Below are 114,564 nucleotides of genomic sequence, written 5' to 3'. Positions count from 1 at the left end.
TTGCGAGCATAATCCGATCAGGCTCCACGATGAATCTGGCATTTTCCTTTGTTGGTGGCCAACCACATAGTCGCCCTCCTTGCGGAACAATCGAAAAGATCTGATGACCTAATCCAATAGACAATCGCCGTTGGACGGAATTGAACGGATTCACCTGAACAATCCGCGTGCCGGGCAAGCAGAAAATTGCATTATGAAGAGCTGACGATAGCTCTCCTACAATGATACTAGCTTGGTGAAACGTTCTTACTTGTTCGGAAATTGGATGAAGTTCTGGCTGAAACACTTCAAAACCTTCTCTCTGAAGAGTGCTCTCTACCTCTTCCTCGTTCTCCCAAGTCCTAAAATCATCGCTGGCGCTTCTCCTCGCTCTGCGTGAGATGAAGAGCTTTCTTGTTGCTCGCTCGCCGGCTCTGCAACCACATGCCACCTTCACTGCTTCGATGAACTCAAGGAACGCAGTGCCAGGTCGATAGTGATCCAGCAGCATGTCACTGTAGAATGCAGACTCCACCTTTGTTCTCATTCCTCTCTTGAGAAATCTTCTTGGCGCGCCTGGTGCAAGCATCTCTATCCAACCCAGCACAAATTTTGGCGTATACCAATTCAATAAAATCGGGAGATCATCAAACGTTGAGCGCATCCGATTGTAAGCAAGAAGCTTCGGCGCCATCTCGAGCAAGAAATGACCATAAATTGGTGTGGGATTGTGCGGCAGGACAAATGCCGATTGTAGATCTTCGTCGTATGCTTCGTTGTTGCGTGAATGGCGCGCGATGTTCGGATCATCTGTAGTTTTATCAGAGTAGCTCGGCACGATGTTGCCGATATTAAAAGGCCGACCAGTTCGCATCAGCGAGCCGCCATTGGAGAAATATTCGATCTCATCGAATTTGTAGACGAATATGGGCCGCAAGGGACCAGAGGGGTCCAATTTTGGGAGAGCATCACCACGTTCGGTCGCGAGAATTACTTCTGTTCCTACTGGATCATACTGCTCGCCGTTCCAAAGCAAGAAAGGCTCGCGATAGCTCGAGTCTACCCAATCTTGGAATGAACCATACATAATTCAGCTATTCTAAAGAGCCATCAAAGGTTACTTTATCCAAACGGTTGGATGGTTCCATCCTCGCCAAAGCAAGAACGCTCTCGTTCACCGAGGGTCGAAACGGTGGAGCGTTAGTTCTTCGCGAACGAGCACTGGATCTAGTTCGGGGCGTTTCGCGAATACTGCCATCTCTGATGCGATCGCAATCGGGCGCAAGAATTTCTCGACCACGTGATAGTGCGATCGGCCGCCATAATCATGAATAGCCACGATCGCATCTGGGCGTAGATTAAGAATTGCCTGTAAAGTACATGCGACACGGAAACGCCCATCGATGAAGCAAAATTCCGCGCCATTGCTTCGAGACATCGTCCAAATGTGCTCGTGGTAGTGTGCCCATGTACTCTTGCGAGAATCGTCCGACGGATAACCCCAATTGCCAAGCGGCCCTATATCCACATGCACGAGCTCCGGCCTTGTCGGACTCTCCTTTGTCTCGTCGGCGACTTTGCCCAACCACTCTAACGAAGAGTCGACCGAGATGATCCAATCCTTTTTTGTCTGAGCAGCAAGCCACGTGCTTCCCCCGGAGCCGAACTCCACCACGGTACGGGCGCACCGAACGAAGCTCTCGAACAAAAGAAGTTCATCTTTTCGCATTGCAACGTGCATCAAACTACCCATCAGAAGACACGATTAAAACTCAGTGGAATTCTGATTAGTTCTCGTCCGAATTTGACGGTGTCGACCCAAAACGTCTTGGTCTCCTGCTGAAGTTTTTCACTTGCCTTGAACTCTTTCGTGTAAGCGCTCAAGAGGCCGTCTTCTCCAGAGAACGGATCGTCTTCCACGATCGGTAGCCTTCCCCACTGCTCCACCATGCCCATCATGCTCTGATCTGTTACCCTTTGATGTCCACCGGCGGTCTCCCTGGACCATGGCATCTCGCGAGTTGTCTTCAATCGTTCCAGCGTCTGCGTCATGTCGGCATAGCGCAGGTGGAAGAGGAACAGATCGCCGAATTTGGCAGGCAGTTCTCTACTATGAAAGCCCGGCCACCAAGTTACTGACTTTGACGTTAAGTTCGGCTTATTCATCGCAGAACTGTAATGTACGTAACTTCTCTGCTGAAGGATCGGAAGGTTCGGATCGAGTGCGCCTTCTTCGGGAAGCTTGTGCAGGAGATCGATTCCGATAGAAGTAACGTAGTCTGGCCTGACCTTCTCGCAGTAATCGATGATGCCGTCGAACATTCGCGGATCTGGAACGAGTATCTCGTCACAATCTGTATAGAATACGTAGTCATAGTAACGCAGCAGATTGTTCACGAGGTCGCTGACAAAGAGGGTCCTCTTCTCGTTGTCTTGTGGCGACCTGGGCAGGCGGATCTGGTTGAATCCCTGCAAATTGTCCGTGGAGCAATCATTGGAACCGTGATCGATGATATAGCACTGCCCAGCTCCGAGTTGAGATCCGTAGTATTTGGTCCAGATCGGCAACTTATACTTTTCATTGAAGACCATTGTGACGGCTGCGACCTTCATGCAATCCTCTTAAAGCCTTCCTTGAGCTCAAACGACGAATAAAGGCACGTCAACTCTTCCCTTTTCAACGCGCGACGCGAAGGGAGATCGCGGGCTCGCGGAAGGAAGGCGCCCATTCTTCATATTTCGGAAAATGTGGAACGTCGATCCTCTACGAGAATGACTACCAGTTGCACCCTCCTTCAGCGATCGAGGAGGACCTTCTTCCACTGATGCGCATTTTCCTCTTCAAGTGCATTCGGGCTTCGCCCCTCGCCTGCTCCCACCAGATTGAAATGCTGGTCAGCTGACGAGACGGCTCCCTTTTTGATCCCCCCTACGACGTCTGGATACTTCTTCAAGTACCAGTCCTCGTCCACGATCGCCATTCCACCCCGTCGCCCCTCGAAATATCCGAAGCCGATAAAGTGCATTAGCCCGCTCTCGACATCTCCCCTGTCGACTGCCTCCCTTACATCCGGGTTTGCAGCCAAATAACTATCCTCATTGAAATCCGCCTGCGCAAGCGCGATCTGGAGCAGGAGTTTCAGGAGGGAAAGAGGGACCTTGACCTCCTGAGCGGCCTCGGCCAGGTCGCGGGTGGAATTGAGGCTCTTGAGCAGGGGCTCGTAGGGAGGGACAAACATATAGGGCTCTCGTTAGTCGGGGGTCGCGGATTTTTGGCTGGCCGGGGCTGCGGATGTGCGCGAGCGGCCTTGCTTTGAGCCGGGCGGCTGCGACCCCTGCCGAAGCGTTGTCGTGGCCGATCCGGTCTTCCCTGATGGTTCGGCCTTGGTCTTTGCTTTAGTCTTTCCCTCGGCCTTTTTCGTGCTCTCTGCGGGCCTTCGGGGCGCGGTGGAAGGTTTGGCGGTCTTCGGCTTGCCGGCCGTGCCAGGCGCCTGGGTAGACTGGGCGACGCCATCTGCACGACGCGCCTCAGCAGGCGCCTCTGCGGGCTTGAGAAGCTGACGCGTAACCTCGTCGACATAAGCGGCCTGGGCGAGCGCCTGCTTCTTCGGCAGCTTGACCGCACCACGGATCGCTGTGTGCATTGCTGCAATTTCGGCGACGTGCTTTTCGGCCTTGAGTGAGTGCGTGACGCTTTCGGCATGCCGACGGTGGACGTTGAGCGGGTCGGCCACATAGGCGATTTTGGCGCCGGCGGGGACCAGTGCCTGCAGGTAAAGACGCCAGTCGCCGGCCATCCGGAAGTCCTTCAGCTCGGAGCCGCAGGCCTCGAGCGCCGTGAGCAGCGCCTCGCGGCGCCAGACCACCGAGCTGACGTTCAGGATCGTGTTCTTGACCGCAAGATAGCGCGCGATGAAATCCGGCCCGCTGAACACCTCGCTGCGCGACAGCGCCTCCGGCTCGATGCTCGCATAATAGGGCTTGTAACTCGCATAGACCTCCCGCCCTTCCGCGTCGATCGAGCGCGAGTCGGAGAAAGCGAGCGCGATGTCGGGATCGGCCTTCATGATGCCGACCAGGCGCGCGAGGAACTGTGGATCGGACTGATCGTCGGCTTCCGCGATCCAGAGGAACTCGCCGCTGGCCATCTCGGCCGCCTTGGCCCATTGCGCAAAGACCGATCCGGAGTTCTCCTCGTTGATGATGAGGGCGAGATCGCGCTGCCGGCCTTCTGCAACCTCCATGATGACGTCGACGCTGCTGTCAGTCGAGGCGTCGTCCAGTACGAGGATTTCGTCGACGGGATGGGTCTGATCAAAGATCGTATCGAGCCGCTCGCCGAGGCAATGGGCGTAGTTGTAGTTTGGCACCGCCACCGAAACGGTTGGAAGAGTGGGCGCAGCAAGCTCGAGCAGGCCCTTGACGTAATTGGGGAACGAAAAATCCTGCTCGATCAGATCCATCATGCGATCCCGCTCGGCGGGCGTGACCGGCGATCGGATGAGTTCGCCGATCGCTCGTGCCATCGCCGCCGTGTCGCAATACTCGACGACCCGGCCAAGCTTGTTCTGCAGCAGGAATTCAGGGATTCCGCCCGAGTTTGCGAAAGCAACCACGGGAACGCCGACGCCGAGCGCTTCCAGAGCAACCGTTGGGAATGGATCTTCGCGCGAGGTGAGCGCAAGCACGGAGGCGGCCGAATAGAAGGTCTCCATGTCGCTACGGAAGCCGATCAGATGAAACGTCTTCGTAGCCTCTGACGCCGCGACTTCACCCGCGAGCCATTCCATCATGCCGGGATCGTGGTCGCCGACCCATACGAAATGGACGCTTGGATTGTTCAGATGCGCAAGCCGCCAGGCCTGCAGAAACAGATCGAACCCTTTGCGTAAGTCAGCATAGCCGACGCCGAGCACGACCGGCGCGCCCGCGGGGATACCCAGTTCGTAGCGCAGCTGCCGCGCCTTGTCCGGTGCGGCCTCGATCTGCTTGTAGCTGCCTTGCGGGAAAATCACGAACCGGTCGGATTTGTCCTCCTCAAGCTTAAGGCCCGCCACGAGACTGTCCTGGACAAAGCGCGAAGCAAACACGACCTTGTGCGAGGCGGTGATGCTGCGCCGCGCCAGATCCTCCAGGTTCTTTTCCCGTAGAATGCGCGGCAGTTCGTGAATGAGACTGATCGTTTTGATGCCGCGCCCAGTGAGGAATGGTACGACGCTGCCGCTCGCTGACGTATTCACGATAGCAGCCGTTACCCCCTGGTCGCAGAGCTCAGCGAGCTTGCCCGGAAGCTCGTTGACGCCGCGGACGATGGTAACCGGCGCCACCTGCGCATATTCAGGCTCGAGCTTGCCGCCGTCCATGAGCAGGAAGCGGACGTCGACGTTGAACGCGCTTCGCAGCGTCTTGCCGATGTGAAGCAGAAGGTGCTGTGCGCCGCTCGGAAACGCGTCATGCCCCACCAGCAGGAGTTTTGGCATGGTGGCATCGCGCTGGATTCCGGCAACCGCCCGCGCCGTCGCATTCAGATAGGCTGATCCATAATAGAGGTCAGGCTCGAGATAGGCGCCCTCGCACCATTCATTCCAGGCATTGACGCAAATGATGCGCTCGCCGAAGAACGTTTCGCATTGAGCGCGCTCGATCAAAGCTGACAGCCAGGCCTCGTATTTCGCCGGCGTGGAGCCCTGGATCACCAGGCCGGATCCCTGACGCCGCGCGTCATTGTCCCAGCTCGGCACCACCGTCTTGATCAGCGGGAAATCCGCACGCGGCTCTTTCAGCGAATAGTCGACCACATCCTCATAGCGGTAGACCTGACCGTTAAAGGTGTCATCGAACAGCTCGACCTCGTTGTTGATACGTGGCGTGAACTTGGTGATCTTGTGGGGCGGAAATTCGATCGCGCCGTCCAGTCCATAAACGCGGGGATCGAAATCGTCGAAGCTCTGGCTCATCACAATGATCGGATCTTCGCCAAACTTCTCGGCGAAGATCTCGCGCCAGCGTTCAATGACCTCCTTGGCATTCGGGATGATGCCAGGCCGATACACCATAAGGAGCGGCCGGCCATCGATTCGAATATAGCGCGGGTCGGAGAAATGCCGCGCATAGTCGGCGAGCAGCAGTTCGTCATCCTCGGCAAGATAATCCTGCGAGATCAGAACCTCGCCTTCCATCCCATCCCAGCGCCGGGTCCAATTTTCGTTCGCCCACATCAGGCAGAACGGCATGTCGACGTCACGGGTCTGAAGGAATTGCTCCAGCGGTCGCTCCAGCAGCCGCTTGCCGTTGAACCAGTAATAGTAGAACACGAAACCATCGATGCCGCTGCGACGCGCAAGCTCGACCTGCTTGCGCATCGTGTTGATGTCCTCGAGGCTATAAAAGCCGAGATCGCGCGGCACGCGCGGCTGATAGTGATCTTTGAAGCGCGGGACGCCGCGGGCAATATTGGTCCATTCCGTAAAGCCTTTGCCCCACCATTTGTCGTTCTCGGGGAATGCGTGGAATTGGGTGAGATAGTACGCCAGAACTTTGGCGCGTCGCTTGGCTCGCGGCGGCAGCGGTTGCAGCTCCTCGAACAGCGGTCCCGTCCGCGTGAATCTCCGGATTTCTGCAGGGATGGTGGCCTCGTTCAGCGGCGGCTTCGAGTAGACGCCCTTCTCCTCGCGATGCTCCAGGAAATGCACCAGCGGGTTCTGGTCGAATTTTCCCCCGAGATAACGCTGCACGTAGAAGCGCACATCGAACTCATCCGAAGGATTACGCCCCTCCTTGAATCCGTACGACATGAAATGCTCGAACGGATCGACGCCGGCTTCGCGAATATCAGGGTAGGTCGACAGATAATATTGCGCGTCGAATTCCGGGATCGGACTGAACGGCCCCTTGCGATTTGCCAGATAATGACCCAGCGGGCTTTCGCTTGGCGTCAGTCCGTAAGACGTCCGATACCAGGCCGGGTCGAAATGTGGATTGGGCCTCGTTCCGGCGGGTTCGCCAATGCGCGCATAGTGCAGCAACGGATTGACGCGGGAGCTGGTCACGTCGGGGTTGGTCGCGATGTACCAAGCCGTTTCAAACAGGACGTTGGGACGTCGTCCCTCCAAAAAGCCGTGGAGGAAGAAATGTTCGAAAGGATCAACGCCGGATTTTGCAACGTCCCCATAGGTGCTGACGTAGTAATCGGTATCGAACAGGCCGTGTCGAACCAAATAGTCCTTTGCGATTTTCAGCTGCTCCGGCGTGATACCTGCCTCGTTAGCAGCCGTGGTCTGCCCCGATTTTTTGGGAGCTTTCGACTTGCTTCCGCCAGACTTCCGGTTGGCGGAGGTTCGGACGAGACCGCTGACAAAATCCGACATCTGAAGCGCCCCAAATCAAGAAGCAGGCCACGTCCTCCAAGCAAACCTGGTGCCACCGGACGCCGAAATTGAATCGAAGAGACTGCCCTTGCTGTTTCTAGATGCCAGCAGAACCTGGCGCAATGCAGCCAAGCAGAGTGTCGTATTTAATCTTAATTCATGGGCCCGTTTCGTCGAAAACAGTGTCGCAAAAGTCACTCACTACGTGCCCCCCTTATGTCTCGGGCCCGGTTCGCTGAGCTCTTGATTAATGTTGCTGCGCTGGCGTGCTTTAAAGCCTCACGGCGAACGGTTCGATGGTGCGGACGCGTAGACAACGCAACTGCGAAGCTGGCCCTTACCTGGTCGGGCCGCGGTTCAGCGCGGCAAGGCGCTGCCGCGCCATTTCATTGCCCTGCTGTGCGGCTTTCTCATACCAGGCGGCAGCAAGCTCGCCATTCCTGGGGGCGCCGGAACCTGCAGCATAGGCATCTGCAAGCGCAAGCTGGGCCGCGGGCATGCCTAGTTCGGCAGCTCGTTCGAACCATTCGACCGCCTTTTCCGCGTTCCGCTCGCAGCCCTGGCCCTTGGACAGCATCACCGCGAGATTGAATTGGCCGAGCGCATGGCCCTGCTTTGCCGCCGCCTCATACCAGCCGAGACCCCGTTGAAGATTGAGCTCGACGCCGTTGCCGGTGCAGAACATCACCCCGAGCTGAAACTGGGCCACCGCATGGCCTGCGCGCGCGGCTTTCTCAAGCCATAGGGCCGCCTGCTTGGGATCGGCACCAAGCTTGTTCTGACCGAGATTGAGGTTTGCCACCTCCATCATGGCCTCGACAGATCCGGCTTCGGCGGCGCCGCTGTACCACTTCACCGCGAGCGACGGGACAGGAGGCCCCCCCAGCCGCCCCGCATAGAGGTGCCCGAGCATAAGCTTCGCCGGCCCGTAGTTGGCCTCGGCGGCCTCCGTCAGGAGGTCCGTGGCGCGCTTGAGCGAGCGCTCCTTGTCCGTCTGGAGCAGGAATTGGGCGTAGGCGACCTTGGCCTCGGGATCGCCGGCGTTGGCGGCCTGCTCCAGCCATTGTTTTGCCTGCGCCTGGTCGGTGCCGCCTCCGCCGGCCGCATGGAGACGCCCAAGCTGAATCTTGGCCGCGCTTAGGCCGCCTTCGGCTGCGACCTCGAACCATTTGATCGCAGCAGGGATATCCTTCTCCAGGCCGGTGCCATTGGCCAAAAACGTCGCGATGTTGAAGGCTGCCGTGGGGTGCTTGTTCTCGGCCGCGCGAAGGAACCATTTTGCCGCCTCCCGCAAATTGGGGGGCGCGCCGTCGCCCGTGGCAAAGAACCGGCCAGTAAAGAATTGAGCCTGCACATCGCCGCGCTCGGCCGCCTTCTGATACCAATAGGCGGCCTCTCGCAGGTCGGGCTCCGCGCCAGCTCCGAGAGCGTAGAATTCGCCAAGCGCCAGGATCGCCGGCAAATAGTCCTTACGCGCAGATTTCCGCAACAGCGTTTCGGCGCGCTCGCGGTCTCGTTCGACGCCGTCCCCGTTGAGACGCATGATACCGATATGGTAGAGCGCAACGGCGTCTTCGTGCTCGGCCGCCTTTGCAAACAGCCGCGCGGCCTCGGCATGATCCTCAGGCAATCCCTTGCCCTTCAAATGCATGAACGCAAGCGCCACCGCCGCTCGGACGTAATCCTGATCCGCAGCCCTGCGGTACCATTCGGCGGCGAGCTCGAAATTTTCCGGGAGTCCGCGGCCCTGGAAGCAGACATCGCCGAGCGCAAACTGGCCGGCCGCAAAATCCTGTTTCGCGGCCGCCATATAAGACTTCATGGCTTCCTTGAGGTTGCGCTCGCAGCCCTCGCCATTTGTGTAGAGGTCGCCAAGCAAGACCTGCGCCTCGGCCTTGCCCGCATCTGCGGCAGATTTGGCCCAACGAAACGCAGCGTCAGAGTTTTTGGCAACGGCCGTCCCATGTGGAAAGATCAGCGCGTGAAGCGAGGATGCCTTCTCGCCGAGGCGCTCCTCGGACGACCGCCGCCAGGTCTCAGCTGATCCAGGCCCGAGTCCGGCCTGGACGCCATAGCGGTATATCAGCGCGAGTTTGTATTGCGCTTCGAGGTGACCTGCCTGGGCCGCGCGCTCGTGCCACGCCACGGCTTCGGCAATGCTGCCACGAACACCCTCGCCTTTTTCGTATAAGAGCGCGATCCGGTGATCGGCTTCGGCATGGCCAAGCTTGCTTGCGTCTTTCCAGGCGTGAAAAGCGTCAAGAAAGCGTGCAGCCTCATAGGCAGCGACCCCCGCATCGAATGGGGACCTTCGGTGACGAAAAGATTTCCCGCGCAAGACCTCCTTGGCTCGCCAAAGGAGAAATTGGGCTGCCATCATGGCTCGCGCATGGCCTCTTTCATGCCCCGAAGCATGCCGCCGAGCAAATACATCGCAACCGATCGCGTTCCGACGTTGACATCCCCGGTGAGGGTCATGCCGGGGATCAAGCGGAAATTCTGGGGCACATCGATGAAGTTCGCGTGCTCGACCGAGCAACGCGCCTTGTAATAGGCCTCAACGGCCCGGCCGTCGTCATCCAGCGTAAATGCGCCTTCGCTGATCCAGCGCACCTTGCCCTCGGCCGTGCCATGTTCGGTGGCGTTAAATGCGTCCACCTTGATGGTGCAGCGATCTCCCGAACGAATGAACCCGATGTCCCGGGACGCAAGCTTGATTTCCGCTTCTAGGCGCGTGCCGACCGGCATGAGGGTGATAAACGGATCGCCCGGCTTTAGAACGGAGCCAATCGAAAGCTTTGCCATCGTCAGCACGACCGATGGCTCGCTTGCAGTCAAGCGCACCAGATCCTGGTGTTTATTGGCCTTTTCGTAGGACGATCGCGCGATATCCAGATTATTGCGGGTCTGGACCAGGTCCTGGCTGAGCTGCGCACGCCACTGCTGGATAAAAGCATTGCGATCGGCCATCAGCGACTGCAGCGTATGCTTGGACTCGAGCAGGCTGTTATGCGTGCTGTCCATCTGCCGCAACAGTTCGATGCGCTGATCTTGCGACACATAGAGATTGAGCTTCGAGCCGCTGCCGCTCTCGGCCAGGCTCGTACGCATATCTTCGACCTTCTTTGCGATCTCTTCGCGCTGGCCGAAACGCTCGTCATCCTTCTCGAGCTTCTGGATAGTAGCTTTCGTCTGCTCGATCTTGGAATTGAAGCTCGATAGCTGCGCCCTGTACTGCGCATCGCGCTGGTCGTACAGCGCCCCCTGCACATCCGCATAGCTTTTGAACGCCTCGTCATCGCGATCGGGGAAGACCAGCACCTTTCCTTCGAGCTCGGCCTTGTCCCGCATCATTTGCGTTTCAAGGCTCGCGATCTGCAATTTGTACTGGTGCACATCCGCTGCGGTAAAGGTAGAATCAAGCGTAGCGACCAATTGCCCGGTCTTGACCTGATCCCCTTCCCTGACGTCGATGGTCTTGATGATCGAGGGGTCGAGTGCCTGCAACACCGTGATTTGGTCGACCGGAACGATCTTGCCGCCGACGCTCGAGACCACACGATCGATGCGCGTCAGACACATGATCCCAACGATCACGACAACGAAAGCCGTGAGCACCAACAGGGTGGCGCGGGCAACCCGGGGCTCTGCCTCCTCGCGGATCGCGTCCGTCTCGGACTGAAACTGTCGAACGGTCGTAAGGGACGCTTGCTGACTACGAGACAAGGCTGGGGCTCCGTCGAACCGGTGCAATCATATGATTATTCTGCTGATGCCAGAGCCCGCTATAGATGTCGTTTCGCTCCAGGAGCTCCTCGTGCCGGCCCACGTCGTCGATCACGCCGCGGTTCAGGACCACGATAGCGTCGCACTTCACGAGCGAGGACAGACGGTGCGAGATAACGATCAACGTGCGCCCATGAGCGATGCGTGCTATATTCGCATTGACGATGGCCTCGCTGTCGGCATCGAGCGCGCTCGTGGCCTCGTCCAGGATCAGGATCGGCGGGTCGACGATCAGCGCCCGCGCAATCGCAAGGCGCTGCCGCTGACCACCGGAAAGGTTCGGCGAGCCTTCATATATATAGGTCTCGTAGCCGCGCGGCAGCTTGTCGATGAACTCCTCGGCGCCGGCAAGTCGCGCCGCGCGTACCACCTCATCGAACGTAGCATCGGGCTTCGCCGCCGCGATGTTCTCCCGGATGGTTCCACTGAACAGGAAGTTTTCCTGCAGGACAACACCGACATTGCGCCGAAGATGGTCGACATCATACTCCCGCACATCGATGCCATCGATCTTGATAAGCCCACCATAATCAGAGTGAAGCCGCTGCAACAACCGAGTGATCGTCGTCTTGCCCGAGCCGCTCTTGCCCATGATCCCGAGCGTTTGCCCTTGCGGGATTTCGAACGAGACGTCGTTAAGCGCCGGCGTGACCGTCCCCTTGTACTTGAAGGTCACACCGGAAAATTCAACCTGCCCCTTAAATGGCGTGCGCACACCGTGACCTGAACGGCCCTCTTCGGCGGGTTGATTGACAAGCTTGCCGACCGTGGCGACGGCCGTCCGCGCTTCGTCATATTGGTTGATGAGCTGCGCCATTTGCATCAGCGGAGCCGAAACCCGCTGCGATAGCATCAGAAACGCAAACATGGCGCCAATGTAGATCGGATCATTCGTCGTGAGCGCCAGATAAACGCCGATGGCGTAAGAGCCGCTGACCGCGAGCCGCTCCAGCGGCCGAACCACGGTTTGGATCATGGTGCCGGTCATGGCCTCGCCAACCCGCGCTTTGGCGACGCGGGCGACCAACACGTCCCACATATGCCGTTGACGTGCGTCGAGCGCGAGCGATTTGATGGTGCGAATGCCGTTGAGCGATTGGATCAGGAACGCACCTTGCGCGCCCTCCGCAGCCATTACTGCAGCGGATCTTTTACGATAAGCCGGCAGCATGAGCACCAGCCAGGCCACGATCAGGCCGGCAAATCCGAGCACAATGAAGGTCATGACCGGGCTGAAGAAGAACATCACCGGCAGGAAGAACAGCAGCATCGTGGAGTCCAGGACGGTGCCGAACAATTGGCCAACCAGGAACGTTCTGACCCGGAAGACTTCGCGGATGTCGCGCGAGATCAGGCCGACCGCGTTTTGCTCGAAATAGTCGATCGGCAGGCTCAACACTTTCTCGAAAACGTAGGTGGACAGCTTCACGTCAAGACGCGAGGTGAGCCGGTGCACCAAGAACTGTCGCAGGAACGAGAATGCGGCTTCGAATGCGATCACGACCAGCATGCCGACGCAGAGCACATAGAATGTGTTGTACGCCTTGTAGAAGATCACCTTGTCCGACATGAGACGCCAGAACATGATCGGCGCGAGCGACAGGAAGCCGAGCACGAGCGCGGCGATCGCGACGTCGCGCACCATGCGCCGCTCGCGAAAGATCAGCGACGTGATGAGTCCGAAGCTGAACGGCTGGTCCTCATCCGAGATCTCGTAGTCGCGCTTGACCAGCACGACATCCCCCGACCAGATGTCCTCGAACCGCGGCTGGTCGATGACCAGCAGGGCATCGTCCGCCGCATTGGGATCACGGAGCGTGACGCGGATATTTTGTGGATCGCCGTCAACGGAGAGCAGCACCATGGCGGCGCCATTGCGAAGCCAGACGACCGCCGGCAGTGCCTTCTTCAGCTGCGCCAGATGGGCCCAATCGAGCTTGACCGCCTTGGCCTTCATGCCGGCATTCTCGGCACATTTGATCAGCTGCGGGATCGAGACGTTCTGATCGCGAAGCAAATTGTCCTGCACCAGCTGAGTCGGCGTCAAATGCATCCCATGCTGGCGGGCCACGATGACAAGACACTCAAGTGCCGAGGCGGGTGTGGGGTCGGTCGAGGCGCCTTCGCGAACGAGTTCGGAGCTCATTGGGTCCTGTCTCTAACCTCTAGAAGAAACGATATGGCCTACCGACGGAGCCGAAAAATCTAACGCTCTGACGCTTCGGGCCAAGCTATTAAATTCATATAATAAATCAGGTGATCTTGCTATGCGGAAAGCCCGCTTCCATGGGGTAAAAAGCCACCTCTTCTGCGATAAACCTTAACACTGCGGCGGGGAAGCTTCCGGTCACAAGCTAGGCAAATTGCTCCTGAAAATCGAAGCCGCAGGCGGCAAGCTCCTTCTGAATGGCAACGCCATCGGCCTCGGGCATTATCGCCAGCGCGCAGACCTCAAAATCCTGGCTCCGGACCGATACCGTGGGGAAGCCTGCACTGAGCAGCAGGTTGCCAAGCCGCTCCGGCGTAAAACCTGTGCGGTGGGCCATATAGTGTTGCCCCTCCTCGATCGAGCGCGTGTGACCATACAGCATATCGAGCGGACGTATCGGCCCAACCGGCGATTCGTAGGCCACAGCGGCAATCCCATGCTCAACGATGAACTGAGCCACCGCCTCCAGATCCGGGCTCATGATGAGAGCGAATCCATCTGACTTGAGAACCCGGTGGAATTGCCGCAGCGCCGGATAAACCTCATGGGCGTAGAGATGCTCAAGCACGTGCGAGGACCAGACCGCATCAAAGCTTTGAGGGCCAAAGGACGCATCGAGCCGGCTGATCGAGCCGACCACGTCCGGCCGAACGCCCGGGTCGATGTCCAGCCGCACTTCTTCCCAATCCGCTTTCGCCGTCATTCGGGCGATCCGTCGAGCAGGACCTGGACCGGAGCCAGCGTTGAGCATGCGCTTGTGGGGCAACGACGTTCCTCCGGACAATCTCAATCAAACCTTGGCCCGAGATTACCAAGCCGACCGGACCCCTGCCAGCCGGTCACGACTCTCACCGAATTAACGGTAAACGATGCGAGCTCAATAGCTTAGTCGAGACGAAAAAGCCCCGCCGAGGCGGGGCTTTCCAATCCGCCGATCAGCGGAATTAAGTGAGCTTGACCACCTGGTCGGTGAAGTAAAGCTCCGTGATGCCGGTGACCTTGATTTCCTGACCATCGTTGAAGGTGATGGTGTAGCTGCCGGGCGCCGTCGGATCGAGTGACTTGACGTCGCCGAGCGAACGGTCGTTGAAACCGACAATATCCGTACCACCGCCACCGATAATCGTATCGTTGCCAATCTTGGTTTCAACGTGGAAGGTATCGTCGCCCGCGCCGCCCTGCAGCGTCGAGGACGCTCCGGAGCTGCCATAAAGCCAGAATTCATTCTTCGATCCGGCCGCGCCCGTATCCTGGAAGTAATCGCCTTGCTGGCCAATGATAGTATCATTGCCTGCACCGCCGATGAGCGTGTCGGTGCCCGCACCAGCCGACCCATCGTACAATTTTGTGTTGCCGGTGGTTCCCTGCAGGAGCTGATGCTGGCCAGAGCCTGCGATCAGGAAGTTGTCGCCCGCACCGCCCGTGAGCGTATCGCCACCGCCGCCGCCATAGAGCGTATCGGCACCTGCGCCGCCCTGCAGCGAGTTGGCTTCACCCGTCTGCGTGCTGCCCGAACCAAGGGCCGAGGCATCGCTGGCCGTGCTGCCCGAAATGACGGTCGAGTTGATACCGCCATGCAGCTCGTCGCTGCCGGTGCCACCGTTGATCGTATCCGCACCGTAACCCCAGATGGTGTCGTTGCCGGCGCCGCCCAGAAGCGTGCTCGAACCGGACGAAAAATCACGGATGTCATCGTTATTGTCGCCGCCGTCGAGCAACTGATGCCCGCCGGTGCCGGCCCGCAGCACGTCGTCACCCGCACCACCGTAAATGCTGTCCTGACCACTGCCGCCATAGATGGTATCGCTGCCGCCGTCACCAAAGAGCTGGCTGTTGCCGCTGCCGCCGCCAATCACGTCGGCGCCGGAGCCGCCCCGCACCGTGTCGTTGCCGCTATCGAACAGGTTGACGCTGTCGTTGCCCTCACCCATCGCCACGAAGACGCCGTTCGATCCGCCCGCAACGTTGAGCTGGTTGCCGCCGGCATCATCCATGATGATGGCCTTGAGCGTCGAGGAGGTCTGAACGGTCGCCGAATTCGTGAGGTCCACAACCTGAACGATGCCGGGAACCGGTCCGCTGGTGTAGGTGCCCTGCTCAACCCAGGCCTTCTTGCCGTCCTCAGGATCCGGATCGTAGACGCCGCTGTTTTCAAGAGACGCGATCAGTGCCGCTTGAACCGTGGGATCGAGATGCCCCGCCGCCGTGAGGTCGGCATTCAAATCCGTCTTCGTCAAATAGCTGACAGCCATACAAGACCCCTGAAATTTCCTAACCCAGCCGGCTCATGGGGAAGCCAGATGGAAACGAATCAACCTCGAAAAAGGCATTTCAAAAGGCGCAAAGAGAGTCTGCCCCCTTCTCGCCTTCGTTAAGCTACTGTTAACGGAGCGCCGCGGTGCGTGCAAGATCAGAATTTAATTCCCGCCAACTTAAATCTCAGGCAACATCATATTGTGGTTAACTTCGATTTGGCTGATCACCCCGAGCACGAAACGGCAAGCTCGCCTAACCCGAAGCCCGCATGGTGTCATTGAGGCGGCCGGCAGCGGTCTAAGCGTGCGGAGAACATCGGGGGGCCGTGGTCGCGGGCTCGATTTTGCTGACGCGACAGCCGGCATCCTGCTACGGCTCCCGGAGATCACTAGAAACGAGGCTCGCGGTCTTCGCTGTTCATGAGCACGATCATTACAGTTGCCCAACGCAAAGGTGGCGTCGGCAAAACCACGCTCGCTGTTTGTATCACCGCGGAACTCGCCAGGCGCGGTCACGGCATATCCTTGGTTGATGCAGATCCGCAGCGCTCCGCATCGCTGTGGGCCGAGCCTGGCCAGCTCGAATTTCCCGTTCACGAGATAGGCTTAGGCTTGGATACCATCTCCGTATGGACGCGCGATGTCTTGAGCGTGCAATCCGAGTTGCTCGTCATCGATACCGCGCCAAACGAGCGCGAGATGGGGGCCTCCATCGCGCTGGCCAATCTGATCCTCATCCCCTGCACGGCGTCAGGGCTCGATCTCGAAGCCACTGCCGCAACACTCGCGATCATTGCAGCAGTGCGCGCCCGTCGCCGTTTGCCCGCACAGGTGATTTTGGTTCCCAATAGGCTTGACGCAAGAACCTTGGAAGGCCGCCAGCTGGTTCAGGAATTGCAGACTTTTGGCGAGATGGTTGCGCCCGCAATTTCAGCACGGTCGGCCTTCGTCCGCTCATTCGCGGTGGGACAATCGGTCGCAAGTTTTGCACCCGATGAACCCGCAGATTTCGAGATTCGCGCGCTTGCCGACACCGTTGAGGATGCTCTCGCCCGCCCCTAAGGACGTCCTTGTGGAAAACACGCAGCAGATTTAATTCGGACGCCCGCTTCAAAATTTCTCGCGAAACTCGAAGCGAAAATCCTTCTGCGAGGGCATCGTACCAAGGATGGCCTCTTTGCGGCCATAACCGGGAACCGCGGCCTGGGTGCACGCGGTGCTCTTGAAATAACAAACCTGGATTTGGATCGCTTTCGGACAATTGTTCTCGGCGCTGATGACATGGTCAAAAAGGTTGGGGCTGGTTGCAAACGGTCGCGCGAATCCCCCAACGCTGAGACACGGCTTCCCACTGAAATCACGGTGGCGGAGAATCTCGGTGTTGCCGCTGCTGCTGATCTTGGGCTGCGGCACCTCACGCGGCCGGTAGGTTCCGCCCACCTCGGGTCTCGTGCCAAGGCCCGTCAGCGGATCCGTTGTCCGTTGAGCCGCCGCCGGCGATACGAACAGCAAGATTGCAATCGCAGCAGAAACAATGAGCGTCTGTTGCAACCATTGGAGACGATACATGCAAGGGCCTATGTGCGCCATGGAATTGACAAACTGTGAGATTGCGAACGGTAAATAAACAGTTAAAGTGGCTGAAGCGTTTAGTTCATCTTTGATCTGTCGAGATTTGATAATTATTTGTTAGGGTGCGTCGGGGATGCGTCACGAAGTCGGAATGGGCGAGCATGCGTCCGGTCGCCGAGCGCCTCCGCTGCACCGCGAAGATCATCCGTCGCACAGCGTGCCCGATACTCGGACCGATCAAACAGCCGCACCCTCCACCGAGTTGATGTCCTCGCCGCGCCGGCCACGGCGCAAATCAGTTTGGCGGTTGGATCTGGGGCTGCAACCCGGCGCGCGGGTGGCATTCCGACTGTTGAGCCTCGAGTTCTTGACGGTCACGGCGGCCGCCTATCTGGCAAGCAAGCTTTATCACCACGCTGTTGTCCCCGACGCCACCGCCGCCACCCGCTATTTCCCGGCAGCCCTCCTGCTCGCGACACTCTATTGCGTGAGCACGCTTTGGCTCGGGGACCCAGCCCATCTGCTGGCTTTCCGCCGCCGGCAATTGCTCTGGAACGCCGTCCGCGCCACCGTCCTGTCGTTCTGCTTTTTGTTGAGCGGAATGTTTCTCCTCAAGACGTCCGTGGAATATTCACGCGGCGCATTTTTCGCGCAACTGGTGACCGTGTGCCTTGCCACGTTGGCACTGCGTGGCATCCTGATTCGGCGTCAGGAGCGCGCGCTCGGCCAAGGACGCCTGGCCCTGCGCCGCGCCTTTCTGATCGGCGATCCTGCCGCCTCCAGTGCATTGTCAAAGCGCCTTGGCGCAAACGGGGTCGTCACCATTGCTCGATTCCCGCTCTCAAGCCTAGATGCCGATCAACCCGCCTCCATGACACGAAAGCTGATTGAGGCCTGCCGCTCATTGGCCGTGGATGAGATTTTCGTTCTGCCCAAACCAAGCGAGCTTGAAAGCATAAGGCCCGTGCTTGACCAGCTGTCGCAGCTGCCAGTCGCGGTCCACGTCATGGTGCCGGGACTGGATGGGCTGCTGTCGTCATCAGAGATTTCCGCGTTCGGCGACGTCGCAACCATGAAGGTGCAGGGTGAGCCGCTATCCGCCGCTGACGAGCTTCTCAAGCGAGGTTTCGACGTCGTTGTCAGCGCATTGCTGTTGGTAACGTTAGCTCCGCTTATGTTGATGATTGGAGCCCTTGTTAAATTGACGAGCCCAGGTCCCGCCCTGTTTCGTCAGGTCCGTCACGGCTTCAACAATAAAGCCATCACTGTGTTGAAGTTTCGCACCATGCAGGTGCGCACGGATGACAAGAGCGAGGATTTCCGCCAAGCAACGCGTAACGACGACCGGGTGACGTGGGTTGGGGCAAGGTTGAGAGCGACCAGCATTGATGAGTTGCCACAGCTCTTCAACGTGCTGCGCGGCGAGATGTCCCTGGTCGGTCCAAGGCCGCACGCCCTTGCCCATAACAACATGTTCGAGGACCGCATCCCGCCTCTATCGCGACGTCACAACGTCAAACCCGGCATCACCGGTTGGGCTCAGGTCAACAGGCTCAGAGGGGAAACCGACACGCTGGATAAAATGCAACGGCGCATCGACCACGATCTGTTCTATGTCGACAATTGGTCGTTTTACTTCGACCTTAAAATCATGTTCCTGACCGCCCTGTTGCTCTTCTCCAGGAAGAACCACCAAAACAGCTATTGATTTTTTTTTGGGGGGGCTTGATTTGGGTCGGTCGGTTCAGCCACCGGTAAGGGCAGCGAATACCACATTGCGCGCCCCCTCTCACAGCTTGCGAGCCACCGCCGTGAGGTTTTGGCTGTAGATTCCAGCTGCGGTTTCGCCCGTCTCGACCGCGATGAAGAAGCGCAACACCAGGCGCAGCAGCTTCCAAAACATCCGGCGGACTGCGCTCTTGAGCCCATGCACCACCGGCTCATCTTCAAAGCACGCGACCTGCCCAAATCCGCCGGCGCGCAGCACAGCTCCGAGCGATTGATGCGTGAACGCAAGTTCATGAGTGAAATCACCGTAGCGGATTCGGCCAAAAAACGGGGATTCGGCGTTCGGCGCATGGATGATCCAGCGCCCATTTGGCTTGAGCACCCGCCTCACCTCGGCGACCAGGCGAAGCAAATCCTGTTTCTTAAGGTGCTCAATCACATCGTAAGTCACGACCACATCGAGAACATCGGCCGCGGTCTGTTCGATTTCGGCGAACAGATCCCCTTGGCGGACTTCGGTAATCCCAAGACGATGCGCAATCGCGACTTGTTCCGCCGACCCATCGACGCCCGACAGCTGAACGTAGCCCTCGCGGCGGGCGGCAAGCAGCAGCACTCCATATCCGCAACCGAGATCAAGAATAAACGCGTGCCGATCAGCCGGGAAGAACCTGCGCACTAGATCACGCAAGATGACTAAGCGTGGCGTAAGATCGCTTTCGGTGACCGGGGCCCGCCCGAAACCTCCGGAGGAGACATAGCGCTCATACATAAATTGGTTGGCGTCTTCATCATTTGGCAGGCCTGACATCAAGATGCTCGTTCTATATGCTGCCGGTGCAAAGGACAGCTCGGGGTGGCAGTTGCGTTCGGCAATGCCGTTTCAAATCATCACAAAATAAAAATCCATTATGTTTCACAAGCCGTTTAAGCGATGAGATGCTTGGCCTGTTCGGGAGACTCATCGTGAACCGCCCCGGCCGCCCAGCGGGGCGCGCAGATGGTGCTGGATCCGTCTGACCAAACCCGAGACATTTGCAGCTTCGCGCGCGATTGCACTTAACGGAAGACCAAGCCAGCGGTTAAGGCAGATCCATAGCACGACCGCAATCGCAACCTCGCCGCAAATGGGGCCGATCAACATTCCGTAAATCTTGAAATTCGGAACTAGCGCTGAGCCGAGCACCAGCGATGCAAGCGAGACGGCCAGCACCAAAACCGACACGACGCGCATGGCATTGACGCTAATCAGGACCTGCGCTGCGATCCGGCCCGGCAGACTAGCCGCAGACATGATAAGGAAAAGCGCCATCACCGGGTGGTGAAAGGCCACCCGTGAATGGGTCCACCAGTCGAAGATGACCGGGCCAAGCACCATTAGGAATGAAGTAACCGCGATCAAGACGAGCGTAGATAGTTGTACGATCACCGCGGTGAGGCGAACGACCTGTTGCGGCTCGCCGCGTCCGGCCGAATGGCTGATTTCGACGCCGACCGGCGCCATCAACATGAAGAAGAGCTGATCGACAAGCCGCATTGCGGTCGCATACACGGCATACACCGCGACCGCCGGTCCTCCCATCAAGGTGCCAAGCACGAGCCGCGGTCCTTGAACCAGAACGCCTTGGGTCGCCAGGTTGAAACAGGCGAACCCCAGCGCGGGTTTGAGCTGATCGCGAAAGAAGCGTCCATCCATAACGCGGAAATCCAGGCGCGCCCAGGGTGCCGCTGAGCGGGCAAGACAAACGATGATGATGAGGTCAACCAGGGCGACAGCCGCCATGATGGCCGCAAGGTACACCGGACGGACGCCGAGGACGCCGACGGAGTAGATCGACGCGCCGAGTTCAACAAACTTTACACCTGCGGCAATGTTATAAGCAGCACCATAGCGTCCCGCCGAAAAGAGCACCCCGGCCATGAAGCCGCGAAGCGTCTCGCAACAAAGTTGCAGCGCGCCGAGCGCCAGTATGAGCATGACCGCGCCTGACGAGAATTCCGCTAGATTGAACCAGTCGACGAGCGGCAGCGAAGCTGCCAGGGCCAGGATTGCGGCGAGCAGGATCGGAAACGGGCCAAGAGCTAGGTTGCAGGACATCTGAAAGCAGCGTTGCGCGCGCACCTGATCGCCAGCGGCAACCAGCATGATGAGCTCGTTCGTCGCGGCGGCCACGAGGCCAAGATTGGCATAGGCTAGATAGGAGACGAGCGCGTTGATCGTCATCCACTGGCCGTAACCTTCAAGCCCCCATGTCGCAATGAGCACAGGAATCAGCGCCACGGTGTTGAGCGCTACGGCAACACGCCAAACCCCTTGCCCCACAAGGCCAATCGCAAGCCGCTCGATCAGGGCCGGCATGGATAAAATCCGGCGCAAGCGCGACGAGTATAGTAACGGTCAATATTCATCTTGCCTTGCCTTGCGCTGCAGGTCCCGTCTTGCCCTTCAACATGCGCTTGACCACCGAACTGTCTCTCTAATGGAGAAATCGGGCCAGTTCGCCCTTGGTAGGTCTTTTACGTTAATTTTCGATCGCTCAGCGCAAGTGACCGCCGCCCACCTTTTCGGCCCGATTCGGGCTACAACACCGCCGTTGACCTTCAGGCCGAAAGCTCCGCAATCCTGCAATGAGCCATTCTGCACGCATTCTCCTGGTCGGAAATTACGCCCCGGATCGCCAGTTTTCGATGCTGCGCTATACATCCTGGCTCGCCGCGGCCTTACGGCGCCAGGGGTTCGAGGTCGACCTTATCGCGCCCTCGGTTCGCCTCGCGAAACTAGCCTCCGGCCAAGGCCCAGCCCGCAAATGGCTGGGCTTCGTGGACAAGTTTTTCCTTTTCGCGGCCGAGCTCAAGGTGCGGGCTTCACGCTACGATTTGGTCCACATCGCAGACCACTCGAATGCGCCATACTTGCTGTTGCTTGGCTCGACGCCATCGAGCATCACTTGCCACGACCTCATCCCGATCAAGGTCCTGTCCGGCGAGGTCGAAGGCCAGCGCCTACCCTCAACAGGACGCTATCTCCAGCGGCTCATCCGCCTGTCCCTTCATCACGTCGCCAACATTGCCTTTGTCTCCGCGCCGACGCAGGCCGATTTCGTGCGCCTGATCGGGCCCCCCAGAGGGACCAGTGATGTCATTCCCAACCCGGTCATAGGGTTCGGCGGTATGGATCAGGACCGCGCGCTCGAGCTCTTGCGGCAGGCGGATTTGCCCGTTGACCGTCCGTTTCTGCTCCATGTTGGAAGCAATATCTGGTACAAGAATCGAGGCGGCGCGGTCGAGTTGTTCGGTCTTCTGCGCGATCATCCCGAGTGGGAGCCGTCGCTTCGCGACGCGTTGATGGTCTGCGTAGGACCGCCGCTTCCCGAAGACGCCACGCGAATAGCCTCGAATTGGCAGCGGAACTTGATTGTCTTGAGCGAGGCATCGAACGAATTGATCGAGGCTCTGTATATGCGGGCCGAGGCCTTGCTTTACCCATCTTATGAAGAAGGGTTCGGCTGGCCGATCATCGAAGCTCAGGCTTGCGGCTGCCCGGTGATCACCACCGACAAGGAGCCCATGCGAAGCATCGCAGGACCAGCCGCTCTCTTGATCGATCCTCACCAACCGCAAGAATCAGCAGCCACGATTGCGAGAAACTGGGCCTGGCTGACCTCACAATCCGAAGCCGCGCGCAGTCACGCTGGATCCTTTTCGGAGGATGTTGCCGCAGCGCGCTACGCCACGTTCCTGGTCAAGGTGCTGGCTGAGCGCAAGGATCGCATGCCGTGAATTGGCTTTTGACAATCCCCCGTTTCGGAACGGCCTTGCTGCTCAGCGGCCTTGTCCTTCTGCTGTGGCCTAATCTGACGCTGTTTGTAGCTGTAGCCTTCTGCGGTTTGATCATTGGCCTCGCGACGCTTTACGCCGCAATCGACGATCGCAAGGCCATGCGCATCTCCTGGATCCTCACCACCTCGCTGCTGTTTGCCTATGACGGCGGTTCTGTGTCGACCTATCTCAGCGCGCCATCGGCTCCGGAATTTGCCATCATGGTGAAGGATCGTCCGATCGAGCTGATTTCATCGACGCTGGCTTTGGTCAACATCATCTGCGGCCTGCTCCTGATCGTAGGACAGCTCGAGAGCCCCGTCGTGACCAGGACAGCGGAAGCGACCGAAGACAGCTGGTTTTCCTTCGCTTTGGCGACCTTCGGGCTCATATTGATCGTTGCTGCTTATCTCGCTGGCGACCTCGGCTACATGGGTATTCAGATCGACGAAGCCGGTCGCATCACGGTCCTTGGTGCGGCGGCCGCGCTGTTTCAGGGGCCACTCGCCGGGATCGCTGGCTTCATGCTGGCGCGCAGCCGGCGGCGCACGATGACAGCGTTTTATGCGGCGGTCGTCTTGATGGTCGTCCTGGCGGCCGTCCCGACCGGCCGACGGCCGATCGTGTTGATCTTGATTGTTGCCACCATGGGGTTTTCGTTGGGCGGCGGGTTGCAACGGCTCTCTTTGTCTCGAAAACTGCTGGGTGTTGCCTGCGGCGGGGCCGTTGCCTACGTCATGAGTTCGTATTTCTTTGCTCTGCGGCTTGCAGGATGGGAGCTGGGCACCGATGCCACTCTGGCTGACCAGATGAGCCTGGGCCTGGAATTTCTGGTCTCCCCCTCGCTGCAGGATCGTTTTACAACGCTGTTCTACGAAAACGTTCGAGAGCGGACGTTTCTCCTGGGCTACCTTGCCGATTTGATGGAGGCCGTATCCAACTCCGCTCCGCTTTACGGGGAGGCGCTGCTCTACTACGTGCGACTGTGCATCCCTTCAGCACTCGACCCCGGCAAGGACCAAATCATCGCCTTGCAGATGGTCGAGGCCCTGGCGCATCCGAAGCTTGGATTGCCTGTGATCGATCAGGCCAACACGATTCTAACGGACGGGATGACTGATTTTGGAGTTATTGGTGCCGGGCTTTACGCGCTCGTGATGCTCGCCCTGTTGCGGGGTGCCATCTTTCTGATTCAGAAATTCCCGGCTCCGATCACCGTCATGTTCGGCACTTTTGCCATCATCCATCTGGCGCTCAAGCCAGAACTCACACTGGACGAATATCTTGTGCCCTTGCGCAATCTCGCAGCGATCGTCCCAGTGATGTGGCTCATTGAGGCGATGACAGGAATGGCCTTCTTACGACGCTTGGCGCATCGACAGGATGAACAGCGGCATCCAGTGATTTGACTGCGGATCGTGCACCGGGCGTCGTGGCACCTAGCGCGGTTGGTGCCGTGGTGATTCGGCGATAGGCCATACCGCTGATCTGCTGACGACGAAGCTTTCGAGGACCGTTGATCAGATAGTATTTGATGGCATCCGCAAGGTGGCCCCGTTGAGCCCTGCTGGTAAGCAACGCACGGAAGCCGCCATTGCTCGCCCGTTTGCCGTCAGCCCTGACCGCTGCAGCCGAGGTAAGGCATACCCGCATGCCCGCATTCCATGTTGCACGACCAAGCTCGACATCGGACATGAAGAGAAAATATCTCTCGTCCAGCCCGCCGATCCGATCCCAGAGCGTCCTGCGAACAAGGACGCATGATGACTGCACCCAATCGACTTCGGTCGAAACCGCTGAGCCGTCGGTCAGTGATTCATTCAGATAGAGTTCACTCCCGCTCTGCGGACTCAAGCGTCGCTTGACCTGTTCGGTCAGGGTCGGAAATGTTCTTGCGATCTCGACCGGGGCGCCATCATCACTGAATTGCAGAGGGGCCAGAACGCCGATCGAAGGGTCAGCGTCTGCCATTGCGATGAGGCGCTCAAGCGCATGGGGCTGATCCCACACCACGTCAGGATTGCACAGGACGACATAGCGTGAGGAGGGTAGAGCGGCAACGCCGAGGTTACAGCCCCTTGTATAACCGATATTTCCGCCAGGCTCGACAAGCAGAAATGCACCTTCCGGCGCGTCCTTGGACAAAGCGCGCCGCTCGCGCTCGTCCATCGAATTGTCTACCACCGCAACGGCAAGCGTCCTGGCAATCGTCTGACGATGAAGCGACCTGATTCCCTCCAGCAAGCGCTGCGCCTTGAAGTGATTGACGATGACCACAGCGGCGGCCGGCCTGACGTGATGCGAAGCGGCCGCCATTCTAACTCCCCCCGGTCCACATCGTCGGTCCAACTCCAAGCTCGCGTGCGAACTCGCGCGCCAAATGATCGTTCGTAATAATTGTCACCGGCCGCATGCGCCACTGGTTAGCCGCCGCGGAAAGGTCGGTCCAATCCTTCACTGCCACAGCAAACGCTGTGAGAATATCTGTCTTATTTCCATCCCCTAAATTTATAATGCACCGGCGGTCGGAAATAAATTCCAATGCGCCTAGTTTGTTAGTAACCATAACGGGCTTGCCATGCCATAGCGCCTCGAGCGGCGTAAGCCCGAAAGACTCAAAACGCGTCGGGCAAACGAAGTAATCGATGTCCTCGTAGAATTCTTCCCGATCGGTCACTCTCAGGGCCCCCCGGAAAAAAATACGCCCCGGCGCCGCGGCAACCTCCTGCGCGACCTTATTCTGATACCTTTCGGAGCCTGGGCGTGCCGCGCCCGCAACATGGAGCTCGGCGGGCGGAGCGTCATCTGTGGCCTGCCAGGCCACAAAAGCACGTGTGAGTTCCGCTAGGCCTTTTCGTGGGGCTATTTCGGCCAGGAAACCGAATCGAATGGGCCCGGGGCGGCGCGTTTGGGAACCGGCCAATGCGGGGCCAATGAATGGCTCCGGCAGGACAATCGACTTACTCCGAAATAAACCTGCCAGAAGCGAACTCTGAGCCTCCAACTGCGACGAGAAAATAATCCGTTGGCTCATCGCCAGTAAACTCAATTCAATCGACGCCAAGTAGGGGAATTTCTTGATATCCCGAGGGCGTTTAAATTCGGCGCGGGCGAGATTTCCCTTAGGGGTGTAGACAAGTCGCAGGCCCTTCCGGCGAGCCCGTGCTGCAATCCACCAGCCGATCGGGTTCCAGGCACCGGCAATGAACACGCAAGTGTAGCTACCAAGGTCGAGGCCCATCAGATCGCCGAGGGCGGGTCTCGACTTCAAAACATTTTGTGCGGGAAGCCGATCCAGGCATCCGGCGGCTTCGACCAGGCCATCCTTGCTCAAGATGTCCAATTGCACGCCGAGCTTTTCGAGCTCGCGTGCAAGCAGCAGCAGGCTCTCGGGGATCCCGCCGAACCCCAGGCAAAACCTGTGGGCTACTGTCAAAACCCGTGGCCGCGTAGGGCTGCTGACCGTCAACGCCTCCATGGACGATCGTCTTCCCGATCGATGCCCGGCACTGCGACCGAAGGCAGCAGCGCGCCTAGCGCCTTGGCAAAGCGTTCACGGCTCGGCTGTGGAACCGCGGCCAAACGGGCGAGAAGGCGGTCGCGCAAGATGGGGTTGGCAGCCGCAAAGATTGCAGCGGTTTCCTCATAAAGGCCGTTCTGCACCAGCATAGTGAATTCGTCCAAAACGGTTTGCGCCAGTGATGAATCAAGGCCCGGCAGCATCGCGAGGGCCACAGGATTGCGCTTGATCGCAATCCATCCCTCGTGTGGTCCCATCAAATATGACGTTCGCAGATAGGCGAGGTTGTCTGTCTTAAAGCCGCCGAACGCATTTTCGAACGAGAACAGCAACAGCCAAAGGTAAGCGTCTGCCGGCGCGCAGTGCAGCGCCGCCTTCACGCTGCCGAGGAGATTTCGCAGTCGCGAGTCGATGAGATCGGCCCGCCCTGCGGCAAACGCTTCCTCGTAGAGGTAGAGGTTCAGCACGGCCAATGAGCGCCTGGTGGAAGCCCTGCAGAAGCCAAAGACGTCGGCGCCTCTCGCATCGCCGATGTAGCTTGTAACGAGCTCGGTTGGAAAGCTTCGACCGGTCAGAATGGCCGCAGCGGTTCGATCGGCGCCTTCGGTTTGCCGAAACATTGGCAGGGTACCCGCAGCCCAACCGGCCAGCAGGCAGCCGCAGCAAGCGACCGCTGCGCGCAGCAGCCCGTTCGATTTGCTTCTAATCAGAATAGCCGTAGCGATTGTAATATTCGTTTCTGTAGTAGTCGTGGTGGCCATATCTCGACATCAGCTTTAGATCGGCCTTGTTCAGCACCACCCCAAGAATGTTCTCCCGCAGGCTGCGCGCGCCGTCCAGCGCATGCCGCACGATATCGATCTTGGTGCGTCCCCACTCGACGACGAAGACATAGGAATCGATGATGTCGGTTGTAGTCCTGACATCGACGACGGGCGCGAGCGGAGATAGATCGACCACTACGTAGTCATAGTTCTTCCGCAGGTCGTCGATCAGCGCCTTCATCGCCTGCGACGCCAGGATTTCGCTCGTATGCGCGGTGCGCGCAGCAACGACGGCGGGCAGGAAGTGCAGACCGGTATTGCCTTCCTGCCACACGACCTGCGAAAGTCCGTCGCGGCCGGCCATGACCTCGATCAAGCCACGGTTCGCATCGGGCGTAAGGCCGCGCGTCAGGGAAGGATTGCGCAGATCGCCATCGACCAGAATCGTTCGGGCTCCGCTCTGCGCCAGGAGCTCGGCGAATGCGGTGGCAACCGTCGACTTGCCCTCGTTCGGGAGCGAAGAGGTGAAGCCGATGACCTTGCCGGTCCCCGAACGTAGCGCAAGGTCAACTGCGACCTTGATTGAGCGGATGGATTCGGCGTAGCGGGAAAATGGCTCGTTGACCACATGCCAGTACAGGCTGCCGTTCAAAGCAATCGCACGGGGGCCGTTGAGCACCGCGGCAACCGGCAGACGTCCCTTTTGCTCTTCGATCTGCGGCAGAATTGCAATGCAATCTGTCTTCAGGACGGCCTTGACATCATCCGTAGTGCGGAAAACGTTCTCCGACAAATCACGGAAGCGTGCAATGGCGAGCCCGAGGAAAAGCCCTGCAAAGGCTGCGATCGGCATCACGAAGCTGAGCTTCGGCGCGCTCGCCTTCAGCGGGCGAGAAGCCTGCGTAATGACCCGCGCCTCGGTGATCGGAAATGACTGCTGCTGCACCGATTCCATGTAACGTTGCAGGAAGTTGTCGTACAGCGCTCGATAGGTCTGCGACGAACTCTCAAGGTCGCGCAACGAAACTTGAGCCTGATTGGTTGCCTGAGACTCCGTTACCGCGAGTGAAAGCTGCTTCTGAACACCAGCTTCACGCTGCGTTGCGATTTCGAGATCGCTTTTGTAGGACTCGGCCAGGCGACGCAGCTCATCCAGGATCGAACTGCGAATGCCTTGCATCTGATTGCGCAGATTGACCGCCGCAAGATGGCCACGGCCATACCGCGCCGACCAATCCGCCTCGCGCGTCGCCAGGTCGAGATATTGCGATCGGAGCTTGCTTACCACTTGATTGTTCAAAGTATCGGCGACCGTCCCATCGACCGTCGATTCCGGCGAGTCCATTTGGAGGACAGCCTGGATACGATCCAATCGCGCCTTGGCCTCCGAGGCCTGGGCTCTGGCGACAACGAGCTGGCTGTTGAGCTCGGCGAGCTGTTGCTCGTTCATCAGGCGACCGCCTGACTCCACGATATTGTTGTTGGCTTTGAACGCGACAACGGCGCGCTCGGCTGCAGACGCTTGATCGCGAAGCTCTTTGATGCGGTCCTGCAACCAGACACTGGCCCGCTTGGTCGCTTTATATTTGGAGTCGAGTTGGTCGACGACGTAAGCCTCCGCGACCGCATTTGCGATCTGCGCGGCGCGATCCGAGGAGAGGGACGTAAAGCTGATCTCGATGATGTAGGTGAGGCCCACGCGGCGTACGGTCAGATGCTTGGAGAACGCTTCAGCTGTCCGTCGCAGGGTTTCGAAGTCAGAGCGACTTGCGTCACCCGTAAACAGCCATGCGACGCCGCCGGAAATCATGCCAAGCAGCCCCGACCTGCCGCCGAATTCCGGATCATCGGTTAGATGAAGATCTTTGATGACGGCGAGCGCGATCGTTTCCGATTTGAGAATTTGAACCTGGCTTTCGACGGCCGCGCTGTCGATTGGAATGTCTCCCACAACCGACTGCTGCTGAAACAGCTGATTTTTGCGGGTATCGATGATCAAAGTGGCCGTCGCCGTATAGCTTGACGGCGTCGCGATCATATAAAGCAGCCCGAAACACAAGCTCGCCGCCACGATGGTCAGGATGAGGCGGTACTGCCGGCGCAGAAAACCGAGAAGACCCTTGACCGCTTCCGTGGACGAGGCGGCCTGATCCGTTGCCGCCCCGGCGTAGGCCACCGCCCGATCAAGACTGGGAAGTACGTTCATGGGTGTCCGCTATTCGAAGAAGGCCCGGCCTGTCGATCGTCGCATGGAGCGGTAGCGATCGATTGACCGCAATCGCGTCTATTGACTGGTACCAGTTGCAAGCAGAGTGGTCGTTCCCGACGTCGTCCCACCGCCGGAGACGCTGGAGGTGTAGCTGAAATTAGCGGTTGGCGTGTTGCCTCCTCCGATGGCTTGAGGCGCACCGGTGCTGCTTGGGGTCCCGGCAAGCGCGCTCGTCTGGCCGCCAACGCCGCCACCACCACCACCACCGGCGCCGCCACCGCCGGTTGCAGCGGTTCCCTGGTCTGGCGCAACGCCCGAATAAGCCAGGAAGACGTCCTGGTCCTTGGTCTTGGCGATCGCCTGCAGGATGTTGTTGGCATAGGCCTGGTCGGTCTTCACGACCACCTTTGCCGCCTGCCCAAGCGCCGAGCCGATTGCCGCCTTTTGGTCTTTGCTGGCGTTGGGGATAAGTCCCATGATCGCGTCAAGGGATTTGGGATCTGCGATCGCAATCTCGCGAAGCTGCGAGATCATGGCCGCGCCTCCGTTTGGAAATTGCTGCAAGATTTGCTGCGGATTGGCGTTGAACTGCTGGACCAGGCCCTGCTGCTGCTGACCCTGCTGAGCGAGCGCGCCCGCCGGCACAACCAAGGTGCAGGATGCCGAGACCGCCAGCGCGACAATCAAGCGTCGCGAACAAAACCGAGCGAAAGAGATCATATTCAACCCCTATTAAATATTATAATACCCATAACATGGCGGCTGGCAGCCCGCCAAGGCAAATGGCCCGTTTGCGCCTTTAGAAATAGCCCATCACCGGGTTAACCTTTACGCCGTCTCGCCCCTCACAACTTCCTTGCCCCGGCCCGAGAGGTCCGTTGAGCGAGCCCCATCCCGACAAGCGTCATGACGGTCACGGCCAGACCGGGCACCTGCAACGAGAAATCGACCATTGAATGCAAGACCGCCATGGCGCCGCAGACAAGGCCGGCAAGCGGAAAGATTGCCCCCTTTTGCCGCCGCAGTGAACCGAACAGCAATGCAAGCAGCGCCAGAATCCAGCCGAATCCCACCAGAGCCGCAAGCGGAATTCCGACCTCGGCGGCAAGTTCGAGGAGCGTGTTATGGGCGCGGTCCCAGATCCCCCAGATCGAAACATCGCCGCTCCGGAAACGCGGAAAGACCGATGCAAAAGTTCCCAAGCCCGTTCCAAAATAGGGATGTTGGGAGATGATTTGCCAGGTCGAAGCATACGCCTCCCATCGCCCTCCACCGCTCAAGCCATATTGACCGAGGCGCTCCCCGACCTGGCCGCCAAGCACAAGGAAAGACAGAGCGGCGCCCCCAAGGACCGGCAAACTCAACCATAATGCGGCCGCCCGGGATCGGATCTCTCGGTTAAAAAGGAACGCGATAGCGGCGCATATTCCGATGAGGGAAATCGAAATTCCGGCTCTCGAGCCCGTCAACATCATCGCGAGAAAACACAGCAGGAAACCTCCACAAGACGCGCTGAGGCTGAAATCCCAAGTCAGATTTGCAATCCGCCATCGGCTTTCCCAGAATACGTGTTGATTGAGCATCTCGCGAAACACGTGCAACGCCCAAAGAACCGAACAAACCCCGAAATAGATCGCCGCCGTATTGCGGTTTGGAAAGGTACTGCTCAACACCGACCGAAAAAGGACCTTCTCCCGCCACAGCACCATTTCTGGCGCGACGATATAGGCCGCGATACCGAAGAAGGCGTAGGCCACCCCTGCCCATGCAATGATCTTGAGCAGGCTTTCGGCATTTTGCCTGTCCATGCAAACCAGGTAGGAACACAACAGCGCGCCACTACAAGCCAAGGTGTTGCCGAGGGCAAAAAATGGCTGCCCCCTCACAGCTGAGAGCGGCGCGCTCGTTTCGCCAAGCAGGGAGGATAATTGGAGCCAAGCCATGTCGGGCAGGCTTTGCAACCACGGATTGGCGCTCAGTTGCTCGTGCAGCACCAAGGCATATCCCGCCCCAACGAGAGCGAGAAAGGCAATGACGCTCCAGTCCCGAGGCGTTCGCAACCGAGGGCGCACACACAGCAGGGCAATCCCCAGACCAGCAACCACGGCGCTGACTGCAATGGGATCGGTCGCGCCGTAGGGAAGAGGCGCAACGGCGATCGTCGCGCCAAGCAGACCGGTTGCAAGCCGGTTGTCTCGCGTACGTTGAACCTGGTTCTTGGCGTCAGACGAGATGCTCACGTCGCCAGCTCGCGATCAGCCACGGGCGGCCCGCCGAGAGCGCAACCTGCATCAAGGCGATGTCTTGATCGCCGTCCGAAGCAGAACAGCATTCTGAGCAGCCACGATCGGATCGTTGACAGTCGCTGTGACCAGTCGGATGAACTGCATCACCTTGGCTGCCTCGACCGACGACGCATTCGAGATAAAAACGACATCCTTCGCCCGCATCTGGAATTTTGTCGCAAGGAAGAAGCCGCTGGGATCGCGGAAATTCACGTTGTAGATGACCGGCACGATATCACCAGGAAACCGCTTGGTATCGACTCCGAGACGCTCTGCGACCTCGCGCATCTCACCGCGATAGAGAAACACTGACGCTGGATCGGCTGAACTATCGTTCAACCCGCCGGCCTTGGCGACACCCTCGGCGAGCGAAATTCGCCATGCGTCGAAATTGAACTGTCCCTGCGAGCCCGACGCGCCGAAGGCGACGAAATTTTGCGGCTCGCGATAGACGTAGATAGTATCGTTAGGTTGCACATTGATATTGTTGGTCGGTTCGTAGACCAATTGCCCGAACGGCACGGTGGTGCGCCGGCCGCCCCGTTCCAGCATGACCCAGGTATCAAATCCCTGTCCTTTCGGGCCGCCAGCTCGGGTAATCGCGTCAAGAATTCGCTCGCCAGCCGCATTGGCTGGAAAACGCGAAGGTGAATTGACCTCACCCAGAACGCTAATCAGCGAGGTGCGCTGATCAATTAGCGTCACCACGGCCTGCGGTTCAATGGCCCTGTTCTTGAGAGCTTCCACGACCGCCTGTTGGACCTCGACGGGCGTCCTTCCCTTCGCGCGGATGTTGCCTGCGTACGGCACAGAAATAAAGCCGTTGTGGTCCACATTCTGGTTCGGAATAGTGACAAAATTACCGGGTCGCACACCGGCTTCCAACGGAATGAACAGTCCGCCGGCCGCCGCCTCAAAGATGGTGACGCTGACGACGTCACCCACTCCGAAACGAATCTCGGTCGGATCGGAGCGGAACGCCCTGGTTGCCTGATTGGACAAGCGCGGCGAAAACGAAGCGAGGACCGCTTCAACGTCGGGGGTTACCTTGACGAGGGCGTAGGGCAGACTTTCCGGGCTTCCGGCTTCCGATGCACGAACCGCATCACCCTGGGGGCCGCTCGCAGGCATCATCGAGCAGCCAGCCGACAAAAATGTCGCCAGTGCAATTAAGCTCAGGCGCGCGATATTCCGGAACTGCATCTAACCTCCAGCCACGATCCTGCCGTATCACGACGGGAGGGGGGAGGGTAGCACCGCAATCGCTAACTATTATTGGTCGCGGAACGTTGATGGCGAGTGTTGCAACCACGCAACATTTAGTCAACTTGCTCAAATCACTTCCGTAATTCAGCAATCAGGCCGGCGTGGATGCTCGAGGGGCGCAAGGATTGCGGTTTTATCCTTAGCGGTCGGTTAACGAAGATCCGGTTCGCCTTCACGCTGCCTCTCTGTCCTAGGGCGGCGGGCGTCTATCGCTCGGCACGCTGGACGGTATTCGTACGATTGAGGCACCTGGCGCGCCACCAACACGAACCGCTATCGGCGGACTCAAGTGCCAATTTTTTTTGCAGTAAGGCGCGTCGCTGTTTGAACCCGGCCCCTTCGAACGCCCGAAGCGCGCACACTCCAAGGAGGTGCGCAAACGAGGCTTAAGCCGCAACCTTTGACCAAAATTGCGGGTTTTGCGGCGACTGCATCCTGACCCACTGATAATTGGTCTTTGACCACGGCCGGACATTCGCGTTGAGATTGTCGACAACGACGTCACCCGAGCGCGTCCTGACCACGAGAATAAGATGATGCTCACCCGAGCCGGTCACGACTTCCGCCAACAGCAAGGCACGCGCCGGCCATCCTCGTTCGAGCAGCGCGTGGCGCTTGGTGACGGCGTAGTCGTTGCAGTCCCCCTGCGAAGGCGCCACGATCCATTCTTCGCCAACAACGCCACGTTCGTTGCGCACAGGGGCAATTGATCGATTGACGTCCGAGTTGATCTTGACGAGATCGGCATAGCGTTCTGCCGTCAGTTTCACACCGCCGCCCCGGAACAAGAGTTGCTTGCCCGTCTTGCAATCCGAGGGATAGCGAAGGCAGAAATTGATATGCGCCATCGGCGGCAGGACAGCGCCGGCGAGTTTAATCCGCTCAAACTGATATTTGAGATTGATCGGTGCACCGATCATTGCTGCTCGCGTATCCTGAACGGACAAAACAGAGGCAAAAAGCAACGCGAAGCAGATCCAGAATTTGCGCAACATCCCGTACTCCCCAAGCATCGTGATCCTTGAGGCAGCAATAACAGCGACAATTTAGAAACGCGTTTGGCTGGACGGTCGGACTTGCCTCAAATTATGCAAGTCTGGACCAGGAGCTCTTAACCAAAGCCGAGAGGCGGAGGCCGATCAGCTGTCGCGCTCGTCCTTATGAGCGATCCCCGGGAGGACGCCGCTTCCAGCTGCAACTTCTCAAGCAATAGATCGGTAACGATCTTGCGGAGCCGTCCGTTCTCGAGGGTTAGCTCTTCAACCAGGCGATGCACATGCGCCGCACTTGGCTGTCCTTCCGGTCCCAAAGCCTCCATTTGGACAGCGCCCTCGCCGCTTCGGAACTCCCCGGGCCGGCGCGGAAGCCTGCGCCAACGATGCAGGGTCATCACACTGACACCGAGCGCCTTGCTGATTTGGACCTGGGAATTGCCTGCCTGAGCCAGCGCATCCGCCTGGTTGAGCTTGACGAATATTTCCTGTCTCGAATGCTTCTTCATCGATTTCGAAGGTCATCGAGCCTGCAGCTTCGAGATGGTGCAGCACCAGCGCTGCGGCGATCAACCCTCAGGGCCAATGCGCTAACCGTAAGGGTATTAAGGGTATAAAGTTAACATATTGGAACCCAAAAAGAAGCGCCCACAAGTTGCAGGAGACAGCTCCTCTTACGCGACAAGTGGCAGTGGTGTGATGGATAGACAGGCCCCTCCTAGCTTGATTTGTCGAAACGCATTTGACAGTTTCGCGTGGTCGGCCGCAGTCCGCGGGCGGCTAAAACCAGGGACATCGGACATCAAATGCGGCGGCGAGATTTACTGGCCGGTGGCCCGGCTTCGCTATTGGCCGCCTCCGATGCAATCGCTCAATCGCCACCGCGCGCATCGGGCACGAGCCCGACACATCAGGTCGATGTCCGACGCGATTTCGGTGCGGTCGGGAACGGTCTGGCTAACGATTGGGCAGCCATCGAGACGGCCGGGCTCTATTTGGAGCGCCTTGGCGGCGGCCGACTTTATTTCCCGACCGGCCGATATCGCCTCCCCGAAATCGCTAAAAACATCACAGTTCGCAGCAATGTCGAATACTACGGAGACGGGCACAGCTCAGTCATCATTGGATCGAACGCCGCCTTCATCAGCCCAGAAGATGCTGCCTTCGGACGGACGGCGTACGACTCCTACAAATACATGCCGATCAGTGACATTGTGGCCGGCGATCAATTCATTGATCTGCGGGATGCTCGCGATGCGGTGAGCTTCAAGCCAGGCGATATCGTCATTGCACGCTCGGTCAATGCGATCGTCACACCCGGCGACATCCTACCCTATTACGTGGAGATGAACCGTGTCGTCGGAGTCGACGGACGACGCCTCTTGCTCGAGGATCCGGTCGATGACGGCTGGAGGGGCTTGATCGTGGCGAACGTCACGAAGCACATCGCGCAAGGTTACAGCATCCATGATTTGCGGATCGAGTGTGACAATGGATATCCGTTCTTCATCCAGGGAAGCTACAAGAGCGTCATTCGAAACTGCTGGACCCGTGGCTATGCCGTCGCTTGCTTCAATGCTTTCACGCGAAGCGCCGCACACGATATTAACGCCACGGTTCTGTGGAATGCAGCTGGAACGTCAGCCTCTTTGTTCGAGGTCGAAACCGGCTCCGTACGCGCCAATTTTCACGACATCGACGTTTACATGGCAGGCTCTTCGAAGCCTGGAACGCAGTTTCCTCTGTTCTACTGCCAGGAATTCTCACGACGAACGTTGATACGAAACATTCGGGTGGCCGCCGCCGGTCTCGACGTTGGCATGGTGTTGCAGATCATGAGCGGAGGCCACCGGCTGGAGAACATCGAGGTCACGGCAAAATCAATCGACAAAGTCCTCGACTATTTCGTACCCGATCCGGGCGAATATCAGCTCGGCCATCTGGGGTTAACGCTTGCCAATACCTCGATCGAAACACTCGATCCTGCGAACGGATTTCACCACGGCTTTGTTCTGCATAACGATCACAACGATGGAGAAGTTCAAAACGTAACGATAAGTCATTGCTCGCTGCGTGGCGCGACAGACCGGAGCGAGCACAATTTGATATGGTTCTACAAGGGCGTTCAAAGGAATGTTATGCTCGACGGCGTCAGTGGGCCCGGATGCGTAACGATGGATCCACCTCCAGACAAGCCCTATCAGTTTCATGGCGTCGTTCTACGGAATTGCGATTATACTCACATAGCGTCGCAAGCCCTGCTGGACCAAAGTCGGTTTGTTGCCTGCGCGCGAACTTTTGGCCGATTGCCCACAATAAGGCGGTTGTCCGAGTCGCCTTGGTCGAGCCCTGTAGCAACACCGGAGCTCGTGATGACCATTCCGCCCGATCCCTCGATCTGTAGAGGCGATGCGATCCTAATCGAGTTGTCCGGCTGGTACGCCCCCCTGCCGTTCCCGGCGTATGTCCAGGTTAAGGCAATGGGAACCGTCGTCGCCACGCTCGCCCTAACACCTCACGAATATCAGGACATCCGGTTGATGCTCAAACTTGAGTTCGTTGGCACGAGGTTTCTCAAGCCAGACAGGTACGTCATCCGTGGACCTATTATGATCAACAACAGAATGCTTTCCAACTGGAGTTACGTCGCGGGTTCGCTCGCTACACAGGAGCCGAACGCAATCGAACTTCTCGCTTGGATTGAAAAGCCGACGCGGTCAGGGGCCGCACTCAACGTGGGACACGCCAACATCACGTTTCGAGCGATTGAAGCAGCGGTCTGAGCCGCACCGGGTCGCCGCCCTAACCATGAATTTCATTGGCGACGGTTTGTGCCGAGAGAACAGGGCGATCGCACGCAGCACCCCCATCGGTGCGCGGTCCAAGGCGAAGATTCCGTTGGTCGGCCCCATTGGCGCCGACAGTGCGCAAGATGATCGGAAGGGCATTGCCGGACCTCACCTTCGTGAGCTTGCAGTCGATTTAGGAGGCGATCAGCCGCGCTACTTGTTAGCAATCAGCAGTCGTCTTCAAACTGGACCTCGACCAGCCTGGGGCTGCGGCCGATCGCCTCTACAATCGCGTTGGGCGGGGGTGATTGAGCAGCCTAAGCGCCTCTCAGCCGGTGTCCCCTTCCGGCATTGTAGGGACCTTAGTAGGCAAGGAATCGCCGGGGCCCCCCGTTACTTCCCCTAAACTGTCACGCGTTAATCTCGAAAAGTAACGCGTTAATCCGGTTCGATGGACCTCGAAAAAGTTCTCCGTCGGATCGCCAAGGCCGGTCGCTCGCTACAAATTCGAGACAGTGGCCATGGGCACATCCGCGGCTCCCCCCTGGTCTTGCGTCGTAGTGTAACGCCATAATCGAATTATTCAATTTCAGGGGCGCGCCTAAAGTCATGGACTCGAGGAGTTTTTGCCAGAAACCTGTTCCTTCACTGTAACACCATAATCTTCATTAGTAACGCTATACTCTTATTTTATCCCACGAACGAATAGAAGTGAATCGCGAAACTCCGGTGCTGTAACTACTTAATCCGCAATTGTAACGCGAAAATCGCGAGAATCACACGGTCACTCACGGCCAACCTACCGGCAAGCGACGGACACGATTCACCAGGCCATCAGTGGCGGCTGTCGAGGCCGCATTCCCGCGCAAGTGCGGAGCTTCGGAAAGCGGAAGCGCCGTTCAGCCGTACTCGACCGAAAGGAAGCCATAGTCGAAGTGCGGCGAAGAGATAGGGATCGGCCGCTACGGGTTGACGGCGACTGCCACTCATCGTCAACCGACAGTAGCGGATCCTGACCGCGCCGCTTTCGCTGATCCTATCACCGGACGGCCGGCCCCCACGGTTTCAAATCTACGACCAGGTGGTCCTATTTCGGCTCGAACCCTAGTCCACACAGCAAATCTCGGCCGTGATGCCGGCGCACTCCATTTGGCGCAGACGGCTCAGTTGATTGCGGCGCATAGCGTCCGCTTTCGCCTTTGACCTCGAAAGGACACCTTGCCGTCGCGAACGTGTAACAGATCGGAGACGCCGTCCCGGATGAAGTCTTCGCACATCGCCCGAACAATCTCGGCCAAGCCGTCCGCGCCAGTGCCTTTGAGCAAGGCACCCGAGTTCGCAAGTATCCGGGTCCTTCCTGTCGCCGAACAACAGCGGATAGTATCTGGTCGCGCGGCAGCTTTCTTCCGATGTGCGGCCCACACGTGGGGAAGCCCTCAATATCTCTTAGTGATCAGCGAGGTCCGCCAGAGCACGCAACAACCATCCAGTTGCGGCCCTGGAGATTCGACGCGGCATTCCAGCGCCGACTGCTCGGACGCCAGATCCGACGGTTCGTCGTCAAGACCCATCGCAATTCAGCTGGATCGCGACGGGCCACCACAGATGATTCCGCGCTCTAGTTGATTTTGCGAAGCGAGCCCTTGTCGAGCAGCTTTGAGCGCAACTCCGTCTCGGCGTTCTCGACACGCTCTCTCAATTTCAACAATTCTCGATATTGTATTTCGAGAGAATCTTGCGCGGATTGAGTTTCTGGCGCGCGATAGTTCGTTACACAGCTCGAAGAATATCTGATCATGAACTTGTTGCCTGCCCAATTGACGCAAGTAGTTGAGTTGCGGAAGGTCGCTAAAGACGTTTGCCAATAGTTGATAGATGGCCGGAATTGCATAAGGCGGCAAGCCATCCCGCTTATTAAGATTGACGCCTACGCAAAAGCTTAAATCTGGAACCTCGCGTACTCCAGGGCCGTCACGGGCGATGGGACTTGTCGGTCTCCGGGCGTTTCCGACGCGCGCCGCTACGGCTTATCGCTGTAGCGGATGAGGCGAGAGCCTCCCTTTTCCATGCGCTTCACTTGCTTAGAAGTCGAACAACTCCCGCCGTCGCGGCTCCTGCGGATTTCGTACGGCTGATTGCATAGAAACTTCCCTGAGTACCGCTCAGGCGCTGCGGCGCACATAGTAAATACCTGTGGGTAGAGCGATATATTCCCTCGCCGCGCGACTTCTTATCCCATGATTTGCGAATCACCGGATTAAGGGGTTCGCCATGGAGGTATGTGACTTTCAATCGATGTCCGTCGATGAGCTATGGATTATTCATCAGGAGTTGACGAAGAAGCTTGCTCGGATGATCGAGGCGGAAAAGTTCAAGCTTGAGCAAAGGCTTCGCGCGATTGAAGAAACCAACGAGGCCTGGCGACCCGATCGCGAGCGCCGCCCATATCCCGCCGTGCTGCCCAAATATCGAAACCCGAATAATCCGAACGAGGTATGGTCAGGACGGGGGAGGCAACCGCGCTGGATAGCTGCCAAGCTCCAGGCTGGGGCGCATCTCGAGGAATTTTTGATTTCGGAGGCTCGCGGAACGGACTCCTCCAAAAATATTTGATGTCGACCATTTGATCTCGTCGCTAAGGAGCGATGTCGCAATGCCGTACGTCCTTGATGGTTCGACCGAGTTTTTCGAGGCAATTGCGGCGCCCGCCGACCTAGGCTGCCTGGGCCAGCCAATGGCGACTTTCCCACGATAGGAAAGATCGCAGGACCGGACATTTCCCCCACGCGACGTTTGCGACGATTGGTCCCGGTCCAAACTTCCGTTCCTGTGAGCCGATTAAATCACGGTTAGGATTGGCGTGCTCATTCTGGCCGAGTGCATTTTTTTCGGCGCGAGGCCATGACGTATTTAATCGCCACTTATCCAATCGCTTTCCTGTGGTCCGCCTTCGTCGCTGGCGTGTTTGTCGGCTACGCCATTCGTGCACTTATTTCCATGCAGCGGCGAAGAATTGCCCGCACGAGAAGGTACGATCTCTCCGAAGATTGATCAAGATTCCAAGCAATCGTCGTATGCGCGGTGAGAGGAACCCGGTCGCGCAGCCCCTGCCCTGGTGCATTGCGGTCCCAAGTTTGCCGACAAAACCTTCAGAACGCTCGTAAGCAGCCGCAGGATCGATTAAGCCGCTCCACGCGAAAGGCGCAGCCGCCCTCAAGCGAGAATAACTTGCGAGTGCACGGCATCACCGGTTGATGGTGCCGCCTTTCACGACGCGTTTGGTCGACCGAGTCCGCGGGCGCTCGGCCTTCGCAGAGCTCAGTGGACCAAACACGGTGACGGCCACCCGGGGAGCGCTCCCCGACGGCCTTCCTCTATTCACTGGCTGCTGGAGTGCAAGAGATCCGGCTCGGATGGCGTTATCTCGGTCGAAGCCCGCGCGTCAGCGCGGACTGAGTGGAACGAATTCGTTCCACTCTCCCTCAGGACCCGTTCGCCGTTTAAAGACGAGAAATCCTTTGCTCGTCGACACGATGTCGCCCGGCTCCAGCGTCGTGTCGTTCATGGCTCGCTCCAGGGCGCGCTCTGCGGCTATTTTCGCCAGATCCTGTTCGGCGGGAGCTCGTAACCCGAGGCGTCGCTCGCGACGTTCGGCGGCAATCCGTCTACGAGCTTCCTCGATCTGTATCTTCCATTCTTCACGCGACATTTCAGTCGACGTCTCGCCCACTGGCTCCTCCGTCGCCGACCCGGCCGGTTGTTCTGCAAGACACGCCGTCGCGCTCACCGCAAACGACAGAGTTGTCGTCCCAACTTGCACCCAGTGGCGAAAAAACATGTCGTCGGCCCGAGCTTGGCTCCGCGCGCAGAGGCGGTCATCACCGGTTTCAGCCACCAGTCGGACAAACGCCTAGGATCAGCAATCGCAAGAGCGGGAGGCCTGCAATTTACACTGCTGCCCGAAAGCGAGCAATGAAAACGACGCTTTGATCAGGACGACGAGCGGTCAACTGCCCGACTGGCTGAAATAGCCGGGAAAACGCGTCAGCATTGCGGATCTGACGAATTTCAAATGCGAGACGGACGCGTCAAGTTCCTTGAGCCGCCTCTGACCATTGGAGATTTCGGCGCCAAAAAGGTCCTGATGATGATTGTCCAGCGCTTCCCGCTCTAGATATTCATCGTCGCCATTGCCGAAGGTCACGGCCGCACGCGCGAGCGCATCTTCCACGCGACTGCTCAGCCCCGCTTGCTCGTTTTCGGCAGCCTGCAGAGCGACGTCAATCGCCGTCATGATCGAAGCAACACGCTCGCGATCGGTCTGCGCATCACGTTCGGCCGAACGCGCTTGGAAGCGCTTGTTCTGCGCGAGCGGATTGTTCGTTCGGGCTTTCAGAAGACGATGGAACATCTGGCATATCCTGTTTGTGCCCTTGGGCCCAAGGATCGACCCGCCATGGTTAAAAAAGGGCTAAACTGGAAACCGCTTCAGTGCGGCTTCGCGCGATCCAGATGCGCCAGGCATCTTCATGCTTGGTATAGAGTTCCGACCATCGATCGACGTTCACGCAGGTCGAACCGCTGCCACCTATCGCGCTCCCTTCCTCCGCCCGCGACGGAGGATCGTCGAGCATTTCGAATTCTGCGGTTTCCGCGCGCGAGAGGCCGATGAGGACGCGATGTCCATCAGCATTGACAAAATACCGTCGCGGTCCAGCGTTCCAATGAACCAGCATTTTGGCTCCTCAAGGCACCGGCTTCCAAAAACTCGGGCCCAGAATTCGCCTTGACGAACCACACGACCCAACGTGACCAGCACTTCAAATGATCGAAGCCGTACTAAACTGACAATATGCAGAATTATTAGGCGTCCGGCGAAGCTGCTGCAAGCGTGGTGATCACTCAAGGTAACTTGGAAGCCGTACCGCCAGAGCCAAGCGTTAACAGAAAGAGTTGACGGGCCCGGCGGCCACAACGAGGGACACCGGCGCTCCTGCATGCGTCGGTAACGTCAGAGCTCGTTCACTCACGATCCTGCGCATCGACGCGCCTCACATTTCCGCCTGTCTCGCGTTCCCTTCGATCGCGCGCTCTCATTCCACTCGATTGGCCGGGTCGATGACGCGGAATGAACGCCGCCGTTTGCCCTGGAGCCGCAGAAAAGGCGGCGGCCAATTACTGCCGTTGCGGGAAGCACTACCTAGCGCGGCTTTCCTCGCGCTTCCAGCGCCGATTGTCGCAGACCATGCAACTGCTCCGACGGCTCCGTACCACGCGGCTCGTCCATGGAGATTGCATCGAGGCCCGCGGCATAAACGCGCCAGCCGTTTGGCTCCGTCGAAGTCAGATGCAGGACGCTCGACGAACCTCGACTTTTGTCGTCATTCGCTTCGGGATCCACATCCGTATATCCACGGACGAACGCGACGCGCACGCTGCAGGTAAGGTTGAGCGGTTAGCTTAATACACGGTGTTGCTTGCGAGATTTCGCCGATCGCATATTCATTTTCGCACCGGGCTTCCCCAAGGCCTGGCCCCACCCAAGCAAAGCCGTCGAGCGAATCTGGGTCGCTTGGCGGCTTTTTCGTCTTATTTTGTGAATGAGGATTCTTTGAGTATGGCGCGCAAGCCCTGGTCGTTCAAGGAAGACCGCAAGTTGATGGAACTGGCCAAGTCTTCAGTCTCTTTGGAAGAAGCCGCGAAACAGCTCGGCCGGACACCTGATGCAATCAAGCGCATGGCATTGCGCCTGGGTCTTTCGCTTGGGTCGAAGAAGCCGAAGCAGGGCTGAGCAACAAAAGCCCGAAGGGCCCGATCATCTGCCGGGATGATGCAGCCCGCTTCCGACAGCGCGCTCAAAGTCCGCGATTGGAGCATTGCGGATCACAAAGCGGAAGCAAGAGCGTCTTATCGAGGCGCAGTCGAATGACCGAGCGATCGTGGCTTCTCGACGGACGATTCAGGACTCACTTCGGGGCCTTTCGCCGTCCACCCTTGTGAGGAATTATCTTGTCGGCCGCCTTGTGCGTGAGATGGTCCGGCACAGGCGGACGCTGCTCCTGCCGGTGGCCATGACCGCGCGCGTCACGCCCAAAATCGTCAAAAGACGGCTCTGCGGCACCGTAGGCGGTCGGGGCGTCCTCCCCAAGCACATCATGCTTCATGGCGTGCCAGCGACGCCACTGCGCACCGAAACTCGCGAGCGAGCCCGGTGGTGCTGGCCCGGTCGGCATGGTATCGACCTTGCGGCCAATGTGGTTGAGCTGAATCCTGGGATCCTGATTCACAAACGAAATGAGGACCCGTTCCACAAAGAGTGATCTGGAAAGACCACTTTCGTCAGCGAGCAGATCCAGCACATCCGCCAAATCCGGGTTCATGCGCATCACGAACCGATAGGAGCGTCTGGCGTCGGGATCGCCGAAAGGACGCCCCCGAGCTCTTTTTTTTGCAGCGTCCTTCAAGTTTCGGCTCACCCTCTATCTGCCGCCATTTAATGCTATAACATTAAACGAGGCGACTGCCGGAGACTACGCTAATTTCAGCGATTCGAAAGCGGGTTTCGAGGCAACCAGAAATGCCGCAGCGTCGTGCAGCATAGCTGCGGGATCGGGTGGCGAGGCGAACGCGCAACTCTCATCGGCGCCGATGGCTCGAACAATGCCTTCCGAACGGCCACCACCACGTCCCGCCAGACCCCGGCGCTCATTCGCGGACGCAGTCGGTCCGCCCCCCTTCGCCCCGAACAAGACCCATCCGCGGCGATCCCGGCTCCGACGGCGCATCAGATCTTCATCGTTGGGGCCAAGCGCGACTCCAGCTCGAGGACGAGGTCGGCATTGAAGTCGGGGTTCTCGCGCACGCCCGGCCGCAAAGGATAACCACGCGGATTAGCGACCACGCGCACGGGTCCGACCTGATAATCGCGATTGGTGTGAACATGACCATGCAGCCAGAGCGCCGGCGCTCCATCGCCTTGCATCAGGGCTTCCAGGTCGGATCCGTAGCACCAGTCGAGATCATTGAACAGGAGCGGACGATCGGGCCCCCAGCCCAGCAACGAACGATAAGAAGGGGCATGATGCGTCACCACCACGGTCTCTCCATCGAAGGGCTGGGCCAAAGTTTCCTGCAGGAATTTCCGAGTGGCCTTGTGAGCGTCGATCGTGTCGCGCGCTCGCAACCTGTCACGCGAACGGCCGGGCAACCTCTTGATCAATCGATAGTCGTTCATTGCCTTCGACGCCGCGCGAACCGCCTCGTCGAAGGAGACGTAGCCCGGCCGCGCGCAAAAGTCGGTCCAAAGCGTGCCGCCGATGAACCGGACGCCGTCGATCTCGACAGCCGCGTCATCCAGCAAGATGACGTCATTCTCTTCGGCGGCACGCGGCATAAGCTCGTAGCGCTGGGCTTCGTAGGTCGTCCGTAGTTCGGGGTGGTGCCTATCCGCGTGCGAGTAAAAATCATGGTTGCCGGGCACGTAGACCAGATTTCGCGCGTCGGGCAGCAATTCGCGCAGCCGGCGGATTGCAAGGTGCCCAGGGGCCATGACGTCGCCGGCGATGACCGTGACATCCGCATCGACGACCGCGAGGCGATCCATGCCGTTACCTGCGAGATCGTCGTGGAAGTCGGAGCCGAGGCGGATACGCATGCTTCGTCCTTTGGATCGATTGTTAAGAACTGTCGACGGCGATGAAACGAGATTGTAATACTTAGGATATAATGATGCAACATCTAATTTGTTACCAAACGGAGGACAGAAGATGAGCACTCGCGACCCACTTACCGGCTTTGACGCCCGCGCCTTCACCGTGGGAGCGGTCGGCGGCGCGGCGACCATCGCGGCGGCGTTCGCCGCCGCGATCCAAAACGCCCGCGCGGCAAACTTTGCGCGCTGGGACCGACAGGCCCTGGTCGACGGCATCGAGTTCAGCGAGCAGAAGCGGGCCCGCCTCTACAGAGAGGTGCAGGTCTCGAACCGCCGGATGCTGGAAATGCAGTCGGAAATGATCGCCCTCACGGCCGAGTTGAAGGCGATGCGGGCTCGGGAGATTCTTCGTCGGCGATGAGGTCGGCCGCGGGGCCCGTGTTGGGCCCCGCCGTCCATTGCTGCGGCATCAAGGGCCGGACGTCCCTGACGCCGGGAAGCCGGTGACGTCCAATCAAATGACTTTCGATATTGGACTTTTTGGAATGGACGATAATCGAGCATTCCTGGCGGGTCAGGCCACGCAGCCATCGAGAAATTTCCATCGGCGCGTCGAGCGGCAGTAAGGCCGGCCGGCCATCGATGATGCTCTGCGCGCACCATCCGAGTACAACAGCCGCCGCCAAATGATCGGGGCCCGAAGCACTAACCTCTGCTTCCGCGACCTTCTCCAGATCTTCGGCCGGAGCGATCGGCGGAATCTCGTCATGGTCCGGCGCGACGCCGAAGAGCACGCCCAGAAGGCGGCCAGGCAGCAGCACGAGCGCCCAAAGCGCCGCAACGACTGCCCGGAAGGCTGCGAACACCGACGTGAAGAACCGCATCATGACACTTTCTGTTGATCATCCTCCTGCTGCCGGACCTCGACAGTCAGCCGGGGTATTTTACCTCCCAACACATATATAACGATATATTTTTGCTTTAGCAACATGAGTTACCATTTGTTGCCTATTATATCATTCACTTTCGACGAACGGCTATTTCGAGCGCCCTGCGCCCGGTCCCGCCCCGAGAGACGGACCTCGTCCCCGAAAGCCATGGGCATATTGACCGACAGGACGGCGTCGACGATCGCCCGGCGGGCACGCCGCCCAACACCTGCCCAGATGACATTTGGCGGCGCTCTGACGGACGCTTCGCCAGGATGTCCAACCGGGCCGAGCCGCAGATTCCGTACGCAATGGCGCTCGGCTCTTCCGGAAAGAGCCCCCATTCACGCGTTCACCCGTCTTTGGGTCTGGCCCGGAGGCGATATCGATGGTCTTGATCGTGACGGCTTCGAGCATCGCGAATCCGGCGCCAAAGGGGCCCCGACATGCGCCCGTCGTCAGAGGTCAGACCGCGGCCTGCTCATTCTCAATGCGAAGCGGCCGGTTGCCCTCGCGACATTGGCGTCGGCCGGCTTGGCGCACGCGGCGGCGCATCATTCAGCTCAACTCCAGCTTCAGACGCGCGATGATCGCGCCGGCCGTGGAGGGCCATCGTCGCTCCGTCCGTTGGTGCGACCGGCGTCATGTTTGAGCTTCTGGCCTGAATTCTTGCCGGCAGTAACGTCGATCGCAGCCGCCAGGCGGTTCGCGCAGCCGGCGAACGGCGCACATCGATGCCTTGGCCGTCGCCTCGGTCTCTGTCATGCACCCATGCTGCCGCTTCGCAATCGCTTCAACCGGTTTAGCGAGCTGCGCCCTCCAAAAGGAGCCCGGCAATCGAGCGGCTTTCAAGATGACACGGTATCTCGCGGCAACTTACCGTGCGATACGACTCTATTGAGAAAATAAACGACTCTTAGACAAAATTTCTCTTCCCGAATTCACTAAAGAGGCGTTATATTATGACTCATTTCCGTTTTTTTCTGAACGGGTTGCCCATCGGATTGGAGGAAAGGACGAGCTCATGCGCGCACGCCCTAAGACCGGAAAAGTCGTCAGCCGCGGCTTCTACGCCGACACATGCGGCGGGTAAAACAATGACAGATCGAGACGATAAACGGCCCAGGGCCGTCGCCCCGCTTCGACGGAAGCTTGGATTTCGCCAGGCGAAGGCCCGCAGCGAAACCAAGACGCATAATGGTTCGACAGCCGGAGACCCAGACATGGGAGCCAGCTACCCGGCCTCGATCAGGGCGGCTAAGGCTGACAACCCGGCTCCGCAGGCTCAACAGGCCCCTCACAGAATAGACGCGGAAGCCTCCTTGGGCATTCAATTGCCTGATGGCGACCCGCAGGTTGGCCGCCCGGGAGAGCAATTCGACGATGGTCAATCTTGGACCGCAGAGATCGCAGCTTCGCTCGATGGGCCAAGGGGACCGGACTACGCCTCCTTTGACCCTGTCTTGTCCGGGCTCGTCGGGCAAGCCGAAGGATATCGCACTCAATGGCGCAACAAGCACCAGAAGGACCCGGACGCCCCTCTGGCCGTCGCGAGCCAGGAAACAAAAGAGCTTTACGAGAGGTGTGGGCGCAGGCTGGCAGCCAAGTACGTCCGTACTGAAGCGTCCGGGATGGCATTCGAGGACGTGGATCCGCGTGACTTCGCAAATTGGCTTTTGGCCAGGAAGCCCTTCTGGGACGACAGCACGTGGAGAATGAATCGTGCAGGTGCGATCGCTGTCATCCACACCATCCCCTCTTCACATATAACTGAAGCACTCGCCTGGTTGTATTCTGATCTTCAGCCTGGATCCGGATCGCGCGAGCGCGAGAGCGCGAACCAAATCGAACAGCACCAGATCGAAAAGCTCAAGACTGCACTCGGGGACCAAAACAGCAAACCGGCACGCTGGCTCGAAATCTGGCTCGATGCCGGCATTAGTACCGGTCTGCATCCGACCGAATGGCCTTTGGCCACACTGGAAATACGCCACGACGCCAGCGCGCCTCACGGCAGGCGGGTTTGGCTTCACGTGATAATGGGCCATGTGGAGGAGGAGTGGCTTACCCACCGCACCCTCGAGATTTCGAAGTTCAGCGAAGCCGCTGTGACAAACATCCAGCACATGATCTATAACGCAAGCGAATGGGCAGTCGAGGGAAAATTCGCCGAGCGTCAAGGTCAAATCGCGCGCCTGCTCCGCGTGACTTCAAAGAAATGCGGGTTCAAGCTGCAATATGACCTGCACAGCCTGCGCCAGCAATTCATTGAAAACATGAGAAGCGAGTATGGCGATGCCGGGGTGGCGGCCCTTGTAGGCCACCTGTGCATCAACAACGAGAGGAAGCACTATACTAAACGACGCGCGGCGTGGAAGGAAATCGGTGTCGTCGTCCCGTGGCCATCACGGCCGTTGGTTGCGCGAATGCAAAAGCGGCTTGAGATGTATCGCAGAATGCAGACGTTGGTTGCCGATAAGGCGGCCTACAGGCTTGCCGTGCTGGAACGGCTGGGTGAGCCATTAGCTGAATAAAAATTGCAGGCGGCGATAGTACTCAATCGAGCACCATCGTGGAACGCGCATTATTCAAGCAGCAGCGACAGGTGGCGAACGCCTTGGATTGACGTTTGGTTCGCCTGAGCTTGTCGCCCCGGCGGCGTTCCTTTTGATGTTCCCATATCAGATCAATGATCAGCGCCCACCGCTCGCGCAACTGTCGCTGAGCTCAATCGCATCGTAAGGCGCCCCACTCATCGAACTGATGTCATCGATGACTGTGGGGCACGTCCGAGCTTACTTGGCCGCAACGGTGCGCCGCCTCCGCCGAGCCTAGATCCAGATGCCTGCATCGTTATCGGTCATCGAGGGATGCGGTAAGGCGGATGCTGGCGCCTTCGGGCTCGGACAGCAGTTGGCTCCAACGTTTTCATGCCTGCCGCGGCTCTATTGAACCACAGCATCTTCAGCGCGCATTCTAAGATTTCGCTTGCGCCGGTGGCCGTAACCGTCGAGCCAATCAACCGACGCGGCGTAGCACATGGATAGCCGGTAGAAGGTCTAGAATTGGGGCAATCGTTCAACGCTGCCTACCACCCGGGCTTGGCATCGCAGCTTGGCCACGCTGGACGAAGTGTATGTTGGGTCGCGCCCGGATAATGGCAGAGGGGATGCGGACTGATCCCGAGTTGTGCCTTTTGCCGTGTCTTTCCGATCTTCGAGCACGATTGGCCATCAACATTGTCGCCATCGCACGGTAACACGCAGCGAGTTACCGTGCGATACGACTCATCTAGAAAAATAAACGATTCTTTGATGGCGTGTTTCGCTCTCCCACAGGACACGAAGAGTTCGACAAAGAATCGTTTTAAATTATCAAAAATCCGTTTTTGTTCTGGGTCGGTAACGGGGGGTGTCGCGAAATTGGAATGGGACGAGCTCCTACCCTGGACGCGTGAAAAGCGATCATTCGGCGACACCGCTGATACATGCTGAGGGGGGAACAGCGGCAAACAGGGACGACTGGCGACGCATGCCCAAATCGGGCTGAAATGGAACGTCAAGCCTAAACCTGGCCCCGATGACCTGATGGCAACCCCACTTTGAGGCCGACCATCCCGGTGCCGCCGGCTTCAACGCCGGTATGACCACCGCGGGGATTTCGCCACCAAGGCTCCTGTGTCTCGGGGCGCATTGATCACGGCTGAAGCGCCGCCGATGGGTTACAGCGGAATCTAAATCGCGCTGGTCAACGAAAATAGACAGCCCGACGATCAGGCAGAATTAGGCCTGTCGACAAGGACAGCGCAAAATGGCGCGTTACCGCAACGCAAGGGCTTGCTGCGTAGCAGCTTCGGCTTCGCCCAAAATTGCGGTGTGTCCTCTTCGGCTCGAACTACCGGAAGCTTTTGACCACAACCTTGTCGTAGCCCTCTTAGACCGTCGGTGCCAAACCAATCTGAGTTACGGCATCGTCAGCGATGCGGGGACCCGTCCATCTATCTGGGAAGGCGGGCGTTGCAGGCCGAGCCGGTGGATTGTCCGCAGGGAAAAGGCTTAAGCCGAGTCGGCTCCATGTCGAGACGTTCAATGGGGCGCAACGGGTTGTCGAACGGATATCACCTGAGCACCGGAAATTTGCGACGCAAACCACAGGGACGGCTCGCCGGCCGGCGTACGTCTACTGCGGCTTTTGCTTCGCTTTTGCCTGTAGCTTCTCGAGTTGCTCTTCCGCATACAGGATGATCAAGCGCCTTACGTCCTGGTCGGATATTTTCTGAAAAGCCTTGATCAGACGTAGCATCTGCAGATCGTCGACGTTCGGCATGGCAAAGAGCTCATCGGATAAAGCGGCGGCTGAAATAACAGAAACTATGCGATTGTTCTCGACGAATAGAAAAGCCAACTTCAGCCAGAGTAAACTCGTTGCCTTGCCACGGAACCGGAGAGGTTACTCTTATGCCCACCTGCTTAAGCGTGAGTGTGGTCCTTTAGAGATCGCGCCTTGAAACGCCCCTGAATCATGGATGCCTCGTTAGCGCCAGCAGGAACTTAACGATATCTGGGCTTTTTGATCCCGATCGGTAGCCAACCGGCTACCCTGGCGGCATGCGCCGAAACCACTTGATTGCAGCCATGTGCATCTGCCTGGCGCTCATTGTCTACGCCACCTTTGCAAAGTTGGCAGGACGCCCTGCGCTAATGGGGCATCACGAAGCCTATTGGGTCGTCGTGATCGAGCGCTTCAGCGCTTATGGGCTGCTCGGATTTCTCCTGTCGTTCCTGCTGCCGGGACGGTTCGCTTTAACCTGCTCTCTCGTTATCGCGGTCGCCATAGGGCTGGAGATCATGCAAATGCTCACACCCGACCGGGATCCGGGCCTGCTTGACGCCCTCCAGAAAGTCGCCGGAGGTCTCGTGGGTGTCATGCTCGCCCAGACGATCTTGGCCTTCTTGCCCAGACCTCCGACCTGAGGCAACAGGCCCGAGCCATCCCGATCGGTGGGTAGAACAAGGCAACTTTGGCTCATCCTCGGGCTACGCGGTTCGCCACCCTGGCTTGTGATGCCGAAGAGCGCACCGCTCTGCCCCAAACCGGGCTACCCACGCCTCCCGCCCCCGCTGCCCGCCAAATGGGCAAGACCCGTTGGGTTCCGCGCCGCGTTTGGGTGTCCCAATTAGACCCTATCTTAGCCCGTCCTGACTAGGATCTGCAGGAGCGTCCTTCGATCTCCGCGCGGGCAGGATGAGACTACAGCGACCGACCTTTGTGTTTGCGGCGCTCGTGCTTGCGAGCACAATGGCGTTCGGGCTGGGCGGGCATTTCGCAGCCGAAAGCATCATCCGGCGTCAGCAAGCCCATCAGCTCGACGAATTGACTGAGGTTGTTCTGCGTCGCGCCGAATTTGCAATCGATTTTGCCGGCGCGAGCCTGGGCGAACTTGCGCGGCGCGACCTTGCCGATTGCGGGCCCGCGACGCTGCAGGCGATCCGCCTCCACGTCTACCAGCGTTCCGCAATCAAGGATGTGCGCCTCGTTAACCCTGATGGCCCGGTGATCTGTTCGGCCTATTCCGAAACGCTGGAATTCGACAAGGGATGATCGACCGCCGCGATATGCTTCCCGCGCGCGACAAGAGCCTTTCGCTCTTCCGTGTCGAGCAATTCGGCGGCGATGCTCTGGGCGTGCTCAAAGACATCAATGGCAACGCCGCATTGGTCGCCATTCTTGGCGTCAACGCCAGCCTGTTCGACATCATGCCCGCCGAGTTGCGCGTCCATAGCGAAGTGATCCTCGCCTTGAGCAACGGCGAGAAACTTGGCGAATTCCTGCTCTATCCCGACAAAGCCTTGCAGGTCCCGATCGATCTCGACAAAAACTCCACTCGATTCCCACTCCATGCGACCATCCGCCTCGAACGCGGCATCCTCTCGACGCGAGGCCTACTGGCCGACGCTGGCCGTAGCGTTCGCAATCGGCGCGCTTTTCGGCAGGCTTTCGTAGGTCGCCTCGGCCTTGCCTGTTCCAGGCGAGTTGTTCGGAGGCACTTCATTGCCGCCTTTGAGATCGGCCTGCAACTTCACGAGTTCTGCGCTCGCCGTTGCGGCTGTCATGATGATCAGCCCCCCAGCATCGCCGCTCCCACCAGTGTCGCGTAGCCTCGATCGCTGTCGTTCCTCATGGCATCCTCCTGCAAGCTCTGCGGCCCGCTGCGATTAAACCCGGCCCGCAATGGAAATTCCGGATGGAGATTTACGCCTGATTCGGAACAACTATCGCGAGATCTCGGCTCCTTATACCCGGAGCTTGAGAAATCACGTGCGGGGGCTAAGCCGAGCGGCGCTGGCCCAGGAACTGGTTCGGCGTCAGGAGTTCTGCCATCTGATGATGGGTGGCCTGGAGCGCCTCGATGGCGCCGTCCAGATCAAAATCGGCGTCCCGGACAGATGCGAAAAATTTAGCCGTCAGCGCCAGATCGAGCTTGACGCGGGTTGCGCCATCGCGGCTTTTGCGGCGGTCAAGTGACAAATGGATGGCTCGCATTCTGGCCTCGGCAGGCGTGCAGCCACTCAGCCCGGCGAGTTCGTCATAAGTCATCCAGATCTGTGCCATGTTCAGTCACTCCTTTACTCGGCCTCAGCTTATTTTTCGTACTTAAAGCTTCGGTTGCCGCCGCGCGCGCGCCGACCATTTCGCAGCCATAGGGTCAATGCGAGCTAAACGAAGAAGGACTATCGTGCCGAGCCCCCGGTGGGTTGCATACAGCGAAGATCGATCTATGCTCACCCGATCGATCAACTGTTGAACTGAGGCAATCACATTGGGACAGATCACTTCGGAAGCCCTCTCCTTGAGTGATGTCGTGTCCCGTGGCGCCACCCTGCATGTTCCCGCGTTGGGCACCGCTTTGGGCCGACATATGGTCGGCTTCTCCGCAAACGTCCCGCATCGCTGACGCTCGCTCGTGCTGTCTGCCGATTTGGTGCTGGCGGCGGTTGCCTGGATAATCGTTGATTTCGCTTTGAGGTAAGCACACATGACGGACCGACCGACTGTCCTCGTTACCGGAGGCGCGGGCTATATCGGCTCGCATGCCTGCCGCGCCCTGACCGCCGCCGGCTATCAGCCCGTCGTTTATGACAATCTGTCGACAGGTCATCGCGGCTTCGTCGCCGGTCCGCTGGTAACAGGCGATCTGCTCGACGGCGCCACGCTGGCGCACGCCTTCGCCGAGCACAAAATCACGGCGGTCATGCATTTCGCGGCGGCAAGCCTCGTCGGCGAGTCCATGACCGACCCGCAAAAGTACTACATCAACAATGTGCAGGGCACGCTGTCGCTATTGCAGGCGATGCGCAATGCGGGCTGCCATCGTATCGTGTTCTCCTCGACCGGCGCCGTCTACGGCAATGCCGATTCCAAGGAACTGCCGGAAGATTTCCCCTGCGCGCCGATCAACCCCTATGGCGCATCGAAGTGGATGATCGAGCGCATGCTGGCCGATTACCGCGCCGCTTACGGCTTCGGCGCGTTCTGCCTGCGCTATTTCAACGCCAGCGGCGCCGATCCTGCCGGCGGCATCGGCGAATTGCGTGACAATGAAACCCATCTCATTCCGCGCGCCATGATGGCGTTACAGGGCCATGTCGATTTTGCCGTGTTCGGCGAGGACTACGACACGCCCGATGGCACCGCGATCCGCGACTATATCCATGTCACCGACCTCGCCGCGGCGCATGTCGCGGCGCTGAAGCTGCTGGAACAAGGGCATGCCGGCGGCAGCTTCAATCTGGGCACCGGCTCCGGCTTTTCGGTGCGGGAAATCCTGACCGCCATCAGGCAGGAGACCGGGCGCGAGGTGCCCCACACCGTCAAACCGCGCCGCGCCGGCGATCCCACCTATCTCGTCGCCGATCCCTCCGCAGCGCGAAAAGTGCTGAATTTCGTGCCGCGACATTCGGATCTACCGACTGTGATCCGCACCGCCTGGGCCTGGCACCAGCGGGCTCATCCGCTTAAGTCCTGACAACATCGTCGAAGTCGATCTGGCCTTATGGTCTATTCCGTTCTGAGCCAAGCGATCCCGGCGCAAATGGATGGCGCGATCGCGAACGGCCGTCGAGCCCCTTGGGCAGCTTGTCGGCATTGAGCTTCACGACCGCACCTCTGGTGTCGGGGGCCGGCACCTCGTCCTGGCTGTAGATCAGCGTCGCCTCGAAGGTCAAATCGGGGGCCTGCTCGGCCGTTCCGGAACAGGTCGCCATCGCACCGCTGCACACGCCCGAGAGCTTGACCTCGACCTCGTCGAGCCCAAACACGGTCGGCGGCCCCTCGGCATGTCGCCGCGTGGTCAGAATCGCCGTGAAGCGCTGCTCGTCGATTCGGTAAGAGCCACCATAGGTGAAGAAGCTGTCGCTGCCGGAGATTCGTCCCTCCGCCAGATGCACTACGCCCGTGCCCTGACCGCGCGGGGTCCTGAACCAGGCAGCATATTTGCCGTCTCTCAGCATGAAAATATCCGCCGTACAACTCAAACCCATTTGCAACCAATACTAGGGCGCGACAATGATCCGCGCGGAGAGCATTCCGCCACGGTTAACACCCTGCAAAGCGAGCCAGTCAAATTGCTACCGACGCGCAGCGACGCGGGCAGCGCAGGCTCCTCCGCGCAGCGGGCACGAAAGCTGGACCTCGTTGCATACCGCGCTAAAGACGATCGGCGTGCCGACCTCGTTTGGCAGCTTGCATATAACCGCTATCAACTCAGCCTTCGTGACAACAAGCCTTCCTGTCGCGCAGGGAGGAAGTGGTCGAGATCGCCGCCGGTCAGCAGGCGACGCCGTATCAGAAGACCGAGGCCACGCTCGCGCCCATTATAGGTATAGAGAGTGCAGCGGAGGGCCACCCGGTCGAGGCCGTCCCAGCCGAATGAAATTATCCATCCGGCCAACAGCTTGCCGGCGCACTGTTTTCTCCGGTCGCCGGTTTGAACCTCTTCCTGATAGAGTGCACCAATATCTGAGAGTGATTCCGGTCACACTTGCCTTGGCGTTTCGCTGCTAAGCATCGCCCCTGGACGGGGACCGGGCAAATATCGGTCGAATTGGATGAGATTTCCCATGAAAAGCCTGATCGGCGCTGTTGTCGGCGCGTGCTGTCTTGCTGCCCCCGCTTTGGCGGAGACTCCGGCCGCCATCGTGGAGGACGTGCAAGGCAAGGTCGACGGCATCGCGTTCATGGATTACGTGGCGCCGGGCAAGATCATCAAGCTCGGGCCGAAGGCGAGCATTACGCTCAGCTATCTCAAATCCTGCCAGCGCGAGATCATCAGCGAAGGCGTCGTCCTGATCGGCGCCGAGCAGAGCACCGTGCAGCTCGGCGAGGTCAAGCGGGAAAAGGTGCCCTGCGATACCAATGCGGCCAAACTGTCTGAGCGCGAGGCGAACCAGAGTGCCGCGACGACCTTCCGCACCATGCGGTCGGATGCCAAGGGTAGCGCTCCGGCCAAGCTGCCGACGCTCTACGGCGTCGCGCCGCTGGTGCAGGCCAAGAGCGGCAGCACCCTGGTGATCGAACGCACCGATGGCAAGGAGCCCACGATCAGCGTGCCGCTCAGGGGCGACACGATGGTCGGAGGCAAGTTCTATGACTTCGCCAAGGTCGGGAAGTCGCTGACGCCGGGCGGCAGCTATCTCGCCATTCTCGGCGCCAAGCGCTACGCCTTCCAGGTCGATGCCAGCGCCACGTCATCGCCGACGCCGATCGTCGGACGCCTGCTGCGGCTCGAGTAGGCGGCCTGCGTCGGGGCGATGCGGCGGATCGGCAGACGGGACATCGTTGCAGCGATCCTGATTGCGCTTCTTGCAGGCGCCGTCGTCACGTCTCCGCCGTTCCAGACGTTGCAGGGCCTGTCGCTCGACATCCTCACGGCACTGCGCGGCATGCTCGTCGGCGACCACCGCGATCCCGCGACATCACCCGTCGTCGTCGTGGCCATCGACGGCGAGACCTACGACACTCCGCCGTTCAAGGGATCGCCAACGCAGACCTGGACGCGCGAGATCGGCCGCGTGCTCGGGAGTATCGACGATGGCGGTGCCAAGGTCATCGGCTTCGACGTCATCTTCCCGAGCTCGATCGAGCAGTCGGAGATTCCCTTCGGCGACGCGCCGCTGGGCAGCCGCATGAAAGGCTTCGATCGGGACTATCTCATCTCCCTGCGGAAGCTTTCCGACAGCGGCAAGCTGGTCCTCGGCGAGATCCTGAGCAACGATCATCCCGACGCGCCTTACCCCGCACAGCGATTTGCGGTGAAGAACGCTGTCCGTTCCCTCAACGTCCATACCGACACCGACGACGTGATCCGGCGGATGCCGCTGAGCTTCTCGATCGACGGTAAGCCGGTCCCCACGATGGCGGTCGAGCTCGCCGCGCGCGCGCTGGGTGGAAAGCCCGAGATCGCACCGTCCGGCGCGTCCGAATTGTCCGGTTATGCAATTCCGAGCGCGGTACCGAATACACTGGCGCTCAATTTTCGAGGACTGGGCCGTGACATTCCGACTTTCTCCTTCGCCGATCTGCGAGCCTGCGTCGAAAAAGGCGACCGCGATTTCTTCCGCCGCGCCTTCGGCGGCAAAGTCGTGCTGCTCGGCACCGCTCTGAATTTCGAGGATCGCAAGCTCACCTCGATGCGGCTGTCCGGCGGATATGACGGAACGCCGGGGCCGCGATGCGCCCTACCCGTCTCGGCGAACACCGCGCAAAAGGCCCGCAGCGACATCGCCGGGGTCTTCGTGCATGCCACCGCGGTCCGGAACTTGATCGAGCGCGATGCCGTGAGCGAACTCGGCTTTCCGGCACGGACCATTGTCACGATCGCGCTCGCGGCAATCATCGCCTGCGCGGCCTGCATGTTCGCGCCCGGCGGCGCGATGATCGCCTGGTTCGTCCTGACCGCCGTTTACGCCGCCGTGGCCGTCGGTGCATTCGTCTATGCCTTGGCGCTGCCGCTGACGGAGCCGGCACTCGCAAGCCTTGCCGCGCTCGCGATGATGATCGGCTACCGTTTCGTGCTGGCCGATCGTGACGAGCGTTTCCTGCGCAAGAGCTTTGCGTTCTATCTCGCCCCCGAAGTCATCGACACCATGGTTGCCTCCGGAAAGATGCCGGCGCTCGGCGGCGAAATGCGCAACGTCACCATGTTCTTCTCCGACCTGAGCGGCTTCTCCTCCATCGCCGAGACGATGACGCCGGGCGAGCTGGTGACGCTGATGAACGAATATCTGTCGGCCATGACCGACATCATCGAGAGCCATGGCGGCTATGTCGACAAATATATCGGCGATTCCATCGTCGCCATGTTCGGTGCGCCCGCCGACGATCCCGCGCATGCGCGCCACGCGGTCCATGCCGCGCTGAAGTGTCACGCAAAGCTGGCAGAGCTCAACGCCGGCAGCGCCGCTTTCGCCGGCCGCGGCCTGTCGCATCGCATCGGGCTCAACAGCGGCGAGGCCGTGGTCGGCAATATCGGCTCCCGCCGCCGCTTCAACTACACCGTGATGAGCGACACCGTGAACGTCGCTTCGCGGCTCGAAGGCGCCAACAAATACTACGGCACCGCAATCATGGCCTCGGAATCGACGATGGCGCAAACCGGCGACGGCTTCGCCTGGCGGGAACTCGATGCGATCCGGGTGCTGGGGCGCGGCGAGGCGATCAGGGTATTCGAGCCGCTCGCGGACAAAGGCGCGGAGAGCGCCGGGCAGAAACAGGTGGCCACGGCTTACGCGGAAGGGCTGGCCTGCTGGCGGGCAAGGGAGTTTGCGAAGGCCGCTGATGCGTTCGGGCGAACGGCGGAAATGGATCCGGCGTCAGCGCTTTTTGGCAAGCGCGCGACTGCGCTCGCTACAAATCCACCGGGGTCGGATTGGACTCCGGTGAACATCCTAGAAGGAAAGTAGTGCAGCGTAGCACCGCTTTTCGGGTTCACTCCACGCTAGAACGGCAGCCCCACATAATTTTCCGCGAGCAGGCGCTGCGCCGTCTCGGACGAAAGGAGATATTCCAGCTCAGTCTGCTGGAGCCGGTCCTCGTATTCGAGCCGGTCGGGGAAGCGATGCAGCAGCATCGTCATCCACCACGAGAAGCGTTGCGCCTTCCAGATCCGCGCCAGCGCCTTGGCGGAGTAGCCCTGGAGCCCGGAATCATCGTCGTTCTGATAGTGCGCGAGCATGGCGTGGTAGAGATAATAGATGTCTGAGCCGGCGCTGTTCAGCCCGCGCGCGCCGGTCGGCGGCACGATGTGGGCGGCATCGCCGGCGAGAAACAGGCGGCCGTAGCTCATCGGCTCGGCGACGAAGCTGCGCAAGGGCGCGATGCTCTTCTCGATGGACGGTCCCGTGATCAGGCGGCCGCCGACCTCGTCCGGCAAACGACGCTTCAGCTCGGCCCAGAACGCATCGTCGCTCCAGTCCTCCACCTTGTCGGTGAGCGGCACCTGGACGTAGTAGCGGCTCAGCACTTGCGACCGCAAGGAACACAGCGCGAAGCCGCGCTCGTGCTTCACGTAAATCAGCTCCGGCGACACCGGTTTCGTGCGCGACAGCACGCCGAGCCAGCCGAACGGATAGATCTTCTCGTATTCCCGCAGCACGTCCTTCGGGATCGACTTGCGGCTGACGCCGTGAAAGCCGTCGGCGCCGACGATATAATCGCAATCGACTCGAACGGTCTCGCCATTCGAACGATAGGTCACGTAAGGCCGGTCGGAGGTCAGGTCATGCGGCGTCACATCCTCGGCGTTGTGCACGACGTTGCCGCCGAGGCGGTCGCGCGCCTCGTAGAGGTCGCGCGTCAGCTCGGTCTGGCCGTAGACCAGCACCGAATTGCCGCCGGAATGCTTGTAAAGGTCGATCTGTGAGAGCACGCCGTCATGGGCGATCTCGAATCCCTTGTGGATCTCACCCTCGCGGTCCATCCGCTCGCCGCACTGAGCCTCGCGCATTAGCCTGGCGAAGCCGTGCTCGAGCACGCCGGCACGGATCCGGGCAAGCACGTGGTCGCGGCTGTATTTTTCCAGCACGACCGTGTCGATGCCCTTGAGGTGCAGGAGCTGGGACAACAGCAGCCCGGACGGCCCGCCGCCGATGATACAGACCTGAACTTTCATTTTTGCATCCTCCTCTGCACTTTCTTGCAGATTCAGCGCCGCTGACCGATGGAGACTTTCGTCTTTGTCTTGTACTATTCGAACATGAGAAGCGCAGCCCCCGCCCCGGCGATCCGGGTCTACAATCTGTTCGGCGAGTCCGGCGATCTGCCCGATGTCGTGCATTGCGAGACGATTGCCTCGCGCTCGGTGCTGCACGACTGGACGTTGGCCGTGCACCGCCATGCCCGGCTGCACCAGGTGCTGCTGATCGAGCGCGGCGGCGGCGAAGCCACGCTTGACGGGCGCGTGATGCAGCTGAAGCCGATGCAAATCGTCAACGTGCCTGTCGGCCACGTCCACGGCTTCCGTTTCGTGCCTGATACCCAGGGCTGGGTGCTGACCATCGCCGCGGAAATATTGGACGAAGCGCTGCTCGCCTCCGAAGGACTGCGGGGTGCCTTGTCGCGCTCGGCCGTGATACGCGGCACGCCGCAGATCCGGATCACCATGAAGCAGATCTTTGCCGAACACGCCGCGCGCGATTTCGGCCGAGCGCATGTGCTGCGTGCACTGTCGGCGGCCATGATTGGGCTGGTGGCTCGTGCGCTCACCGGCGAGGGCGGTGGCAACGGCACGGCTGAAAGCGGACTATTCCGTCGCTTCGAGGCGCTGCTGGAACAGCATCATCTGGAACGCTGGAGCGTTGCGGACTATGCGGGTGCGCTGTCGATCACGCCGACCCATCTCAACCGGGTGACGCGGTCAGCAACCGGCGACACCGCCTCGCACCTGATCCTCAACCGGCTGATCCGCGAGGCGCGGCGCAACCTCGTCTACACCAATTTGCCGGTCTCGACGATCGCCTATGCGCTTGGCTTCGAGGACCCCGCCTATTTCAGCCGGGTCTACGCCGCCGCCACGGGCGTGTCACCGCGCGCCTTTCGCGCGCAGCTCCACGGCGAGGAGACCTGAGACGATCACACATCGAAGAACACCGTCTCTTCCGGCCCCTGCAAATTGATCGTGAAGGAATACACGATCTTGCCGGCGCGTTCGCTGCGCTTTGCGATCAGCGTCGAGCGCCGGACCGGCTGCTCGATGAGGTTGAGCACGGGGTCGGCGGCGTTGGCGGCCTCTTCGTCCGAGAAATAGAGGCGCGTGTTCAGACCGATGTTGATGCCGCGCGCGACGATCCAGACATTGATGTGCGGAGCGCCCTTGCGGCCGGTCTTGTCGATGATCGCGCCCGGCTTGATGGTCTCGAAGGTGACGAGACCACTCTCGAAGTCGGAGCCGCCGCGGCCCCAGCCACGAAATTCATCGTCCAGCGAGCCGATTGACCGATCAGCCGGATGGTTGTAGCGGCCCGTCGCGTTGGCCTGCCAGATCTCCAGCAGCACGTCACGCAGCGGCGTGCCGCTGCCGTCGATCACCTTGCCCTCCAGCGTGATGCGTTCGCCTTGCGTGTTCGTCGTCACCAGCACGTTGGAGAAGTTCTTCTCGAAAATGTCGAAGCCGGCCATGGCCGGGATCAACCCGATATGGACGTACGGCCCGGCCGTCTGCGAGGCGGTTTCCTTGAGGTAGTTGAGCGGCTGCGGCATGGACCTAGTTCCCTGCGGTGCGATTTTCAAAGTAAGTGGAGCGCTGGCCGCGCAAGACGATGTCGAAGCGGTAGGCGAGCGAGTCGAACGGAGCCGATGCGTTGAGGTCGAGCGGCGCGACCAGACGCTCCAGCGCGTCCTTGTCCGGGATCGTCGTCAGGATCGGACAGACCGGGATCAGGGGATCGCCCTCAAAGTACATCTGGGTGATCAGACGTTGTGCGAAGCCCGAGCCGAACACCGAGAAATGGATGTGAGCGGGACGCCAGCTGTTGATGTAGTTGCGCCAGGGATAGGGTCCCGGCTTCACGGTGCGAAAATAATAGTAGCCGGTGTCGTCGGTCAGCGCGCGGCCGCAACCGCCGAAATTCGGATCGATCGGCGCCAGATACGTGTCCTTCTTGTGCCGGTAGCGGCCGCCGGCATTGGCCTGCCAGAACTCGACCAGGGTGTTCGGTACGCCGCGGCCGGTCTCGTCCAGCACCCGGCCGTGGACGATGATGCGCTCGCCGACGGGATCGCCGTCCTTGGCATAGTTGCGGATCAAATCATTGTCGAGCGCGCCGAGGTCGTTGTGACCGAACACTGGCCCCGTAATCTCCGAGACCGAGTTCTCAAGCGACAGCAGCGCCTGGCGCGGCGAACGTAGCACCGACGATTTGTAGCCCGGCGCGTACGCGGGCGGATGCATGGAACGGTCGCGCTGGAAGAAGCCGCCGTCACCGAGCGGCGGCGTGAACGGCTCGGGGTGGTTGAGGCGGGGATCCCGCAAGGCTGGCGCCTGGGCATGCATCGGCGTTGTCTCTCCCTATCGCGCCCCGTTTGGGCGCACGGTTTATCGGGAGATGATGGCGCGGGCTATTCTCAAGATAAATAGATCGATTATAATGAATTCCATGAACAAAATCGATCATTTGGCGCTTGATGGCCACGCGCTGGAGCTGTTCCTGGCGGTGCTGGAAGAAGGCTCGGTGACGGCCGCCGCAACGCGGCTCGGCCTGACGCAATCCGCGGTCAGCCACGCCCTCAACAAGCTGCGGCGGATCGTCGGCGATCCGCTGTTTGCCAAATCCGGCCGCGGCATTGTGGCCACGGCGCACGCCCAGGCGCTCGCGGCAAAGGCGCGGGCGCTGATCGACGAGATGCGGAGCTTTGCCGGCGGCGTCACGTTCGAGCCGGCGAGCGCGCAGCTTTCGCTGACAATCGCCGCGAACGACTTCCAGCGCGACCTGCTGCTGCCGCGGTTCTTCGATCATGTCGCCGCGCAAGTGACGAGCTTGAACCTGCGCGTGATCCCCTCGCAGTCGCCCTCGCCCGCGATGCTGCGCGAAAACCGCTGCGATCTGCTGATCACGCCGCTGCCGCCATCCGGCGTGGACATCGTGCAGAAGCGCCTGCTGCAAGACCATTACGTTTGTTACTACGACCCCAAAGCGCGTGCCGCGCCGGCTACCCGCGGCGCCTATCTCGCGGCGCGTCACATCACGGTGGTCTACACTGACAATGAGCGGCTCGACTTCGATCGCCGGCTTGCAGCCAACGGCTTCCACCGCGACATCGCGATCTCGGTGCCGAGCTTCTCCGGCGTGCCGTCCTTCCTGCGTGGCTCGCAAATGCTGGCGAGCATGCCGAGCCTGCTGGCGCCCGGCGTGATGCACGGCTTCGCGCAGGTGCGGATTCCACTGGCCTCGCGCACGCGAACCCTGGCCGAGCTGCCGATGTACGTGGTCTGGCACCAGCGCTATCAGAAGGACCCGGCGCATCGCTGGATCAGAGGCCAGCTCGAGACCATGGCGGCGACGGCCTCGCACCCCGCCTCCACGAAAACCTGATCCCCGTCAAACCCACTGGTTGCGCCGGGGCCGCCACGCTAGAATTCCCCCATGACAGTGACCGACATTGCGAGCCGGACCTACAATCACAGCTGGCGGCTGGATCCCATCATCCGCAGCCTGCTTGATACCGACTTCTACAAGCTATTGATGTTGCAAATGATTCGGGAATCTTACCCGAATCAGCAGGTGACATTCTCGGTCATCAACCGATCGCGCCATGTCCGGCTCGCCGAGATCATCGACGAGGGCGAACTGCGCGCCCAGCTCGACCACGCCCGCACCATCCGCTTCACCAAGAAAGAGCTGATCTGGCTTGCCGGCAACACATTCTACGGCAAGACCCACATGTTCTCGGCGGACTTCATCCGCTGGCTCGCCGAATTCCGGCTGCCCGAATACGAGCTGCGCAAGGTCGAAGGCCAGTACGAGCTGCACTTCCACGGGCCGTGGAGCCATACCACGATGTGGGAGATTCCTGCGCTGGCCATCCTCAACGAATTGCGCTCGCGCGCAGCGATGAAGGGCCGCGGCCGCTTCGAGCTCGACGTGCTCTATGCCCGCGCCAAGGCCAAGCTGTGGACCAAGGTGGAACGCCTGCGCAAGCTGGATGGCTTGCGGCTCTCCGATTTCGGCACCCGTCGCCGCCATGGCTTCCTCTGGCAGCGCTGGTGCGTGGAGGCCGTGAAGGAAGGCCTGGGCCCGTCCTTCATCGGCACTTCCAACGTGCTGCTCGCGATGGACAATGATCTCGAAGCCATCGGCACCAACGCCCACGAGCTGCCGATGGTCGCGGCCGCGCTCGCCAGCGACGACGAGGAGTTGCGGTGGGCGCCCTATCGCATCCTTGACCAGTGGCGCCAGACCTATGGCGGCAACCTCCTGATCGCGCTGCCCGACGCTTTCGGCACCAAGGCTTTCCTGCGCGATGCGCCGGAATGGGTCGCCGACTGGACCGGCTTCCGTCCCGACAGCGCGCCGCCGATCCAGGCCGGTGAGGAGATCATGAAATGGTGGGAGCAGAAGGGCCGCAATCCCAGGGACAAGCTGCTGGTGTTCTCCGACGCGATGGACGTGGGCTCGATCGAGGAGACCTACCACCACTTCGCCGGCCGGGTGCGGCTCTCCTTCGGCTGGGGCACCAATCTCACCAATGATTTCGTCGGCTGCACACCCGACGGCTCGTTCAATCTCGATCCGATTTCGCTGGTCTGCAAGGTGTCGTCGGTCGACGGACATCCGGCCGTCAAGCTCTCCGACAATCCCGAGAAGGCGACCGGCCTGCCCTCGGAGATCGAGCGCTATTTGCGCGTCTTCGGCGACGCCGGGCGCGTGCGCAAGCCCGTGCTGGTCTAGCGCCAGAGCAATCTCTCTCCATCGGGTAAACCATCTGGGGCGAATGCGAGACATCGGCGCGCCGATGCCGCGTCAGTTCCGGTTCGACGGCATTTGCAACGATCTGCCATCATCCGCTTCACAACGTCTTCACCCTGCGACGCAGTCTCCTGGCATTTTCAAGTCGAGTTAAGCACCTTTCGCGCGTAATCCGCGTTATGAGCGGATCGCTCCGCTGGGGTCGTCGAGCGACTTGGGGAAACGCAAAGTGTTTCGCAGAACAGCGCCGTCAACGAAGGGACGCAGCTTCCTTCACGTCATCAAGCTCGTCTCGCCTTTCGTCACGGTCGTTCTGCTGCAGGCCGCGATTGCCGGATTCAGCCTGGAGGTGATGTCCTCGGTCCGCGCCTATGTCGCGGGCGAAGCGTTGTGGTCGCGCTCGCAGAAGAACGCCGTCTATTTCCTCAATCTCTATCTGCATTCGGGCGACGCCAGCCAGTTTGCGCAATATCAGACCTCGCTGGCCGTTCCCATCGGCGACGAGTTCGCGCGCTGGGCGCTCGAGCGCGATCCGGTCGACGTCGAGGCCGCCCGCATCGGCTTCCTGCAAGGCGGCAACCACCCCGATGACGTGCCGGGACTGATTTGGCTGTTTCGCTACTTCAAACAGGTCAGCTTTCTCAAGGAAGCGATCCGCGAGTGGGCTGCCACCGACCCCATGCTGCTGGAGCTCAGCGTGTTCGGCGAGGTCATACGGTCAGAGTTGAAGAATGGGCCGGTTCAGGACAGCAAGCGCCTGCAATTGTTGTCGTCGCGGCTCTCGGAGCTCAACACCCAATTCACGGTGCACGCCAAGCGGTTCTCCACCGTTCTCGGCGAAGGCTCCCGCGCCATCAAGATGACGCTGACTGGCGTCAATATCGTCACAGCCATGACGCTGATCCTGCTCCTGATCTGGCACACGCGGCGATTGGTGCTGCAACGACAGGCGTTCGAGGATGCCCTGCATGCCGAGAAGGAGCGCCTGGCCTGGCAGGCGTCGCACGATTGGCTGACCGGCTTGTCCAACCGTCGCGCCTTCGAGGCGCGCCTGCAAAGCGAGCTGGATGACACCGCGGCGGGTTCGCTGGGCCTGATCCTGCTCGATCTCGACCAGTTCAAGGACGTCAACGACAGCTGCGGTCACCTCGCCGGCGACCGCCTGCTCCGCCAGATTTCGCGCCTCCTGCAGCAGGAGCGGCGGCCGCATGACCTGGTGGCCCGGCTCGGCGGTGACGAATTCGGCTTGATCCTGCCGCGGTGCCCACCGTACGACGCCGTCGATATCGCCGAACGGCTGCGCCGGGCGCTCGAGCTATCCGTCTTCGCCTGGGACGATCGTTGCTTTGCCGTGACCGCCAGCATCGGCGTTGCCTGCATCACCGACGGCAACGCCACGCTCGAGGACGCGATGCGGCGCGCGGATGCCGCCTGCTATCGCGCCAAGGAGAACGGACGCAACCGTGTTCAGGTCGACAACGGGACGACGGACGTCATCGTCGTCACCTCTCGGCAACGCAAGTCCGCCAGCGCATAGCAGCGCTCAGCACTTTATCGTATGGGCAGAATCCCGAGCCCCGCGAGATGCGCATCCAGAAATTGTTCAACCTGCTGGCGCAGCATTTGCGACGGTACGGCCACCATGCGCTCTTCGAGGCCGAGCGAGATGATCCCGTGCACGGCGGAAAACAGGGTGCGTGACAGCAGCGCGATCTGCACGTCGTCTGCATTCGGAAGCAGCCGCACCAGGGGCGCATGCATCAGCGCGAAGGCGTCCATCACCATCTGAAGGATGTCATCGGGGTAAGGGCGGTCGTCCTCCATCCGATGTTCGAACAGCGAGCGCAGCAGATTGGCGTGCTCCGCGAAGAATTCGAGATAGGTCGCGGCCAGCCCGTAGAGCTGGCGAACCGGATCCTCGGCTGGAACCTGGCCCAGCCGCACCGTTAGCGCATTAACAGTCTCCCGATTCACAGTCAGGATCACGCCGTCGAAGTCACCGAACTCGTTATAGACGCTGCCAACCGAGCAGCCGGCGGCGTCCGCAACGTCCCGGACTTTCAACGATTTCAATCCCTTAGTTGCAATAATGCCGCGAGCGATCTCCACGATCTGCTGCCGCCGGCGAGACTTTTTTCGATCTCGCAACGATTCGTCTTGAACATTGTTCATTTTCAGGATACTCACTTGAACAATGTTCAAGTTAACCCGGAGACCTGCAAAATGCAAACCCTCGCTGTTGATATCGCCTCCACCTTCGTCGATGACGCCATAGCTCTCGTGACCGGAGTTGGCCGCGCCCTCCTGCGGTTCGCGACGGGGCCGATCGATCGCATCGCAAATGCCTGCGACATCGCCGGCGTCCTGACCGAGCGCCGGGCGACCTTCCGGATGTGGCGGGCTAACCGCGGCCGTGCCCGTCATGAGGGCCGCCGCATTAGCCTGCTCGGCCGCCTCTCGCCCTTTCGCCGCCTAGCCCATCTCACCTGAGGCGAGCACGCCGCCTTGCCGGAGCGTGACAGAGCCGCGACCAACCATTTGCGAACCAAACCACGCCACGCGGAGACCAACAGGATCGGAAGGCAAAGGCGCAGAGCAGGCCGGGACGATCGCCGTCAACCCGCAAATGCCCGTCGCATCTCCTCCGGTCCCGACGCCCATCCGACAATGAAACAACCTCAGACAGCGTTTCCAAAACAGGACTAGTCATGATCAGGGATTTGATGTCGTCACGCCGCTTCGCGCCGCTGTTCTGGGCGCAATTCTTCTCGGCGCTGAACGACAACGTGCTCAAGAACGCACTCGTCATCATCCTGCTTTACAGTGCCGCGACCGGCCACGGCGATGCGCTGGTGACGGTCGCAGGCGCCGTCTTCATCTTCCCCTATTTCATTCTGTCCGGGCTCGGCGGCCAGCTCGCCGACAAATACGTCAAATCCGTCGTCGCAAGGCGGCTCAAATTCGCCGAGATCTTTGCCGCGGGCTTTGCCGCGGCCGGCTTCTTCCTGCACTCGGTGCCGCTGCTGTTCGCAGCACTTGCACTGTTCGGCGTCATCGCCGCGCTGTTCGGTCCCGTGAAATATTCGATGCTGCCGGACCAGCTCGAGCTCGGCGAACTCGCGACCGGCAACGCGCTGGTCGAAGGCGCGACCTTCATGGCCATCCTGCTCGGCACCGTTGCCGGCGGCCAGTTCGTGGCCGGCTCCGCGCATATGGGCTGGGTCGCATCGGCCGTGGTCGTGCTGGCCTTGCTGTCCTGGGCCTTCGCCTCCCGCATTCCCGCGACGACGCCGTCTGCACCCGATCTTCCGGTCAACGCCAATCCCTGGACCTCGACGCTCGGCCTGCTGAAGACGCTGCACGCCGATCACCGGCTGTGGGACGGCACCGTGATCGTCTCCTGGTTCTGGCTGGTGGGCGCCATCGTGCTCTCACTGCTGCCGGCACTGGTCAAGGACGTCATCGGCGGCACCGAGGGCGTGGTGACGTTGTGTCTCGCGATCTTCGCAATCGGCATCGCCATCGGCTCGCTGTTCGCCGCGAATCTGAGCCACGTTCGCCCAAACCTCGCGCTGGTGCCGATCGGCGCCATCATGATGGGGTTTGCCGGCCTCGACCTCGCCTGGGCGATCGGCGTGACCGCCAAGGGCCAGGACATCACCGCGGGCGACTTCGCGACCTCGTTCGCGGGCCTGCGCATGCTGCTCGATTTCGTCGCCTTCGCATTCGGCGGCGGGCTGTTCGTGGTTCCGTCCTTCGCCGCCGTCCAGGCCTGGTCTGCTCCCTCGGAGCGCGCCCGCATCATCGCCGCCGGCAACGTGCTGCAGGCCGCCTTCATGGTGGCCGGCTCGCTGTTCGTCGCGCTGCTGCAGGCCGGCGGATTGCACATCGGCTGGATCTTCTTTGGCCTCGGAATCGCCAGCTTCGGCGCGGTCTGGTTCGTGCTGACGAAGTGGGGCAAGGAAGGCGTGCGCGACTTTGGCGGGCTGCTGTTCCGCGCGCTGTTCCGCACCGAGGTCCGCGGGCTGGAGAACCTGCCGCCTGCTGGCACGCGCATGCTGATCGCGCCCAATCATGTCAGCCTGATCGACGGCCCGCTGCTGCACGCCGTGCTGCCGATCGACGCGAGCTTCGCTGTTGATACCGGCATCGCCAAGGCCTGGTGGGCCAAGCCGTTCCTGCGCGTGGTCAAGCACTACACCATGGACCCCAGCAAGCCGCTGGCCGCGCGCGACCTCATCAAGCTCGTCGCCGCCGGAGAGCCGGTGGTGATCTTCCCGGAAGGACGCATCACCGTCTCCGGCTCGCTGATGAAAGTCTATGACGGCACCGCGATGATCGCGGACAAGGCCGACGCGGTCGTCGTCCCGATCCGCATCGAAGGCGCCCAACGCTCGCATCTCAGCTATCTCAACGGCAGCCAGATCAAGCGCACGTGGTTTCCGCGGGTGACCGTCACCATCCTGCCGCCCGTCAAGCTTCCGGTCGATCCGTCGCTCAAGGGCAAGTCGCGCCGCAATGCCGCGGGCGCGGCACTTCAGGACGTGATGATCGACGCCATGGTGAAGAACGCCATGCTCGATCACACCCTGTTCGAGGCGCTCGGACACGCTTACCGCGACCGCGACACCGGCAAGGTCATCATCGAGGACGCGCTCGGCACCAAGCTGACCTATCGCAAGCTCATCCTGGGCGCGCAGGTCTTGAGCCGGAAGCTGGAGAACGGCACCGCTATCGGTGAGAATGTCGGCGTGCTGCTGCCGAATTCCGCAGGCGTCGCCGTCGTCTTCATGGCGTTGCAAAACATCGGCCGGGTGCCGGCGATGCTCAACTTCTCGGCCGGCCCGGTCAACGTCCTCGCCGCCATGAAGGCCGCACAGGTGAAGACCGTGCTGACGTCCAAGGCCTTCATCGAGAAGGGCAAGCTCGACAAGCTGATGGCCGCGATCTCCGCGGAAGTTCGCGTCGTCTATCTCGAGGATGTCCGCGCCTCGATCGGCACGGCCGACAAGATCAAGGGTCTGCTCGCCGGGACTACGCCGCGCGTCGTCCGCCAGGCGAGCGATCCGGCCGTCGTGCTGTTCACGTCGGGCTCGGAAGGCACGCCCAAGGGCGTTGTGCTGTCCCACCGCAACATCCTTGCGAACGCCGCACAGGCGCTGGCGCGGGTCGATGCCAACGCCAATGACAAGGTGTTCAACGTGCTGCCGGTGTTCCACTCCTTCGGGCTGACCGGGGGAATGATGATGCCACTGCTCGCGGGCATTCCGATCTACATGTACCCCTCGCCGCTGCACTATCGGATCGTGCCCGAGCTGATCTACCAGACCGGCGCCACGATCCTGTTCGGCACCGACACGTTTCTCACCGGCTACGCCCGCTCGGCGCATGCCTATGACTTCCGCACCCTGCGCCTGGTGATCGCCGGCGCCGAAGCGGTCAAGGATCGCACCCGGCAGGTCTTCATGGAACGCTACGGCATCCGCATCCTCGAGGGCTACGGCGTGACCGAGACCGCGCCGGTGCTGGCGATGAACACGCCGATGGCCAACCGCCCCGGCACGGTCGGCCGCCTGTCGCCGCTGATGGAAAGCCGCCTCGACCCGGTCCCCGGCATTGAGGAAGGCGGCCGCCTGTCGGTGCGCGGACCGAACGTGATGCTCGGATACTTGCGGGCCGAAAATCCCGGCGTGCTCGAACCGCTCGCCGAGGGCTGGCACGACACCGGCGACATCGTGGCGATCGACGCCGCCGGCTTCATCACCATCAAGGGCCGCGCCAAACGCTTTGCCAAGATCGCCGGCGAAATGGTCTCGCTGTCCGCGGTCGAGAACATCGCGACGACCCTGTGGCCGCAGGCCGCATCGGTCGCGGTGTCGATCCCGGATCCGCGCAAGGGCGAGCGTATCGTGCTGCTGACAACGGAAAAGAACGCCGAGCGCAGTGCGATGCAGGGCCAGGCCAAGGCGATCGGCGCATCCGAGCTGACCGTTCCCGCGGCGATCATGGTGGTGGACAAGGTGCCACTGCTCGGCACCGGCAAGACCGACTACGTCACCGCAACCACGATGGCCCGGGAGCAGGCCTCAAGCGCGGAGCGCGAGGTTGCCTAAGAGAGATGTCCAAGGCGCCTGACATGGGCAGCGCGCGATGCCCGGGAGTGGTACTGCTCCATGGCATCGCCCGCACCTCCGCACCCTGAAACGTCTTGAGCGGGCACTCCAGGCGACCGGGTTCGCGACACTCAACATCGACTATGCGAGCCGCAGGAAGCCGATTGCAGCGCTCGCGAGATCCACCCGGCGATCACCGATTTCGCAGAACGTGATGCGCCCGCCCCCCGTCAGGTGGTCACGGTCCAGGGATCGATTATAGTCAGACCGGCAGCCTTGAACGCACTCGTGTCGCGCGATGCCACTGCGAACCCGTGCGCGGCGGCGATCGCGGCGATATAGCCATCGGGCGTGGGGAAGCCTTTCCCGGCCGCGCGCGCCTTGACGGCGAGATCGGCATAGCGCCGCGCCGCGGCGGTATCGAAGGGCAGAATGCGGGCCGCGAACAGGTCCAGCACGCCGTCAAGCGCAGCTGCCAGCCTGTCCCTACGCTTGCCGCGCGGCAACGCGCTGATCCCGAACAACAGTTCGGCAATGGTGACGCTGGAGAGAAACAGCGTCTCGGCCGCCTGGGCGTCGAGCCAGTCGCGGACCGATGGATGCGGTTCGGGCTTCATAGCCTCGGAGACCACATTGGTATCGAGCAGGATCATTCGAAGCGCACCGGCTCAGCGGGACGCGCGTCGCGGCCAAGTTCAAGTGCCTCGACGTCGGCATTGGTGAGGCCGATCTTCCGGCTCATCTCCGAAAGAGCGGTGCCAAGCCGCAGCCGGCCCTCGGGACGCACTGCGGCCTCCAGAATGGCGCGCATTTCCGCTTCCGCACTGCGATTGTGCTGCGCCGCGCGGACTTTCAAGGCGCGATGCGCCTCCTCGGAAAGGTTGCGGATGGTGACGGCGGCCATGATGGCATCCTCCGGAGACTGACTGCAATGCTATCAAAATAGAACCTTTGATAGCATTTTTCAAGGGCGACTGCGGCGCTCACGCGCCGCCCGAACCTCCTTACCGGGATGCCGAACTTCTTCTCTCTACCGCTCACGTGCGCGAAACCCGCTTCCGCAAGTCTGAATCTCAAGAACTGCCTTCTCCGCGGCGCTCCTGCGCATAACGCACCAACGCCGCGAAGCGATAGATGCCGTGCACGAACTTGCCGTAGGGCATGGTGATGAACAGCGCGAACACTGCCCCCAAATGCAACGCAAGCAGCGGTCCCATGGCAGCGGTCTCCCGCAAGAGCAGAAGCAGCATGCCGGTGAAGCCGGCGAGGAACAGCATGGCGATGAAGCCGACATCCATGCCGTAGCGCTGCTCGTCGAGCAGCGCCGGATCGCGCCGCATCTTGGCGGCGAACAGGCCGATCGGCCCGATGATCAGGCCGATGCCACCGAGCGTGCCGAGAACCACCGGCAGATCCCACCACGGATACGGCGCCTCGCGGCCGAGCGGATAGTGATACAGCGTGGCGACCGAGGTCGCGGCGAAGCAGAGCAGGAAGCCGTAGAAGGTCAGGTGATGGAAAAGCTTGCGCCGGTCGGTCGGCTTGTCATCCTCATTGTAGCAGCCGACGCCGCCACCATGAAGATAGCGCAGCTCACCAGCGTCGCGTATCGCCTGAAAGATGGAGCCGCCGTCCGCACGGCCGCCGATCGGCGGGCCGATATCCCGCCAGAACGCACGCACGCTCATCACCAGCGCGAAGATCGCATAGAGGAAGGCGGCGCTGAACAACGCCGCCATCGCGTTGTGCGGCATCAACTTGTAGAACGCGCCGGGGCCCGTGTGCACGCCAAACAGCACGCTGCGGTCGTTCAGGGCCGCAAAGCCGAGGATGAAGGCGGCCATGCTGAGCGCGGCGACGATGCTGATGACGAGACCATTACGCGCGAAGGCACCGGACAGCGCGTGCGGCCAGGCATAGGCCGCATAGGATTCCGCGCGCGCGATCGCCAGCGTCTGCGGGACGTTGACGTCGAATTCGTGCGGCGGCGAGAACTGGCAGTCGACGTAGCAGGCGCCGCAGCCATGGCAGAGATTGGCGAGATAATTGAGGTCGCCGTCGGAGAAGGCGCGCCGCATCTCCATGGCGGGAAACACCGCGCAAAGACCCTCGCAGTAACGGCAGGAATTGCAGACCGTCATCAGGCGGTCGGCTTCGTCCAAAATTCTGGTTCCGTGCATGGCTTTACTTCGTCAGACCTTTGCCCTCGAGCCATTTCTGGATCAGGGCTGCGACCTCGAGGTTGTTCTTGTCCATCATCACCATATGCGAATTGCCCTTGATGCCGGCCTGCGGGAGATCGATGATGTCGACGCTGCCCCCGGCCGCCTTGATGGCGTCCGCAAAGGCGATGCCATTAGCGCGGATCTTGGGCCAGCGCGAATCGCGCTCGATATAGTCGCCGTAGATGATGAGGGTCGGGATGTTCTTCAGCACATCCGCCTTGGCGGGATCGCCGATGCCTGCCGGCTCGATCGCAATCAGCGCCTTGACCTTGTCGGGACGGGCTTGCGCGACCTTGAAGCCGAAGGTGCCGGCTTGGCTGTGGAACAGAAGCACCGAGGGGCCGACGCGATCGATCTCGGCGATATAGGCGGCGATGGTCGCATCGTCGGTCGTGGTCCAGCGCGGCACGTTCTGCTTGACGAAATTCTCGTAACCCTCGACGGGGAACTGGTTGCCCGGCAACAATCTTCGCTTGGCGGGATCGGGATCGTATGAGTTCGGTCCATCGCCGATGCGGAAACGCTCGAACGGGTTGGCCGTGGTCAGGAAGACCGGCTCGCTCTTGAAAATATCGGGGTACTGCGCCCAGCCCGCGCGTCCGCGCTCTACCGCGTCGGAATTATAAACTGCCCACCTCTTGCGCAGAAAATAATTCAGCCAGCCTTCGCGTCCGTCCGGCGTGGTCTCGTAGGTGACGCCCGTCAATCCGCCGCCGTGCCACATCAGCAAGGGATAGGCACCCTTCTCGTTAGCCGGCAGAAAATATTGCACGTACATCTGCTCGACCTGATACGTGCCGTTGGGATCGACCTTGGCCGGCACCCCACCGGGCGCGAACACGACCTCCCTCACCGGCTTGCCGGAGATTTCGACGAGGCGGCCGCCGACATGGAACGAACCCATGTCTCGCAGCGTGATCGGCTCGGCCGCCTGGGCGTGGCCGACGATTAGCAGCGCCGCGATCGAAGCGATGGCAATGCGTGACATGGTTCCTCCCTCGTGTCTTTTCTTCGTCCTAGTTCTTCGCGTGGCGTGCCGCTTCCCGTCCTGCAATCCGTCCGAACACGCTTCCGATGGTCATGCCCATGCCGGCAGCATAGCCCTTGCCGAGCACGTTGCCGGCCATGATCTCGCCGGCGGCGAACATGTTGGCCGACGGCTTGCCGTCAGCCATCAGCATGCGCGCTTCCCTGGTCACGCGCGTGCCGAGATAGGTGAAGGTGATGCCGGGCCGCACCGGATAGGCTAGGTAGGGCGGCGTCTCGATCCGCCGTGCCCAATGCGTCTTCGGCGGCGTGATGCCTTCGGTGCGGCAATCGTCCAGAATGGTGTGGTCGAAGGTGCCGGGCTGCACCGCGGCATTGAATTCGGTAATCGTCTTTTCCAGCGCAGCCGAATCGAGCTCGAGCTTGCCCGCAAGCTCGGCAATCGTCTGCCCTGCGATCGGCGGGAACAGCGTCGGCATGAAGCTCGTGACCACGGTGGAATCGAAGATGATGTAGGCGATCTGGTCGGGCTGCGCGGCCACCAGCCGGCCCCAGATCGCGTAACGCTTCGGCCAGATGTCCTCACCTTCATCATAGAAGCGCTGCGCCAGCTTGTTGACGACGATGCCAAACACGACGGAATCGTGCCGCGTGATGATGCCGCCGTCGAATTTCGGCGCGCGCGCGTCGATCGCGACCGCATGGCACTGGGTGGGGTCGCCGACCTCCTGCACGCCCCTGGCGAGCAGCATCTTCAGGATTGAGCCGCGGTTATAGGGCGTGCCGCGGATCAGAAAATTGTCGGCGGCCTCGCCCCAATATTGCTTCAGCCATTCGATGTTGGCCTCGAACCCGCCGGCCGCGGCGACCAGCGATGTCGCGCGTATCTCGGTATCGCCCTTGATCGGCCGCTTGAGGCGAGCAGCGAGAAACATGCCGTCCTCGATCACGAGGTCGGTGACCTCGGCGTCGTATTCGACGTCGACGCCGAGCTTCTCGGCGGTGAGATAAAGTGCGTTCAACATCGCGCGGCCGCCACCGAGAAAGAAGGAGTTGGTGCGACCGAGGCTCAGCGTGCCGCCAAGCGAGGGCTGCCAGCGCACGCCCTGCTCGACGATCCAGTTCAAGATGTCCTTGGACTCCCGTATCATGTGCCGGGCGAGCACCTCGTCGGTCTGGCCGCCGGTGACGCGCAGGAGATCCTCCCAAAACTCTTCCTCGGTGTAGGGGCCGGTGAGGATTTCGGTCGCCTCGTCATGGGCGCAACGCATGTTGCGGGTGTGGCGCGTGTTGCCGCCGCGATAGAATTTTGGCGCACCTTCGAGCACCATCACGGACGCCCCACCGCGTCGCGCACTGATCGCCGCACACAGCGCCGCGTTGCCGCCGCCGATCACCAGCACATCGTATTTGCTGCTCATGCCGTCTGCCCGTGCGACGAAGTTGGAAACATTCTGCCCGCCGGCAGCGTCGGTCAATCCGGGATCATTGCGCACCTTTGTATACAAAGCTATACAAACGTCCGGCAAGCGCCATCGCTGCATGGGCAGGATGCGCGAGCCCACGAGGATGGATGGCAAGACGTCCGACAAAGGTAGGCGGCTCGATCGCGCGCGGCGGCGGCGTGGCACTGGGCGAAGCCGTGTTCCGCTCGCTCTGCGAGGCGTTGCAGGCCGGCAGCTACCGCGCCGGCGACCGCCTGCGCGAGGAGGAGGTCGCCCAGCGGCTGAAGGTCAGCCGCACCCCGGTGCGGGAGGCTCTCGGGCGACTTGCGGCCCGCGGGTTCGTCGAACCTGCCGGCGGCCGCGGCCTGATTGTGCGCAACCTCGACATCTCGGAGGTGCTCGAGCTCTACGCCATGCGCGAGATCATGGAGGGCGCCGCCGCCCGACTTGCGGCCGAGCACGCCTCGGCGCCCGAGATCGATGCACTCAGGGATATCGAGCAGGCCTTTGTCGAAGCGTCCGAGGCCGACGCGACCGAGATGGCAGGAGACATGGCAAGACTCAACCGCGCCTTCCACGAAGCGATCTGCCGCGCCGCGCGCAACCGCTATCTCGACAACGCTTCGCGCGAATTGCAGGACTGGATCGCCCTGCTCGGTCCAACCACGTTCACGGTATCGGGCCGCCCCTCGACCAGCCACGGTGAGCACCAGGCCATCATCGAAGCCATCGCGGCTCGCGACGGCGGCAAAGCGGAGCAGCTCGCGCGCACACACATCCGCGAAGCGCTGCGCTGCCGGCTGAAGCTGTTGCAAAAGCAGTAGTAGAGCGCGGCGCTCAGGCGACCAGTTCCGCGACGATCGCCTTCAACACGTCCCGCACATCGGCCGGACTGAGCCGCACCTGCAGTCCGCGCTGGCCGCCATTCACGTACACATAGTCATGTGCGAGCGCGCTCTGCTCGATCACGATGCGCACGGGCTTTCGCTGCCCGAATGGGCTGATGCCGCCAACCTTGTAGCCGGTGAGGCGCTCGGCCTCCGGTAGCTTCATCATCTGCGCCGACTTGCCGCTGAAAGCAGCGGCGAGCTTCTTCATCGAGACTTCCTGGTCGGATGGGACGATCACGCAGACCGGCTTGCCATCGACGAGCGCCATCAGCGTCTTCAAGACGCGCGCGGGGTCTTCGCCAAGCGCAGCAGCCGCCTGGAGGCCGATGCTCTCGGCATCGGGATCATAGTCGTAAGCGTGGACGGTGAAGGCAACACCGGCGGCTGTGAGCGCGCGTGTGGCTGGGGTGGCTTTGGACATGGACGATGTTTACCACCGCCATTGCGAGGAGCGAAGGGACGGCAACACGGGTGGACGCATACACCACAGCCTCAGCGTCGTCCCGGCGAAGGCCGGGACCCATAACCACAGGCAGGAGTTTGGTGAAAACTCGTCGTTCGGTACGCCCACCATCCGCTAAGGAGACACCTCGCGGTATGGGTCCCGGCCTTCGCCGGGACGACGCCGCATATTTGGAGGCATTGTGCCGCCAAATAGCCGGCGACCGCCGCAGCCCTACTCCGCCGCGTCCCGCATTTCGGCGCGCTCGGCTCTCGCCGCGCAGAACTTGAACTCCGGGATCTTGCCGAACGGATCGAGCGCCGGGTTGGTCAACAAATTCGCCGCCGCTTCCGCGTAGCAGAACGGCATGAACACCATGTTCTCGGGAACGTCGCGGTCGGAGCGGACCTTGACCTCGACCGCGCCGCGGCGGGTCTCGAGCCGAATGAAATCGCCCGGCGCGAGCTTCTTCCTGTGCATGTCCTTTGGCGACATGAACGCGACCGCCTCGGGCTCGATCTGGTCGAGCACCTGCGCGCGGCGGGTCATCGAGCCGGTGTGCCAATGCTCCAGCACGCGGCCGGTCGAGAGCACCATCGGATATTCGGCGTCGGGGATCTCGTCGGGCGGGATGACGTGAGCCGGAACGATCTTGCCGCGGCCGCTCGCGGTCGGGAAGCCCGTGGTGAAGATGATCTCGTTGCCGGGCATGTCGGGACCATCGACGGGATAGGTGACCGCGCCCTCGCGGACCAGCCGCTCCCAGGTGATGTTCTTCAACGACGGCATCAACTCTGCCATCTCGGTGAAGACTTCGCCGGGACCGGCATAATTCCACGGCAGGCCCATGCGCTTGCCGATCTCCTGGATGATCCAGAGATCCTGCCGCGCATCGCCCGGCGGCTTGATCACCTGGCGCGCGAGCTGCACGCGGCGATCGGTGTTGGTGAAGGAGCCTTCCTTTTCGGCAAACGCCGAGGCCGGCAGGATGACGTCGGCGTGGAACGCGGTCTCGGTGACGAAGAGATCCTGCACCACGAGATGATCGAGCATGGCAAGCGCCTGGCGCGCGTGCTGGAGATCGGGGTCGGACATCGCAGGGTTCTCGCCCTCGATATACATGCCCGTGATCTCGCCGGCGTGGATCGCGTTCATGATCTCGACCACGGTCAGACCGCGCACGGGATCGAGATCCTGGCCCCACAGCTTCTCGAACGCACCGCGCATGTCGTCGCGGCCAACCGGCTGATAGTCCGGCAGGAACATCGGGATCAGACCGGCATCGGAAGCGCCCTGCACGTTGTTCTGGCCGCGCAGCGGATGCAGGCCGGTGCCGGGGCGACCGACCTGGCCGGTGATCAGCGCCAGCGCAATCAGGCAGCGCGCATTGTCGGTGCCGTGGACATGCTGGCTGATGCCCATGCCCCAGAAGATGATCGACGATTTTGCGCGCGCATAGGTTCGCGCGACCTCACGCAGGGTCTGCGCCGGGATGCCGCAGATCGGCTCCATCTTCTCCGGCGTGAACTCCTTGATCTTCTCCTTGAGGTCCTCGAACCCCTCGGTGTAGCCGGCGATGTACTGGTCGTCGGTCAAACCTTCCGTGATGATCGTGTGGATCATCGCGTTCAGCATGGCGACGTCGGAGCCCGGCTTGAACTGCAGATGCTTGGTCGCATGGCGCGACAGCGTCTGCCGGCGCGGGTCCATGACGAACAGCTTTGCGCCGTTCTGCTTGACCGCGTTCTTGATGAAGGTTGCCGCGACCGGATGATTCACGGTCGGGTTGGCGCCGATCACGATGATGACCTCGGCGTCCATCGCAGCCGAGAACGGCGCGGACACCGCGCCCGAGCTCAGGCCTTCGAACAGCGCCGCGACCGACGAGGCGTGGCACAGACGGGTACAATGGTCGACGTTGTTGGAGCCGAAGCCGGTGCGCACCAGCTTCTGGAACAGATAGGCCTCCTCGTTCGAACCCTTCGCCGAACCGAAGCCGGCCAGCGCCTTCACGCCCTTCTCGTCGCGGATCTTGACGAGGCCCTTGGCCGCGATGTCGAGAGCTTCTTCCCAGCTCGCTTCGCGGAAATGCGTGAACGGATTGGCCGGATCGACCTGGTCGTTGGAATCCTTCTTCGCGTTCGGCAGCCGAACCAGCGGCTTGGTCAGGCGATGCGGATGGTGGATGTAGTCGAAGCCGAAGCGGCCCTTGACGCAGAGACGGTTGCGGTTGGCCGGGCCATCGCGGCCCTCGGCATAGATCACCTTCTCGTCTTTGACCTCATAGGTCACCTGGCAGCCGACGCCGCAGAACGGGCAGAGCGAATCCACCTTCTTGTCGGCATAGACGACACGGGTCTGCGCCTCGTCGAGCATCACGGCCGGCATCAGCGCTCCGGTCGGACAGGCCTGCACGCATTCGCCGCAGGCAACGCAGGTGGACTCGCCCATGGGATCGTCGAAATCGAACACGATTTTCGAGCCGTGGCTGCGATAGGCCATGCCGATGACGTCGTTGACCTGGACCTCGCGGCAGGCGCGCACGCACAGGCCGCACTGGATGCAGGCATCGAGATTGACGCGCATCGCCGGATGGCTGGCGTCGGTCGCCCAACGCTCGGCGGCGGGGAAGCGGCTTTCGGTGACGCCCGTGGTTTCGGCCCAATGCCAGAACTTGGAGTCCGGATCGTGCGAGGTCTCGCGCGCCGGCTGATCGGCGACCAGCAGCTCCATCACCATCTTCTGCGCCGATACAGCCCGCGCGGATTCGGTCTTCACCTTCATGCCGACCGACGGCGTGCGCTTGCAGGACGCCGCGAGCACACGCTCGCCCTCGATCTCGACCATGCAGGCGCGGCAATTGCCGTCGGGGCGATAATCCGGCGCGGGCGAATAGCACAGATGCGGAATCTCGCGGCCCTGACGTTTTGCGACTTGCCAGATCGTCTCGCCTGCATTGGCCTCGACCTGCTTGCCGTCGAGCTCGAACGTAATCTTCGTCATTCGGCCGCTTCCTTGAACTCGTCAGGGAAATATTTGATCACAGTGGACAGCGGATTCGATGCCGCCTGTCCAAGCCCGCAGATCGAGGCATCGCGCATCGCCTGGCTCAATTCGTCCAGGAGAGCGCGGTTCCAGACCGGTTGCTGCATCAGCAGCGCGGCCTTCTGGGTTCCGACGCGACACGGCGTGCATTGGCCGCAGCTCTCGTCCTCGAAGAACTTCATCAGGTTCAACGCGGCCGCGCGCACGCTGTCCTGTTGCGACAGGATCACGATCGCGGCAGAGCCGATGAAGCAGCCGTATTTTTCAAGCGTGCCGAAATCGAGCGGGATGTCGTCCATCGCCGCCGGCAGGATGCCGCCGGACGCACCACCCGGCAGGTACGCATAGAACTGATGGCCATCGGCCATGCCGCCGCAATATTCGTCGATCAGCTCGCGCACGGTGATGCCAGCAGGCGCGAGCTTCATGCCGGGATTCTTGACGCGGCCCGAGACCGAGAAACTGCGCAGGCCGTGCCGCTCATGGCGGCCGTGGCCCTTCCACCAATCGGCGCCCTTCTCGACGATGTCGCGCACCCACCACAAGGTCTCGATGTTGTTGATCAACGTCGGCAGGCCGAACAGGCCAACCTGGAATGGATAAGGCGGCTTGTGCCTGGGCAGGCCGCGCTTGCCCTCGATGCTTTCGAGCAGCGAGGATTCCTCGCCGCAGATATAGGCGCCGGCGCCGCGGCGCATGTGCAGCGTCGGACCGCCCGGCGGCAGCTTTGCGATCTCGCGTTCGAGGATTTCGCGCGAGGCCGGATATTCGTCGCGGAGGTAAATGTAGATATCCGAGGCCTGCACCACATGGGCGCCGATCAGCATGCCCTCGAGGAAGCGGTGCGGATCGCTCTCGAGATAGACGCGATCCTTGAACGTGCCGGGCTCGCCCTCGTCGCCGTTGATCGCCATCAGCCGCGGACCTGGTTCACCGAGCACCGCGCGCCATTTACGTCCCGTCGGGAAGCCGGCTCCGCCGAGACCGCGCAACGAGGCGTCGTCGAGCGCCTTCAGCAGGTCGTCCGTCGGTAGCTTGCCCGAGCGCAGGCGATTGAGCAGATTGTAGCCGCCGCCGGCGACATAGGCCTCATAGCCGATATATTTGGGTAGATGCGCGTGGGTGTCGCCAGCCTTCGCCGCCGCCATGACATTGGCGACCGTCGCGTGGTCAACAAAGTTGTGTCCGACTTCCGCGGCAGGCGCCGTGTCGCAGCGGCCGACGCAGGGCGCGCGTACCACGCGGATGCCGGGACCGGACGCATCCTGCAAATCGGCGAGCAGCTTCTCTCCGCCGAGCATCGCGCAGGTCAGCGAATCGCAGACGCGGATCGTCAGCGGCGCGATATCGGGCTCGCCTTCCTTCACCACGTCGAAATGCGCGTAGAAGGTTGCAGTCTCGAACACCTCGGCGAACGCGAGCTTCATCTCGTCGGCGAGCGCGGCGAGATGCGCGGCAGAGATCTGGCGATACTTGTCCTGGATCAGATGCAGATATTCGATCAAGAGGTCGCGACGCCGCGGCCTGTCGCCGAGCAGCTGCGCGATCTCATGCGCGGCGGTGGGATCGACCTGCCGTCCCTTGGGCGTGGACTTGGCGCGCTTCCGTCCCTGGCCGGGATGTTCGAACTCGCGAACGTTGTGAACGTCGTCGTTGCTGCTCATGGAGAGGTCGCGTTCTCTTCAAATGCGTGATCAGTCTAGGCGGGATCGCCAAAGCAATCAGCCTTCGTTTCCCGATTCGATCAGCGGAACCACCGGTTCTGCGTCCCGCAGATCAAGCCAAATTCGACGCAACTCTAGTCTCTGGTATGCCAGATGCAAGACAATTTAGAGCGTCTCTAGAATGATTTAGGAGGCAGGCGGTCGCCCGCCATGCCCCTTTACGCGTGCGCCAGACGGAACCCGATCTCAGGTCTTGCTCATGCACTCTTCGATGTAGAACCAGCGGTCATCGCCGGCGAGGCCCTTGGCGTTCACGTCGGCGCGGCAGGCCTTGAGCTTCGGCTTGTTGGCCGCCCATTTCGCCTTCATGTCTTTCAGCTTCTGCATGGTGAGTTTCATCTTGCCAGGCTTGGCTTCGGTCGTTGCAGCAGGCGCCGCCGGTGTCGTTGCCGTCTGCGCGGATGCGGCATGAAGGCCAGCGACGAGCAACGCGGCCGCAAGGCAAGTTCGAAGGCAAGTTCGGGTGCGAATCATTTTAATCCCCCTAAGTCCCATTCTTGATGATGTCTGAAAGGCCAACGAAGCGGGACGCCTGATGAGCATCCCGCTTCTGTTTCAACGGCGGATCAGAAGATTTTGACCGCACTCTCCAATGTCTTCCAGACACCCCAAAGCAGGGGGACGCCGACGAAGGCCCAGAACAGCGCCGCCTTGGCGTCAAGCCCGCCAAATCCGATGCCGTAGGAGCCGTGCGGCCCCGCGGCGGCGGCGTTGGCGCTTGCCGCCTGCAACTTGGCGACATCAGCCTCCTTCATGTGCCATTTCGAATCGACCGGCTTGATCAGATAGTTGCAGATCAGGCCCGCGATCAGCATGGCGCACAGGATGTACATGGTGGTGTTGTAGAGCTGGTCGCGCGGCACGCCTGCCGCGAGTTGGAACTCGCGGATGTAGTTGACGACGACAGGGCCGATGATGCCCGCGGTGGACCACGCCGTCAGCAGCCGGCCATGGATGGCGCCGACGAACTGGGTTCCGAACATGTCGGCGAGGTAGGCCGGCACGGTGGCGAAGCCGCCGCCATACATCGACAGGATGATGCCGAAGCCAAGCACGAACAGGAGCTTCGAACCCATCGCCGCAAAGGTCGGCGCCAGCGCGTAGAGCGCGATGCCGAGGATGAAGAACGTATAATAGGTGTTCTTGCGCCCGATCTTGTCCGACAGCGATGCCCAGAAGAAGCGGCCGCCGATGTTGAACAGCGACAGCAATCCGGCGAAGCCCGCCGCGATCGCGGCGATCTGCGCCTTCTGTCCCGCATCAAGCGCGTTGAAGCCGACGTTAGGCAGGCCGATCAACTTGCCGGCGAAGATCTCCTGCAGCATCGGCGAGGCCATGCCGATCACGCCGATGCCGGCCGACACGTTCAGGCACAGCACCCACCAGATCAGCCAGAACTGCGGCGTCTTGTGCGCGTCGTTGAGATGGACGTTGGCCTTCGAGATCATCGCGTTGGCCTTCGACGGCGCGGTCCAGCCCTCGGGCTGCCAGCCGGGCGGCGGCAAACGATAGCGGAACGCGCCGATCATCATGAACACGAAGTAGATGACGCCCATCGTGACGAAGGTCTCCCAGACGCCGACCGAGGCCGGGGTCTTGAAGTAGTTCATCAACAGGTTCGCCAGCGGTGCGCCGATCATGGCGCCACCGCCGAAGCCCATGATGGCCATGCCGGTCGCCATGCCGCGACGATCCGGGAACCACTTCACGAGCGTCGACACCGGCGAGATATAGCCAAGACCGAGACCGATGCCGCCGATCACGCCCGAACCCAGCCACAACAACCAGAGCTGATGGGTGTAAACCCCGATCGCACCGAGGAAGAGGCCGCCGCACCAGCACAGCGCCGAGACGAAGCCGGCCTTGCGCGGGCCTACGCGCTCCAGCCAGCCGCCCCAGACCGCAGCCGCGATACCGAGCAGCACGAAAAAGAGCGTGTACATCCACCCCATGCTGGCGACCTTCCAGTCGCAGCTGGTCGTGAACAGCTCCTGAAACAGCGACATCTCTGCGCACGCCTTCGGCGCGGTCACTCCGATCGCGCGCGACAGCGGCAGCCAGAACACCGAGAAGCCGTAGGCCATGCCGATGCAGAGATGGATGCACAGGGCGGCCGGCGGCACCAGCCAGCGATTGAACCCGGCGGTCGCGATGGTCCGCTCGCGATCCAGAAAACCTGCGCCGGCACCCGAAAGTGTTCCAGCGCTCTCGATGGTAGACATGCATTCCTCCCCTGAAGCCGCCCTTCTGAACGGCCTGCCACGACGGTCCTGTTCCTCAGCCTGCAGCGCAGCCTTTGTCCCTGCTGCTCCGCACAATGATCGACGCGCGCCAGGATCGTCACGCGCATCCGAGACGTTAAACCCCTAACCTTGGGGGCTATGCCCGACGCCACGGCCGGGCTTCTTTCGATGGCCCATTTGCTCCGTATATCGCAGGCAAGACTCAACCTCCGCGTCTCGGCGGAGGAACTCAATTGGGGCAGAAGTGGTGATCGATGTCGATAGACAAAAGGTAGGTATCAACCGAGTGACCGCCGGCTAAGTGGGCGGCGCACCATTGAGATTTTCTATCGATCGATTGGCCTTCTCAATCAAGAACACGATACGCGCGTCGTTGCGCTCGGTGATCTCCACCGTGTCGCCGGTCTCCCGGATCAGGTTCGGAATGTCAATCACCGACAGGGGATCGGTGCAGTACACTTCGAGCTGATCGCCCGGCTGCAACGGCTTCAGCGCTTTGCGCGTCTTCAGGGCGGGCAGCGGGCATTTCAGTCCGGTGAGATCGAGCGTCGTTCTGGTCATCGGCGCAACATGGCGGGAGGGGTCGATGGCGTCAACGCCAAGACAGGCCCGAGACAGCGCCAAGATGCACCCAGACTCAGAGCAAATCGGCATAGGACAGGAAACCCACGCTCTGCCCCGGCTCGACACGCGTGACCTCCTCATCGAGCTCGATGAGGCCGTCGGTGTCGACCAGCGAGGACAACAGCCCTGCCCCCTCGCGTGGAAACTTGATGGCCTCGAGTTCGCCGTCCTGCGTGCGCCGCAAGGAGGCGCGAACATATTCGCGACGCCCCACCTTCTTCTTGTAGGTGAATGCCGCGCGCACCGGGATCGGCAACAGCGGCGCCGGCAGGCTGCCCGCAAGCGCCAGCACCGTCGGCCGCACCACATGCACGAAGGTGACGAAACTCGCGACGGGATTGCCCGGCAATCCGATCAGCGGCGTGCCCTCGATGATGCCCATCGCCACGGGCCGTCCCGGCTTGATCGCCATCCGCCACAACACCAGCGAGCCGATGCTCTCGACCGCCGCTTTGACGTGATCCTCTTCCCCGGTCGATACGCCGCCGGTGGTGAGGATCAGATCATGCGTGCCGGCGACTTGCTTCAGGCCATTCGCAAGCGAGATACGTTCGTCGCGCAAAATGCCGAGATCGCTGACATCGCAGCCGAGCCGGCGCAGCATCGCCATCAGCATGAAGCGATTGGAATCGAACAGCTGCGAGGGTGCGCGCGGCTCGCCGGGCGAGGCCAGTTCGTCACCGGTCGAGAACACCGCGACACGGATGCGTCTGACGACGTCGAGCCTGACCAGGCCGAACGCCGCCGCGAGCGCGACATGCTGCGGCAGCAAGCGCTGGCCTGCGCGCAGCGCGAGATGGCCCTGGGGAATGTCCTCTCCCGCAGGGCGAACATTCGCACCCTGCTTCAGGCCCGGCGGCAGCACAATTCGGCCGGTATCGTCGACGCGGACGTCTTCCTGCATGAAGACGGTTTCGGCATCCGGCGGCATCGGCGCGCCGGTGAAAATGCGCGCGGTGTGGCCGGCCTTGATCGGCGCCAGCGCCAGACCGCCGGCCTGGATGCGGCCATCGAGCGGGAGTGCCCGCTCGGCGCTATCAGGAAGATCTGCGTTGCGCACGGCGTAGCCGTCAACAGCGGAATTGGTGAAGGGCGGCAGCGGCAGCGGCGCCGCGATATCGCGGGCCAGCACCCGCCCATCAGCATCGATGAGCGCCACGGTTTCGAGATCGACAATCGCGTTGACGCGCGTCGTGATCAGGCGAACGGCCTCGTTGACCGACATCAACGGTCCGCCGAAGGCAAAACAATCGTCCGACAGTTGCGCCATGGTGCCTCGTCAGCGCATCGCAGCGCTTTTCGCGACCGCTTCCTCGACCGGCATCGCCGCGCGCAGCAGCAATTCCGCGGCGGCGGCGATATCGTCGAGATGGACCGTCGGCAGTCGGGTTTCAATGGCAACGTCAGCCGCGATCCCGAAAATTCCGGGATCATCGGGAAACAGCAGCGGCTTGTCGTTGGCGGCGCGATGCACTTCGATCTTGCGATGTGGCTCGCGCTTGAAACCCTCGACCACGACGAGATCGACGGCCGACAATTTGCTCAACAGTTCCGGCAGACGCGGCTCCGCCGCCCCGCGCAATTCGTGCATCAGCGCCCAGCGATTTGACGAAGCAACCAGCACCTCGGCCGCGCCGGCCTCGCGATGGCGCCAGGAATCCTTGCCGGGCACGTCGACGTCAAATTGGTGATGCGCATGCTTGATGACAGAGACGCGCAAGCCAAGCGCATTGAAGTGCGGGATCAGCCGCGTCAACAGCGTGGTCTTGCCCGCACCGCTCCAGCCTGCAAGGCCGATGACTTTCATTCCAGCTCCGTCTCCGCGAGCGACCCGGTCCTTGATGGAACCACTCTCTCCTCCGTCATTGCGAGCGCAGCAATCCAGGGAATGCATCCACGGCGGCAGCCTGGATTGCTTCGCTTCGCTCGCAATGACGAATAGGCGGCATTTCGTTCTCTCGCCAGCATGCTTATATCGGCTTGACCCGAATGTCATGCTAACGTCGCGGCCATGATGAAGATCGACAAAGCCCCAGCACCCCTGATCGTCCCTGATACCGACGACCCGCGCCTCACCGAGAGCGTGACCGGGACCGACCAGTCCGGCGCCAGGATCGAAATCAAGGTGCCGGTGGAGCGCCCCCTGACGCTCTACCTGAATTCGCAGGAGATCGTCACCATGATGACGATCGGCGACTATCCGGAATATCTAGCGCTGGGCTATTTGCTCAACCAGAATATGCTGAAGTATGATGACGCGGTCACCGAGGTCGAATACGACGACGACCTCCAGGTGGTGGTGGTGCGCACCGAGCACCACACCAATTTCGAAGCCAAGCTGAAGAAGCGAACGCAGACTTCGGGCTGCGCGCAGGGCACCGCCTTCGGCGATCTGCTGGAGGCGGTCGAGAGCGTCGCGTTGCCGAAGGCGGAGCTGCGCACCTCCTGGCTCTACCAGATGACCCAGACCATCAACACCATGCCCTCGCTCTATCTGGAGGCAGGTGCGATCCACGGCTGCGTGCTGTGCAGAGAGGGCGAGCCGCTCTGCTACACCGAGGATGTCGGCCGTCACAACGCCGTCGACAAGATTGCGGGCTGGATGTACCGCCACGGCGTCGATGCATCCGACAAGATCCTCTATACCACCGGACGGCTCACCTCCGAGATGGTGATCAAGACGGTCCGCATGGGAATTCCGATCCTGGTTTCGCGCTCCGGCTTCACCGCCTGGGGCGTCGATCTCGCCCGGCAGGTGGGCTTGACGCTGGTCGGCCGCGCGCGCGGCAAACGGTTCATCGCGTTGTCGGGGGCAGAGCGCATCGTCTACGACCAGAACCTCGCTTATGTCGAGGAGGAATCGGCCAAGCACAAGCGCAAGGGTAAAAGTGGTGACGATTAGCTTTCCGACCACGCAAGGCGTGCTGCTCGCCGGCGGTCTCGCGCGGCGCATGGGCGGCGGCGACAAGCCGATGCGCACCATCGGCGGCCGCACCATCCTGGAACGCGTAATCGCACGCCTGAAGCCGCAATGCAGCGGCCTGATCCTCAATGCCAACGGCGATCCCGACCGCTTCGCTAAGTTCGGTTTGCAGGTCGTTGCCGACGACGTGCCCGGCTTCCCCGGTCCGCTCGCCGGCATCCTTGCCGCGCTCGACTGGACCGCGGCGAACCGGCCTGAGGTGGAATGGGTGCTCAGTGCCGCCGGCGACTGCCCGTTCCTGCCGCGAAATTTGATCGCGCGCCTGCATGAAGAACGTATCGCCGCGAATGCCGAGCTCGCCGTTGCGGCATCAGGCGGCCAGTCGCATCCGGTGATCGGCTTGTGGCGGGTTGGCTTGCGCGACGAACTGCGTCACGCGCTGGTGGTCGAAGACCTCCGCAAGATCGATCGCTGGACCGCGCGTTATCCGCTCGCGACCGTGACGTGGCCGACGGAGCCGATCGATCCGTTCTTCAATGCCAACACGTTCGAGGACATCGCGGAAGCCGAGCGGCTGGCCGCACTGGATGCGGCGTCCTAACCAAGCTCTACGCCGGCCGGAATCCGGCCCGCTCCAGTGCGGCGCGCGCTTCGTCCGAACCGAGTGCGGCGAGAAAGGCCTGCACCGCAGGACGCTGCTTGCGCGCCGTCACCAACGCGAAGTCATAATGTTCCTCCGCGAGCGGAATGAAACCGAGGCCGACCGCATGGGCGACCGGTGCAATGGTCATGCCCCAGTCGGCGCGGTGCTGTGCGACCGCCGCGGCCACCGCATTGTGCGAGCGCGGCTGGTTCCAATAGCCTTCCGGGCGCGCACCACCAAGCAACCGGTCGATCAGGATGCGCGTGCCGGCGCCCTGGTTGCGGTTGACCATGATGCAGGAGAGATCAGCGAGCGCCGCGGCCACGGCGTCCTTCGCGCTGTGGCCTTCGAAACGCTTGTCGCCCTTGCGAAATACGATGCCCTGCATCCGTCGCCAGCCCGGCACGAGCTCGAGTCCTTCGACGAGGTAAGGCGTATTGTAGGTCTCGCTCTTGTCGTCGAGCAGATGGATCGGCGCTAGATCGCATTCGCCGCGCCGTGCCGCAGCAAGTCCGCCGAGACTGCCGACCGCAATCGAGCGCACGGTCAGGCCGGCATGCGCGAGTTGCGCCGTGACGAGATCGAGGCCGGTGCAATGGCTGCCCACGATGACGAGATCGGGCACCCGCACATGCGGCGTGAACAGCGTCACTTCGGCTTCGCTCCCGGCCGGCATCTGGTCGGCGAGCGCCTCGATGCGCAGAAAACCGTCGGCCTGCGCGAACGACGTGATCGCACCGGACCCCTTGCCGGAGGGATAGGCGATCAAGCCGTCCTTGCCTGCGACCAGTGAGACCATGACGAATTCGGTGCGGCCGAGCTCGGAAGCAATGCGCACCGGCACAGTCGCGCTCACCCTGGCATCAGAACGCGGCGGCAGTCCGGCCATTTTGCGCAGCACCGGCACGATCATGTCGTGAAAGGTGAACATCGCCGAGGTCGGAAAACCCGGCAGGATCACGACCGGTTTGCCGTCGCACACCGCAAGGCACAGCGGCTTGCCCGGCTTGAGCGCAATGCCATGCGCGATGATGCCGGGCTTGCCGATCCGGCCGATGATGCGATGGGAGAGATCGCCCGCGCCTTTCGACGTGCCGCCGGAGAGCACCAGCATGTCAGCGTCCGCCAGCGCACGCCGCATGGCGGCTTCGAGCTGGACTTCGTCATCGGGAATGGCGCCGAGGAAAACCGCCTCACCGCCGTTCTCGTCGATCGCAGCAGTGACGATCGCGCCGTTGGTGTCGTAGATCGCAGCAGGCGCGAGCACCTCGCCCGGTTGAACCAGTTCATCGCCGGTGGAGATCACGGCAACACGAGGTTTGCGCACGACGCTCACCTCGGCAAGACCGCAGGCCGCCAGCATGCCGACCTCGCGCGAGCCGATGATCGTGCCGGCGCGCAGCAGCGCCTCGCCGCGCGCAATATCGGACCCTGCGTAGGATATGAATTGCCCGGGTGAGGCCGCGCGACGGGCGCCGATCGCACCGGGCCCCGCCGGCTGGGTATGCTCGACCATGACCACGGCATCGGCACCGCGCGGCAGCGGACCGCCGGTGGCAATCGGCGTTGCCGTTCCCGCGGCGACTTGCAGCGCCGGTACGGTGCCGCAGTGAATGGTCTCGCCATTCAACCGCAGGCGTACCGGCGCGCCTTCGCCGGCTGTCGCAAGGTCTGCTGAGCGCACCGCGAAGCCGTCGACATTGGAACGGTCGAACGGCGGCACGTCGATTGGCGCAGTGATGTCTTCAGCGAGCGACGCGCCGAGCGCAGCACCGAGTTTGCGCATTTCACTCAGAAGCGCGCGCGGGAACAGCGCGGCCTCGAAGCGAACCAAGGCCTCCTCGCGGGAAAGGATTTTGAGGAACTGTTCCTGTTCGAGCGCGCTGCGGACTTGCGATTGCGGGATCATGGTCATGCTAAACCCATATCATTCCCACATCAGATAGGCATCGACCGGCGCGCCCGCTGCAAATCCCTCGTGGCTGGCGGGAACAAGCAGCCATGCATCCGCGCGGGCAATTGCCTGGAGCGGCCATTCTCCTACCGCAAGTGGCACCCACGCATGATGTTCCTCGGCCAGCAGGACCATTTCCGCGATGCCGACGCTGGATGCAATTTTTCGCGCGAGCGGCAAGGTTACCTGTCGGCGCGGCAGCCGCGCCGACAAAAGGTCGACGAGCGGCAGCACGAGCGCGAGCCAGACCGCGAGCGCGTGATCCGGTGATCCGGGCAAGGCGACGACGGGGATGGCCCCGAGCCGCCCGATCGCGGCGGAGCGTCCGGGCTGGAGCGCAAGACCATGAGCGAGCACGTCACCATGCTGGGTCAGAGCGGTGACCGTTGCATCGTTGCGACCGACACCGCTGCCGCCGATCGTCAGCAGGAGATCGCAGGTGGGCGCCCCGAACGCCTCCGCGATCGATCCTGCGTCGCGCGCGCCGGCCTCGCTCGCTTGCACATCCAGTCCTCCGGCGCGTGCGATGTCCGCAATCAGATGCATGGTCAGCGTTGCACCTGCTACATTGACAATGCGCAGCCGCGGACGGCGTACGCTCAGCCGGTCCAGTCCGGCGGCGCGCGCGAGCAACAGAGCGGCACGATTGACCGGATTCCCCTCTTCCGCGGCAGGCGTGCGTCCGTCGATATCACTTCCAGCCCGCCTGACGCCCTGCCCCGGCACGCCCTCCGCCAACACCTGGGCGAGCGGACCGGACACTTCGACTGCGTCGGCATCGAGCACACAGTCGCATCCCGCCGGCATCGTGTCGCCGGCATCGACCCAGGCGGGCGCTGTTGCGAGAGGCAGCGGCGAATAGGAGGACGCGCCGACCAGATCATTGGCGCAGAACGCCCAGCCGTCCGCGGCAGCGACGTCACGAGACGGTCGGGCTGGGAGCAGCGGATTGCCCGCCGCGATGCAGCCGGCCACTTCGCTCAGCTGCAACTCCATCGGCGCGAGCGGATCGAGCCCTGTCAGCAACGCGGCGAGCGCGGTGTCGAGCGGCGTCAGCGATGGCGGCAGGCGCTGGGTCATGCGCCATGATGGATCATGCATCGCCCGGTTTGGCAACCGCTCGCGATACGAACGTCAGCCGCCCGATTTGTCCGCATTGGGGAAGAACAGCTGTTGTCCGTCGACCTTGTATCCGGCGATCGCCGCCTGTCCGTCGGGCGAGATCAGCCAGTCGACGAAGTCTTGCCCCAGCTCCTTCTTCACGTTCGGAAACTTCAAAGGGTTCACCAGCATCACGCCGTACTGATTGAGCAGACGCTTGTCGCCTTCGACCAAGATGTCGAGATCGCCGCGCTCCCGAAAAGCGATCCAGCTGCCGCGGTCGGACAGCACATAGGCGTTCGCCACGCGCGCTGCATCGAGGGCGGAAGCCATGTCCTGCTTGGCCTCGCGATACCAGGCACCCTTGGTGCGGGCGATGTCGATGCCGGCGACGATCCAGAGCGCGAGCTCCGCGGCGTGCGTGCCCGAGCGGTCGCCGCGCGTCACGAACGGCGCGCCCTTGGCTTCGATCGCCTTCAGCGCGGTCGCGATGTCCTTGCCCTTGACGCCGGCGGGATCGCTCTTCGGCCCGATCAGCACATAGTCGTTGTACATCACGTCGAAGCGCTTCGCGGCAAAACCGTCGGCGACGAATTTCTCCTCCTGCGGCCGCGCATGCATCAGCACGACGTCGACTTCGCCCCTTCGCGCCGCGTCGAGCACCTCGTCTGCGCGCCGCGCGATCACGGTCACGTCGATGCCGGTCTTGTTACGGAAGATCGGCAGCAGGTAATCGAGCAGGCCGGACTCCTGCGTCGCTGCGGTCGTGGCGAGCACGATGGCCCGGTCCTCCGCGTATGACGCCGCAACGCCTGCGGCGAGGCCGCAGAGAAGGACGAGTGCAACGGAGAGGCGGCGGACGGCCATGATCGGGTTCCCACTGGCTATGACGCGATCATGATGACGATCGATTGCGCCGCACTCGTGACGCGTTTGCTAGTTGCGGCGCCGGATGCGAACAACAACAGATAGAGCGCGGATTAAACCACTACCGGCGACAGATTTATCGTCCGCGTCGCGCGCCGACGACTCGGGAAATCTCGGCAACGCGCGGAGCGGCATATGCCCATTGCAGTTGCGCGCGCGACTGCCCGCAAGATTGGCACCACGCGAGCGATTTAGGATCGTTCACCAAAGCAGAGATCGCGCGTGGGGATGTGTTGCAAAGCAGCGAGATGATCGGGCATGGTCGTCACGGACAAAACTTGAAATGCAGATTCCACCTGCGTCGAGCACCAAAAAGAAGCAAGAATTTGCATAGGAATGCAGGATGGAATTCCTGACGACCAGCGAAGCCGCCGACTATCTTCGGCTCGGCGAACGCAAGCTGTACGAACTCGTCACCACCGGCGCGATCCCATGCACCAAGGTGACCGGAAAGTGGCTCTTCCCGCGGCACGAGCTCGACCTCTGGGTGCTGTCCGGATTGGCGCGTCCGGCCGGCATGCTGATCGCTGAGCCGCCGCCGGTCGTCGGCGGCAGCCAGGACGAGCTTCTGGATTGGGGTCTGCGCGAATCCGGCTCAGGGCTGGGATCGATGAGCGAGGGCAGCGCGCGCGGGCTCGAGCGGCTGCAGCGGGACGAGGTGATGGCCGTGGCAATGCACTTCCACAGCCTCGATGCCGACGGCAATCTCGCCGCCGACGCCAATGCGACGGTCCTGCGTGACGCTCCGGACCTGCATGATGCATTGCTGGTCGCGTTCGTGCGCCGCGAGCAGGGTCTCGTGCTGGCGCCGGGCAATCCCAAGCGGCTGCGCGGCCTTTCCGACGTGCTCGCGCTCGGGGCCAGGGTGGCGATGCGGCAACAGGGCACGGGCGCGCAGATGCTGCTCGATGTGCTGCTCAAGCGCGCCGGCGCCTCGACGCGCGATTTGCGCCGGATCGAGACGCCGGCGTTGACCGGCCCGGATCTCGCCGAGATCGTCCGCGCGGGACAAGCCGATTGCGGCATCGCGACGCGTGCGTCCGCGCGCTCGGCCGGCCTCGATTTCGTGCCGCTGGTCTGGGAGAATTTCGACCTCGCGATGCGGCAGCGCAGCTATTTCCGCCCCGCCATGCAGGGCCTGATCCGGTTCCTCAGCGAAAAGCGGTTGCTCCAGCGCGCCGCGGAGCTGACCGGCTACGATCCCTCCCCGGCCGGACAAATCCGCTTCGCCGCCTGACGTTGACGCCCGCCCCCAAATAGTTGCAAAAGAAACCAATTCGGTCGGGCCATACCCGGAGGGCACACCGGCCAACGCGCCGGATCAGGGGAGGACAAGCATGAAGCCAACGAGATTTGGACTGCCGGTCGCTGCCGGCTTTGCAGCAACGTTCCTGGCAGCGACATTCCTGGCGACAACGCTGCTGCCGGGCGCCGCGATGGCGCAGGTGTCCGACGAAATCGTCAAGATCGGCGTGCTCACCGACATGAACGGTCCGGCATCGGCGCCGACCGGCCAGGGCTCGGTGACGGCGGCGCAGATGGCGATCGACGATTTCGGCGGCACCGTGCTCGGCAAGCCGATCAGCATCGTCGTCGGCGACCACCAGCTCAAGGCCGACATCGGCGGCGCGATTGCACGGCGCTGGTACGACGTCGACCAGGTCGACCTGATCGTCGACGTGCCGGTCTCCGCGGTCGGGCTCGCGGTGCAGAACATGGCCAACGAGAAGAAGCGGCTGTTCATCACCCACTCGACCGGCACCGCCGATTTCCACGGCAAGTTCTGCTCGCCCTACGCGATCCAGTGGGTGTTCGACACCCGCGCGCTCGCGGTCGGCACCGCGGACGCGGTGGTCAAGCGCGGCGGCGACAGCTGGTTCTTCATCACCGACGACTATGCCTTCGGCCATTCCCTGGAGCGCGACGCCTCCGCGGTCGTGACCGCCAATGGCGGCAAGGTGCTGGGCTCGGTGAAGCCGCCACTGGCAACGCCCGACCTCTCCTCGTTCGTGCTGCAGGCGCAGTCCTCGAAGGCCAAGATCATCGGCATCGCGGCGGGTCCGCCCAACAACATGAACGAGATCAAGACCGGCTCGGAGTTCGGCGTGTTCAAGGGCGGCCAGCAGATGGCGGCGCTGCTGGCGCTGATCACCGACATCCATGGCCTCGGCTTGCAGGCTGCCCAAGGGCTGTTGCTGACGACCTCGTTCTATTGGGACATGGACGACAAGACCCGCGAATGGTCGAAGCGCTACTTCGCCAAGATGAACAAGATGCCGTCGATGTGGCAGGCCGGCGTCTATTCGAGCGTGATGCACTATCTCAACGCCATCAAGGACACCGGCACCGACGATCCGCTCAAGGTCGCGGCGAAGATGCGGGAAAAGCCGATCGAGGATTTCTTCGCCCGCAACGGCCGCTTACGCGATGACAATCTGATGGTGCACGACCTCTGGCTGGTGCAGGTGAAGACGCCGGAGGAGAGCAAATATCCGTGGGACTATTACAAGATCCTCACGACGATCTCGGGCGACAAGGCGTTCGGCCCGCCGGACCCGGCGTGCGCGATGGTGAAGAAGTAAGGGTGTAGCGAAGCCGCGCTGACGGTGCACCCTCGCCCCTTGCGGGAGAGGGTGGCTGCGCGAAGCGCAGCCGGGTGAGGGGTTGTCTCCGCGAGTCCAACTCGCTGTGGAGTTCGCGGATAGATACCCCTCATCCGGCGCTTCGCGCCACCTTCTCCCACAGGGGGAGAAGGAAGGAAGTGCCCTACTACAGCACTCCGATTTCGCGGAAGTATTTTGCGACGCCGGGATGGATCAGCTCGGGCTTCGGCGCGGCGGCGACGGTGTTTGCCGCCGTGGTCTCGCAAGCTTGCGCAAGCTGCTTGCAGAATGTCGGCTCGATACCGTGAAGCGTCTTCGCCAAGCGATAGGCAACATCGTCGGGCAAGTCTTCGCGCGTCAGCACAAAGCTCCAGGACCCCAGCGAGGCGATCGGCTCGGACTGCTTCGGGTAGCTGCCGGCCGGCACGGTGAGCGGCTTGAGGAACGCGTGTTTGGCGCGGATGCGCGTGATGTCCTCGGCACTGGGCGCAATGAAGCGCGCGCCTGATCCGCTCGAGGCTACCGCCGCAAAACCGGGCCAGCCGATGCCGGCGCCCCAGAGTGCTGCGACGCGGCCGTCCTCGACCATCGCGGGGCCGTCGCCGGCGCGGTCGAGATAGACGGCCTTGAAGTCCTCGTCCTGCTTCAAGCCGAGACCATCCAGCACATAGCGCGCCAGGATCGGCAGGCCGGAGCCCTTGGCGCCGAACGCGACGGGCTGACCGACGAGATCGCGGATGGTCTTGTAGGGACTGTCCGCGCGCACCACGAACATGCCGGGGTTGGAATAGATCGCGGTAAGGATCTTCAACCGTACCGGCGCGCGGCCGATGCCGGCGAAGGCCTCATAGGCCGGCTCGCCCGCGACCAGAGCGAGATCGAGCTCGCCCTTTTCCAAGAGCGGAATGTTCTCGTTGCTGCCCTTGGTGTTGCGCGGGGCGATGATCGTTTCCGGATCGGCCGCGTTCATCGCTTGCGCGAAGGCGTTGCCATAGAGCGGAAAGCCGCCGCCGGGCGTCGCGGTGCCCAAGCTGATGGTCAGGCTTGGAGTCGTGGTCGGAATGGCGTTGCCTCCGGTTTGAGCGGCGGCGGGGCTGACCAGCAGCGCCGCGCCGAGAACAAGGGTGATCGCGAATCTCATGGTCGGTCCCGGCGGGGGCGCGTCAACATCGACTTGCGGCGATGTAGGCAGCGCCCCGTTTTTGTGAAAGCATGCAGCCCAACGACAATAGAACAATGGGAGGCGTCATGTTGCGAATTTTGCGTAACAGTGTTTTCGGGCTGGTTTTCCTTTCAACGCTGTTGGGCGCCGCACCTCCCGCCTCCGCCGCTTACCCCGACCGCCCCGTGCACTGGATCATCGGCTTCTCCGCCGGCGGCCCGGTCGACATCGTGGCGCGGATCATGGCGAACTGGCTGTCGGACCGCTTCGGCCAGCAATTCATCGTCGAGAACCGCGCCGGCTCCGGCGGCAACATCGCGGCCGGCGCCGCGATCAACTCGCCGCCGGACGGCTACACGCTCTTGTTCGTCGCGCCCAACAACGCGATCTCGACCTCGCTCTACAAGAAGCTGCCGTTCGACTTTTTGCGCGACACCGTGCCGGTCGCCAGCATCATGCAGCTCACCAACATGCTGGTCGTCTCCAACGCGTTCCCGGCGAAGACGGTTCAGGAGTTCATCGACTACTGCAAGGCCAATCCCGGCAAGATCTCCTTTGCCTCGTCCGGCAACGGCACCTCGGTGCATATGTCGGCGGAGCTGTTCAAGGTGATGACCAAGTGCGACATGGTGCACGTGCCTTATCGGGGATCTGCGATCGCCTTCCCCGACATCATCTCCAACAAGGTGCAGCTGATCTTCGACAACCTCCCCTCCGCGATGGAGCAGGCGAAAGGCGGCAATGTCCGCGCGCTCGGCGTCACCTCGCCGCAGCGCTGGCAGAGCGTGCCTGACGTTCCCGCGATCGCCGAGACGGTGCCCGGCTTCGAATCGGTCGGCTTCTACGGCATCTCCGCGCCGAAGGGCACGCCGCAGGACGTGATCGAGATCCTCAACAAGGCCGTCAACGAGGCGCTGAAGGACCCGAAGCTGGTCGCGCGCCTCACCGAGACCGGCGGCATCCCCAAGCCGATGACGCCGGCCGAGTTCGGCAAGCTCGTCACCGACGAGACCGAGAAGTGGCGCAAGGTGGTGGAGTTCGCCGGGGTGTCGGTGGACTAGCGCCGGGAACTGCCGCGCGCCTGCAGCGCGCCAACCCGACATCGGAGGGGACCGGAAGACCCCTCCGAACAAATGTGCGAAAACAACCCCATGCACAGTAGAAAGATCTAGGCATTACAAGGAGTTATAAAATCGAAAACCGAGCCCCCTGGCGCGATTGCCGGAGGGCGGGGGCGAAGGCTCGGCGAGACGGGCTTGCGCCGTCGGGCAAAACAGGATTATAAGGTCATCATCGCCAATTTCGGTTATTCAAAAATACCGGATCTTCCAGCGCCGGCGTTTCCATTCGCCCGAGCCAGCATTGCACCCCCGCCTCCGTCCCTGTAAACGAACCGCGCACCGTTGCCGGCCGCGTCGTTCCGCGAGCCGTCTCGCGGCGGGGCCTGTAGCTCAATGGTTAGAGCCGGCCGCTCATAACGGTCTGGTTGCAGGTTCGAGTCCTGCCGGGCCCACCACGCTTCGCCCTTCGGGCTACGCGTGGCGCGCCCGGCGTAGCTCGAACGAAGTGAGAGCGAAGACGGACGAACTGCTGCGAGGCGGGCGCAGGCGGCTATGGCGCGAAATATGCGAAGGCTGCCGCCCGGAGCCGAAGGTCGAAACCCGGTTCGCCCTTGCAACTCTAAGGACCTCTTCGATAAATTTGAGACCATGACCTCCATTGCTCAAGCCCCCGAGAAAGGGGCTCGTACGCTAAGGTGGCTGCCCCTTGTTGCCGCTATTGCCGCGGTCACGACTGCGGCTCCCTTTGCATGGGACAAGGACTTTGGCACGTTTCTGCTTTTCATCTCACTCTACTTGCCCGCGATCGCATTAATTTGCATCGGACTCTGCAGCTGGGCAATACTCGAGAGGAAATCACCCCGAGCGCGTTCGATCGTCATCTCACTCGTGGTGATGCTCACGATGATCGGCGGAACGTTCTGGGCACTGCCGCTGGCGAAGGATGAACTCCGGTTTCTAGGCTGGTCCCTCAAGCACAATGGTGCACTGGAATGGTTCGCTGACAAAGACGCGATTATGCTTGATTGGGAAAGCTGGGGGATGGCAGGTATGGAAAACGACGCTTACCTCGTCTCGAATCCGAGCGATAACCTCACTCAGGACGGCGGAGCTTCGGAGTGGCTCCGCCACGTCGGATCAAGTTGCGAAATCGTTGCTTCGAAACGGATGCGTCGTGGAATCTATATCGTCACGACTTACAATTGTCCGCTGCAATAAGGAACATGCAGGTGTAGAGCGGAGCGCTTCGGTGAAGTTACGGTGATGGCGCACTCCATGATTGACTGTCACCGTAATCCGAGATCGTGGCCGAAGTTGCAGAAGCATATCGATCGTTGGACTCAACTGAAAGGTCAGTTCGCCAGTCTTTTCAAAAAGCCGAGTCAGCTAAGGTCCTGTTTCAGAGCGATGCAGCGACACACGTTCAGCTAGGCGCCGCTTGATAAAGATGGGTTCGCGACAACCTTATGGAAACAGAGTATCCGAAAATTCTGGCTTCCCGAGAAAGCTCGACCATGGCCAGTACGTGGACCGAATACTTGCGCCTGGACAAAAAAAGCGACAACAGCGCAGTGCTCGAAATTTGCCAATATGAAGTCCTCGGTCAGGTGCAGGGCGACGAGGAAGGCAACCCAATACTCCCCCTAGACATCGATCCAGAGGACGTTGTTCGGATCGAGGATGGCTATATATGCGGCGGCGCTCTGACCTCCGAAGGTGGTGAGTCGTTTCAATTCACAATGGAATCTGTCTCGGAGGCAATCGAGCGGCTGAAACACAACTGGGGGAAGTGCGACGCCGAACTCCTGGCGGAGTTGGCTCAAGCGGTCTGAGCCTCGACCAGCCAGATCGGGAATCATTGCAGTCAAAGTGATCTAGTTCGCTTCGGCGTTATTTACCTTCGCTTATTAGAACTTCATCTATCGATCCAACATATCCCTCACCTGAAAAGTCCCCGATAGATGGCTGACCGTACGAGACGATCAATTCGCATCCGCTGTTGAAACGCCAGATATCTTGGAACCAATCACCATCGTACCAATATCCCCGTCCTTCGATTTCGACTCGATCTCCGCGAACTATTCGATCCCACTGCCCTTCATCGAGATTTAACTCGACAATGACTTCGCCATCGCCCCAAGCTGCGGCAAGAGATTTGTAGGGTGGTTTTTTCGACATCTGATTGGCTCGATTAGCTTGGGCGTTTAACGGCGATTTTGATCCTATGACTTTCGCGTTTCGTGTGCTTTTGATGCAGGTCAAGGCGGCCGGGAAATTGGTGGTGATCGCCTGTAAAACCCTCAATGGCTTCAAAGGATATTTTTAGTTCCCACCTAACTGTCAAATCCTTGGAAGTACGGCAGAACTTGTGATCTGCCGAGCCCACCAGCCTACGGTCGCGAAGCGAGCTTCGACTAGGCAGCCGGAACCACAAATGGCAAGCGAAGCAGACAAGGCTGCCGCGCCGAAGCCCAACGGGCGAAGGTGGATTTTAAAATCAAATAGTTAGCCCTTGACCAAATTTTCCGGTGGACCGGCTGATTTTGTTGGTGCCAGACATGGTCAGGATCGCGACACTCCCCGTTGCGACGCGCGATGTCCGCGAGCGCATCCGGCGGCGGATGTGTGGCGCCGCTTCGGCCTCTCTCATGTCGGGACTGATGATGCGAAAGCTTCTGGCGATCTTGGTGATCTCGTGCTGGGCCAGTTTGGCTTACGCACAAAAGGCCGACCTCATTGTCACGAACGCAAAGCTCGTGACGCTGGATCCCGCATCGACGATCGCGCAGGCTCTCGCCGTCCGCGACGGCAGGATCGTCGCAATTGGCGGCAACGATGCCATGGAAGGCCTGATCGGGCCCGCGACGCGCCGTGTCGACGCGGGTGGACGCACAATCATTCCGGGATTGATCGATTCCCATATTCACGCCGTGCGCGCCGGCCTCACCTACGCAACCGAGGTCAACTGGATCGGCGCAAAGACTATCCCTGAGGCCATGGACCGCCTGCGCCAGGCGGCGAAAGCGCGCCCGGCGTCCTGGATCATCGTGGCCGGTGGCTGGAGCGAATTGCAATTTGCGGAGAAGCGGCGGCCAACGCTCGCCGAGGTGATGGCGGCCGTTCCCGACAATCCGGCTTACATCCAGCTGTTCTATGCGGCGGTGCTGATGACGCCAAAGGCGCAACAAGCCCTCGGGATCTCCGCGGATCAGTTGCCGGCCGGTATCACGGCCGCGTCGGGCGACACCACGGGCTGGCTCAATGGCTCCATTGTCAGTATCTCCGCGCTGTTCGATCGGCTGCCGAGGCCGAATTTCGAAGAGAATGTCGCCGGGACCCGGCAGTTCTTCACGGAGCTCAATCGTCTTGGCGTGACCGGGATCGTGGATCCCGGCGGCTTCAGCATTTATCCCAGCCATTACGCCGCCCTGCAAAAGCTCTGGCGTGACAAATCACTGTCGGTTCGGGTTGTCTTCAGCCTGTTTGCCCAGAATGTCGGCGCGGAATTCGAGGAGTACAAGTCTCTCACGCCGTTCCTGCCGATGGGATTCGGCGACGACATGCTGCGCTTCAACGGACTAGGCGAGCGGATCACCGGCGCCATGTACAACAACAATGCGCCCGACGCGGCCGCCAAGGACAAGTTCCGCGAGATCATCCGCTGGGCGGCCAAACAAGGGCTGACCGTCACCATCCACTGGCAGGAAGACAAATCCGTCCATCACCTCCTGGACCTCTATGACGAGGTCAACAAGGAGACGCCGCTCGCGCCGTTGCGCTGGTCCATCGCCCATCTCGACAACACCTCGCCCGAAACGCTCGCGCGCATGAAAGCCCTTGGTGTCGGCTGGACCATGCAGGACGCGATGTATCTCGGCGGCGACCGTATCGTGGCGCAGGCCGGCGAAGCCGCGCGCAGCATGCCGCCCCTCGTCACGGCGTTGCGCATGGGGGTCCATGTCGGGGCCGGCACGGATGCGCATCGGGTCGCATCCTACAATCCGTTCGTGGCGCTGCAATGGATGCTCGACGGCAAGACCGTCGGCGGACTGTCGACGCGCGGCCCGGACGAAACACCCAGCCGCGAAGATGCCTTGCGGCTCTACACCGTGGGAAGCGCGTGGTTCTGCTTCGACGAGACGCGGCGCGGCACGTTAGAGACCGGCAAGCTCGCCGACTTCGCGATCCTCGATCGGGATTTCCTGTCCGTCCCTGTCGAGCAAATTGGCGCCACGGCGTCTGTGCTGACGGTCGTGGGCGGCAAAATCGTCTACGCATCGGATGCTTTCGCGAGCGCAAAATAGAAGCTGGAGGGCGACCGTGCTGCTCTCACGGATTACTCACAGACGAACATTTTTGCACAACTAGGGGATTGCGGCTCCACTCAACCGAGCTGCAATATTCTCTTGCACTAGGCCGCCCGACTTACGGACAATCCAGATCCACTCGCGGGATTCTTTCCATTTCCGGTTGCCGCTTTCCGCGAGCCGACCGAATACAAAATAGCACCTATGAATATACCGACGGCACAATAGACATGAAATGCAATCGTCATGGCAACGTAGCCGCGCGAATCGTCCTTCGCATAGCACTGCAGATAAATATCGCTGATGATTGTATTCCACAGTGCGCCGACGACCGCGCCCCCAATCAAACATAAGAGATAAATTAGTGCAGGGCTAGATGTTGCATCACGTTGTCTCAAAATGCGAGCTTGGCAGAAGTACGTCACGATCGCCGTGCCGACGCTGCTCAAAGTCAATATCAAGCTTTCCGGAATTGCCGCCGTTTCCGATAGAACTTTCGCCGAGTCAACAACGCACCATAATCTAGCCCCGAGAGCGCAAAGATAGACGATCAGCGAGACCGTAAACAGTTTGGTGAAAATCCACCTCCTCGTTCCCCTCGTGCTTAGGCCGACATCGCCGGATGGAGCCGGACGTTCAGTGAACACGATGAACAGCAAACAATAAGCCAACAAGAACGGAATGCCGTCCGGTACGATCCAGGAAAACAGGACGTCAGACAAGGATTGTGGAAGGGCGGGCATGGAAAAGACGGTCTTAAACTCCTGCCCCAGCGATGCACCAAACGCAACAAAAACAAGCATCAATGCAAACAGGACAAGCAGTTGAGCGGACAAAATTTCGTGCCAGACTAGTACGAAGCCCGCTTGTTTATCACTAAGTTTCAATGCCTTTAGAATTTCACCTCTGTGGTCTGGAGGTGTTGTCGATACAACACAGCTCGCCGCGGCAAGAGCATCTCGAACAAGCCGTTCGATATCGCGAGTCAGAGGCAGACTAGGTTTATGTTTCTGTTGAATGAGGTCAAAAGATAGGGCCTTGCCCCGTTGCTCAATCAACTCGGCATAACTTTTCATTTTTTCGAGGCTATCTTTCCCAGTTTTGGCGCTAGCAGCTGGTGAAATTGACCGCAACAGTTGCGCCAGATCGATGGATTTCGCGATCAATTCTGTCGGACCAGCGTCTGCAACAAATGTCGGATACTGGCTTGCAAAGATCTCTTCGACCTCCGCTGGGACCGCTATGAGATCATGAAGCCAAGAACGAATATAGCCTTCCAAACTGATGAGTTCGGGCAAGTACGGCGACGCCGTTTGCAATCCTAAGGCTAGGATTAAGGGAAACGAGTCCGCTTCGGCGACTGTCTTGAGAAAAGATGTCGAGATCAATCCGGACTCTTTTACAACGTCCATACCGAGAAGACAGACAACGAGATAGACGACCAGAAAGAAGCAAATATAAAAACTGCGCGCGCGCCTATAGCGGGCGGGATGAGCAAAATCATCAGCCCGCAACTCCACGCTCCGATCAAAGAGTGTTGTTAGTTGCGGCTTAACTGACGCGTGTAGAACTTGAAAATGTTCGCGTAACCAAAAGAAAAGGAGAAGGGTACCAACCCCGAGTGAGAGAGCGGCTGCTGGCTTTAGTTGAAGCGAGGCCGGCAGTTTGAGGGAAGCCAGAAATGGCCAAATCACGTCCCATACAAAGTTCATTGGCGTAGTCGTCCCGCCGATAACACTCTAAAAGAGAAATTTGCTCTTTAGTCAGCAGGTAGGCCTGCCATTCGTACATGGCCCCGCCTTAGCTGGCATAGGCGGGTTGACTACTGAACCGATTACGAGGGCGCCTATAATGAGAGCAAGAATCCATTTCTTCATAGCATTTTCGCCGCAGTTGATCCGTTGAGAATAGGGCCCGTCTGGGCGTGGGCAGAAAGCGACAACCAATAATTGCTTAACTCCAGTCTAACACACCTCCCCTTGGTTGAAAAGCCGTGCGCAACTTGGGATTGCTCACAAATCAAGCGCACCCCGCTATAACAGCTGCCTTTTTGAAGCTGTGACGACGAGACCATCGCCGAAAACGCACATAGACCCCCGCCGCATACCGGCCCATATTACCCAGGCATCACTTTGTTCGACGAGCAAGGGAGCCACCGCATGTACGCCAACATTCTCTTGAGCACGGACGGATCGGACGTCGCGACGAAGGGCGTTGAGCATGGCATTGCCCTGGCGAAGGCCTTGAACGCCAGGCTGACGATCATCACTGTGACGGAAGCACTGCCGATCGACTATGGGGGCGGACACGACTCGGGATGGATTCCGACGCAGGACGAGATCGATAGCTTTGACGCAGCCTGCAAGGTCCGCGCGGGCAAGGTGCTCGATCAAGCGCGCGCGATGTCGGAGCAGATCGGCGCGCCTGCAGAATTCTTGCACGTTCCGAATGCGCACCCGGCGACTGCGATCATTGAAACAGCCAAGCTCGGGGGATACGACCTGATCGTCATGGCCTCTCATGGACGACGCGGCCTCAGGAAGCTGTTTTTGGGTAGCCAGACATCCGAGGTCCTGGTGGACGGCAGCGTACCGGTGCTGGTGGTGCCGAAGCCGGCATCAGTGTAGGGATTATTGGCACCACTCGGCTGATCCGCTGACCGAGGGGCGACGCGTGGTGTGCGGCGCAACCTGAACCAGGTGGGAGAAGAACTAAATCCCCGATCCGGCATTATCCCCGCGAGCCGTTTCGCGGAGGTCTCACGATGGAAGACCAGAATCGGATGACCCTGGTTTTGAGTGCGATCGCCCTCGCCGTTGCCGTCGTGGCCACGATCACGATGGAGCGCGTCAACATGCCTGCGGTCAGCAACGACGCAGCTCCCGGAACAGTCGGACTCGCCAGGCCGCACCCACCGCTGGACCGCGCGGCCGGTGAACCGATACAGACGGTCGGCGGCCCCTCCAGCGCGAGTATTCGCGGACGTCCCTGATCGAACGCCGGGATTGCGGGGGCAGCGCTCTTGATGATTTCTGCCGCTTTCGCGGGTTCAATATCCTATACAAGGCGCCCGTCCCCCCACCGCGGCAGGAGCCATCCATGACCAGTGAAAAAGGCCCGAACATCAAGAAGAAGCAGAAATGCAAGAACTGCGAAGGCAAAGGCCTGCTCAAGAAGGGCGACAAGGTGGTGAAGTGCCAGCGCTGCAAGGGCACGGGCGTGCGGTGATGATGAGGTGACGCCGCCCGGCCGCGCTAATTCGTGCAGACCCCGCCGGCAAAGTGCTTCTCGACGATGTACTTCGAATGCACCACGATCGGCTCGACCAGCTCGAAGTCGGTCGCGCCGCCGACGTAGAACGTGCGGTCGGCGCCCTGCATGCGGGCGAGGTCGGCGTAGATGCCGGTCTTGATCTGGTCCGGCGTGAAGTGCTGGAAGTAGGTGAATTCGTCGAACGTGTGCCAGCGCGGCTGGCTGGTGTCGATCGTGCCGCCGAGCAGCTTGGTCAGGCGCTTGACCTCTGCGATGACCTCGTCCCCGGTCTGCTTGTCCCTGGGGCGGGTGTAGAACTGCGTGAACATGTTGCCGCTGTCCTGAAACTGCCGCGCGACCGCCCATGGCGTACCCTGTGCGGTGAGCGGCAGCACCGGCGCGACCGGCGCCTCCATCTTCATGTCGATCCAGAACGTCGTCATGCAGTACGGATTGAACTTGATCTCGTGATTCACTTTCTGCTCCGCGGCATTGGGAGCAAGGCCGAGCTGTACGAACACGTCCTTCGTCAGCGGACAGGCGAGCACCAGATAGTCATAGAGCTTGCTGTCCTTGACGATCTTGAGGTCGTTCAGATCCTGCTCGGGATACTCCATGTCGATCCGGACGCCGGCGGCGGTGCGCTCTATTTTGGTGATGTTGACGTTGAGCCGGACGTTGAGGCGCCACGACACCCGTTCCCATAGCCGCTGAAACCCGTCGGTGAAGCGCCGCGGCCAGCTCCCGATGATCCAGTTGACCGGGCCGAGCCCGAACACCATCGGAAAGAACGTCCGAACCGACATGTAGCGCAGCGCGTAGGGCGTCGCGATGTCGTCGAGCTGGCCGTAGCCCATGATCGTGATCGGAAACTGGAACAGGGTGGCCAGCGGCATCAAATCCTGTTTTGCAAGCCAGGACTTGAAGTCGACGCAGAGCTCGGGGCGCTCGTGGATCTTGTCGAGATAATCAGGCGCGTCGATGACGCCGCTGAGCTGCCACCGGATATAGAGATATCGAATCGCCGCCCAGAGGAAGGTCCACACCGAGATCGTGGACTTGGTGTAGGGGTCGTAGAGCACGGCCTTCATGAGCGATCGGTAGGTGAAGCTGTTGCCATCAGGCGCGATGTCGATCGAGGTATAGGGCTCCTCGGCATAGGTGGTCGCGCCGACCTCGGCCGCGATCTCCAGCGTCTCCTGGTAGGCCCAGGTGACGTAATTGGCACCGAGGTCATAGCTCATGCCGTCGACCGTGAGACTCTTGCAGAGCCCGCCAATCTGGCCGAGCTTCTCCAGCACCGTGACGTTGTGAAACCCGTTCTTCGACAGGAACCATGCGGTCGACAGGCCCGCCGGGCCCGCGCCGATGACGGCAATGGTCGCGTGGCAGTCGACGGCGTCGATGCGGGTCATGGGTTTTCCAGGTGAAGCGCGGATGTGTCGGGCCGATCCCGGGACGATGACGCCGTGACGCGGCGGCATCGTTCAACTTGAGACCGACTATTAATCAGCATGCATACTGCTGGTTTTCCAGCAATCGCGCAAGCTCTGGTTGTGATCGATTCCGCAATCCCGCAAGTGGGGCGGTCTCGGCGAGTGCAACCTCGATTGGCACTTCCTGCGGCAAGGCGCGTTGCGGTCTTTTCGAAGGAGATGCAGATGACCAAGACCGACGCGCAAGGCGCCAAGACTGGGACATCGACCGGGACATCGCCGACGGGTTCGGCAGCGCTCAATCCCGGCGATGAAGCCGCACCGGGAACGACGGGCACGGGCGAAGATGTGTGCCCCGATTGCCATGGCAAGGGGCGGATCGACGGCGCGCCCTGCGCGACGTGCGGCGGCAGCGGGACCGTGATCCGGGCCGTCGGCGGGGCCTGAGCAAAGCGCAGGAGCGCGGTGCTTGAGCCAGGCTGTGGCTTTCGATCGCAGCTTCATTGTTCCAGCAACGAACAGCCTGCATCCGTGTTTTCGGGATGCGAGACATAATGAGGCGCGCCATGACCAGGGATCCCGGACTGAAGCCCGACGATTTTCCCATCGAAGCCGACAAGGACAAGCTCAGGACCCACAAGGGCGAGCCGGTCGCCTCGGCCGAGTCGGACAAGATCGCGGATCAGATCGCCGAACGGCTGAACGAGCATGCTCACCAGGAAGAGCAGGATCGTTGGTCGGCCTAGGCGCTTCGCCTTTGCCGGCAGCCATCCGGAAAGAGCAATGGCCGATAGGAACGGCTTTGTAGGAACGACCTGGGGCCATTGCGTATTGGGCCGCGCCGGGTCCTTGCGATTCCGGCAATGGCGGCCTCGGCTCGAAGCCCCGCCCCGGGCCACAGGCCGGGGCCGCCTGACGGGGATCAGCCCGTCATCTCAACCCCTCATGGAGCACTGCGCGAGAGACCATGGAGGCGCCCACACCAGGGATGCAAAACCCGCTTCGACAGGCGCGGCTCTACGGCTACCTGATCGAACGCGAGGGCGCGCTGTTTCATCCCGGCGGCAGCCACCCGCTGTGCAGCGCAGGCATGACGCGTCGCATGATCGAGGCGGGCTGGCTGGTGAAAGCCGGCGACCGCTATGAGCTGACGCCGCAAGCGCAGGACTTGATCGCCCCGGGCGCGATGAGTCCGGGGTGACTTAATCGTCGCTGGTGCGGCATTTCCGCGCCCGCGCAGGAACAGGTGCGCGCCGAGATCTTTGCCTCGGCACGGCATGTGACGACGTCAAGCACAGGAGCGGACATGAAAAAGCTGGTTCTCGCAGGGCTCGTTGCGGCTCTCGCATTTTCCCCTGCCGCATTCGCGCAAGGCGGCGCAGGTGCGTCCAGGACCGGGTCGAGCATCGACTCCTCCAGCACCGGCGGCACGACGGGAGCGGGAGCCTCCAGCCTCAACACGTCATCGGACAACAATGGCGGCGGCGCGAACGCACCGGCCAAGTCCTCCACGACGCGGCCAGGCGACAACAACACCAGGCAAACGCAGGGCGGCCAGCAGGCCATGCCGGGTTCCGGCTCCACCGGAGCGAACCGCAAATAGGCGCGCCGCGATTGACCGATTGCCCTCACGCTAAAGGCCCGGATGATGGTCCGGGCCTTGTCTCGTCACCACCAGGGATCCCAATAAGGCGGAGGAGGAGCGTAGGCGTAAGGCACATAATAGGCCCGCCGCACGAAGCGCGGACCATAGTAGCCATAGGGCGGACCATAGTAGCGCGGGCCATAATAGGAATCGGCCGCGAGCCCCGCCGCAAGCGCACCGGCAACAAGACCGAAGCCGATACCGGGGCCTCCCCAATGGCCGTGCCAGCCGCCGCGCCAGCCATGGGCTTCCGCCGGCGAAGCGGCCGCCACAAACAGGGCCGAGATCATCGTCAGGACTAAAGCAAGTTTCTTCATGTGCGACTCCCAGAACTTGGAAACCGACCGCAAAACGCCAGACCGGAATTGAAGTTTCCGGGCGTTCCGGAAAATTTTGCAGCCAACGGATCGACGCGAATGCGGACGCCGCCGGGCGCGGGCGAGAGCGCTGGCTCCCGCCCGCGTCGTGCTCACTTGCCGTTGATCGCGATCCGCCTCACCTTCTGTTGTGCCGCCGGTGACTTCGGCAGGGTGACGGTGAGAACGCCGTTGTTGAAGGAAGCGGCGACCTTGTCCTGGTCGACGTCATCGACCGGAATGCGCCGCTCGAAACGGCCATAGTAACGCTCGCTGAAGAGACGCTCCTTGTCTTCCGTTTCGCTCTTCTTCTCGCCGCTGATCGTCAGCACGCCGTTTGCAAGCTCGACGTTGACGTCCTTCTGTTCGAGACCGGGAAGCTCGGCGACAACCTTGACCTCCTTGTCGCTCTCGTCGAGTTCGACGTTCGGCCAGCCCATCGCGGTCGAGGAGCCGAACGGACTGAGGTCAAAGCTGCGGAAGGCGTCGTCGAACAGCCGGTTCATCTCGCGGTGAAGCGCAAGCAGCGGGTTGCCGGCTTCGCCGCGCTGAACGGCCATGTTGCGTGAGCCATTGTTCCACGGAATCAGATCGCGTAGTGCCATTGTCGTTTCTCCTTCTCTCTTGTCTTGATGGTCGATTGGCGCAGCTCGGCGCGCGGCGAAGGCCACGCACCGGCGCTGCAAAGCCCGGACGATCAGCTCGTCAGGCACCTGCTTGTGCTCGATGTTTCGGTCGGGGTTGCCAAAAGAATTAGGAGGCGGCGATTTGGTTTCAAGAGCCGGCTGCCAGCCGCCCCCCGATGGCAGCCCGAACCTTTTCGAACGCGCGCATTTCGATCTGCCGCACCCGCTCGCGTGACACGCCATATCGTGCCGCGAGTTGCTCGAGTCTCAGCGGCGGCTCGGAGAGCCAGCGCGCCTCGAGAATATCGCGCTCACGCGGCTTGAGGACGTCCAGCGCGCCGGCGAGGGCTTCACGCCGCCGTCTGGTTTCTTCCTGCTCGGCGTATTCGGCTTCAGGACTGGACGCGGGGTCGACGAGCCAGTCCTGGACTTCGCCGCCGTCGGCGTCGCGCACCAAAGCATTGAGCGACAGGTCGCCGCCGAGGCGCCGGTTCATCTCGATCACGTCGTTCTCCTGCACGCCGAGCCGCCGCGCGATCTGGCTGGCGTGCTCGGGGCGGAGATCACCATCCTCAAGAGCGGAGATTTCCGCCTTGGTCCGGCGAAGCTTGAAGAACAGCTTCTTCTGCGCGCCGCTGTTGGCAATCTTGACCAGCGACCAGGACCGCAGGATGTATTCCTGGATCGACGCCTTGATCCACCACATCGCGTAGGTCGCAAGCCGAAAGCCCCGCTCCGGGTCGAAGCGCTTGACGGCGTGCATCAGGCCGACGTTTCCTTCGGAAATGATGTCCGCAACCGGCAGGCCGTAGCCGCGATATCCCATTGCAATCCTGGCAACGAGCCGCAGATGGCTTGTGACCAGATGATAGGCTGCCTCACGGTCGCCGTGCTCGCGCCATCGCTTCGCGTAGGCCATTTCCTGGTCGGGCCGCAGCATCGGAAACTTGCGAATTTCGGCCAGGTAATGTGTCAATCCGCCCTCAGGCGACAGCATCGGAACAGTTGCAGTGCTTCCCATGGCCCACCTCTTCGAGTTTGTCTGCTTACGCTCCAAAATCGACATGACCAAAAATGGTTTCGGCCGACGATGTTACGACCGGTCGGGCCGGCGCGTGAGTTTGCGGCGGCTCTGGCCGCGTCACGAGATAGAGCTCGCCCGCCATCAATAGGAGGGCAGCGACGGCCAGGGCCAACATGCCGAGCACCAGATCGCTGTCATCATCCATGCGCGTTCGAAACGTATGTCGATGTCGAAAGATCGGCAGCCATTGCCATTGGCTATCCGCGACATCGAACGTCGACACCGGAATTTTGTTCCGGACTTTTGGCGTCCCGCCGAGACGCGTCCTCACCCCGCCAGCGACTTCCTCGTCGCGCGAAGAATATCGTCCGACAGCTTGGGATCGTCCACGGCGCGGGCCAGCACGAGGGCGCCGACCATGGAGGCGGCGGCTGCGAGCGCCTTGTCCTCGCGCTGGCGCGGCTTCAGCGTAGAGGCCATCCGGCTGCTCAGCAGGGCGATCGTGCCGCGCACGCCGGCGGTGAAGCGCTGCCTCAGGCCGCCGCTTTGACGTGACACTTCACAGGCCAGCGCAGCGAAGGGGCAGCCGGCGGCGGGATCGTCGCGATGCCCCGGCGAGAGATATTCCGAAAGATAGTCCTCGAGTTCGAACGCCTCGGGCAATTCCTCCCCTTTGGCCTTGATCGCATGGGCCACGGCTTCCTCGACCAGCCGCTCCTTGGAGCCGAACTGGCTGTACAGGCTGCCGTGCGTCATCCCGGCCGCCTCGGCGAGCGCGTCGACACCGACGCCGGCGATGCCACGCTCCCGCAGCAGGCGGGAGGCGGTCTCGAGAATATGCTCGCGATTTTTGGCGGCCTGTTCCTTTGAGACGCGCATGGGACCGATCCTCGGGCACGGGGCTTGACTTTTATAATTACGATCGTCATGTATATCAATAGTTACGATCGTAATCAAACGATTTCAGGCCCGGTAGCGGCGTCGGAGAGGCATTATGAACAGGATTACACCGAAGATCGCGCTGGTGACCGGCGCCTCCTCAGGCATCGGCCAGGCCACGGCGGAGCGGCTCGCCAACGCCGGCTACAAGGTGTTCGGCACCAGCAGGCGGGGCGCACAGGGGGGCAAGCAGGCCTTCGAGATGCTGGCCCTCGACGTCACCAACGATGCATCGGTGGAAGCCGCCGTCGGCGAGTTGATCCGGCGCGAGGGCCGCATCGACCTGCTGGTGAACAATGCTGGCTTCGGCGTTGCGCCTGCCGGCGCGGAAGAGAGCTCGATGGAGCAGGCGCGCGCGATTTTCGAGACGAACTTCTTCGGCCTGATCCGGATGACGCGCGCCGTCGTGCCGCACATGCGCCGCCAGGGTAATGGCCGCATCATCAATATCGGCTCGGTGCTCGGCTTTCTGCCGATGCCTTACGGCGCGCTCTATGCCGCGACCAAGCACGCGGTGGCGGGCTATTCGGAATCGCTCGACCATGAACTGCGCACGCGGGGCATCCGGGTCTCCGTGGTCGAGCCCGCCTACACCAAGACGCCGTTCGACGCGAACTTCATGGAGCCCGATGCCACGCTCGACGAATATCGCGAGGCGCGCGCCGGCGTGACCAAGCGGGTGAACGAGGTGATGGCGACGGCCGAACAGCCCGGCGTGGTGGCCGAGACCGTGCTGAAGGCCGCGAGCGCGGCGCGCCCGCAACTCAAATACGCGGCCGGCAGCCTTGCGAAGCGCCTGCGGTTTCTGCGCCGGTTTGCGCCCGCAGCCCTGGTGGATGCCGGGCTTCGAAAGGATTTGCGGCTCGATGCGACGGGGGCGCCGCAGCCCGCCCGCACCGCGCGGGCTTTCTGAAGGCGCGCGGCCAGCCGCAAGCTTGCCGTCGCGAAGAATCTCCGGACCGAGAGAAAAAATGAAAGCCCTCGTCTTCAAGCGCTACGGCAAGCCGGACCAGATCGCGTTGGCCGAGATCCCGCGGCCGACGCCGAAGCCGAACGAAATCCTGGTCCAGGTTCACGCCGCGGGCTTGAACCCGATCGACAACATGATTCCGAAAGGGACGTTCAAGCCGATCCTCAAGTTTCAGCTGCCGGCCACGCTGGGCAGCGATCTCGCGGGCATCGTCGTCGAGGTCGGAAACGGCGTGACCCGCTTCAAGCCCGGCGATGCCGTCTTTGCCAGCATCTTCGATCTCGGTACCGGCGCTCTCGCCGAATTCGCGATCGTGCCGGAGGATGCCGCCGCGCTCAAGCCGCCGAATCTGGACTTCGTGCAGGCGGCCTCGATCCCGATGGTCGGCCTGACATCATGGCAAGCTCTTAGCGAGCACATACGTCTCAAGCCAGGCCAGAAGGTGTTCATTCCCGCGGGCGCCGGCGGGATCGGCACGTTTGCGATCCAGTTCGCGAAATATCTCGGAGCAAAAGTGGGGACGACCACCAGTACCGGCAATATCGATCTGGTGCGCAGCCTCGGCGCCGACGAGGTGATCGACTACAAGACCCAGCAATTCGAGGCGGTGCTGCGGGATTACGACGCGGTGCTGGGTACGCTCAGGGGCGACGCGGTCGAGACATCGCTTCGGATCCTGAAGCGGGGGAGCAGGATTGCTTCGCTGGTCGGGCCGCCGGACGCCGCGTTCGCGCGCGCCCGGGGCATGAACTTCGTCATGGTGTTCCTGTTCGGATGGCTGAGCCGCAAGATCATTCGCCAAGCCGGCAAAATCGGCGCGGACTATTCGTTCGTGTTCGTGCACCCGGACGGCAACCAACTCGCCGAGATCGGCGAGCTTCTCAAGGCCGAGCGCATCCGGCCGGTGATCGACAAGGTCTTTCCGTTCGAACAGGCGAAAGAGGCACTGGCCTATCTCGAAAAGGGACGGGCCAAGGGGAAAATCGTCGTCCAGATGAGATGAGGGCGTGGATGCGGCCCGCCCAATCGCCTCAGCCCTCCACCCGCCACAGCCGCCATCGCTCCGGCACGCCCTTCAGCTGGTGCACGCCGTGATCCCTGAAGCGGATCTCGGACTGCGTCGTCATCAGCTCCTTCACCACACTCGACACCAACACCTCGCCGGCGCGCGCCTTTGCGGCGACGCGGGTGCCGATGTGGAAGGCGAGGCCGACCGCCTCAGTGCCGCTCACGGTGTATTCGCCGGCATGCAGGCCAACCCTGATCTCGAGGCCGAGCGTACGCACGGCCTTCTGGATCGCGGTCGCGCAATTGATTCCGGCGGCCGGCGTCTTGAACGTCGCCAGCACGCCGTCGCCCGTGGTCGTGACTTCCTTGCCGCGCGAGCTCTTCAGCTCCTTGCGGACCGCCGCGTAATAATGGCCCATGATCTTGGTCCAGCGGACATCGCCGAGCTTTGCGGCTTTTGCGGTGGAGCCGACGATATCGACGATCAGGATCGTGGCGAGCGCTCGCTTGAGTTCGGTGTTGCCCGCGGTCGGTCGGCGCCGGAGCACGATCGCGCCGGTCAGCGGTTCATAGCGATGGTTGCGGCGCCGCGCGATCGCGGCCTTGGCGTAGTCCTGGGCCCGCTGCGCGCTGCCGCAGCGAATGGTCTTCTCCTGCGGCAGACGGGTCCAGTAGACCTTTCGTCCGTCACCGGCGCCCTGGACCTCCACGGCACCCCATTTCAGGAGGATCGCCGTGCCGACGCGCCGGACGCACCACGCCTTCGACGTGTAACCCGATACGTTCGACTGATGGATTCCGATGCGGAGGAATTTTGGCATGAACGTGCGGCCGATCGAAGCAACGTTTGGGCTACCCAGGGTCAAGCGTAGTGACACACTCGCGCATTGGCAATACGATCCGCCGTCAACACCTGTTCATTTGAAACCAGTGCAATATGCAAAGCCATTTTCGCGCTTTTTGTGAAGCCGCCCTGTTGTCAGCCACACTCGCAATCGTCGCCTTGCCAGACATGGCGCGCGCGCAGTCGGGGAGCGCCGGCGGCAGCATCGGCAATGACGAAAAATCGCTGTCCGGTTCGCGCGGGACGCCGCGGGCAACCGAGCCTTCGAAGCCGGCACGACGCGGCAAGCCCGCGGACGACGAGCCGCGCCGCGCGCCGCAAAAGAGCGGCGGAGGCGGCAATCTCGACGGAGCATGGGTGCTGACCAGTGTCGGCGCGTCCTGCGGCACCTCCACCGACACGGTGGTCATCACCGGCGGCAAGCTGGTGGGACAGTACGGCACCGCCCAAGTCAGTCCGAACGGCTCCACCTCCGGCGTCGGTGCCGCCGGAAGCCTGAGTTGGACCATGTCCGGGCGATTTTCAGGCCGCAGCGGCTCCGGTACGTTCCAGCGATCCGATGGATGTGTCGGAAGCTGGACCGGATCGAAACAGTGATGGTCCTTGCCTCACCCCTGATACGCAAACAGCTCGATCGGCTCGCTGAAGCCGCGCACTCCGTGCTCGCCAACGCGCTCCAGATCGAACTGGCCGCCGACGAGATCGGCGAAGTCGCGTGACAGCAGCACCGTCTTTCCCAATTGCTTGGTCAAGGCTTCGAGTCGCGAGGCCATGTTGACGGCGGGACCGATCACGGTGAAGTCGAGCCGGGTGGACGATCCGATATTGCCGTACATGACGTCGCCGACATGGACGCCGATGCCGTAGTTCAGCGGCGCGCGGCCGGTGCCGTCGTTGCGCGCGTTCAACGCGATCATGGCCTGACGGGCTTCGGTCACGGCATGCAGCAGGTTTGCACCGGCATTGGGCTCGCTCAGCGGAAAGATGGCGAGCAGGCCGTCACCGATGAATTTCAGGATCTCGCCGCCATGCCGCGCGATCGGCTCCGACATCGCGTCGAAATAGTCGTTGAGCAGATCGATGACGTCGTCGCGCGGCCAATTGTCGGAAATCTTGGTGAACTCGCGCAGATCGCAGATCATGATCGCGGCGCGCACCGTCGTGCCGGTGCCGCGCCGCGTGGCGCCGGCCAGGATCAGCTCGCCGGCATGGGAGCCGACATAGGTCTCGAGCAGCGTTCGCGCCAGGCGATTTTTGATGCGGATCTCGCTGACCAGCGCCAGCACCGGCAATATGTTCTTGAGGGCGGCGACATGGGCGTCGTCGAAACCGCCGGGCTGGTTGGTCGCGAAGGTGACGAGATGGCGCTTGCCGAGCGTATGATAGAGCGGCCAGGCCACATAGTCGGTCAGGCCCTGCGCGCGCATCTCGCGATAGAGCGCGTGCTTGCGGCCGAGCGAGGGGTCGCGCTCGAGATTCTCGCGCACCTCGGTTGCGCCGTCGAACATTTCATTGGCGGGACTGCCGATGTATTCGGACCGCTCGCGGACGTCGTAGTCGACCCGCGCAATCTCCGCCTCGCGCATACCGTCGGCCCACATGAAGCGGGCGCCCAGCCATTGCGGATGCTGGATCAGCACGTGAACCGTCGACCGCGCCAGCGGAATGCCGGCCTGCTGAAGCCGGATGCACATCTCGGCAAAGATCTTGTCGATGAAGCGCTCGTCGCGCGTGCCGTTGATCAGCCAATCGACGACGCCGTCGGATAGCGTGCCGTTCTTGTCTCGCGAGGTCATATCTGCCCGTTCATATCGTGGCTACCCATATCGTGCTCTGGGCAGCGGCTGCATCAGGGCAGATATCGTGCTCCGGCGCGACGGCGTCAACCTAGCCAGTTGCACGGATTGTGCGCACCGCTCCGGCGGCGGGAACGCGGTTCAGCCGACGATTTGAATAGAGCTCAGCACGGCCAGCCCCGACACAAGCGCAAGCGTCGACGCCCCCGTCAGTTCGACCTTCAACGTGTTCTCGTGCGAAATCGAAAAATCCGTGCCGTCGAGACGGATGCCGCAGTCGCCGCGCGCCGCATAAATTAGATGCGTGCCAGCGGACAATCGCCGCTCACCGGGCGCCTTAAGCGCTTCGAGCTCAAGCGCCACCGCACCGCGCCGGCCCATCAAATTCACCACCTCGACTGGCCCTTCCTCGAGCCTGGTGACGATCTCGAGCTCGCCGGTGAAGCGCACCGTCGTGAACGGCTCGCGCTCGTCGAATTCCTGGGTGGGCGATTTCAGCACCAGCCCGCGGCCGCCGACCACCATTTGCAAACGGTCGATGCCGGGCATATGGGAGAACGGCCCGGGTGCCACGATCGGCGTGGCCGCGAAGCGCCACAGCAGGCTGTCCCAATCCTTCACATTGGACTCAGCGCGATGGGCATCCGCGATATCGGTGAAGATGCCGCCGCCGTTCTTCCAGGGCGAGCGGGTATAGTCCTCGGATTTCAGCAGTGTGGTTTTCATGAATTGAGGTGGTCCGGGAGCGCGAGAGGGCGGGTGTCAGTTACGTATCATGCAGCGGGAATCGTAGCCAGCTCTCGTCCGTCAGCACGCCAATCTTTTGCGACTACTTCGTCGTCAGTGCCGCGACCGGGCGCCACGCAACATCAGGCGCGCTCTCAACCAACTGCCGGCAGCGATCGCGCATCAGTTCGGCCGGACGATCCGGGCCACGCATATTCAGCACGGCTTCGAAATCAGCGAGTGCAGCCGCAAAATGGCGCCCGCGGTAGTTGGCGAGGCCCTGTTCATAGCGGACGATCCAATCAAGCCTGTCCCCGCCGCTCTCCCCGGCAAGTCCGATCAATTCGTAGACCGCAAAGCCCTCCTCACGTCCATACACGGCGATGCTGTCGATCTCGCGCGTGACGATGGCGCCGCGTGCGAGACGTTCGGTCGCTTCGCCA

General features: G+C 61.3%; 103 protein-coding genes, 1 tRNA gene and 1 pseudogene (2 of these 105 running past the window's edge). 41 read left to right on the top strand and 64 right to left on the bottom strand.

Annotated elements, in window-relative coordinates; all coding sequences use genetic code 11:
- The 10 genes from AC0L20_RS21145 to AC0L20_RS21100 form a co-directional block, all read right to left on the bottom strand.
- Window positions 1-1,066, bottom strand: partial view of a glycosyltransferase family 61 protein gene (locus tag AC0L20_RS21145; protein ID WP_473291766.1) — the 5' portion only. 14 nt of this gene lie to the left of the window's left edge; the window shows 1,066 of its 1,080 coding nt (coding positions 1-1,066); the start codon lies at window positions 1,064-1,066; the stop codon falls past the left edge of the window.
- 87 nt (window positions 1,067-1,153) lie between these two features.
- A complete protein-coding gene (locus AC0L20_RS21140; protein WP_473291763.1) occupies window positions 1,154-1,732 on the bottom strand; it encodes a hypothetical protein in 579 nt (192 codons plus the stop codon).
- Window positions 1,732-2,592: a glycosyltransferase family 2 protein gene (locus tag AC0L20_RS21135; protein ID WP_473291760.1), complete on the bottom strand. Its 861-nt coding sequence runs from the start codon at window positions 2,590-2,592 to the stop codon at window positions 1,732-1,734. Before AC0L20_RS21135 ends, AC0L20_RS21140 begins: the two co-directional genes overlap by 1 nt.
- A gap of 182 nt (window positions 2,593-2,774) precedes the next feature.
- Window positions 2,775-3,218 (bottom strand): hypothetical protein, encoded by a 444-nt coding sequence (locus AC0L20_RS21130; protein WP_473291757.1) that lies wholly within the window; start codon window positions 3,216-3,218, stop codon window positions 2,775-2,777.
- A gap of 12 nt (window positions 3,219-3,230) precedes the next feature.
- Window positions 3,231-7,346 carry a glycoside hydrolase family 99-like domain-containing protein gene (locus AC0L20_RS21125; protein WP_473291754.1) on the bottom strand — a complete coding sequence of 1,372 codons (4,116 nt, stop codon included), beginning with the start codon at window positions 7,344-7,346 and terminating at the stop codon, window positions 3,231-3,233.
- Window positions 7,347-7,683: 337 nt separating this feature from the next.
- Window positions 7,684-9,723 carry a tetratricopeptide repeat protein gene (locus AC0L20_RS21120; RefSeq protein WP_473291832.1) on the bottom strand — a complete coding sequence of 680 codons (2,040 nt, stop codon included), beginning with the start codon at window positions 9,721-9,723 and terminating at the stop codon, window positions 7,684-7,686.
- A complete protein-coding gene (locus tag AC0L20_RS21115; RefSeq protein ID WP_473291751.1) occupies window positions 9,723-11,072 on the bottom strand; it encodes an HlyD family type I secretion periplasmic adaptor subunit in 1,350 nt (449 codons plus the stop codon). Before AC0L20_RS21115 ends, AC0L20_RS21120 begins: the two co-directional genes overlap by 1 nt.
- On the bottom strand, window positions 11,062-13,278 hold the full coding sequence (locus AC0L20_RS21110; protein ID WP_473291748.1) for a peptidase domain-containing ABC transporter: 2,217 nt from the start codon (window positions 13,276-13,278) through the stop codon (window positions 11,062-11,064). Before AC0L20_RS21110 ends, AC0L20_RS21115 begins: the two co-directional genes overlap by 11 nt.
- Window positions 13,279-13,486: 208 nt before the next feature.
- Entirely contained in the window at window positions 13,487-14,092 is a 606-nt protein-coding gene (locus AC0L20_RS21105; RefSeq protein WP_456769705.1) for a class I SAM-dependent methyltransferase, read from the bottom strand.
- Window positions 14,093-14,285: 193 nt separating this feature from the next.
- Window positions 14,286-15,593, bottom strand: a complete 1,308-nt coding sequence (locus AC0L20_RS21100; protein ID WP_473291745.1) for a calcium-binding protein — start codon at window positions 15,591-15,593, stop codon at window positions 14,286-14,288.
- Between the two features lie 423 nt (window positions 15,594-16,016).
- Between AC0L20_RS21100 and AC0L20_RS21095 the strand changes: the two genes are divergently transcribed.
- Window positions 16,017-16,658, top strand: a complete 642-nt coding sequence (locus AC0L20_RS21095; protein ID WP_473291741.1) for a nucleotide-binding protein — start codon at window positions 16,017-16,019, stop codon at window positions 16,656-16,658.
- A 48-nt stretch (window positions 16,659-16,706) separates the two neighbouring features.
- Here AC0L20_RS21095 and AC0L20_RS21090 read toward each other — a convergent pair whose 3' ends face one another.
- A complete protein-coding gene (locus AC0L20_RS21090; RefSeq protein WP_473291737.1) occupies window positions 16,707-17,165 on the bottom strand; it encodes a hypothetical protein in 459 nt (152 codons plus the stop codon).
- Between the two features lie 154 nt (window positions 17,166-17,319).
- Between AC0L20_RS21090 and AC0L20_RS21085 the strand changes: the two genes are divergently transcribed.
- Window positions 17,320-18,876 (top strand): exopolysaccharide biosynthesis polyprenyl glycosylphosphotransferase, encoded by a 1,557-nt coding sequence (locus AC0L20_RS21085; RefSeq protein ID WP_473291734.1) that lies wholly within the window; start codon window positions 17,320-17,322, stop codon window positions 18,874-18,876.
- A gap of 81 nt (window positions 18,877-18,957) precedes the next feature.
- On the opposite strand, the gene AC0L20_RS21080 is transcribed toward AC0L20_RS21085, so the two are convergent.
- Both AC0L20_RS21080 and AC0L20_RS21075 read right to left on the bottom strand, forming a co-directional pair.
- A complete protein-coding gene (locus tag AC0L20_RS21080) occupies window positions 18,958-19,707 on the bottom strand; it encodes a class I SAM-dependent methyltransferase (protein WP_473291731.1) in 750 nt (249 codons plus the stop codon).
- 150 nt (window positions 19,708-19,857) lie between these two features.
- Window positions 19,858-21,255 carry a lipopolysaccharide biosynthesis protein gene (locus AC0L20_RS21075; protein WP_473291728.1) on the bottom strand — a complete coding sequence of 466 codons (1,398 nt, stop codon included), beginning with the start codon at window positions 21,253-21,255 and terminating at the stop codon, window positions 19,858-19,860.
- Between the two features lie 269 nt (window positions 21,256-21,524).
- Here AC0L20_RS21075 and AC0L20_RS21070 point away from each other — a divergent pair, with 269 nt between their 5' ends.
- Both AC0L20_RS21070 and AC0L20_RS21065 read left to right on the top strand, forming a co-directional pair.
- Complete coding sequence (locus tag AC0L20_RS21070) at window positions 21,525-22,676, top strand: glycosyltransferase family 4 protein (RefSeq protein WP_473291724.1); 1,152 nt, start codon at window positions 21,525-21,527, stop codon at window positions 22,674-22,676.
- Complete coding sequence (locus AC0L20_RS21065) at window positions 22,673-24,124, top strand: hypothetical protein (protein ID WP_473291721.1); 1,452 nt, start codon at window positions 22,673-22,675, stop codon at window positions 24,122-24,124. Before AC0L20_RS21070 ends, AC0L20_RS21065 begins: the two co-directional genes overlap by 4 nt.
- Here AC0L20_RS21065 and AC0L20_RS21060 read toward each other — a convergent pair.
- From AC0L20_RS21060 to AC0L20_RS21020, 9 genes are all read right to left on the bottom strand, one after another.
- Entirely contained in the window at window positions 24,045-25,031 is a 987-nt protein-coding gene (locus AC0L20_RS21060; protein ID WP_456765840.1) for a glycosyltransferase, read from the bottom strand. The genes AC0L20_RS21065 and AC0L20_RS21060 overlap by 80 nt on opposite strands.
- 1 nt (window position 25,032) lies before the next feature.
- Window positions 25,033-26,193 (bottom strand): glycosyltransferase family 4 protein, encoded by a 1,161-nt coding sequence (locus tag AC0L20_RS21055; RefSeq protein WP_456765841.1) that lies wholly within the window; start codon window positions 26,191-26,193, stop codon window positions 25,033-25,035.
- On the bottom strand, window positions 26,181-26,996 hold the full coding sequence (locus tag AC0L20_RS21050) for a hypothetical protein (RefSeq protein WP_473291715.1): 816 nt from the start codon (window positions 26,994-26,996) through the stop codon (window positions 26,181-26,183). The genes AC0L20_RS21055 and AC0L20_RS21050 overlap by 13 nt, the downstream gene beginning before the upstream one ends.
- Entirely contained in the window at window positions 26,938-29,205 is a 2,268-nt protein-coding gene (locus AC0L20_RS21045; protein WP_473291711.1) for a polysaccharide biosynthesis tyrosine autokinase, read from the bottom strand. Before AC0L20_RS21045 ends, AC0L20_RS21050 begins: the two co-directional genes overlap by 59 nt.
- 78 nt (window positions 29,206-29,283) lie before the next feature.
- Window positions 29,284-29,928: a hypothetical protein gene (locus AC0L20_RS21040; RefSeq protein ID WP_473291709.1), complete on the bottom strand. Its 645-nt coding sequence runs from the start codon at window positions 29,926-29,928 to the stop codon at window positions 29,284-29,286.
- A 125-nt stretch (window positions 29,929-30,053) separates the two neighbouring features.
- Window positions 30,054-31,448 (bottom strand): O-antigen ligase family protein, encoded by a 1,395-nt coding sequence (locus tag AC0L20_RS21035; RefSeq protein WP_473291707.1) that lies wholly within the window; start codon window positions 31,446-31,448, stop codon window positions 30,054-30,056.
- A 51-nt stretch (window positions 31,449-31,499) separates the two neighbouring features.
- The gene (locus AC0L20_RS21030; RefSeq protein WP_473291705.1) at window positions 31,500-32,696 is read right to left on the bottom strand and encodes a polysaccharide biosynthesis/export family protein; all 1,197 of its coding nucleotides are present in this window, start codon (window positions 32,694-32,696) and stop codon (window positions 31,500-31,502) included.
- A gap of 449 nt (window positions 32,697-33,145) precedes the next feature.
- Entirely contained in the window at window positions 33,146-33,754 is a 609-nt protein-coding gene (locus AC0L20_RS21025) for a transglutaminase-like cysteine peptidase (RefSeq protein WP_456765847.1), read from the bottom strand.
- Between the two features lie 116 nt (window positions 33,755-33,870).
- Entirely contained in the window at window positions 33,871-34,260 is a 390-nt protein-coding gene (locus AC0L20_RS21020) for a helix-turn-helix domain-containing protein (protein WP_473291700.1), read from the bottom strand.
- Window positions 34,261-34,557: 297 nt separating this feature from the next.
- Between AC0L20_RS21020 and AC0L20_RS21015 the strand changes: the two genes are divergently transcribed.
- Together AC0L20_RS21015 and AC0L20_RS21010 are read left to right on the top strand one after the other, a co-directional pair.
- Complete coding sequence (locus AC0L20_RS21015) at window positions 34,558-36,534, top strand: glycosyl hydrolase family 28-related protein (protein ID WP_473291697.1); 1,977 nt, start codon at window positions 34,558-34,560, stop codon at window positions 36,532-36,534.
- A 2,301-nt stretch (window positions 36,535-38,835) separates the two neighbouring features.
- Window positions 38,836-39,153, top strand: coding sequence for an H-NS histone family protein (locus AC0L20_RS21010; RefSeq protein ID WP_245266047.1), 318 nt, complete (start codon window positions 38,836-38,838; stop codon window positions 39,151-39,153).
- An 829-nt stretch (window positions 39,154-39,982) separates the two neighbouring features.
- Here the strand turns inward: AC0L20_RS21010 and AC0L20_RS21005 are convergent.
- From AC0L20_RS21005 to AC0L20_RS20995, 3 genes are all read right to left on the bottom strand, one after another.
- Entirely contained in the window at window positions 39,983-40,270 is a 288-nt protein-coding gene (locus AC0L20_RS21005; protein WP_198287875.1) for a hypothetical protein, read from the bottom strand.
- Between the two features lie 276 nt (window positions 40,271-40,546).
- Window positions 40,547-40,951, bottom strand: a complete 405-nt coding sequence (locus AC0L20_RS21000) for a hypothetical protein (RefSeq protein ID WP_456765850.1) — start codon at window positions 40,949-40,951, stop codon at window positions 40,547-40,549.
- Window positions 40,952-41,000: 49 nt separating this feature from the next.
- Complete coding sequence (locus tag AC0L20_RS20995; protein ID WP_007606566.1) at window positions 41,001-41,276, bottom strand: hypothetical protein; 276 nt, start codon at window positions 41,274-41,276, stop codon at window positions 41,001-41,003.
- Window positions 41,277-42,157: 881 nt separating this feature from the next.
- On the opposite strand from AC0L20_RS20995, the gene AC0L20_RS20990 reads away from it, so the two are divergent.
- Window positions 42,158-42,331 (top strand): hypothetical protein, encoded by a 174-nt coding sequence (locus tag AC0L20_RS20990; protein WP_456765851.1) that lies wholly within the window; start codon window positions 42,158-42,160, stop codon window positions 42,329-42,331.
- A 175-nt stretch (window positions 42,332-42,506) separates the two neighbouring features.
- Here the strand turns inward: AC0L20_RS20990 and AC0L20_RS20985 are convergent, their stop codons facing one another.
- Entirely contained in the window at window positions 42,507-43,004 is a 498-nt protein-coding gene (locus AC0L20_RS20985) for a hypothetical protein (protein ID WP_456765852.1), read from the bottom strand.
- A gap of 320 nt (window positions 43,005-43,324) precedes the next feature.
- Window positions 43,325-44,194, bottom strand: coding sequence for a metallophosphoesterase (locus AC0L20_RS20980; protein ID WP_456765853.1), 870 nt, complete (start codon window positions 44,192-44,194; stop codon window positions 43,325-43,327).
- Between the two features lie 112 nt (window positions 44,195-44,306).
- Here AC0L20_RS20980 and AC0L20_RS20975 point away from each other — a divergent pair, with 112 nt between their 5' ends.
- Complete coding sequence (locus AC0L20_RS20975) at window positions 44,307-44,612, top strand: hypothetical protein (RefSeq protein ID WP_456765854.1); 306 nt, start codon at window positions 44,307-44,309, stop codon at window positions 44,610-44,612.
- Here AC0L20_RS20975 and AC0L20_RS20970 read toward each other — a convergent pair.
- On the bottom strand, window positions 44,560-45,078 hold the full coding sequence (locus tag AC0L20_RS20970) for a hypothetical protein (protein ID WP_456765855.1): 519 nt from the start codon (window positions 45,076-45,078) through the stop codon (window positions 44,560-44,562). The two genes, AC0L20_RS20975 and AC0L20_RS20970, sit on opposite strands and share 53 nt — an antisense overlap.
- A gap of 1,265 nt (window positions 45,079-46,343) precedes the next feature.
- Here AC0L20_RS20970 and AC0L20_RS20965 point away from each other — a divergent pair.
- Window positions 46,344-47,654 (top strand): hypothetical protein, encoded by a 1,311-nt coding sequence (locus AC0L20_RS20965; RefSeq protein WP_473291679.1) that lies wholly within the window; start codon window positions 46,344-46,346, stop codon window positions 47,652-47,654.
- A 1,645-nt stretch (window positions 47,655-49,299) separates the two neighbouring features.
- On the opposite strand, the gene AC0L20_RS20960 is transcribed toward AC0L20_RS20965, so the two are convergent.
- Window positions 49,300-49,446: a hypothetical protein gene (locus tag AC0L20_RS20960; RefSeq protein WP_456765857.1), complete on the bottom strand. Its 147-nt coding sequence runs from the start codon at window positions 49,444-49,446 to the stop codon at window positions 49,300-49,302.
- Between the two features lie 281 nt (window positions 49,447-49,727).
- Here AC0L20_RS20960 and AC0L20_RS20955 point away from each other — a divergent pair, with 281 nt between their 5' ends.
- The 3 genes from AC0L20_RS20955 to AC0L20_RS20945 all read left to right on the top strand — a co-directional run bounded on the left by AC0L20_RS20955 (window position 49,728) and on the right by AC0L20_RS20945 (window position 51,278).
- A complete protein-coding gene (locus AC0L20_RS20955) occupies window positions 49,728-50,093 on the top strand; it encodes a VanZ family protein (RefSeq protein ID WP_456765858.1) in 366 nt (121 codons plus the stop codon).
- Window positions 50,094-50,418: 325 nt separating this feature from the next.
- Window positions 50,419-50,721, top strand: coding sequence for a CSS-motif domain-containing protein (locus AC0L20_RS20950; RefSeq protein WP_456765859.1), 303 nt, complete (start codon window positions 50,419-50,421; stop codon window positions 50,719-50,721).
- Complete coding sequence (locus AC0L20_RS20945; RefSeq protein ID WP_456765860.1) at window positions 50,718-51,278, top strand: hypothetical protein; 561 nt, start codon at window positions 50,718-50,720, stop codon at window positions 51,276-51,278. The genes AC0L20_RS20950 and AC0L20_RS20945 overlap by 4 nt, the downstream gene beginning before the upstream one ends.
- A 169-nt stretch (window positions 51,279-51,447) precedes the next feature.
- Here the strand turns inward: AC0L20_RS20945 and AC0L20_RS20940 are convergent, their stop codons facing one another.
- On the bottom strand, window positions 51,448-51,732 hold the full coding sequence (locus tag AC0L20_RS20940; RefSeq protein WP_007606560.1) for a hypothetical protein: 285 nt from the start codon (window positions 51,730-51,732) through the stop codon (window positions 51,448-51,450).
- 424 nt (window positions 51,733-52,156) lie between these two features.
- Here AC0L20_RS20940 and galE point away from each other — a divergent pair, with 424 nt between their 5' ends.
- Window positions 52,157-53,146, top strand: coding sequence for a UDP-glucose 4-epimerase GalE (gene galE / locus AC0L20_RS20935; protein ID WP_456765861.1), 990 nt, complete (start codon window positions 52,157-52,159; stop codon window positions 53,144-53,146).
- A 25-nt stretch (window positions 53,147-53,171) separates the two neighbouring features.
- On the opposite strand, the gene AC0L20_RS20930 is transcribed toward galE, so the two are convergent.
- Entirely contained in the window at window positions 53,172-53,630 is a 459-nt protein-coding gene (locus AC0L20_RS20930) for a hypothetical protein (protein ID WP_456765862.1), read from the bottom strand.
- A gap of 609 nt (window positions 53,631-54,239) precedes the next feature.
- Between AC0L20_RS20930 and AC0L20_RS20925 the strand changes: the two genes are divergently transcribed.
- Together AC0L20_RS20925 and AC0L20_RS20920 are read left to right on the top strand one after the other, a co-directional pair.
- Window positions 54,240-54,911: a hypothetical protein gene (locus AC0L20_RS20925; RefSeq protein WP_456765863.1), complete on the top strand. Its 672-nt coding sequence runs from the start codon at window positions 54,240-54,242 to the stop codon at window positions 54,909-54,911.
- Window positions 54,912-54,929: 18 nt separating this feature from the next.
- Window positions 54,930-57,080, top strand: coding sequence for a CHASE2 domain-containing protein (locus AC0L20_RS20920; protein ID WP_473291669.1), 2,151 nt, complete (start codon window positions 54,930-54,932; stop codon window positions 57,078-57,080).
- Window positions 57,081-57,115: 35 nt separating this feature from the next.
- Here AC0L20_RS20920 and pobA read toward each other — a convergent pair whose 3' ends face one another.
- Window positions 57,116-58,288: a 4-hydroxybenzoate 3-monooxygenase gene (pobA, locus tag AC0L20_RS20915; protein ID WP_456765865.1), complete on the bottom strand. Its 1,173-nt coding sequence runs from the start codon at window positions 58,286-58,288 to the stop codon at window positions 57,116-57,118.
- A 48-nt stretch (window positions 58,289-58,336) separates the two neighbouring features.
- Here pobA and AC0L20_RS20910 point away from each other — a divergent pair, with 48 nt between their 5' ends.
- Window positions 58,337-59,242: a helix-turn-helix domain-containing protein gene (locus AC0L20_RS20910; RefSeq protein WP_456765866.1), complete on the top strand. Its 906-nt coding sequence runs from the start codon at window positions 58,337-58,339 to the stop codon at window positions 59,240-59,242.
- A 5-nt stretch (window positions 59,243-59,247) separates the two neighbouring features.
- Here the strand turns inward: AC0L20_RS20910 and pcaG are convergent, their stop codons facing one another.
- On the bottom strand, window positions 59,248-59,874 hold the full coding sequence (gene pcaG / locus AC0L20_RS20905; protein ID WP_473291663.1) for a protocatechuate 3,4-dioxygenase subunit alpha: 627 nt from the start codon (window positions 59,872-59,874) through the stop codon (window positions 59,248-59,250).
- 4 nt (window positions 59,875-59,878) lie between these two features.
- Window positions 59,879-60,667, bottom strand: a complete 789-nt coding sequence (pcaH, locus tag AC0L20_RS20900; protein WP_473291659.1) for a protocatechuate 3,4-dioxygenase subunit beta — start codon at window positions 60,665-60,667, stop codon at window positions 59,879-59,881.
- 94 nt (window positions 60,668-60,761) lie between these two features.
- Between pcaH and AC0L20_RS20895 the strand changes: the two genes are divergently transcribed.
- From AC0L20_RS20895 to AC0L20_RS20885, 3 genes are all read left to right on the top strand, one after another.
- On the top strand, window positions 60,762-61,706 hold the full coding sequence (locus tag AC0L20_RS20895) for a LysR family transcriptional regulator (RefSeq protein WP_456765868.1): 945 nt from the start codon (window positions 60,762-60,764) through the stop codon (window positions 61,704-61,706).
- Window positions 61,707-61,757: 51 nt separating this feature from the next.
- On the top strand, window positions 61,758-63,062 hold the full coding sequence (gene pncB, locus AC0L20_RS20890) for a nicotinate phosphoribosyltransferase (RefSeq protein WP_456765869.1): 1,305 nt from the start codon (window positions 61,758-61,760) through the stop codon (window positions 63,060-63,062).
- A gap of 247 nt (window positions 63,063-63,309) precedes the next feature.
- Window positions 63,310-64,617, top strand: a complete 1,308-nt coding sequence (locus AC0L20_RS20885; protein WP_456765870.1) for a GGDEF domain-containing protein — start codon at window positions 63,310-63,312, stop codon at window positions 64,615-64,617.
- A 14-nt stretch (window positions 64,618-64,631) separates the two neighbouring features.
- Here the strand turns inward: AC0L20_RS20885 and AC0L20_RS20880 are convergent, their stop codons facing one another.
- A complete protein-coding gene (locus AC0L20_RS20880; protein ID WP_456769706.1) occupies window positions 64,632-65,252 on the bottom strand; it encodes a TetR/AcrR family transcriptional regulator in 621 nt (206 codons plus the stop codon).
- A gap of 536 nt (window positions 65,253-65,788) precedes the next feature.
- Here AC0L20_RS20880 and AC0L20_RS20875 point away from each other — a divergent pair.
- Both AC0L20_RS20875 and AC0L20_RS20870 read left to right on the top strand, forming a co-directional pair.
- Window positions 65,789-69,193 carry an acyl-[ACP]--phospholipid O-acyltransferase gene (locus AC0L20_RS20875; RefSeq protein ID WP_456765871.1) on the top strand — a complete coding sequence of 1,135 codons (3,405 nt, stop codon included), beginning with the start codon at window positions 65,789-65,791 and terminating at the stop codon, window positions 69,191-69,193.
- A gap of 5 nt (window positions 69,194-69,198) precedes the next feature.
- Window positions 69,199-69,415 (top strand): annotated as a pseudogene (locus AC0L20_RS20870) (lipase family protein); the annotation flags it as partial.
- A gap of 8 nt (window positions 69,416-69,423) precedes the next feature.
- Here AC0L20_RS20870 and AC0L20_RS20865 read toward each other — a convergent pair.
- The 5 genes from AC0L20_RS20865 to tcuA form a co-directional block, all read right to left on the bottom strand.
- Complete coding sequence (locus tag AC0L20_RS20865) at window positions 69,424-69,846, bottom strand: type II toxin-antitoxin system VapC family toxin (RefSeq protein WP_456765872.1); 423 nt, start codon at window positions 69,844-69,846, stop codon at window positions 69,424-69,426.
- Window positions 69,843-70,097, bottom strand: a complete 255-nt coding sequence (locus AC0L20_RS20860) for a FitA-like ribbon-helix-helix domain-containing protein (protein ID WP_456765873.1) — start codon at window positions 70,095-70,097, stop codon at window positions 69,843-69,845. The genes AC0L20_RS20865 and AC0L20_RS20860 overlap by 4 nt, the downstream gene beginning before the upstream one ends.
- A 169-nt stretch (window positions 70,098-70,266) precedes the next feature.
- Window positions 70,267-71,373, bottom strand: coding sequence for a tricarballylate utilization 4Fe-4S protein TcuB (tcuB, locus tag AC0L20_RS20855; protein ID WP_473291643.1), 1,107 nt, complete (start codon window positions 71,371-71,373; stop codon window positions 70,267-70,269).
- Window positions 71,374-71,377: 4 nt separating this feature from the next.
- Entirely contained in the window at window positions 71,378-72,406 is a 1,029-nt protein-coding gene (locus AC0L20_RS20850) for an alpha/beta hydrolase (RefSeq protein ID WP_473291640.1), read from the bottom strand.
- Between the two features lie 28 nt (window positions 72,407-72,434).
- Window positions 72,435-73,826 (bottom strand): FAD-dependent tricarballylate dehydrogenase TcuA, encoded by a 1,392-nt coding sequence (gene tcuA, locus AC0L20_RS20845; RefSeq protein WP_456765876.1) that lies wholly within the window; start codon window positions 73,824-73,826, stop codon window positions 72,435-72,437.
- Window positions 73,827-73,978: 152 nt separating this feature from the next.
- Between tcuA and AC0L20_RS20840 the strand changes: the two genes are divergently transcribed.
- Entirely contained in the window at window positions 73,979-74,674 is a 696-nt protein-coding gene (locus tag AC0L20_RS20840) for a GntR family transcriptional regulator (protein ID WP_456765877.1), read from the top strand.
- A 13-nt stretch (window positions 74,675-74,687) separates the two neighbouring features.
- Here AC0L20_RS20840 and ybaK read toward each other — a convergent pair whose 3' ends face one another.
- From ybaK to mobB, 8 genes are all read right to left on the bottom strand, one after another.
- The gene (gene ybaK, locus AC0L20_RS20835) at window positions 74,688-75,161 is read right to left on the bottom strand and encodes a Cys-tRNA(Pro) deacylase (RefSeq protein ID WP_456765878.1); all 474 of its coding nucleotides are present in this window, start codon (window positions 75,159-75,161) and stop codon (window positions 74,688-74,690) included.
- A gap of 255 nt (window positions 75,162-75,416) precedes the next feature.
- The gene (fdhF, locus tag AC0L20_RS20830; RefSeq protein WP_473291632.1) at window positions 75,417-78,185 is read right to left on the bottom strand and encodes a formate dehydrogenase subunit alpha; all 2,769 of its coding nucleotides are present in this window, start codon (window positions 78,183-78,185) and stop codon (window positions 75,417-75,419) included.
- Window positions 78,182-79,891 (bottom strand): NADH-ubiquinone oxidoreductase-F iron-sulfur binding region domain-containing protein, encoded by a 1,710-nt coding sequence (locus AC0L20_RS20825; RefSeq protein ID WP_473291628.1) that lies wholly within the window; start codon window positions 79,889-79,891, stop codon window positions 78,182-78,184. The genes fdhF and AC0L20_RS20825 overlap by 4 nt, the downstream gene beginning before the upstream one ends.
- Window positions 79,892-80,137: 246 nt before the next feature.
- Window positions 80,138-80,425, bottom strand: a complete 288-nt coding sequence (locus AC0L20_RS20820) for a hypothetical protein (RefSeq protein WP_473291625.1) — start codon at window positions 80,423-80,425, stop codon at window positions 80,138-80,140.
- A gap of 92 nt (window positions 80,426-80,517) precedes the next feature.
- Entirely contained in the window at window positions 80,518-82,173 is a 1,656-nt protein-coding gene (locus AC0L20_RS20815; protein ID WP_473291621.1) for an OFA family MFS transporter, read from the bottom strand.
- 318 nt (window positions 82,174-82,491) lie between these two features.
- Entirely contained in the window at window positions 82,492-82,755 is a 264-nt protein-coding gene (locus tag AC0L20_RS20810) for a sulfurtransferase TusA family protein (protein ID WP_456765883.1), read from the bottom strand.
- Window positions 82,756-82,831: 76 nt separating this feature from the next.
- Window positions 82,832-84,088 (bottom strand): molybdopterin molybdotransferase MoeA, encoded by a 1,257-nt coding sequence (locus tag AC0L20_RS20805; protein WP_473291616.1) that lies wholly within the window; start codon window positions 84,086-84,088, stop codon window positions 82,832-82,834.
- Window positions 84,089-84,097: 9 nt separating this feature from the next.
- A complete protein-coding gene (gene mobB, locus AC0L20_RS20800; RefSeq protein WP_007600666.1) occupies window positions 84,098-84,625 on the bottom strand; it encodes a molybdopterin-guanine dinucleotide biosynthesis protein B in 528 nt (175 codons plus the stop codon).
- 204 nt (window positions 84,626-84,829) lie between these two features.
- On the opposite strand from mobB, the gene fdhD reads away from it, so the two are divergent.
- Window positions 84,830-85,720: a formate dehydrogenase accessory sulfurtransferase FdhD gene (gene fdhD, locus AC0L20_RS20795; protein WP_473291613.1), complete on the top strand. Its 891-nt coding sequence runs from the start codon at window positions 84,830-84,832 to the stop codon at window positions 85,718-85,720.
- A complete protein-coding gene (gene mobA / locus AC0L20_RS20790) occupies window positions 85,665-86,342 on the top strand; it encodes a molybdenum cofactor guanylyltransferase MobA (RefSeq protein WP_473291609.1) in 678 nt (225 codons plus the stop codon). Before fdhD ends, mobA begins: the two co-directional genes overlap by 56 nt.
- Window positions 86,343-86,349: 7 nt before the next feature.
- On the opposite strand, the gene AC0L20_RS20785 is transcribed toward mobA, so the two are convergent.
- The 3 genes from AC0L20_RS20785 to AC0L20_RS20775 are packed head-to-tail and all read right to left on the bottom strand — an operon-like array spanning window position 86,350 to window position 90,306.
- A complete protein-coding gene (locus tag AC0L20_RS20785) occupies window positions 86,350-88,299 on the bottom strand; it encodes a molybdopterin biosynthesis protein (protein WP_473291606.1) in 1,950 nt (649 codons plus the stop codon).
- A 12-nt stretch (window positions 88,300-88,311) separates the two neighbouring features.
- Window positions 88,312-89,418, bottom strand: a complete 1,107-nt coding sequence (locus AC0L20_RS20780; RefSeq protein WP_473291603.1) for a molybdopterin-binding protein — start codon at window positions 89,416-89,418, stop codon at window positions 88,312-88,314.
- Window positions 89,419-89,472: 54 nt separating this feature from the next.
- Window positions 89,473-90,306 (bottom strand): ABC transporter substrate-binding protein, encoded by an 834-nt coding sequence (locus AC0L20_RS20775; protein WP_473291599.1) that lies wholly within the window; start codon window positions 90,304-90,306, stop codon window positions 89,473-89,475.
- 403 nt (window positions 90,307-90,709) lie between these two features.
- Here AC0L20_RS20775 and AC0L20_RS20770 point away from each other — a divergent pair, with 403 nt between their 5' ends.
- Both AC0L20_RS20770 and AC0L20_RS20765 read left to right on the top strand, forming a co-directional pair.
- Window positions 90,710-91,603, top strand: a complete 894-nt coding sequence (locus tag AC0L20_RS20770) for a substrate-binding domain-containing protein (RefSeq protein ID WP_473291596.1) — start codon at window positions 90,710-90,712, stop codon at window positions 91,601-91,603.
- A gap of 100 nt (window positions 91,604-91,703) precedes the next feature.
- Window positions 91,704-92,948, top strand: coding sequence for an ABC transporter substrate-binding protein (locus AC0L20_RS20765; protein WP_473291593.1), 1,245 nt, complete (start codon window positions 91,704-91,706; stop codon window positions 92,946-92,948).
- 187 nt (window positions 92,949-93,135) lie between these two features.
- On the opposite strand, the gene AC0L20_RS20760 is transcribed toward AC0L20_RS20765, so the two are convergent.
- Window positions 93,136-94,110 (bottom strand): TAXI family TRAP transporter solute-binding subunit, encoded by a 975-nt coding sequence (locus AC0L20_RS20760; protein ID WP_473291590.1) that lies wholly within the window; start codon window positions 94,108-94,110, stop codon window positions 93,136-93,138.
- Window positions 94,111-94,217: 107 nt separating this feature from the next.
- Here AC0L20_RS20760 and AC0L20_RS20755 point away from each other — a divergent pair, with 107 nt between their 5' ends.
- From AC0L20_RS20755 to AC0L20_RS20740, 4 genes are all read left to right on the top strand, one after another.
- Entirely contained in the window at window positions 94,218-95,192 is a 975-nt protein-coding gene (locus AC0L20_RS20755) for a Bug family tripartite tricarboxylate transporter substrate binding protein (protein WP_473291587.1), read from the top strand.
- A 379-nt stretch (window positions 95,193-95,571) separates the two neighbouring features.
- A tRNA-Ile gene (locus tag AC0L20_RS20750) sits at window positions 95,572-95,647 on the top strand.
- A gap of 193 nt (window positions 95,648-95,840) precedes the next feature.
- Complete coding sequence (locus tag AC0L20_RS20745; RefSeq protein ID WP_473291585.1) at window positions 95,841-96,410, top strand: hypothetical protein; 570 nt, start codon at window positions 95,841-95,843, stop codon at window positions 96,408-96,410.
- Window positions 96,411-96,658: 248 nt separating this feature from the next.
- On the top strand, window positions 96,659-97,024 hold the full coding sequence (locus tag AC0L20_RS20740) for a hypothetical protein (protein WP_473291582.1): 366 nt from the start codon (window positions 96,659-96,661) through the stop codon (window positions 97,022-97,024).
- Between the two features lie 58 nt (window positions 97,025-97,082).
- Here the strand turns inward: AC0L20_RS20740 and AC0L20_RS20735 are convergent, their stop codons facing one another.
- A complete protein-coding gene (locus tag AC0L20_RS20735; protein ID WP_473291579.1) occupies window positions 97,083-97,370 on the bottom strand; it encodes a hypothetical protein in 288 nt (95 codons plus the stop codon).
- 380 nt (window positions 97,371-97,750) lie between these two features.
- On the opposite strand from AC0L20_RS20735, the gene AC0L20_RS20730 reads away from it, so the two are divergent.
- Entirely contained in the window at window positions 97,751-99,496 is a 1,746-nt protein-coding gene (locus AC0L20_RS20730) for an amidohydrolase (protein ID WP_473291577.1), read from the top strand.
- 107 nt (window positions 99,497-99,603) lie between these two features.
- On the opposite strand, the gene AC0L20_RS20725 is transcribed toward AC0L20_RS20730, so the two are convergent.
- On the bottom strand, window positions 99,604-101,211 hold the full coding sequence (locus tag AC0L20_RS20725) for a hypothetical protein (RefSeq protein ID WP_473291575.1): 1,608 nt from the start codon (window positions 101,209-101,211) through the stop codon (window positions 99,604-99,606).
- Between the two features lie 447 nt (window positions 101,212-101,658).
- Between AC0L20_RS20725 and AC0L20_RS20720 the strand changes: the two genes are divergently transcribed.
- The 3 genes from AC0L20_RS20720 (at window position 101,659) to AC0L20_RS20710 (ending at window position 102,727) form a co-directional block, all read left to right on the top strand.
- A complete protein-coding gene (locus AC0L20_RS20720) occupies window positions 101,659-102,126 on the top strand; it encodes a universal stress protein (protein WP_473291829.1) in 468 nt (155 codons plus the stop codon).
- A 137-nt stretch (window positions 102,127-102,263) separates the two neighbouring features.
- Complete coding sequence (locus AC0L20_RS20715) at window positions 102,264-102,491, top strand: hypothetical protein (RefSeq protein WP_473291571.1); 228 nt, start codon at window positions 102,264-102,266, stop codon at window positions 102,489-102,491.
- A 107-nt stretch (window positions 102,492-102,598) separates the two neighbouring features.
- Complete coding sequence (locus AC0L20_RS20710) at window positions 102,599-102,727, top strand: hypothetical protein (protein WP_007600646.1); 129 nt, start codon at window positions 102,599-102,601, stop codon at window positions 102,725-102,727.
- 26 nt (window positions 102,728-102,753) lie between these two features.
- On the opposite strand, the gene AC0L20_RS20705 is transcribed toward AC0L20_RS20710, so the two are convergent.
- Window positions 102,754-104,166, bottom strand: coding sequence for an FAD-dependent oxidoreductase (locus AC0L20_RS20705; RefSeq protein WP_473291567.1), 1,413 nt, complete (start codon window positions 104,164-104,166; stop codon window positions 102,754-102,756).
- A gap of 246 nt (window positions 104,167-104,412) precedes the next feature.
- Here AC0L20_RS20705 and AC0L20_RS20700 point away from each other — a divergent pair, with 246 nt between their 5' ends.
- The 4 genes from AC0L20_RS20700 (at window position 104,413) to AC0L20_RS20685 (ending at window position 105,790) form a co-directional block, all read left to right on the top strand.
- Entirely contained in the window at window positions 104,413-104,634 is a 222-nt protein-coding gene (locus AC0L20_RS20700; RefSeq protein WP_456765899.1) for a hypothetical protein, read from the top strand.
- A 119-nt stretch (window positions 104,635-104,753) separates the two neighbouring features.
- Window positions 104,754-104,933, top strand: coding sequence for a hypothetical protein (locus AC0L20_RS20695; RefSeq protein WP_473291561.1), 180 nt, complete (start codon window positions 104,754-104,756; stop codon window positions 104,931-104,933).
- A 221-nt stretch (window positions 104,934-105,154) separates the two neighbouring features.
- On the top strand, window positions 105,155-105,388 hold the full coding sequence (locus AC0L20_RS20690; RefSeq protein ID WP_473291559.1) for a hypothetical protein: 234 nt from the start codon (window positions 105,155-105,157) through the stop codon (window positions 105,386-105,388).
- Between the two features lie 105 nt (window positions 105,389-105,493).
- Window positions 105,494-105,790 (top strand): hypothetical protein, encoded by a 297-nt coding sequence (locus AC0L20_RS20685; protein WP_473291556.1) that lies wholly within the window; start codon window positions 105,494-105,496, stop codon window positions 105,788-105,790.
- 65 nt (window positions 105,791-105,855) lie between these two features.
- Here AC0L20_RS20685 and AC0L20_RS20680 read toward each other — a convergent pair whose 3' ends face one another.
- From AC0L20_RS20680 to AC0L20_RS20660, 5 genes are all read right to left on the bottom strand, one after another.
- The gene (locus AC0L20_RS20680) at window positions 105,856-106,149 is read right to left on the bottom strand and encodes a hypothetical protein (RefSeq protein ID WP_473291552.1); all 294 of its coding nucleotides are present in this window, start codon (window positions 106,147-106,149) and stop codon (window positions 105,856-105,858) included.
- A 152-nt stretch (window positions 106,150-106,301) separates the two neighbouring features.
- Window positions 106,302-106,793 (bottom strand): Hsp20/alpha crystallin family protein, encoded by a 492-nt coding sequence (locus tag AC0L20_RS20675; protein WP_085350347.1) that lies wholly within the window; start codon window positions 106,791-106,793, stop codon window positions 106,302-106,304.
- Between the two features lie 169 nt (window positions 106,794-106,962).
- Window positions 106,963-107,835, bottom strand: a complete 873-nt coding sequence (gene rpoH, locus AC0L20_RS20670; protein WP_473291545.1) for an RNA polymerase sigma factor RpoH — start codon at window positions 107,833-107,835, stop codon at window positions 106,963-106,965.
- Between the two features lie 25 nt (window positions 107,836-107,860).
- Window positions 107,861-108,121, bottom strand: coding sequence for a hypothetical protein (locus AC0L20_RS20665; RefSeq protein ID WP_473291540.1), 261 nt, complete (start codon window positions 108,119-108,121; stop codon window positions 107,861-107,863).
- A gap of 44 nt (window positions 108,122-108,165) precedes the next feature.
- Window positions 108,166-108,717 carry a TetR/AcrR family transcriptional regulator gene (locus AC0L20_RS20660; RefSeq protein WP_473291535.1) on the bottom strand — a complete coding sequence of 184 codons (552 nt, stop codon included), beginning with the start codon at window positions 108,715-108,717 and terminating at the stop codon, window positions 108,166-108,168.
- 115 nt (window positions 108,718-108,832) lie between these two features.
- Between AC0L20_RS20660 and AC0L20_RS20655 the strand changes: the two genes are divergently transcribed.
- Both AC0L20_RS20655 and AC0L20_RS20650 read left to right on the top strand, forming a co-directional pair.
- Window positions 108,833-109,690, top strand: coding sequence for an oxidoreductase (locus tag AC0L20_RS20655; RefSeq protein WP_473291531.1), 858 nt, complete (start codon window positions 108,833-108,835; stop codon window positions 109,688-109,690).
- Window positions 109,691-109,748: 58 nt separating this feature from the next.
- Complete coding sequence (locus AC0L20_RS20650) at window positions 109,749-110,750, top strand: NADP-dependent oxidoreductase (RefSeq protein WP_473291528.1); 1,002 nt, start codon at window positions 109,749-109,751, stop codon at window positions 110,748-110,750.
- Window positions 110,751-110,778: 28 nt separating this feature from the next.
- On the opposite strand, the gene AC0L20_RS20645 is transcribed toward AC0L20_RS20650, so the two are convergent.
- A complete protein-coding gene (locus tag AC0L20_RS20645; protein WP_473291526.1) occupies window positions 110,779-111,576 on the bottom strand; it encodes an adenylate/guanylate cyclase domain-containing protein in 798 nt (265 codons plus the stop codon).
- A gap of 116 nt (window positions 111,577-111,692) precedes the next feature.
- Here AC0L20_RS20645 and AC0L20_RS20640 point away from each other — a divergent pair, with 116 nt between their 5' ends.
- The gene (locus AC0L20_RS20640) at window positions 111,693-112,196 is read left to right on the top strand and encodes a hypothetical protein (protein ID WP_473291524.1); all 504 of its coding nucleotides are present in this window, start codon (window positions 111,693-111,695) and stop codon (window positions 112,194-112,196) included.
- 11 nt (window positions 112,197-112,207) lie between these two features.
- On the opposite strand, the gene AC0L20_RS20635 is transcribed toward AC0L20_RS20640, so the two are convergent.
- From AC0L20_RS20635 to AC0L20_RS20625, 3 genes are all read right to left on the bottom strand, one after another.
- Window positions 112,208-113,395 (bottom strand): adenylate/guanylate cyclase domain-containing protein, encoded by a 1,188-nt coding sequence (locus tag AC0L20_RS20635; protein ID WP_473291521.1) that lies wholly within the window; start codon window positions 113,393-113,395, stop codon window positions 112,208-112,210.
- Between the two features lie 141 nt (window positions 113,396-113,536).
- Complete coding sequence (locus AC0L20_RS20630; RefSeq protein WP_027568154.1) at window positions 113,537-114,121, bottom strand: HutD/Ves family protein; 585 nt, start codon at window positions 114,119-114,121, stop codon at window positions 113,537-113,539.
- A gap of 103 nt (window positions 114,122-114,224) precedes the next feature.
- Window positions 114,225-114,564, bottom strand: partial view of an adenylate/guanylate cyclase domain-containing protein gene (locus AC0L20_RS20625; protein ID WP_473291518.1) — the end only. The gene runs 1,751 nt beyond the window's last position; only the last 340 of its 2,091 coding nucleotides appear in the window; its start codon lies off the right edge, out of view; it ends in the stop codon at window positions 114,225-114,227.

It is taken from the genome of Bradyrhizobium sp. Kon58 (assembly GCF_055807455.1).
Note: the sequence above shows the minus strand (reverse complement) of the source record. Positions and strands in the feature narration are given on the sequence as shown.

Coding starts and splice junctions, on each gene's coding strand:
- AC0L20_RS20730 (WP_473291577.1), top strand. CDS start 97,751: ATGGTCAGGATCGCGACACTCCCCGTTGCGACGCGCGATGTCCGCGAG.
- AC0L20_RS20695 (WP_473291561.1), top strand. CDS start 104,754: ATGACCAGGGATCCCGGACTGAAGCCCGACGATTTTCCCATCGAAGCC.
- AC0L20_RS21000 (WP_456765850.1), bottom strand. CDS start 40,951: ATGTTCCATCGTCTTCTGAAAGCCCGAACGAACAATCCGCTCGCGCAG.
- AC0L20_RS21090 (WP_473291737.1), bottom strand. CDS start 17,165: ATGTATCGTCTCCAATGGTTGCAACAGACGCTCATTGTTTCTGCTGCG.
- AC0L20_RS20975 (WP_456765854.1), top strand. CDS start 44,307: ATGAGCACTCGCGACCCACTTACCGGCTTTGACGCCCGCGCCTTCACC.
- AC0L20_RS20685 (WP_473291556.1), top strand. CDS start 105,494: ATGAAAAAGCTGGTTCTCGCAGGGCTCGTTGCGGCTCTCGCATTTTCC.
- AC0L20_RS20840 (WP_456765877.1), top strand. CDS start 73,979: ATGGCAAGACGTCCGACAAAGGTAGGCGGCTCGATCGCGCGCGGCGGC.
- AC0L20_RS21055 (WP_456765841.1), bottom strand. CDS start 26,193: ATGGAGGCGTTGACGGTCAGCAGCCCTACGCGGCCACGGGTTTTGACA.
- pncB (WP_456765869.1), top strand. CDS start 61,758: ATGACAGTGACCGACATTGCGAGCCGGACCTACAATCACAGCTGGCGG.
- AC0L20_RS20965 (WP_473291679.1), top strand. CDS start 46,344: ATGGGAGCCAGCTACCCGGCCTCGATCAGGGCGGCTAAGGCTGACAAC.
- AC0L20_RS20860 (WP_456765873.1), bottom strand. CDS start 70,097: ATGGCCGCCGTCACCATCCGCAACCTTTCCGAGGAGGCGCATCGCGCC.
- AC0L20_RS20745 (WP_473291585.1), top strand. CDS start 95,841: ATGACCTCCATTGCTCAAGCCCCCGAGAAAGGGGCTCGTACGCTAAGG.
- AC0L20_RS21025 (WP_456765847.1), bottom strand. CDS start 33,754: ATGTTGCGCAAATTCTGGATCTGCTTCGCGTTGCTTTTTGCCTCTGTT.
- AC0L20_RS21075 (WP_473291728.1), bottom strand. CDS start 21,255: ATGCCGGCCCTGATCGAGCGGCTTGCGATTGGCCTTGTGGGGCAAGGG.
- AC0L20_RS20820 (WP_473291625.1), bottom strand. CDS start 80,425: ATGATTCGCACCCGAACTTGCCTTCGAACTTGCCTTGCGGCCGCGTTG.
- pcaH (WP_473291659.1), bottom strand. CDS start 60,667: ATGCATGCCCAGGCGCCAGCCTTGCGGGATCCCCGCCTCAACCACCCC.
- AC0L20_RS20945 (WP_456765860.1), top strand. CDS start 50,718: ATGATCGACCGCCGCGATATGCTTCCCGCGCGCGACAAGAGCCTTTCG.
- AC0L20_RS21070 (WP_473291724.1), top strand. CDS start 21,525: ATGAGCCATTCTGCACGCATTCTCCTGGTCGGAAATTACGCCCCGGAT.
- AC0L20_RS21010 (WP_245266047.1), top strand. CDS start 38,836: ATGTCCGTCGATGAGCTATGGATTATTCATCAGGAGTTGACGAAGAAG.
- AC0L20_RS21095 (WP_473291741.1), top strand. CDS start 16,017: ATGAGCACGATCATTACAGTTGCCCAACGCAAAGGTGGCGTCGGCAAA.
- AC0L20_RS20680 (WP_473291552.1), bottom strand. CDS start 106,149: ATGAAGAAACTTGCTTTAGTCCTGACGATGATCTCGGCCCTGTTTGTG.
- AC0L20_RS20925 (WP_456765863.1), top strand. CDS start 54,240: ATGAAAAGCCTGATCGGCGCTGTTGTCGGCGCGTGCTGTCTTGCTGCC.
- AC0L20_RS21100 (WP_473291745.1), bottom strand. CDS start 15,593: ATGGCTGTCAGCTATTTGACGAAGACGGATTTGAATGCCGACCTCACG.
- AC0L20_RS20645 (WP_473291526.1), bottom strand. CDS start 111,576: ATGCCAAAATTCCTCCGCATCGGAATCCATCAGTCGAACGTATCGGGT.
- ybaK (WP_456765878.1), bottom strand. CDS start 75,161: ATGTCCAAAGCCACCCCAGCCACACGCGCGCTCACAGCCGCCGGTGTT.
- AC0L20_RS20630 (WP_027568154.1), bottom strand. CDS start 114,121: ATGAAAACCACACTGCTGAAATCCGAGGACTATACCCGCTCGCCCTGG.
- AC0L20_RS20650 (WP_473291528.1), top strand. CDS start 109,749: ATGAAAGCCCTCGTCTTCAAGCGCTACGGCAAGCCGGACCAGATCGCG.
- AC0L20_RS20815 (WP_473291621.1), bottom strand. CDS start 82,173: ATGTCTACCATCGAGAGCGCTGGAACACTTTCGGGTGCCGGCGCAGGT.
- AC0L20_RS21080 (WP_473291731.1), bottom strand. CDS start 19,707: ATGTCAGGCCTGCCAAATGATGAAGACGCCAACCAATTTATGTATGAG.
- AC0L20_RS20960 (WP_456765857.1), bottom strand. CDS start 49,446: ATGCCGAACGTCGACGATCTGCAGATGCTACGTCTGATCAAGGCTTTT.
- AC0L20_RS20950 (WP_456765859.1), top strand. CDS start 50,419: ATGGCGTTCGGGCTGGGCGGGCATTTCGCAGCCGAAAGCATCATCCGG.
- AC0L20_RS20990 (WP_456765851.1), top strand. CDS start 42,158: ATGGCGCGCAAGCCCTGGTCGTTCAAGGAAGACCGCAAGTTGATGGAA.
- AC0L20_RS21050 (WP_473291715.1), bottom strand. CDS start 26,996: ATGGCCACCACGACTACTACAGAAACGAATATTACAATCGCTACGGCT.
- AC0L20_RS20910 (WP_456765866.1), top strand. CDS start 58,337: ATGGAGACTTTCGTCTTTGTCTTGTACTATTCGAACATGAGAAGCGCA.
- tcuA (WP_456765876.1), bottom strand. CDS start 73,826: ATGAGCAGCAAATACGATGTGCTGGTGATCGGCGGCGGCAACGCGGCG.
- AC0L20_RS20720 (WP_473291829.1), top strand. CDS start 101,659: ATGTACGCCAACATTCTCTTGAGCACGGACGGATCGGACGTCGCGACG.
- AC0L20_RS20785 (WP_473291606.1), bottom strand. CDS start 88,299: ATGACCATGATCCCGCAATCGCAAGTCCGCAGCGCGCTCGAACAGGAA.
- AC0L20_RS20920 (WP_473291669.1), top strand. CDS start 54,930: ATGCGGCGGATCGGCAGACGGGACATCGTTGCAGCGATCCTGATTGCG.
- AC0L20_RS20700 (WP_456765899.1), top strand. CDS start 104,413: ATGACCAAGACCGACGCGCAAGGCGCCAAGACTGGGACATCGACCGGG.
- AC0L20_RS21020 (WP_473291700.1), bottom strand. CDS start 34,260: ATGAAGAAGCATTCGAGACAGGAAATATTCGTCAAGCTCAACCAGGCG.
- AC0L20_RS20640 (WP_473291524.1), top strand. CDS start 111,693: ATGCAAAGCCATTTTCGCGCTTTTTGTGAAGCCGCCCTGTTGTCAGCC.
- AC0L20_RS20725 (WP_473291575.1), bottom strand. CDS start 101,211: ATGAACTTTGTATGGGACGTGATTTGGCCATTTCTGGCTTCCCTCAAA.
- AC0L20_RS20970 (WP_456765855.1), bottom strand. CDS start 45,078: ATGATGCGGTTCTTCACGTCGGTGTTCGCAGCCTTCCGGGCAGTCGTT.
- AC0L20_RS20775 (WP_473291599.1), bottom strand. CDS start 90,306: ATGGCCGTCCGCCGCCTCTCCGTTGCACTCGTCCTTCTCTGCGGCCTC.
- mobB (WP_007600666.1), bottom strand. CDS start 84,625: ATGAAAGTCATCGGCCTTGCAGGCTGGAGCGGTGCGGGCAAGACCACG.
- AC0L20_RS20765 (WP_473291593.1), top strand. CDS start 91,704: ATGAAGCCAACGAGATTTGGACTGCCGGTCGCTGCCGGCTTTGCAGCA.
- rpoH (WP_473291545.1), bottom strand. CDS start 107,835: ATGGGAAGCACTGCAACTGTTCCGATGCTGTCGCCTGAGGGCGGATTG.
- fdhD (WP_473291613.1), top strand. CDS start 84,830: ATGATGAAGATCGACAAAGCCCCAGCACCCCTGATCGTCCCTGATACC.
- AC0L20_RS21105 (WP_456769705.1), bottom strand. CDS start 14,092: ATGCTCAACGCTGGCTCCGGTCCAGGTCCTGCTCGACGGATCGCCCGA.
- pobA (WP_456765865.1), bottom strand. CDS start 58,288: ATGAAAGTTCAGGTCTGTATCATCGGCGGCGGGCCGTCCGGGCTGCTG.
- AC0L20_RS20955 (WP_456765858.1), top strand. CDS start 49,728: ATGCGCCGAAACCACTTGATTGCAGCCATGTGCATCTGCCTGGCGCTC.
- AC0L20_RS21125 (WP_473291754.1), bottom strand. CDS start 7,346: ATGTCGGATTTTGTCAGCGGTCTCGTCCGAACCTCCGCCAACCGGAAG.
- AC0L20_RS20660 (WP_473291535.1), bottom strand. CDS start 108,717: ATGCGCGTCTCAAAGGAACAGGCCGCCAAAAATCGCGAGCATATTCTC.
- tcuB (WP_473291643.1), bottom strand. CDS start 71,373: ATGCACGGAACCAGAATTTTGGACGAAGCCGACCGCCTGATGACGGTC.
- AC0L20_RS20740 (WP_473291582.1), top strand. CDS start 96,659: ATGGAAACAGAGTATCCGAAAATTCTGGCTTCCCGAGAAAGCTCGACC.
- AC0L20_RS20850 (WP_473291640.1), bottom strand. CDS start 72,406: ATGTCACGCATTGCCATCGCTTCGATCGCGGCGCTGCTAATCGTCGGC.
- AC0L20_RS21140 (WP_473291763.1), bottom strand. CDS start 1,732: ATGGGTAGTTTGATGCACGTTGCAATGCGAAAAGATGAACTTCTTTTG.
- AC0L20_RS20655 (WP_473291531.1), top strand. CDS start 108,833: ATGAACAGGATTACACCGAAGATCGCGCTGGTGACCGGCGCCTCCTCA.
- AC0L20_RS20980 (WP_456765853.1), bottom strand. CDS start 44,194: ATGCGTATCCGCCTCGGCTCCGACTTCCACGACGATCTCGCAGGTAAC.
- AC0L20_RS20675 (WP_085350347.1), bottom strand. CDS start 106,793: ATGGCACTACGCGATCTGATTCCGTGGAACAATGGCTCACGCAACATG.
- AC0L20_RS21030 (WP_473291705.1), bottom strand. CDS start 32,696: ATGCAGTTCCGGAATATCGCGCGCCTGAGCTTAATTGCACTGGCGACA.
- AC0L20_RS20770 (WP_473291596.1), top strand. CDS start 90,710: ATGGAATTCCTGACGACCAGCGAAGCCGCCGACTATCTTCGGCTCGGC.
- mobA (WP_473291609.1), top strand. CDS start 85,665: ATGTCGAGGAGGAATCGGCCAAGCACAAGCGCAAGGGTAAAAGTGGTG.
- pcaG (WP_473291663.1), bottom strand. CDS start 59,874: ATGCCGCAGCCGCTCAACTACCTCAAGGAAACCGCCTCGCAGACGGCC.
- AC0L20_RS21085 (WP_473291734.1), top strand. CDS start 17,320: ATGGGCGAGCATGCGTCCGGTCGCCGAGCGCCTCCGCTGCACCGCGAA.
- AC0L20_RS21040 (WP_473291709.1), bottom strand. CDS start 29,928: ATGATCTCTTTCGCTCGGTTTTGTTCGCGACGCTTGATTGTCGCGCTG.
- AC0L20_RS20715 (WP_473291571.1), top strand. CDS start 102,264: ATGGAAGACCAGAATCGGATGACCCTGGTTTTGAGTGCGATCGCCCTC.
- AC0L20_RS20865 (WP_456765872.1), bottom strand. CDS start 69,846: ATGATCCTGCTCGATACCAATGTGGTCTCCGAGGCTATGAAGCCCGAA.
- galE (WP_456765861.1), top strand. CDS start 52,157: ATGACGGACCGACCGACTGTCCTCGTTACCGGAGGCGCGGGCTATATC.
- AC0L20_RS21135 (WP_473291760.1), bottom strand. CDS start 2,592: ATGAAGGTCGCAGCCGTCACAATGGTCTTCAATGAAAAGTATAAGTTG.
- AC0L20_RS20805 (WP_473291616.1), bottom strand. CDS start 84,088: ATGGCGCAACTGTCGGACGATTGTTTTGCCTTCGGCGGACCGTTGATG.
- fdhF (WP_473291632.1), bottom strand. CDS start 78,185: ATGACGAAGATTACGTTCGAGCTCGACGGCAAGCAGGTCGAGGCCAAT.
- AC0L20_RS21120 (WP_473291832.1), bottom strand. CDS start 9,723: ATGGCAGCCCAATTTCTCCTTTGGCGAGCCAAGGAGGTCTTGCGCGGG.
- AC0L20_RS21045 (WP_473291711.1), bottom strand. CDS start 29,205: ATGAACGTACTTCCCAGTCTTGATCGGGCGGTGGCCTACGCCGGGGCG.
- AC0L20_RS21060 (WP_456765840.1), bottom strand. CDS start 25,031: ATGGCGGCCGCTTCGCATCACGTCAGGCCGGCCGCCGCTGTGGTCATC.
- AC0L20_RS20895 (WP_456765868.1), top strand. CDS start 60,762: ATGAATTCCATGAACAAAATCGATCATTTGGCGCTTGATGGCCACGCG.
- AC0L20_RS21130 (WP_473291757.1), bottom strand. CDS start 3,218: ATGTTTGTCCCTCCCTACGAGCCCCTGCTCAAGAGCCTCAATTCCACC.
- AC0L20_RS20930 (WP_456765862.1), bottom strand. CDS start 53,630: ATGCTGAGAGACGGCAAATATGCTGCCTGGTTCAGGACCCCGCGCGGT.
- AC0L20_RS20735 (WP_473291579.1), bottom strand. CDS start 97,370: ATGTCGAAAAAACCACCCTACAAATCTCTTGCCGCAGCTTGGGGCGAT.
- AC0L20_RS20780 (WP_473291603.1), bottom strand. CDS start 89,418: ATGACCCAGCGCCTGCCGCCATCGCTGACGCCGCTCGACACCGCGCTC.
- AC0L20_RS20880 (WP_456769706.1), bottom strand. CDS start 65,252: ATGAACAATGTTCAAGACGAATCGTTGCGAGATCGAAAAAAGTCTCGC.
- AC0L20_RS20635 (WP_473291521.1), bottom strand. CDS start 113,395: ATGACCTCGCGAGACAAGAACGGCACGCTATCCGACGGCGTCGTCGAT.
- AC0L20_RS20710 (WP_007600646.1), top strand. CDS start 102,599: ATGACCAGTGAAAAAGGCCCGAACATCAAGAAGAAGCAGAAATGCAAG.
- AC0L20_RS20810 (WP_456765883.1), bottom strand. CDS start 82,755: ATGACCAGAACGACGCTCGATCTCACCGGACTGAAATGCCCGCTGCCC.
- AC0L20_RS20705 (WP_473291567.1), bottom strand. CDS start 104,166: ATGACCCGCATCGACGCCGTCGACTGCCACGCGACCATTGCCGTCATC.
- AC0L20_RS20995 (WP_007606566.1), bottom strand. CDS start 41,276: ATGCTGGTTCATTGGAACGCTGGACCGCGACGGTATTTTGTCAATGCT.
- AC0L20_RS21015 (WP_473291697.1), top strand. CDS start 34,558: ATGCGGCGGCGAGATTTACTGGCCGGTGGCCCGGCTTCGCTATTGGCC.
- AC0L20_RS21110 (WP_473291748.1), bottom strand. CDS start 13,278: ATGAGCTCCGAACTCGTTCGCGAAGGCGCCTCGACCGACCCCACACCC.
- AC0L20_RS20755 (WP_473291587.1), top strand. CDS start 94,218: ATGTTGCGAATTTTGCGTAACAGTGTTTTCGGGCTGGTTTTCCTTTCA.
- AC0L20_RS20690 (WP_473291559.1), top strand. CDS start 105,155: ATGGAGGCGCCCACACCAGGGATGCAAAACCCGCTTCGACAGGCGCGG.
- AC0L20_RS20875 (WP_456765871.1), top strand. CDS start 65,789: ATGATCAGGGATTTGATGTCGTCACGCCGCTTCGCGCCGCTGTTCTGG.
- AC0L20_RS20940 (WP_007606560.1), bottom strand. CDS start 51,732: ATGGCACAGATCTGGATGACTTATGACGAACTCGCCGGGCTGAGTGGC.
- AC0L20_RS20760 (WP_473291590.1), bottom strand. CDS start 94,110: ATGAGATTCGCGATCACCCTTGTTCTCGGCGCGGCGCTGCTGGTCAGC.
- AC0L20_RS20825 (WP_473291628.1), bottom strand. CDS start 79,891: ATGAGCAGCAACGACGACGTTCACAACGTTCGCGAGTTCGAACATCCC.